This window comes from Aliidiomarina sanyensis (assembly GCF_003987175.1).
GTDB classification, from domain to species: domain Bacteria; phylum Pseudomonadota; class Gammaproteobacteria; order Enterobacterales; family Alteromonadaceae; genus Aliidiomarina; species Aliidiomarina sanyensis.
Map to the genome: position 1 here is coordinate 230,687 of NZ_PIPM01000001.1, position 115,343 is coordinate 346,029.

Sequence of the window (115,343 nt, forward strand, 5' to 3'; positions counted from 1 at the left end):
ATTTTTAGTTTCGCTATGTTGTGTCTACACTATTGTTATTCATAGAAATAACTCAAAAAGGAGAGTGTATGTTATTGACCACGAGCGCTTTGGAAGATTATGCAACAGAAGTGACTCGGCTTCTCAATGAACGTAACGTCAGCGGGGCAGCGAAACTTGCCAAACACTTATCAACACGCCGGATCGCTCGCATTTTAACGGAGGCTGACTTCCCACAGGTTTTAGCATTTTTACCTGAAATAGGCTGGGACCACGCTCCTTAGCCGTGGTCCTTTACTTTCGTCGGGTTACCCACATTGAAATATCCATCTGTGCGACGATATTTCCGGCCGTATCCTTGATATCCACGTGGGTTATCAGTTCGCCCGAATCAGGCCATGGTGTTGGAACCTCCACAGATGCATGGGCGGTGACATGGGTTGCTGCCTTCTTTAAGTAGGCCACCGTCATGCCTTTAGGAATCCAACGGTGTGTGGTTGGAATGGTAATGTCGGTCATCATGCCTCCGGCGAATTCTGCGAGGTTACACATCGCAATAGCGTGGACTGTACCGATGTGGTTTTGGACCGCACGGCGTTTGCGCATTTTGACCTGAGCGTGGCCGGGTTCGAGATGAAGGATTCGTGGTTTGATGGATCGAAAATAGGGGGCTTTGAAGCAGACTGCTTGACTGAATAAAAAGCGTCCAAAAGGAAGCTTTTCCATTTTTCGATAGAGTTTAAGATTCGGTTGAATGTCTGTCATCGGCTTGTCTCGTCGGAGGTCTCCGGCCATCATCGCGCAAAAAACAAAAAAGGCGCAAGCATTGCTTGCGCCTTTCTCGTTAAATTAATTGGTCGGCGTGACTGGATTTGAACCAGCGACCCCTGACACCCCATGACAGTGCGCTACCAAGCTGCGCCACACGCCGACCGCAGCGCGTATGTTACTCGGTTACAGAAAAATGGCAAGCAGGAAAGGGCGGCGAATCAGTTGATTGCCCTTTTTTTAAACAAAACAGGGACTCAATCCACTTGATTACCAAACCGTTGTAGGTCTCGGAGTGCTTGGATGAATACCGGCGTTGCGGGTAATCCACCAGGGACCAATTGCCCTTGCTCGTTATAGAGCTGAAGCTCACCCTCTTGATCAAGCACCGTCAGCTGATGTCCTTCAAATAGATAAATATATGGCCGAATACTTTGGACACGAGGAAACACGCGATCATCACCTTTTAGGTTTCTACCGGTCGAGAAGGCAGAGAAGTCGTCCGTGCAGGAGATAAAGTGCGAGAGCACGGTTGGCATAAGATCATCAAGATGTGTGAGCTCGCGATTTTGGAGTTCAATTCCTGCGTAGAGCAGCGGCACCCGAATTCGCTCGGGCGCAGAGAGAGTCACATCAATATGGTTCGTTTCTGCAGCGGTTAAACCGGTCATTAATACCCGTGTATTGGGTTGTTCCATGTGGGGCATAAGCCCATCAATTACGCTATCGATGTCAGAGCTTGCTGCAAAGATAACGGAAATGCCATGGGTACCTGTCATCGGGGCATCCGCATTGTGCACGATGGTACGGAGGTATTGCGGAAGCAGATTGTCATTGAGTGACGCTGTTGTGTGGAGTGTAAACGGAATACTGTAATCGCCTAGAACGTTCAAGTATGCGGGCATTAATTGCTGGTCGGTGAGGCTCTCATGGTATAGGTCCGGTATCGAGTAAAGCACACTAAAGGCCCCGAGATGTGTCTGGCGATGACCTAAATGAGTACCGCCATGCCGCTGTAGATCGGATAATTCTGAACGCAGTTTCTGTACGCTAGCCTCATCGAGTTGGTCAAAGGCAATAAGAATTGTATGACCCACACCCGCTTCCCGAGCACACAAGAGAGGGGCCTGAGGGTAGCGCACGGTAAGTGTTTCATCGCCAGTTAAGCGATCCCGCTGACTCTGATAGCGTTCCACGGTAATCCAACCATGTCGAGCCATGAGGGTTTTTGCGGTGGTTGGATAGGATAATGGAAAGAGGTCATCTTGTTGTGTGATCGGTGTGTAGAGAACCGCATCGGCCCATATATGGGAGCTGTGGCTGGCTAAAAAGCTAGCAATAAATAAAGCCACGAAGGCTCGTGGATACTTGCGAGCTTGCAGGTGCTCTAAACGCTTCCAGGTTAAATTAGCGAGCACTAATTGGCTGCCAAAAATAAACAAGAATGCAAATATAAATAAGGCAAGCATGAGAAAACTGCCGCCTGGAAATAGTCCCTCGGCGTCACTTGCGAGCTGTGCGAGCGAGTAGGTATTTAAGTGAAAGCCGTACGATCGGAAGAAAATCACATCGAAAAGTAGTGCGAAGATGCCTACGGTGGCGACAAGAGCTGCGTAGCCTCGTAACACCCTTGAAAATGGAAGCAGGATGCAGAGTGGGAACAGCAACACGATAAAGATAACGAAAGGAAGAAATGCGAAATGCCCGAGCCACGAAATAATCAGGTAGCCAGCGGCAAGTGCCGTTTCCGCGGGAATGGCCGTTTCCACGTAGAGCAACCCGATCCCAAGACATAACAGGATATTGCAAAACGTGAACCAATGGCCCCAGCTGACAAGGCGTGCAATACGGTCGCGCTGTTGATTTTTGCCCATGTTCAATTCAGCCTGTGCGTCTTTTTATTTTCGTTATATCTGAAGGGTACGGTCTTTCGACACCACGATTGAAAAACGGCCACCGTTATTGATTTGACGGCGTTTTCTCTACTGCAACAGATTGTAGCAGGATTTGACCAAACTGCTGCGCGACACGTTCTCGGCGCTCTGCCGGGATATGGGTCGTCAAAATATGCGTTGCGACGTTCCCCAAGGTCATTAACGCAAGATCATTGGGTGCTTTATCTTGCACAAGAACCTCAAGGATCTCGGTCATCAAACGGTCTTGGCGGTCACGGTCATATTTTGAAACGATCGGCATGCGAGTCACTCTGTCATCATGGTAAACTACGAGCAGTTTATCACAATTCAGATAGTTGCAAAGCGAGAGACCCATGAATCTGACGGTTACGGCCAGTATTGTTCACCACGTGTATCAAGATCCTCAAGGCGAATTTGGGGTTCGCTTCTCTCCTGAAGCCCTTAACATAGATACGGAAGTCACCACGTTAGTTCATGAATTTAATGAGGTCTATAACGCCAAACCCGCGAAAGGTTACGCGAGCTTTGTCAATCAAGATGACCCGATGTACGCGGACGCGCGGGCTGCCGGCGAGGTGATCCCAGATCCAGAGTTTCCGCGTCTACTCGATGCATGGCTGGACGAAAAAACGACATTTGTTGAATTCTCGCGTGAGGTTGCTCAGCTTTTACGATCGGAACTTGGTAAATACGCATTTTCTGAATCAGGTTTCTTGTTGCTCGCTGACTATGAGCACTCAGGGGATCGATTTTTGGTGGTAAGCTTTTTGCCCGTTCGAGAGGGCGTCATGATCCAACCAGATCTCCGGGTACACAAGTCAGCGCAGCTCGATATCAATAAAATTCAGCTCGCTGCCCGCATCAACTTGACGGAATACAAAGCAAATATGGACGTTGGGTTTTATGTGTCGTTCATCAAAGGGCGTGCAGGCCGCAAGGTGAGCGAATTCTTTCTCGACTTTTTAGGTTGCGCGGAGCGAGTCAACGCAAAGTCAAGCACCAAGCAGCTGGTCGATACCGTTCAAGCTCTGGTAAAAGAGTCCGATCTAACCCCTGACTCGGCGTCACACGTTAGAAAGGAAGTATTTGATTATTGTGGTGAACGCTGGCAACAAGGCGAGCAAGTCCGAATTGATGAACTTGATTCCCGTTTGCAAGAGAGTGGAGCACCTTCCATTCGCTCGTTTACTGAAGGAAAAGGAGTCGAGTTAGCCAATGAGTTTCCGGCTGACCGTGCGAGTTTACGTCAATTAGTTAAATTTCAAGGGCAGGGCGGTGGCTTGAGTGTTGCCTTTGATCAAACGATGTTTGGGCAGCGGATTCGCTATGATGCAGATACGGACACATTGACGATTAGCGGCACACCACCCAACTTGCGTGATCAACTTCGGCGCTACTTGGGTTTAAATGACTAGCGGATGTGTTCACAGGGATAAAATGAAAATGCCAGCATTTGCTGGCATTTTTCATGTCTACCCACAAGGAAGACAGCGCGGAGACTCAGGGTCTGTCAATCTCTAATGAACCCGAACTCTGGTTAGCTTTAAGATTTAGTCTCTGCGATATGCGGCACGATATTGGTCGCATGGAGACCTTTTGGGCCTTCTTCCAATTCAAAGTCGACCTCTTGACCTGCTTTGAGAGTGCGATAGCCATCCATTTGAATGGTTGAATAGTGAGCGAAAATGTCACCACTGCGTTCAGATGTTTCAATAAATCCAAAACCTTTCGAGTTATTGAACCATTTGACTTTACCGGTAGCCATACTTCTACTTCCTTCTTGCGTGTAAGATGTTGTTGTAGTTGCTAATGCAAAACGTCTCTTGCGCCTGTTATTATTGTTGTGACATGTGAAATGACACGGTTGGGCGGCATGAGGGTGCCAGAACTTGAAAATTGGTTCGGTGGCAACCATCTCTTACTCTAGATAAGAGTAAAAATTAGTCAAGCAACCTGGTTCATTTTAGTTACATTTTTTTAACGTGAGAAGTGAAAAATCCGCTTCCACTCGCCAAAATAGTGGCTATATTTAAGTGAGATAGTTTGGGTTTATGACCAAGTACAGTGATTCCATTCCAGAGCACCACTTGGCGGACGAGACAGAGCTCGAGCTGCAACCGCCACGTATGTATTCTGTGATGCTCAATAATGACGATTACACCCCGATGGATTTTGTTATTGAAGTGTTGATTCGATTCTTTCGTCTCGATATGGAGAAGGCAACAGATGTTATGTTGCAGGTCCATCACAAAGGAAAGGCCGTATGTGGAGTATATTCTGCAGAAATTGCAGAAACGAAGGTGGTTCAGGTCAATCAATACGCCCGCGAACACCAGCACCCCTTGCTTTGCACGATGGAGCAAGCTTGATTTGTAAGATGAGGAGAGTGGTATGCTGAATAAAGCCCTCGAAGTTTCTCTTAATGACGCGTTTCGACTAGCTCGAGAGCGTCAGCATGAGTTAATGACAGTCGAGCACTTGCTGGTCGCGTTACTCGATAACCCGGAAGCATCGGAAGCACTTCGCGCCTGTGGGATAAATTTTGCCAGCTTGAAAGACGAGCTACTCAAGTATATAGAGCGCTCCACTCCTAAATTTGATGCGGAAGACCACGCAGATACACAGCCCACTCTGGGTTTTCAGCGCGTTTTGCAACGTGCCGTGTTTCATGTCCAATCATCCGGAAACTCTGAGGTCACCGGGGCCAATGTGCTCGTGGCTATTTTTAGCGAGCAAGAGTCGCAGGCAGTCTACCTCCTGAATAAACATGAGGTTACGCGGCTGGATGTCGTGAATTACATCTCGCACGGAATCTCGCGGGTAGAGGAAGAAAAGCCACAGCAAACGGATTCCGTGGATGCGGATGGTGATGATCAGGAACAAAGCTACCTTGCGCGTTTTTGTGTCAACCTGAATGCGCGTGCAAAAAGTGGAAAAATTGACCCGCTGATTGGGCGTGATGATGAACTTGAGCGGTGCGTGCAAGTACTCTGTCGGCGCCGAAAGAATAACCCTTTATTGGTTGGTGAGGCTGGGGTTGGCAAAACGGCCATCGCTGAAGGCTTAGCTTACCGTATAGTGAAAAAAGAGGTGCCGGACGTTATTGCTGATGCTGTCATCTTTAGTCTGGATATGGGAGGCTTGCTGGCAGGGACTAAGTACCGTGGGGATTTTGAAAAACGGTTTAAAGCGTTGCTGCGGGAAATTGGTAAACATCCGCATGCAATTCTTTTTATTGATGAAATCCATACGATCGTAGGAGCGGGGGCTGCTTCTGGTGGCGTGATGGATGCCTCTAATCTCCTTAAACCCTTACTTTCCAGTGGTGATCTCAAGTGTATCGGTTCGACGACTTATCAAGAATTTAAGAATATTTTTGAAAAGGATCGGGCACTGGTCCGTCGTTTTCAGAAGATCGATGTCACCGAGCCTTCCGTGGAAGATACGACGCGCATTCTGATGGGGTTGCGTGAAAAGTATGAGTCCCACCATGGTATTCGTTATACACAGCCTGCAATTCGTGCGGCAGCTGAATTGGCGGCAAAGTACATTAACGAGCGGCATTTGCCTGACAAAGCCATTGATGTGCTCGATGAGGCCGGAGCAAGTCAGCGGCTGCTTCCTCCCTCAAAGCGCAAAAAGACCGTTGGTGTAGCAGATATTGAAGCAATCATTGCGCGCATTGCTCGCGTACCAGCTCAATCCGTATCGCGGAATGATCAAAGCATGCTCAAGCAACTCGATCGTAATTTGAAAATGGTTGTGTTTGGCCAAGATGCAGCGATTGATGGCTTGGTTTCTGCAATTCGGCTCGCTCGTTCCGGACTTGGAGGCGACCACAAACCGGTCGGTTCCTTCTTATTTGCAGGCCCTACGGGCGTGGGTAAAACGGAAGTCACACAACAACTCGCGAAAGCAATGGGAGTCGAATTGCTCCGCTTTGATATGTCGGAGTATATGGAACGTCATGCGGTGAGTCGTTTGATTGGTGCTCCTCCTGGCTATGTGGGTTATGAGCAGGGCGGTTTACTGACGGAAGCTGTGATCAAACACCCATACAGCGTGGTGCTATTAGATGAGATCGAGAAGGCCCATAGCGACATCTTTAATATTTTGCTTCAGGTGATGGATAACGGCACGCTAACCGATAATAACGGCCGAAAAGCAGATTTTCGGAATGTTGTCGTGGTGATGACCACAAATGCGGGCGTGCGCGAAACGGAGAAGAAATCGATTGGTTTCCAGGAGCAAGACCATAAATTTGATGCCATGTCTGAGATCAATAAAATATTCACCCCGGAGTTCAGGAACCGTCTGGATGGCATTATTTGGTTCAATCATTTGAACACAGACGTCATTATGCAGGTGGTCGATAAGTTTATCATTGAACTGCAAGCACAACTCGACAAGAAAGGTGTCTCCCTCGAAGTCGAGACGTCAGCGCTCAATTGGCTTGCCGAGAAAGGCTATGACCGTGCCATGGGTGCCCGCCCTATGACACGCATAATCCAGGAGCACCTGAAAAAGCCGTTGGCCAACGAGATTCTGTTTGGTCGGCTTAATAACGGTGGCAATGTGCGCGCAAAGTTAAATGAGAAGGGCGACGATTTGACCTTCGAATTCGACAGTGCAAATGAGGCTGTTACCTAGCGGGATGCTGCTGAACGCTACATACACGAAAGCCCAGCCAATGCTGGGCTTTTATTTCGGTCTCGTTTTAAAGGGCGCGTTCGGCGCTTTCGCAGCTTGGCTGCGAGCGCGTTTACATTAACGTGAACGGAAAACGATACGGCCTTTGGTCAGGTCATAAGGCGTCAATTGCACGGTTACCTTATCGCCTGTGAGGATGCGGATATAATTTTTGCGCATTTTTCCAGAGATGTGCGCGGTTACCACGTGTCCGTTTTCAAGCTCAACCCGGAACATGGTATTAGGTAGGGTCTCGAGAATCGTACCCTGCATCTCTATGCTGTCTTCTTTCGCCATTCAAATCCTCTGTCTTTGTTGGTCTGGCTAATTTTAAAGCGCGTGGATTTTACCCCTTTTTAACGAGGATTGCCAACATCCGGGAAAATCAGTTCACGAGCGGTTTGATATGCAATTGGAATTTGCTCATTTTTGCGGCGTTGGATTTCGTGGAGGAAGTTCGTATATTCACTTCGGGAAACCATAAAAGCTCCAAGACGCTCCAAGTGATCATTCATGATTTGGCAATCGATGAGCCGCAATCCAACCGGCTGCCAAGTCTGCGCAAGGGCCAATAAAGCAACTTTTGATGCATTGGGTTGAAGTGAAAACATGCTCTCACCCGCAAAGACCGTACCGCTTAAAACACCATAAAGTCCACCGACGAGTTGTTCGCCCTGCCAAACCTCGACGGAGTGCGCTGTCCCAGCGTGGTGAAGCGCAATATAAGCTTGTATCATTTCCTCTGTAATCCAGGTGCCGTTTCCAGGACCACGGGGAACTGAGGCACACTGGCGAATAACCTGAGAAAAGGCATGGTTTAGCGTAACGCGGTAAGGTTTTTTACGAAGAAACTTGCGGAGACTCCGATTGATGTGGATTTGATGCGGGAAAAGAACGGCACGCCAAACCGGCTGCCACCACAAGATAGGCTCATCTGCCGAGAACCATGGGAAGATACCTTGTCGGTAGGCACGCTGTAATCGCTCGACCGAGAGACATCCTCCTTGGGCTATTAGTCCGCCGCGCATATCGCCCTCGGGGTGAGGGGAGGGAAACGCGCTTGCCGGATCATGAGTGAGTGTTGGAATGGCCATAGTGGGTCAAAACAACCTTAAAAAAATGGCCTGCAATGCAGGCCACCAAAGACTATTTCTTCACTGCGTCAAGAAACCGTTCTGCATCAAGGGCTGCCATACAGCCAGTGCCTGCGGAAGTTATTGCTTGACGATATACATGGTCACTTACATCCCCCGCCGCAAAGACGCCAGGGATAGATGTTTGTGTCGCATTTCCATGGAGTCCACTCTGTACCTTGATGTAGCCATTTTCCATGGCGAGTTGGCCTTCAAACATGCTCGTGTTCGGCTGATGACCAATGGCAATAAAAACACCCTGTAGTTCGAGTACTTCGGTGCTCTCATCACGGGCATCTTTGATGCGAATTCCGGTAACACCCATATTATCGCCAAGCACTTCGTCGAGCGTTTTATGGAGATGAAGTGTGATATTTCCGGTCTTCGCTTTTTCCATCATCCGATCAATGAGGATTTTTTCCGCTCGAAAGGTATCGCGACGGTGGATAACGTGAACTTCTTCCGCGATGTTTGACAAATACAACGCTTCTTCGACCGCGGTGTTTCCACCGCCAACCACGCACACTTTCTGGCCGCGATAGAAGAATCCATCACAGGTTGCGCAAGCACTGACACCTTTTCCTTTGAATGCATCTTCTGAAGGCAAGCCAAGGTATTTAGCAGAGGCCCCTGTCGCGATAATTAGTGCATCACAGGTGTACTCTTTGTCCCCTTTTAGGCGGAAAGGACGCTGCTGGAGGTCCACCGAATGGATATGATCGAAGAGAATTTCTGTATTGAAGCGTTCTGCGTGTTGTTGCATCCGAACCATAAGATCTGGACCCGTGAGTCCTTCTGGATCGCCCGGCCAGTTTTCAACGTCAGTGGTGGTGGTCAATTGACCGCCTTGCTGCATTCCCGTGACCAACACAGGATTGAGGTTTGCTCGCGCTGCGTATACAGCGGCGGTGTATCCTGCAGGGCCGGAACCGAGGATCAATAGTTTGCAATGCTTTACTTCAGCCATGGAAAAACGACTCCAATATATTTTGCCGGTCTCTTGAACCGCGTCGACAAGAAAAGATGGTCCGCTATTGTAGGGAGTTGTTACAAATGCGTAAAGAGCCGGGCGAACCGGCTCTTTGATCTTTCAGCGGACTGCTGTAAGGAATTACGAACGAATTTAGATTTTAATTGCAGCCAATGGCTCGAGGTAATCAAGACCAAGTTGCGCGCCCAAATCATCATGGACTGCTTTATAGGTAATGTAGCCTCTGTGCATGTTCAGACCATTTCGCAGATTTGCATCTTGGGCAAGCGCTTCAAGACCTTTGTCCGCAAGTGCCAAACCATATGGTAACGTTGCGTTATTCAAAGCAATGGTTGAGGTCCGTGCAACACCACCTGGCATGTTGGCTACGCAGTAGTGGACAACGTCATCGACGATGTAGGTGGGATCTTGGTGCGTCGTTGCTTTTGATGTTTCAAAACAACCGCCTTGGTCAATTGCAACATCGACCAAAACCGAGCCGGGCTTCATGTTCTTAATGTGTTCGCGGGTAAGCAGTTTCGGTGCAGCAGCACCTGGAATTAATACCGCGCCAACGACTAAATCTGCCTGCTGTGAGTACTGCTCAATGGCTTGTGCGGTTGAGTACACAAGTTTTACACGGCCCATAAAGATATCGTCGAGCTCACGCAAGCGAACCAGTGACCGATCGAGGAGCGTTACTTCAGCTCCCATACCGACCGCCATTTTCGCAGCTTGTGTGCCCACAACACCACCGCCGATGATCAGAACTTTACCCGGAGCAACACCTGGGACACCGCCAAGCAGGGTACCGGAGCCGCCATTTACTTTTTCAAGGTGATGAGCACCCGCTTGAATTGACATTCGTCCGGCCACTTCGCTCATGGGGGCAAGTAGTGGGAGACCTCCCCGATTATCGGTTACCGTCTCATAAGCAATTGCTGTCACGCCTGCCTCGGCAAGCAAACGCGTTTGCTCAGGGTCCGGTGCGAGGTGCAAGTAGGTGTAGAGGATTTGACCTTCCCGAAGCATTTTACATTCATTCGGCTGAGGTTCCTTGACCTTCACAATCATGTCGGCAGAAGCAAAGATTTCTTCGGGTGAGTCAACAATACGCGCACCGGCTGCCTCGTAGTCTTCATTGGTAAATCCGATCGCGGTCCCACCATCGCGCTGTACCATGACGTCGTGACCACGGTTGACATACTCTTGTACTGCGGCTGGAGATAAACCAATGCGATACTCGTGATTCTTAATTTCTTTAGGAACACCAATCAACATAATACGAAGCGCCTCATATTTAAAAATGGCTTTGGCAGAGCTTTTGTGAGTTTAGACGATGTTGCTCAGCCAAGGTAAAAGTTGCGCAAAGTATATCGTAGGTCAATCTGGCGTGACCTACTTTTTTATGGGCTATAAAAAGATAATAAATCTGCTAGAATGTCTAATAACAGCATAAAACGCTTTGTGGGACTATGAATAAAGAAAAGATCACTATTGATCGAATTGATCGGAAAATTCTGAGGATTTTGCAAGATCAGGGGCGGATATCGAACGTTGCACTGGCCAAGGCAGTTGGCTTGAGTCCTACGCCGTGTCTCGAGCGGGTTCGAAAACTCGAGCGAGAGGGCGTGATCCTAAGCTACCATGCTCGGATCGACCCGGATAAACTCGGAACACCGCTGCTTGTGTTCGTGGAAATTACGTTGAGTAAAACGTCCTCAGATGTATTTGCCGAATTCAGTGACGCAGCCCGAAAGACGGATGAAATTTTGGAATGCCACTTGGTGTCTGGGGATTTTGATTTCTTACTGAAGGCGCGAGTTGCTGACATGGCAGCTTATCGAAAATTGCTCGGTGAAACCTTGCTGAACATGCCCGGAGTGAATGAATCTCGTACGTATGTGGTGATGGAAGCGGTAAAACAGGAAAATAAAGTCGTGATCAAGGGCTGATTTATCCATTATATTCGTTACAATCAGCACGAAGCGCGCTATCGTAAAATTCGCGGAAATCCACTCGGTCTTAGCTAGACCTATGGGTTAAAAAGGACGCACTCTTGTTCTACTTATTCTAACTATAATGAAAATGACAACGAGAAACGGAGCGTTATGACAGGCGTACAGCGATTACTGGAAACCGGTCTCATCTTGTGTGGTGCTGTGGCTATATTTTTACTCACCGCACTATTGACCCATAGCCCCGCCGACCCGGGCTGGTCACAAACCGGACATACCCAAGATATACAAAATGCGGCCGGCGCGATTGGCGCTTGGTTCGCTGACATCCTCCTTTTTGCGCTCGGCGTTATGGCGTACAGCGTTCCGTTTGTGGTTGCGGGATTTGGATATGTGATGTTCCACCGACCACGCCAGTTGCTGAGTCTCGATTATTTGAGTCTTGGGCTTCGTTTGATTGGCGTACTGTTGTTTCTGGTGGGCTCCACAGGCTTAGCGACGCTCAATCTGTCTGGAGTCGAGTATCACTCGGCCGGCGGCTTGGTTGGGGACGTAGTGACCGATGCGATGCTGCCATATTTTAGTCTCATCGGGACCACTCTTATACTGCTGACGTTTGTTCTCACTGGAATTACGTTAGTCACGGGTTTGTCGTGGTTTACCTTGATCGACGCGATCGGTGAATACGTGATTAAAGGCTTGAGTTGGCTTGGTACGGCGCTCCTTGGATTGTTTCAGCGCAAGAACCACCCAACAAGCAAGAAATCCAGCCCGAGCAAGGCGGTGAGTCGTCGAAAAGTCGAAGACGATGATGATGACGATGACGTATTCCCAACGCACACAAATTCGGAGCGAACAACGCGTTCATCGCAAAACGATCAACCGGGTTTCTGGGCGCGGCTAGGCAGCGGAATCGCAGGCCTGTTTTTCTTAAGTAAGAGCAAAGAAGCGAAAGCAGAACGCTCGGAAGCAACTGACGACGATGTCGATAGTTGGGACGACCTGCCATTGGGGCGAACCGCAGGAGAGCCGGATGATTTGCCATCCATTAACACCCGCGCGGAGCCCGTGGTTGACGAAGATGCATTGTGGGCGGACTTTGATTCGGAGGATGCCGATGATGATCTCCCGTTTACACCGGATCCAAAACCCGTAAAAAGTAGCCCGAAGCCAACCCCCAAGCCAGCGCAAAAGCCAACTTCTGGCAATCCAATGCAGGGCAGTGGGGCGCAATGGGTTTCCCAACTCCCATCTCTGGAGTTGCTGGATCGGGCAAATCGCACTTCGAACCCTATCTCTCAAGAAGAACTTGACCAAGTAAGTCGTACCGTTGAATCGGTGCTTAAAGATTTCGGGGTGGAAGTGCAGGTAGCAGGTGTTCAACCAGGTCCTGTGGTCACGCGATTTGAGTTGGATCTCGCTCCAGGTGTGAAGGTCAGCAAGATCTCCAATTTGTCGAAGGACATTGCACGGTCGCTGTCTGCGATCGCGGTGCGTGTGGTTGAGGTCATTCCTGGAAAATCTTATGTGGGCCTAGAGCTGCCAAATCGAAATCGTGAGATTGTGCGCTTAAGTGAAGTGATCGAGAGCGAGAGCTTCAGTAAATCAGGCTCGCCTTTGTCGATGGTTCTTGGGAAAGATATTGCAGGCAAACCGGTCACGGTCGATTTAGCGAAGATGCCACATTTGTTGGTCGCGGGGACCACCGGCTCAGGTAAGTCAGTCGGAATCAACGTGATGATTCTCAGTATGCTGTATAAATCACAGCCTGAGGACGTCCGTATGATTATGATTGATCCGAAGATGTTGGAACTCTCTGTGTACGACGGAATTCCTCACCTTCTTACCGAGGTGGTTACCGATATGAAAGATGCTGCTAATGCACTTCGTTGGTGTGTTGGAGAGATGGAGCGTCGGTACAAGCTCATGTCCGCTTTGGGGGTACGTAATCTCAAGGGATATAACCAGAAGGTAGAAGAAGCAGCGGCCAGCGGTGAACCTTTACGGGATCCTATTTGGAAGCCGGGCGATTCCATGGATGAGCGGCCACCCGAGCTTGAAAAACTTCCCTATATTGTCGTTGTAGTCGATGAACTTGCCGATATGATGATGATCGTTGGCAAAAAAGTCGAAGAATTGATTGCTCGCATCGCACAAAAAGCGCGTGCGGCTGGAATTCATTTGATTTTGGCCACGCAACGCCCATCCGTAGACGTGATTACAGGGCTGATTAAAGCGAACATCCCAACACGGATATCGTTCCAGGTTTCATCGAAAATTGATTCGCGAACCATTTTGGACCAAAGCGGAGCAGAGCACTTATTAGGGCAAGGGGATATGTTGTATATGCCGCCTGGCTCTGGGGTTCCGGTGCGTGTCCACGGCGCCTTTGTCGATGACCATGAAGTCCACGCGGTTGTTGCCGACTGGAAACAACGGGGCCGGCCAAACTACATCGACGAGATTTTGAGTGGTGATAGTGGCGAAGATAGCCTGTTGCCTGGCGAAAGCAGTGATGATGACGGGGAATCCGATCCGCTTTATGACGAAGCGGTCGCATTTGTCACTGAGACACGCCGCGTGTCGGTTTCGAGCGTGCAACGAAAGTTTCGGATCGGTTACAACCGAGCAGCCCGTATCGTCGAACAAATGGAACATTCTGGTGTCGTATCTGCTGCGGGCCACAATGGTGCTCGCGAAGTTATTGCACCGAAAGCACCGAGGGATTTATGACATTTAAGTTTTTGTCTCATCAACGTTCTATTGCATCATTTCTCTGCATGATGGGCACCTTGCCGTTTCTCGTTTCAGCGGATACGGGCATTGAGACAACAGAAGCTCAAACTGCAAAGCAGCAGCTACAAGACAAACTTGCGGACCTTCAGACGCTGCAAGGTAACTTTTCGCAGCGGGTGTACGATGGTCATGAGCTGCTACAAGAGGGAAGTGGACGCTTTGTACTAGAACGCCCCGCGCGTCTTCGTTGGGAGACGGATGCACCCGATGAGTCGTTGCTGATCGCAGATGGGCAAACGTTGTGGTACTACAATCCATTTATTGAGCAAGTCTCTTTGTTTAATCAAACAGACGCCATGCAAGCAAACCCATTGCTTTTGCTACTCGATGCGCAGTCGGATAACTGGTCCACATTTCACGTGAGTTACGCAGATGATCGCTGGACTGTGCGAGAGACGGAGAGTGCTGGGATTGCTGCGACCTTACATTTGGAATTCGCACAGGATGATGCTCAAACACTGAGTCGATTGATCTTGGATGACGGACAAGGACAGCGGAGCGAATTCGCGTTAGCCGATGTTTATAAAAACCAAGCAGTAGCTCCTCAGTCTTTCCACTTTGATGTTCCTGAAGGCGTAGATATCGACGATCAACGAGATTAAATAAACGCGTGCAACAATTTGATTTAATGAATAACGGGGACGCATTTACAGACGGCATGCCACTTGCCGCACGTATGCGCCCCCGTTCTATTTCTGAATATATCGGTCAGAGCCATATTCTGGGCGAAGGTAAACCGTTACGCAAAGCGATTGAACAGGGCCATCTTCATTCGATGATACTATGGGGGCCGCCCGGAACGGGAAAGACCACGCTGGCCGAATTGATGGCACATGCAGCAGATGCTTATGTTGCTCGGATTTCCGCGGTGACGTCAGGCGTAAAAGATATTCGTCTCGCCATTGAAGAAGCAAAACAGCGACGTGCCGTGCAACGGACCATTCTCTTTGTAGATGAAGTGCACCGCTTCAATAAAAGCCAACAAGATGCGTTCTTGCCCCATGTTGAAGATGGGACCATTTTGTTTATTGGAGCTACAACAGAAAATCCAGGCTTTGCGCTCAACAACGCACTTCTAAGTCGGGCTCGGGTCTATCGTTTAACGACATTGACGGAGACAGAGTTAGAAAAAGTCTTCCAACGTGCATTAACGGATTCAGAGCGAGGGCTTGGCGCGCGCGAAATTTCCTTCAATGAAGCCGGCAGAACCTATTTACTGCGGGCGGCGAGTGGAGACGCGCGGCGACTCCTAAATTACCTCGAAATCGCGGCGGATTTTGCACAGCCTAACACGCCGCTTGATGCAGAAACGCTTGCGGATATTGTTGGAGAGAAAGGTGTACAGTTCGATCGGCAGGGCGATCTTTACTACGATTTACTCTCTGCATTTCATAAGTCGGTGCGCGGCTCCTCGCCGGATGGTGCACTGTACTGGTATTGTCGAATTCTTGCCGGTGGTGGGGATCCATTGATTGTTGCGCGCCGATTGCTTGCCATTGCATCTGAAGATATTGGAAATGCAGATCCTCGAGCACTGCAGTTAGCGCTTAACGCATGGGATACCTTTCATCGCGTTGGTCCTGCCGAAGGTGAACGAGCCATTGCCCAAGCAACCCTTTATTGTGCCAGTGCGGCAAAAAGCAACGCGGTTTACTCAGCATTCAATCAAATGCTTGAATTGGCCACGAACGGCCCATCTTACCCGGTTCCTGAACATCTGCGAAATGCCCCGACTCAAGTGCATAAGCAAGAAGGGTTTGGCGCTGAGTATCAATATGCACATGATCATCCAAATGCATATGTTGCGGGTGAATCGTACTTGCCACCGGAACTTGCCAATGCACAGTATTACCAGCCGTCGGAGCGTGGATTAGAGGGTAAGATCAGGGAAAAGCTCGAGCGGCTTCGTAGTCTCGACGCCCAGAGTAATTGGCAACGCTGGAACGACGCTCAGGAGTCATCGAATGACTGAAGTCTGGTTGTGGTTGTGGGTAGCACTCGGCGGCGCGGGTGGGGCATTAATGCGGTTTTGGTTAAGTCGTTTTAGCGCATGGCGCTGGGGTTCATCGATTCCTGCAACCTTCACCGTAAATATCGTGGGATGCTTCCTTCTCGGCGTTGGTTTGGTCTGGATTGGCGCTTTGGGTTCTGACGGGATGTACGCGCGTTCCTCATATATATGGTTAGAGCTTGGTTTTATTGGTGGTTTCACAACCTTTTCAACATTTGCAGTGGAAACACGCGGGCTGTTACCTCATGATTGGGGAAAGGCGGTCGCTTACATGCTGGGCAGCTTTGTCGGCGCGTTATTGGCCTTGATCGTCGGCTATATCGTGGGTGGGGTTTGGGTCTATGGATAATGGACGGCGAAGCCGGTGAACGGAAAACTAAAGCACCTTCTAAAACTCTCGTTGGCGGTGATGCTTGGTGGCGCATTGGGCGCGTTACTCAGGGTGTTAGTCGCTGTATTGATACATGGTGATGCAGGGGAAATAAGTCGCATTGAAGTCAAAGGATATTTCCCTTTTGCGACGCTGATCGTTAACATAGTAGGCAGTTTTGGCTTAGGTTATGTGGTTGCGCGTTTCGCACAACTTCAGTTACAGAACGGAAGTCCGTCGGAAACCATTTTTTTATGCGTTGGAACGGGCTTTTTTGGCGCACTCACAACATTCTCGGCGTTCGTCTACGAGGTCAAAGTCCTTGTTACATCACCGGTTCCTGTGTATGCCGAAGCGGCGGCTTTGTGGGCCGCGCTCGCTTTGCTGGCACACTTGGTGGGAGGGGTGCTGGTTGCAGCGCTTGGTTACCTAGTGGCCAGTCGTCGTTTTGTCAAAGCTTCGTTATCAGAATAGATCACCGCATTCGTAAATAAGAGAGAATTTTCATGCTAGACGCGAAACACTTTCGTGAGGGATTAGACGAAACCGCCATTCAACTGGCACGACGTGGTTTTACGTTAGATGTCGAAATGTTGCGCTCCCTCGAAGCGCAGCGCAAAGATGTTCAAGTGCGGACAGAGACCCTGCAAAGTGAGCGGAATTCCCGATCTAAATTGATCGGCCAAGCAAAAGCAAAAGGCGAAGACATCGCACCTCTGTTGGCTGAAGTTGGTTCGCTCGGTGATCAATTGGAAGCGGCTAAAGCAGAGCTCCAAGAGATTCAGCAACAGCTGCAAGCGATTATTGCTGGGATTCCTAATATTCCAGACCCCGCAGTGCCACATGGTGCCGATGAAACAGAGAATCAAGAGATCTTAACTTGGGGAACACCGCGCACCTTTGACTTTGAGCCCTTAGACCATGTAGATGTAGCGACAGGGCTAGATAAAGGACTTGATTTTGAACAAGCTGCAAAGCTGACGGGAGCACGTTTCGTTGTGATGAACGGAGGTGTGGCTCGGATGCATCGTGCGCTGACACAATTTATGCTTGATTTACATACGGAGCAACATGGATATCGTGAAACCTATGTGCCCTATTTGGTCAATCACGATAGTTTGTTCGGAACAGGACAGCTGCCGAAATTTGGAAAAGACCTGTTTCATGTTGAGGGTGAAAGCCAAGATGCTGTCGCGCTCTCGCTTATTCCCACTGCCGAAGTGCCCTTGACCAATCTGGCACGAGACGAGATTTTTGATGAAGCTGAGTTGCCGATTAAATTAACGGCTCACACGCCGTGCTTCCGCAGTGAGGCGGGTTCTCATGGACGTGATACTCGGGGCTTAATTCGTCAACACCAGTTCGATAAAGTTGAGTTAGTACAGCTGGTGAAACCGGAAGACTCGATGGATGCCTTAGAAGCACTGACAGGGCATGCAGAGAAAGTGCTGCAATTACTAGAATTGCCCTATCGGAAAGTGTTGCTATGTACCGGAGATATGGGCTTTGGTGCCTGCAAGACCTATGACCTTGAGGTGTGGCTTCCAGCGCAGAAAACCTATCGTGAAATCAGCTCGTGTTCAAATATGGGCGATTTCCAAGCGCGCCGTATGCAAGCCCGCTTCCGTCGCAAGGGCGCAAAAAAACCAGAATTATTGCATACATTGAACGGTTCCGGTTTGGCCGTGGGGCGGACACTTGTGGCGATTCTGGAGAATAACCAACAGGCCGATGGCTCGGTTAGTGTGCCGAAAGCGCTGCGCCCCTACATGGGAGGTGTCGAGGTGCTGAACCCCTAAATACATTTTGCTGGCTTGGGCAGGCCAGCAATCCGAGTTGCCTGCTTAGCCGGTCCCTTAGGGAACAGTGTATAGAGATAACGGCTGTTCCCTTTCTCTTCCCCGAGACGTTTCGCCACCGCTTTGACCAAGACGCGCATTGCTGGACTGGTGTCATAGGTTTTATAAAAATCACGGACAAACAGCACGACTTCCCAATGCGCGGGGGTCATTGTTATCTTTTCAAGTTCTGCGATATGTAACGCGAGTTCCTCGCTCCAGTCGTCAAGATGGAGCAAATAATTATGCTTATCGGTCGCGTACTGACGCCCTTCAAACTCAATCATGATGATCCTGCAAGGTGATGTGGGTCGACTCCAAAGTGAATTGTATGGCGGGAGTTTTGATTGATCAGCGCATCCACTTCAAGCGCGCTCAGCACGCGGACAGGCACACGCAAATGCAAATGCTTTGGACTTAATCCGGCATTAATAAGTGATGCCTCGGTTGTGAAGATATTCTCAAAATCGAACACGTCATTGAGCAATGCTACTTTCTTGAGTGGGTCGAGGCCGTCGACCGGTTCGACTAACTGCCATACGCCATCACCCACATAGAGTGCGCTTGCGTCTTGTTCTAAACTTATCGCCATGAGCAACATATCAAGCCCGTGCCTTGCCGTGGGGTGGTTCGGACGCTCGGAAAAAATAAAAGTAATCACCGATCCCCCTCAATACTGCTTAAATTGGTCAGCAGAGGCCAATTGCTCAATAAACTCCGCAAGGCCTCCAGCAGAAAAACCGGGCGCAATATCAGCTTCTGGATTCATGCCGTACTGGTCGGCGACCGTACTGCAAGCGACCAGCGTTACATTGTTTGCATCGGCAAGTTCTTGCCATGCGCGCTGAAGGTTAGGAGTCTCGTCAGCGAATGCTATGTTGCGATGCGCATATAGAACCCCAGGCCCATAAAAGAATACTTGAAGCACTTGATGTCCCTCAGCAAGAAGCATGTGCGCGTCATCGAGGGCCCGCAGTCCAGGTCCGGGAGTATCAGGACCTGCATAGAGCATCATCACATAAGAACGAGGTGCTGAAGTAGGGCGTGAGAACATATTTCAATCGGCCTCGAAGAACCTAAATAATGAAGTTAAGTATAAACAAAAACGCCCCGGGAAGTCATTCACGGGGCGCTTCGTTGTGTTACCGAGCGGTAAACTTAGTCATCACCGCCGGCGAAGGCCATCAGGAGGTTAATCAGACTGATAAAGATGTTGTACAGCGAAACGAACAAGGTAACGGTCGCAAGAATGTAGTTACGCTCACCACCATTCACAATCGCGCTAGTCTGCATCAGAATTGCACCCGATGAGAAGAGAATAAACATCGCACTCAATGCGAGATGCAGGGCAGGGAGCTGCAGGAATAGGTTTGCAATGAATGCGACGACAAGCACCACAAAGCCTGCGACCATCATACCACCCAAAAACGACATATCTTTCTTCGTGGTAAGGATATAAGCGGACAGGGCGAAGAAAATCGCAGCGGTACCGCCCATTGCCAACATAATGATATCTGAACCACCTGCGGCTACGACCATATTAAGAATTGGCCCGATGGTGTAGCCCATGAAACCAGTGAGCGCGAAGACCATCACAAGGCCCATCGCACTGTTTGCTGTTTTGTGTACGGCGAACAGTAAGCCGTAGAAACCAACCAAGGTGATTAGAATTCCGGGATGAGGCAGATTCAGCATGCCTGTGATACCGGCGACAACAGCGCTGAACGCCAAGGTCATGGCTAAAAGCGAATAGGTGTTACGTAGGACCTTGTTCGTTTCTAGCGCGGAATCACGACGCGCTGTTGAAATAGTCGGATTGTTCATGGTGTTATTCTCCACTGGTTAACTTCTCTACGTCCGTTTTAGAGCACGAATCTTACGAAGAGTTCTACTATACCGCAATCTACCGGCATAGGTTCAATAAAATTCGGTGAATTCTCGGCCGTTTTCTTATGAAATCAGCGTGTTCGGCTAAATTTAAAGCAAACGATCCGGTTTGTTACAATTTTTGCTTTACAAGCGGAAACGGGATCATTATCATTCGCCTCGTTCTTAACAAGCACTGCTTGGAAAGACAGCTCGGAGAGGTGGCAGAGTCTGGCTTAATGCACCTGACTTGAAATCAGGCGTAGGTTCATCCCTACCGGGGGTTCGAATCCCTCCCTCTCCGCCAATTTTGAAAAACCCGCCCTCGTGGCGGGTTTTTTCGTTGTGCGCCTCAAAAAAACAGCTGTGTGTGTCAAACCGTAGTCATTCGTGCAAAGCAGTGCTAACGTAAATCGAAGCATAAGTTATTTTTGGACAAACAGGACGATGCGTGGTTTCTAAAACTCCTACTCTTACTTTGCGTGCTGCTGTCGTGACAGAAATCATCCGTTTGCGGGAGATTGAAGAGGGCGCACTCGATGATCAGTCTGTTCTTGCGCCTGCTCGAAAACAACCGACTTTCACGGAAAAGGTAACCGAGCGGGCGCGCTTGCTCGCGATTCAAACTGGGGATCTAGAAGCCTACGCGCACTTGATCCGCGCCGTCACCTGGGTACTTATTCTTGTGTGTGGCTTCGGTATTTTAACGGGTCTCGGATTGGTGAGTTCGGCGATTAGCAGCGATGGGGCGGTTCAGGTACCGATGGCTCTATTTGCCCTGGTGGGCGTTAATTTTATTATGTTGGTGATTTGGGGGATCTTATTTGCAGCCGCTCTGCGCGGTGATGATGTGCGATCCCGCGGGATCACGCGAATTTTCTGGGAACCATTGACGCGAGGCGCGTTCGGTAGCGGGCGGACACGCGCTGCCCGAGCGTTTTTAAACGTCTTACAGCAGCGACGGGCGGACTTGGTTCTCTTTAGCCTGCTATCCCATGTGTTTTGGAGTCTGGTTGCGCTTGTCGGGCTTTTTGTGTGTTTGGTGTTTTTTGCGTTTCGCGCGCATGGTTTCGTATGGGAAACAACCATCTTAAGTGAAACAACGATTCACAATCTCATTGCTTTTTTTGCCTGGCTGCCGGCTCGTTTCGGCGTACCGGAACCTGCGTGGTCAGATGGTGTATTCAGCGCGACGATCCGTGAGACAGGATATTGGCTTTTGTCCGTGATCACTCTCTATGCCGTCATTCCGCGTTTGTTCTTTGCCGCACTGTTTTGGGGAATTTTTGGGTGGCAGCTTCGCGTTCTTGCGATCGATCTCACATCTCCAGGCATCTCTTCATTGCGACCGCGTTTAGAGTTTACGGGTCATTCGGTGGTCGATCCAGCACCCGATTCGATTGCTGCGGCTCATGGGCGTGCATGCGAGCGGACGTTTGAACCTGACGTCATTGTGTCGTTGGATCACGAGCCGGATCTGACATCACTGCAAAACGACACGCGGTATTGGGGCGTGATTGACGGCGCTCAGACGCGTGACGCTTTTTTATCAAGGTTGGCTACCGGCTTGGAGTGTAAAGTTCGGATGCGGGTCGATAGTCGTCTGAGCCCCGATCGTGGAAGTTTACGCATATTAAGCCAAATTGCGCGCGTGTGTCTGCTTCAGGTCGATTTGACGTTTCCTCTCGATAAAGAACGGGTAAGTGCTTGGCATGAAGCACTCGATGCCTCGCAGATTACAGTACTGGAGAACGTCGATGACATATGAACAAAGCCGCACCCTGTTAGTAGCTGTTGTCGGGCACACCAATACGGGTAAAACATCTCTGCTGCGAACTTTACTCCATGATGTTGGTTTTGGGCAGATTTCATCGCGCCCTGCGACCACGCGTGATGTGCGCGCCGCAACCATCAGTTCGCAAGGCAAGCCACTCCTTACATTGTTCGATACACCAGGATTAGAGGATGGTGTGGGATTATACGCCTGGCTCGAAGCGAATCGAACGTCAGGGAAACATCATGATGGCCCTGAGCGAATCCAAACACTGCTTGATCATCCTATTGCCCAAAGTGATTACGAGCAAGAAAGCAAGGTTCTCAAACAATTGTTAGTGAGCGATGCTGCATTTTTTGTGATAGACGCCCGAGATCCGGTGCTTCCCAAGTTTATGGACGAACTCGCGATCTTACAAATGTGCGGTAAACCTATCGTGCCCGTTCTTAATCATACGGCGGCCGAAGGACACCAAGCTCAGGTATGGACCGAGAAACTCGCCCGGATTGGTCTTCATCATTGGGTTGCGTTCGATACCGTGTCACCTCAGGAGGGTGGGGAGACCCAGGTGTATGAACAGCTTGTTGCCGTGCTTCCTGCGGCACGAAAAGCCATTAAAACCCTGATAGCGGAGCGCACGATGGAGCAGGCGCAGCGACGTGCAGCCGCGATTCGTTGGCTCGGTGAATTGATTACGGACGTGAGCGCTTGTCAGTTTGTCGTTCAACATCGCACCGACGATGCGACGGATGCTGCAACCTTTGAGCTTCAGCGCAAAGTAGTGGCTCATGAGCAGTCATGCCTTCGCCACATTTTGCAAATTTATGGCTTTCGGCCGGATGATGCACGACTTTCAGGTCTCTCCGTTACTTCGGGTACTTGGCAGGAAGACTTGTTTGACCCAGATACTTTGCGTGATTTTGGAGTCAAAGCCGGAAAAGGTATTGCGGCGGGCGGGGCAGCGGGCGCCAGTATTGATGTTATGACAGGCGGTTTTTCGCTTGGCGCTGGGACACTCATCGGTGCGGCGGCGGGAGGAATCTGGCAAAGTTGGCAAAAATTTGGTCAACCACTTCAATATAAGTTGCAAGGTTATACGCCGCTGCGAGTCGACGATGGTGTGATTGAGGTGTTAGCTAAACGTCAACTGGCGTTGATTTATGCATTGCAACGACGTGGTCACGCAGCTTTGGAGCCTATTTCTCATGCCGAATTACGTGATCATTTCCCCATGGAAGCCTTTGTGAAGTTGCGCAAAAAAGCGCGACAACATCCGCAATGGAGCGCACTTCCGGGGAGTGAATTCCGTGACTCACCACTCCGACAACAAGCAATAGATGCGTTTGGAAAAGCGGTTCTCGACTCAATGCAAACGGGCTAAAAGTTATACCTATTGAATAAATTACAGCCAATTGTTTCCTCTTTTGCGTGGATCTGCTAATTCTCAACTGATTGAAAATAAAACATAAATACATTGGGCGAATCGCGTACAGCAAATAGAAGCAAACCCAGACTTCGTGGGGGATTGGTCCTTATCAGTATATTAAATTGCGTACACAAATCGACCCATGCAACCCGAGAATCTCGCGAATAATGTTTAGATTTGATGTGATTTGCTCTTGAACTCACTATGAGTTTTCTGTGAATTAAGAAAACCGTTAATGAGGGAGGTATAACGGTTATAATTTACTCGATAAAACAGGGAATTAAAGATGAGTGAAATCATACTCGCACTTGGGTCAGAAATCCGGCAAGCGGGATTGCTTGCGGTCTTAAAAAGAAAACAACATAGCGTACAGGGTGTTCATATACACCGAGGGGAAATCAGCGCGGCGGCACAGAGTATGCGCGTTCCTATTTTGATGGTGGATGAGTCCAACCGACAGATGTCGATTCGTAGTCTAGCGCGGAGTCTCCGAAGTGAACATCCTCGAATAAAGGTTATTGCGTGTTGCGACAACTTGAGTCATGCCATGGATTTGAAACTTACCGAGAAGTACGTCGATGGTTTTCTGTTCTCTCATTCAGGGCTCGATGAAGTCGAAAAAGCGGTCCGGGTCGTCACGATGGGTGGAGCCTACAGTCCCCGTGTTCTGATTGAAGCCACGCGCCGATACAATCGCCTCAATTTGCAAAATCCAGTGTTCAGTGGATTGAGCCGCAGAGAAACTCAAATTTTCCAGTTGATTGCGACAGGGCTTACTGTCCCTGACATCGCTCAGCGACTTTTTATCTCACGCAAAACGGTCAACACGTTTCGCTATCGGCTCTATCAAAAGCTCAATGTAAAAGGTGATGTGCAACTGACGCACCTTGCCTATGAGTATGGGCTTCTGTCACCGGATTTATTGAAGCGATGCGCACTCTATCCACAAGGGACGAAAGCATTGATTGATCGTGAGACAGCAACGCGTGTTGCTGAGTCGAAACAGCCTCGCTACGGAAAGAAGAAATAGACCCAAAAGCGAGGCCAATGCGTATCAGCGTGGCCGCACGCTAGACGCTATCATGCAAGACATTAATCGGGCGTTCTGGTAGTCTTACCACTGTAATCCATGGTGAGCAGACGCCGATTTGTTATGACAGCAACTTCCTCAGAACCCGCTTTTGATTCGCAGGAATTCCTTCAGAATCTCACTCATCAGCCAGGCGTGTATCGTATGTATGATGCCAATGAGGTGGTCATTTATGTGGGCAAAGCAAAAGACCTGCGTAAACGAATTGGAAGCTATTTTCGCGCACAAGTCGATTCGGTAAAAACGAAGGCACTGGTGAAGCAGATCGCTCACATGGATGTAACGGTCACGAACTCAGAAGCTGAAGCTCTGATTCTCGAAAATACCTTTATCAAAAAATACCGCCCTCGATACAATGTATTGCTCCGAGACGACAAATCTTATCCTTACATTTTGATATCCGATCACAAACATCCTCGTATAGCGTTTCACCGCGGCACGCGGCGTGAAAAAGGAACTTATTTTGGGCCGTTCCCCAGTGGACTTGCGGTCCGCGAGTCACTTCGCTTATTGCAAAAACTCTTTCCTGTTCGGCAATGTGATGATAGCTACTATCGAGCGCGGAGCCGACCCTGTTTACAGCATCAATTAAAGCGCTGTTTGGCGCCATGTGTTGGAATTCCCTCCGAAGCGGAGTATCAAGAGCAGGTCAAGCTTGCGACGCTATTTCTGAATGGAAAAAATCAGCAAGTTCTGAACGAGCTCGTGCAACAAATGGAGGAGGCCAGTCGTTCGTTGGCATTTGAGAAAGCGGCACGCATTCGAGATCAAATCGCAGCACTGCGTGCTGTGCAAGAGCGTAACGCAGTGAGTGGCACGCAGCACGAGCTCGATGTGATCGGGCTTTACCGGGAATCCGGCTTTACCTGTATCCATTTGTTATCGGTACGCCACAATGCAGTGCAGGGAAGTCGCAGCTACTTTCCTAAAGTTCCGCAACACACGTCCGACGCGGAAATCGTTGAATCATTTTTATTTCAATACTATTTGAATCGTCAGCATGGGCAGCGGGTGCCCGCGGAAATTGTGGTGCCTGATTGTATTGAGCATCCAAAGCAATTGATGACCCAATTACGCGCCGCACTTGATGGTTCAGTGACCGTACTTGCTCCGAAGCGCGGGGAGCGCGTTCAGTATCGAGCACTTGCCACTAAGAATGCGATGAATGCGGTGCAAAGCAAGCTTGGAACGCAATCGACCATGCACACACGTTTGCTCGCCTTGAACAAACTGCTTAAACGCGATGATGTGGTGAATCGAATAGAGTGTTTTGATATTTCCCATACCATGGGTGAGAAAACCGTCGCATCCTGCGTTGTATTCGGTCCAGAAGGCCCCATTAAATCTGAATACCGTCGGTTTAATATTGAGGGAATTCAGGGCGGGGATGATTACGCTGCGATGGCGCAAGCGATCACGCGGCGCTATAAGCATGCAATTGAGCGCGAAAATGTGCCGGATGTGTTATTAATCGATGGTGGGAAAGGGCAGTTAACCCAGGCTGAAGCATATTTTCAAGATTGGCCAAACCCACCAGTTCTGCTTGGGGTAGCCAAAGGTGAAAGTCGAAAACCGGGTTTGGAAACGTTAATTTTTGGCTTTGACAGAAGGACAGTTCAGTTGTCGGCGGACGATCCCGGCCTTCATTTGATCCAACATATTCGGGATGAGGCACATCGTTTTGCAATTACTGGGCATCGTCAGAGACGGGCGAAGGTGCGAAAAACAAGTACTCTTGAAGAAATTCCAGCAGTGGGCGCAAAACGTCGTCAGAATTTATTAAAATATCTGGGTGGATTACAGCAGGTAAAAAACGCTACTATAGAGCAGCTTGCCAACGTTCCTGGAATCAGCCGCGCATTGGCTGAGACAATCTACTACGCTCTCCGGGATGAATGACAGATGCAACCTGGCGCACGAATTTCAACGCATCGATAGACGAGAATAAAACACTATGTGGAGCATCCCCAATATATTGACCTCCTTTCGGATTCTGTTGATTCCGGTGTTTCTTGCCGTGTTTTATTCACCATACGAAAATGCACACTTCTACGCTGCGCTTATTTTTGTGCTCGCGGCCATTACTGATGGTCTCGACGGTTATATTGCCCGAAAGCTAGAGCAACACACCAAATTTGGTGCGTTTTTGGATCCCGTCGCGGATAAAATTATGGTTGCTGCGGCGTTGATCGCGGTCGTGGAATTCTATGGAACACTCTGGATTACGGTGCCGGCTTTGATCATCATCAGTCGTGAGCTGATTATTTCGGCGCTACGGGAGTGGATGGCGGAGATTGGCAAGCGCGAGAGCGTTGCCGTTTCTACCCTCGGGAAAGTAAAAACAGTCACCCAAATGGTTGCTCTAACAGGATTATTGTGGAGCGCAAATGCATTTGTAGTTGGCATTGCGACCGCGGCGATCTATATTGCAGCCATTCTTACCCTCTGGTCGATGTACGTGTACCTGACTGCCGCTTGGGCAGACTTGACCCACGATTCGTAACACCCGCTGCGGCAAGAACTTACAACCTTCGTTTCTTTCATCTTACCTATTGCTTGAACAATAGCATTTTTGCTTGTGAGGGATTATGTCAGGCTATGTGCGGAAAGGCCTCAGCGCGTTGATTCTCATCGCGCTCCTTTATCTAGTGTTTTCTTTTTGGACCAGTCGCTCCTTGAGCCAAGAAGTAGCCGCCTATGCGGATACGCTCATCCAACGTGATGATGTCATGGTTACACAACTCGAATATCAAGGTGGCTTGTTTTCGGGAACGCTCGTCTATGACTTAACGTGGCGCCCCATGGAAGGCGAAGCATTAGAAATTCGCGAATTTCTAATGCTGCTCGATGATTTTGGATTGGAATCGGGAGCTGCTGGGGGACTTCGTTTAAGGGGACACCAACGCGTTCTGCATGGTCCTTGGATCGGTGGTTCCCATCGCTTTGGTCGGGCCCGAGCAACTGTCGCTATTCCGTTGCCCGATGCCGCTCGCGTGTATTTACCGCAGTATCCGGGGAAAACGCCGTTATTTTCCATCGAGTTGGTTGCAGGTCTGAGAGGGGAGTCCATTGTATCGATTCGTAGTGCCGATTATCGGGGACGCGTAGTGGATGAGTGGGGTGAGACAGTCGCCCAACTGACGTTACTTGGTATGAATATCGAGCTGCGAGGGAATCGGGCGATCACTCGCGTAGGGCTGCACGGTAATATCGATCGCTGGGCACTAGAGATTCCTTCGGACGATATTTCAATTGACTTAACAGGCTTGAAGTTTTCTTCGCGCCAAAGTTTGGTAACGCCTTCGCTTTGGGTCGGCCCGCAAGCATTAAACTTTGACAAGCTCGTGTTCGGATTCACGGAGACGGCGGGTGAGATCGTCGGGGCGTCGATACGTTCTGACGACGCGGTCCGTGGCGGACAATACGAAAGTCTCACCTCGCTTCACTTTGACGCTATCCGAGTGTTGCCCTTTGAGACTGGACCCGTGGCGCTTTCGATGCGGTTGTCGAATGTCGATGCATCGTCTTATGCCGCTTTGCTCGAGGCCGTTGACGCCATGTATGCAGGAGACGGGGAGGCGGATGCTTACGATTCGATTTACGCAGCACTTGAAACTATTCTCCAGAAGGGACCGAAGTTAGCGGTTGACCCGCTGACGATCGCTGTTGCCGATAAAGACGATATCAGTGTTTCACTTTATGTGGGGTTTGATGGATTTAATCGGTCTGAAACCACTGAAATTGAGGATGTTCTGCGTCATCTTGTGCTTGATGGACGCGTTCGAATTCAGCACAGCGCCCTGCAAGCTTTACTTCGTACTCGGCTCGCGGTCGACCATGAGCAGGGAACGCGAACGCTTGATGCGAGAGCACAATTAGAACTCGCGGAACTGCTGGAATCTTTGCAAGCCTCAGAATGGGTGGAAGTAAAAGACGATCATATCGAGGGGACAATTCGTTTGGAAGCAGGCTTATCCTCTCGCAATGCGGAGGAACCGGTTGACCTCACGACACACTTTGGCATTATCGATCAAGCGCAGCAAACTGCACGCGCCTTGCTCGGATTCGGGAGTCAAGACAGTGCACTTGCGGGATTCATGCCGGGACGCAGTGCAGACGTCCTCATGCATCTTGAGGAACCCTTATGGCCTGCGCAACGCCTGAGTAGTGGGTTTACCCCCGATCCGGTGCGCGTAGACCTGATTGCGGGAGGTCAAGACGCCCTTGAATCGATTTTGGGTGCTGACTGTGTGGGCTATGTTACCGCGGCGCAACCTGATATCGTTATCGACTATACCGCAGGGCATTTTGACCTATATGTCTACGTCGATGCCTCACATGACACGACACTGGCTATCCGCGATCCGAATGGTCGTTGGTTTTGTAACGATGATGCGCCGGGATTAGGTCTTAATCCAGGTCTTCACTTTAGTGATCCAGTCTCAGGCCGTTACACAGTATGGGTTGGAAATTATAGTTCGGGAACCGGGAGTGCGACCTTGCTTATCTCTGAACTTGGCATGAATCCATAAACGATCTACGCAATTAGAAAAACCGCCTTAGTCGCATGTGTGTGATAACGGCGGTTTTTTTATGTCGCATGTACACGCGCCGTTAAATCAGCAGCGACTGATATCGTGAACGCACGGGAAGGAATTGTATTCTGGTGCCAGAGGTGTTGCTTAAATGGTGCCCGGGGCCGGACTCGAACCGGCACGCTGTTACCAGCGAGGGATTTTAAATCCCTTGTGTCTACCAATTTCACCACCCGGGCAATAGTAGGGCACACATTAGAGAAATGTAAAACTGGAGGCGGGTCCCGGAGTCGAACCGAGATCCACGGATTTGCAATCCGCTGCATAGCCATTCTGCCAACCCGCCGGAGAAAAAAGCGTGGAGCGGGAAACGAGACTCGAACTCGCGACCCCAACCTTGGCAAGGTTGTGCTCTACCAACTGAGCTATTCCCGCATTGCTTTTTGTGCTTCCGGAGCCGTGCCCCAGTGGCTCGCCATTCTACCTACACCACCTGTTCAGTCAACAAGAAATTTCCAAATTCCGACTGTTTGACTGTTTTTTGACTGATTTGTGACGTCACGCGTCAGGTTTAGCTTCTCGAAGGTGGTTTTTGAGCTTCCGCAACGTGGCGCATCCAGTTTACGAGAGCCACAATCGCCATCTCGCGTTGACTTTCGCGTCGCACGGATAAATGAAGCCCTTGTTTACCCGTGAGATCAAAGCCTGGAACTGGGACAAGGCCACTGTGTTGTGCCGCTCGTTGGTAACAGTCTGGCAAAAGCATCAAACGGTCTGTAAATTGCGCGAGCTCGACCGCCATGCTCGTATTATTCACAAGTTGGGTTTGTTCAGGTGGTATTTTCGTGTCGTATTCGCGCACCCAACGATCCCAATCCTTGTTTGTATTCACGGCAACAAATTTACAGCTATGGAGTGTTTCTGCGTTTGGCTCGGGAAGGCTTTCCGGGCGAACTAAGATTAAATTCGTTGAAGCCAATTTCCAATTTGAAATAGCTTTCTGTGCAGGGGCGGAGAACGTGAGAAGGGCATCGAGTTCCCCGTGCAAAAGCTCATGAGTTAACGCGCCCTCGTTTTGTCGACTCAAATATTCGGGAACTTGCACACAATGGAGTTCCAGATGGGGGTAGAGTTGGTTAAACTCACTGAGGACCGGTCCGAGCCACCAGCGCAATAGCTCGCTACTAATCCCGAGTGTTAGTGTGCGACGTGCATGTTCACCATTTTTCATGGTGCGTTTGACCAATCGTTCGATCTGACGGAATACACGCGAAAGCTCAGGCGCAAGCGCATCACCGGCAGGGGTTAACGCATGAACTCGATTATCCCGTTGGATCAGGCGTATACCAAGTTGCTCCTCGAGGGTCGTCATTTGACGACTGATGGCGGATTGCGTCACGCCTAGTTCGACTGCCGCTGCTTTGAAGCTTCCTAAGCGTGCCACAGCTTCGAAGACCCGTAACGCATTCAGAGAAGGAAAGCTATTTTGCTTCATATTAATCACTTCGTATTGAGTTTTAGTCAAGATAAATCATTTTCTCAGAGAGTGCAATCTCAAGGTTTATCATAGGTGTAGCCTAATTATGTTCGATATTCTGTTTAGTTCACGATATTTTGCAGAGTTTTTAGCTATGGCGGTTGCGCATGCCGTGGCTGTCGCGAGTCCAGGACCAGACTTTGCTGTGGTCAGCCGCTACAGCGTGCGTTATGGAGCCCGCGTTGCGACATGGGTAAGTCTTGGAATTGCCTTGGGCATTCTTGTTCATGTGACTTATTCCATACTCGGTCTCGCATTGGTAATAAGCAACACGCCGTGGCTTTATCAACTTCTGCTTCTTGTCGCTGCAGCCTACTTTTTCTACTTGGGCTTTCAAGCCATCCGGTCGAAGCCGCCGCAAGAAGAAAAAGACGCACACCATTCCGAGGGGGCGGCACCGTTGGGATGGTCTCAAGAACGCGCCCAGCTAGACATCGGCGCCATCAGTCGCCGGCGTGCTGTCGGTATAGGATTTTTAACAAACGGGTTGAATATCAAAGCGACTATGTTTTTTCTCGCGTTGTTTACCTCGATTATTGCACCAAGCACCCCGATAGCGATTAAAGCAGGCTACGGCGTGTATCTTGCGATTGCCACCTTTGCATGGTTTGCAATGCTTTCGTACTTATTGGGGCGTACACGCATTCGAGACATCTTATTGCGCAAAGGGTATTGGTTTGATCGCGCGATGGGCTTGATTCTTTGGTTATTGGCAGGAAACTTACTCTGGCAGTGGTGGTTCACAACGTGAATCCGCTATAATGGCGACGTTATCTTTTGGGATTTTAAACAGGCTTTTTTCATGCAGTTATTTGTAAATGATCTAACCGTGATCGACTTTTCCTACCTCTGTCCAACGCGCGGCATTGTAGGCGAAAGCTGGATTGTTGATATCGTGCTTGACGGCAGTCTCAATGACCAATCGATGGTGTTGGATTTTGGTCGTGTGAAAAAGCAAGTGAAGGCGATTATTGACCAATCAGTTGACCACAAGCTGCTTGTTCCCGCAGAACATCCTTACACACGCGTGACAAAGCACGATAATGAAACGCACTACTGGGTGGACTTTTTGCGTCCTGAGCGTTCCGTGCACTTATTTTGTCCTTCGGATGCGTATGCTTTCATTGATGCCGAACTCATCACGATGGAGGCAACGATTGCGTACCTCAAAGCAGTGATTAAACGAGAAATGCCAGCAAATGTTCAAGGGATTCAGCTGTCGCTCCGTAGCGAGGATATATCCGGATTTTATTACCACTACACCCATGGACTGAAAAAACATGACGGGAATTGCCAGCGGATTGCGCATGGTCATCGTTCTGCGATTCAAGTCTTTGTGGATGGCATGCGTAGCCCCGCTTGGGAGCAACGTTGGAGCCGCCGTTGGGAAGACATTTACGTGGGAACCCGTGAAGACCTGTGTGAGCCTTCGGCAATGACACTCAGTCCACATGCGCAAGGACATATTCAAGCACATCATGTGTGCTACAGTTATGTGGCTGAGCAGGGTGTTTTTGAACTCGCTCTGCCGATGGACGAAAATGAAATTATGGACAAAGACACAACGGTTGAATGTATCGCAGAGTATATTGCGGAAACGATCGGGAAGCAGATTTCAACAGAAACAGACTCTCAGATAACAAAGCAACATCCTGAATCATCCGTAAAGGTGGTTGCCTTCGAAGGGGTCGGCAAAGGAGCAATTGGATATGCGTAAAGGAATTGTGGGTATTGTTGGCATTAGTTTTTTCTTCGCTCTGATCTGGGGTGGGGCGCTGGCTGCTGCCGAGCCAGAACTCAAGGGTGTATTCGTGCAAGGCGGTTTAATTGTTGGAAGAACCGAGCCCGGCGCACAAGTCCAGATTGATGGACAAGAAATTAAAGTCGGTGATTACGGCCATTTTGTGTTTGGTATCGGGCGTGATGACGTCGGCTATGTGACCGTTCAGGTCCGCTCACAAGCGCAGGAGTGGCAGGAGAGCTTTGCCATACAACCGCGAGAATTTGATATCCAACGGGTTGATGGTTTACCGCAGCAGACGGTCACGCCGGACCCAGAAACACAAGCCCGTATCCGAGAAGACAATGCACGCATTGGTGCTGCACGCAATGTGGTCTCCGATCGGTTTGATTTTGCGGGCGATTTTGAATGGCCTGCACAGGGGCGTATCACTGGCGTATACGGAAGCCAGCGCATTCTGAATGGCGTTCCAGGTGCGATACATTGGGGGCTAGACATCGCGGCTCCGACCGGGACGCCAGTCTATGCTCCCGCAGGTGGCGAAGTTCGCTTGATTGCTCCAGATATGGTGCTTTCTGGAGGTACGATTATTATCGACCATGGGCACGAAGTGTTTTCGAGCTTCCTTCATCTTCATGCCATTCATGTCCAAGAGGGGCAAATTGTGCAGGCAGGTGATCGAATTGGCGAAATTGGCGCGACAGGTCGAGCCACCGGTCCTCACTTGGATTGGCGTATGAACTGGCGCGATGTTCGTGTCGATCCGTGGCTTTTGTTAGAGCATATGGAAGACCTCGAGGATTAACACCGTACGGATACAAAAAACGCGGCCTCGGCCGCGTTTTCTGCATATTCAGCCCTCATCCTAACCAACGGATTGACTTATCCGGGTCCGTGATGCGTATTCGGTAGCTGTCTGCTGGTAGTGCCTGCCATTCGATGCGGGCCTCAAAGAGGACGTCACGGCGGAAATAGTGCAGGGTACTTGTATCTCCGGACTGTGCACGATAGAGGTGCCGATAAACATGGGCGCGTGACGCCTGAATACCATCAAGGGCGATAATTCGATCGCCAGGCATCAAACCGGCGAGAGCAGCAGGGCTGTCTTCCCAGACCCGCATGACTTGCAGCGCCGCATCTTTCTCCTGAAGGGTCGCACCAAGAGTGACTTGTGTGGGCTTGCTTTGCTCGACACTCAATTGTTGCGTGAACGGATCCGCGACTGCGGGTAAGACCTCAAGACCCAGCGGTTCAAGTAAAGGCGCAAGATCAATCGGGTCGGTTGTGAAAACGGCACGCTCGATCATTTGTTGCAGGGCCGTCCCGCCGACATCACCGAAAAGCTGTAATAGATTCTCAAGTTCAGTTCCCGTAGCCGCGTAGCGCGCATAGGCTAACCGCATGACATCATCAAGGCTACTCTGCGGGGTGTTTCCTCGTAAATAGAGGTCAGCAAGTAACGCCACAATTGCCCCTTTACTGTAGTAGCTGGCAATCGCATTTCCGGCATTTTCATTTTGTTGGTAGAACGTCGTCCAGGCTAAGAAACTTGATTCTGCGATCGATTGTCGCTGAGGGCCCTTTCCACGTAGCGCACGCGTCATGGTTTGACTCATCCGATTCAAAAACGCAGATCGCGACATCGCCCCCGCGCGGTAAACCATCCAATCATCGTAGTAGGATGTCATCCCCTCATAAAACCAGAGCTGCTCGGTATACTGCTCGGCGGATAATTGGTAGGGATGAAACTCACGGGGACGCAGTTGCTTTACGTTCCAACTATGAAAATATTCATGACTACACAAACTCAAAAAAGTGAGGTAATCATCTGATGGCTCAGTGCCTGGCCCGGGTTCGAGTGTGTGCCGACTGGCAAGTAGTGCTGTTGAGTTTCGGTGCTCTAAGCCTCCAAACCCATCCCCAACCACGATTGTTAAAAATGAGTAGGTCTGAAATGGAACGGCTTCGTTTTGCTGGGTAAAGAGTTCAATTTGCGCCGCACAGATCCGTTGCAAATCTGTGGCCAATCGGCTGCGATCTGCGTAATGAGGTTGGGTCAGAACGAGCTCGTGCGGGATTCCTTGAACATCGAAGGGGATAATATCGAGCTGCCCCATCAGGAATGGATAATCGATCAACGATGCATAATCGTCCGCTTGATACGACATAATCTGCGGATTGGGTTGGGGCATACCGGTTTTGACCTGCCAACCATGTGGCATACCATTCAGACTCACGGATATGGGGCGCGTACTTTCCTCAATCCACTCGAGACAAATAGCGCTTGGATTAAAGAATCCAAACTCATGGGTAAGATAGGCGGTTCGAACTGAGAGATCCAATGCATAGACTCGATATGAGACTTCGATAGCTTGGCCTTCCGTCGGGATGGTCCAAGTGCTCTTATCCGTGCGTCGGTAATCGAGCGCACCGCGGGCACCAGTGACCGAAAATGTCACAATATGCTTCGCGAAATCTCGTATCATATAGCTGCCGGGCAACCATGCAGGCAGGCGGAGCGTGACTTCGGATGCTGAGTGCGCAGGAATCGATAGATTGACTTCGAAATAGTGGTGCAGCATATCCATGGCAATGGTGAAGTGCGGGTGATTTCGAGGGGAAGAATCGGTCATGTGTACTCCAGCGAAAATAGTCTGTTTGCAGTCTATCACGATGTAAAAAAGGTCGAAAATAGCCGCCTGCGGCAAAATGAGGTTTTCTTCGGACAGATGCGCACGAATTTTCAGCGTGTGTCCGGTATGCTTGTTAAAAAATTGTAATAACACATTGATTTGGCTGAAAGGATCGTTTCTTTGAATTGGCGCTCACTTCTCGAAGACCGGAATAAAATGTTTTGGCTCCTGCAGGCAGCGGGGTGGCTCGGTTATGCATTGGTGCAGTATATTGGCTCGCTGATGCATGAGATGCGCGACATTTTCTTGCTGATTATTATTCTGGGTGCGTATGCAGGATTCCTATTGACCATTCCGTTGCGCTATATCTACCGCACGATTTGGAGTGCCCCACCGATTGTACATGTGATCGTGGTCGTGATTGCTTCGTATTTCGCTGCGGCGATTTGGGCCATTATCGATAATTTAACCCATTGGGAAATCTATAAATTTGGCTACCGACCGACCAACTTGCTGTTCTATTTTCAGCACAGCGTGGCCAAGTTCTACATTATTCTTACCTGGAGCGTGTTGTACTTCGTCATCAAGTATTACCAGCTCCTGCAAGATGAACGTCAAAAAGCCTTAACTGCAGTTTCCATGGCCCATCAGTCACAGCTGAAGATGCTGCGTTACCAGTTGAATCCACATTTCCTGTTCAACACCCTGAATGCCATCTCAACTCTGATTCTGGTCAATGACAATAAAGCCGCGAATCAAATGATGTCCAAGTTGAGTCGCTTCTTGCGTTTTTCCCTCGACAATGAGCCAATCAAGCGAATCACGTTGGCTAAAGAGCTCGAAGCGTTGATGCTTTACCTTGATATTGAGAAAGTCCGTTTTGGCGAGCGGCTCGAAGTCCATGTGGATGCGTCGGACGACGCGCTGAAGGGATTGGTGCCGAGTCTTTTACTGCAACCGTTGATTGAAAATGCGATTAAATACGCTATCGCAAAAACCGAGTTAACGGGTGTTATTCAACTGAAAGCTTGGGTAGAAGACGATTCGTTGCATATTACGATTGCAGATAACGGGCCTCAGCCGTTTGACCCCAATAAGGTCAAAGTCCGTGGGTCCGGTGTCGGGCTGAGTAATACAAAAGAACGTCTCAAGGCCTTGTATGGAAAACAGTACTCCTTTAATCTGACTGCAAATATCCCCACAGGGTGTGTGGCAAGTATAGTGATGCCTTGGCAACCTGCGGAAAACGGATTGTCCTGATTCCTACAACGACCAGCGCAGTGAGTAGACATGGTGAAGAAAATTCGAGCAATCATTGTTGATGATGAGCCTCTCGCCCGAAAAGGGCTTCGAATCCGACTCGAGCAGTTTGAACACGTCGATGTGATTGCTGAGGCTGCGGGTGGTCGAGAAGCCGTTGCTTTGGTGCGTGAACACGCGCCGGATTTGGTTTTTCTGGATATTCAAATGCCAGGTATGAATGGTTTTGATGTGCTCAAACAACTGCGAGATGAGACCCAGGTGATGCCTGCTGTCGTATTTGTTACCGCCTATGACCATTATGCAATTCAAGCATTTGAAGTGAGGGCACTGGATTATCTGCTCAAACCCGTTGATGAAGAACGCTTGCAAGAGGCTCTAAGCCGCATCGCACTCGACCTCAGTGAAAATCAAAACCAAAACTATCATGATCGGTTGGTTGAACTAGTCTCGGAAATCACGGGAGAGGACGTCGAAGATATCTTGCGTCAACTGGCGGAAGGAAAGAACCCCAAGTTTGACCAATACCCAGAGCATATTGCCATCAAAGATAGTGGAGAAATTACCCGCGTCGCGATTAACTCCATTGAGTGGATTGATGCAGCGGGCGACTACATGTGCATCCACGCGGGAAATCAAACACATATCTTGCGAAAAACCATGAAAGAGTTAGAGCAAGAATTGAACCCTCGGTTGTTCCAACGCATTCATCGTTCTGCGATCGTCAATCTCGGACAAGTAGAAAAGTTGTGTAGCAGACAAAATGGGGAATACCATTTAGTGTTGCAAAATGGACAAGAGCTGAAAGTGAGTCGGAGTTACAAAGATCGTATTAAGCAGTTGATTCTTGGGCTAGCGTAAGGCTTGCTGATCGCACCCATTATTTTTCTCGTACAAAGCTTACACCGTGGCAGTCTATTGGAATGGTCGAAGGGAGTGGTATGCGAAAGTCGAGGGTGGTTTCTTATCTAGTCATACTTACCTGTGTGGTATTTGTGATGTCCGCGTGTTCCTCGCGTCAACTTGGGTATCGCTATGCAGAGCAACTCATTAGTTGGCAAGTAGGGCGTTACGTTACCCTTGATAGTGAACAACGAACCTTACTCCGCGAGGAGCTCGATTCATTTCTGCAATGGCATGCTGAAAACGAGATGCCTGAGTATCTTTTAGCACTCCACCACATTTATCGCGATGCAAATCGCTCGGAGATTACGGAAGATGATCTCTATCACCACGCTCAGATGATGGGTAAGTTCTGGCTTTCTGCACGAACTGCGCTTGTCCAACCGTCTATCCGGTTACTCAGCACCTTGACTGATGATCAGGTGGACGAATTGTTTTCAGCGATCGAGGAACGCCGGCAAGAACGTCGGGAGGAAGCGCGAGAGCGCACCCAGGAAGACATTTATGAAATGCGCCAAGATTCAATGGAGAGCCAAGTTCGTGATTTTATGGGCCGTCCGAATCGGGGACAGCGTGAGCTAATCGGTGCTTGGTCCCGCCAGCTGAAATCGGTGGGCCCGATGTGGACGGAATACAACGACCGTTGGTTTGAGGAGTTTCGTGCTGCAATGGATGCGCGGCACGACACTGAACGGTTCGCTCAGCGCATTGAGGCCCTCTGGGTTGAACCGGAGGTGTTACGAAACCCAGAGATGGATCCAATTCTCCAAGCAAATACAGAGGCAACGATGGCGATGATGGTGCAATTGCATGGCAGTATGACCGATCGCCAGCGTCAACGCCTAATGCGCAACATTGATGGGTACCGCCGGGATATCATGGGGATGATGCGGCAACGGGGCGCGCTGCCGCAGTAAAGTGAGTGCGACGCACTAAACTTGTAAGATTTTACTGGTATTGGTTTTACCAATGGTTTCCATCACGTCGCCATGGGTGATGATGACCATCTCGCCCTTTTGAATGTGACCACGTTTTTCGATCATTTTGATCGCGTCTCGTAATACGGTAGTTGGCGTCGATTGAGTGGAATCGAAATATAGCGGGTATACACCGCGATAAAGATTCGCTTTGTTCAACGACTTCGAATGCCGAGAGAGTGCAAAAATTGGTAAGTCCGTATGAATACGTGACATCAATTTAGCCGTATGCCCCGATTCAGTCAGTGCAATGATCGCAGTTACGCCTGAAAGATGATTCGCCGTATACATAGCGGCGAGGGCGGTGGCTTGTGCGACCGAAGAAACCACACCATCCTCTTCCTTACGAGTTAAGCGCAGTGCAGGGTACTCTTCTGCGCCACGGCAAATTTCCGCCATCGCTTTGACCGTTTCGATCGGATATTTCCCGGCCGCAGTTTCAGCAGAAAGCATGACCGCGTCAGTGCCATCGAGGACGGCATTTGCAACGTCCATGACCTCAGCACGGGTTGGCATGGAGTTTTCAATCATAGACTCCATCATTTGCGTTGCGGTAATGACCACCCGGTTCAGCTCACGAGCACGCTGAATAATCCGCTTTTGTTTCCCAACGAGTTGCGCATCACCGATCTCGACTCCTAAATCACCCCGTGCGACCATGACGACATCGGAGTGTTCGATGATGTCATCTAATGCTTCATCGGTTGCGACGGTCTCTGCACGTTCGATTTTTGCGCAAATTGCGCCGTCACAGCCTGCTTTGTTCAGTAGGGCGCGGGCTAATTGCAAATCGGCACCTGAACGAGGAAAGGACACGGCGAGAATATCGACATCAATCTCAGCAGCAACTTCAATATCACGGAAGTCTTTTTCGGTCAGTGCGGAGGCAGAAAGTCCGCCACCTTGACGGTTAATGCCTTTGTTGTTCGAAAGCTTCCCACCCACCGTAACCTCGGTAATAACTTTCGCTCCATCGACGCGGACGACTTGGAGGCGAATGCGACCATCATCGAGTAATAAAATATCTCCCGGATTCACATCGCGAGGGAGGTCAGGGTAATCGAGCCCTACGGCCTGTTCGGTTCCCGCCGCTTTGTCCATGTCCGCATCGAGCACAAATTCAGCGCCTTCCGCTAGCTCAACTTTTCCATCAATAAATCTTGATACCCGAATTTTGGGGCCTTGCAAGTCACCTAAAATGGCGACATGGCGATTCAGTTTACTGGCAATCTCACGGACCATTTCTGCGCGTTTTTTGTGATCGTCGGCGCTACCATGAGAGAAATTGAGACGAACAACGTTTGCACCGGCCTCAATCAATGCCTCGAGAACTTTCGGATTATCGGTGGCTGGACCGAGCGTGGTGACTATTTTTGTGCGACGGAGCATGGGGTAAAACCTTCAGACTTGAGCTTTGGGACTTCATACTACCATAATGAATTTCTCAGCTATATGACAGCAGGACGCTTTCTTCAATTAACTGCACGAAATTTATCCACTTGAAAAGTAAGGAGGTGGTTCGTATGAAATCAAAGCTGTCGTTTTCAAAAACAGAAGAAGAATGGCGTGCTGAACTTACGTCGGAACAGTATGCGATCTTGCGCGAACACGGAACAGAGCGACCATTTTCCGGCGCGCTTCTGTATGAAAATAGAGAAGGGGAGTATTGTTGCGGTGGTTGCGGCGCACCGCTGTTTCCCGCGGCTACAAAGTTTGATGCAGGATGTGGATGGCCAAGTTTTTATCAGGCGGTGCCCAATGCGATACGTTATCTTGAAGATCGCTCCCATGGTATGGTCCGAACTGAAATTCGTTGTGCCCAGTGCGATGGACATTTGGGGCATGTTTTCAACGATGGTCCGATGCCCACTGGGCAACGATATTGCGTGAATTCACTCTCGATGACTTTCATTGCGCGCGACGGAACTGCCACTAAAGGTTGACACCTCGTTTCAAGTTGTCTGTACAGATAAGACCATCCGCGCTAGCTGTTCACGCCCAAGTTAAGTACAATAGCCGCCGAATTTTAACCTACAGTGATTCCACTGTAGATTCTTTCATTCGATGAGCAGGAAAGGTTGAGCAATGACTGATGCGCAGAACGATTCAACATTAAAAAGTTGGGAAGAGCGTCAAGAGTACGCGGAGCTAATGCAGCCCCTCGTCGGGCGTCTATACCGCACCAAGGGAGTGGAAATTCTGGTGTATGGCCGGAGTCTATTGAACGGTTCGACGATCGATATCATTAAGACGCATCGTTTAGTCCGTCAGCATGAAGGGCACAAGCTCCGTTTGCGCGAAAGCTATCCTTTCTTAGCTGCCTTGGCTGAATTCGACATTGCCCCAGCCCGAATTGATATCGGGAAACTTGCCTTTGGCTACCATTTCGGTGGCGAACGTCAAGGTGACGAGTCTGTGCAGGCCTACATGGAGCGCAACCTTGCTGGCTTGATTGGCAAAGCCGATGAAATCGAGCCACAAGACGTCGTACTGTATGGTTTTGGTCGAATTGGACGCTTATTAGCTCGGCTGCTCATCGAACGGAATGGGAAAAATAATAAGTTGCGTTTACGTGCAATCGTTGTGCGTGGTGGCGGTGAGGGTGATCTTGAAAAGCGCGCCAGTCTGTTGCGTCGGGACTCGATCCACGGACCATTCAACGGATCCATTACCGTGGACCATGAGAACAATGCGATCAAAGCGAACGGTACGCGCATTCAAGTGATTTATGCGAACTTGCCAGATCAAGTTGATTACACGCAATATGGCATCAAAGATGCGATCATCGTTGACAACACCGGCGTATGGAAAGACGAGGCTGGCCTGGGGTTACACCTGAAGGCCAAGGGCGCTAAAAAAGTACTTCTGACGGCACCTGCCAAAGGCGATATTAAGAATATTGTCCATGGTGTGAACCATAAAGATATTCTTGCGAGCGATTTAATCGTATCGGCAGCAAGCTGTACAACGAATGCGATCACCCCAGTGCTCAAGGCAATCCATGATGAGTATGGAATCCGTAACGGGCACGTTGAGACCGTCCACGCCTATACCAATGATCAAAACTTGATCGATAACTACCACAAAGCTGAACGACGCGGACGCTCGGCTCCCCTCAACATGGTGATCACCGAAACCGGCGCAGCCAAAGCGGTTGCGAAAGCATTGCCGGAACTGAAAGGTAAGTTAACCGGGAATGCTATCCGAGTGCCGACACCCAACGTCTCGATGGCGATCATGAATCTCAATTTGAACCGTGAAACCGATCGCGAGTCGTTGAATAACTACCTACGCCACACGGCACTGCACTCGGATCTGCAAAACCAAATCGATTTCACGTCGTCCACCGAGATTGTATCGTCTGACCTCGTGGGCAGCCGCTATGCAGGTATCGTTGATTCTCAAGCGACCATTGTTGATGGCGACCGTGCAGTTCTCTATGTTTGGTACGACAACGAGTTTGGTTACAGCTGCCAAGTACTTCGTGTTGTGCAAGACATGGCAGGCCTTGAAGTACCGAACATCCCAGCATAACAACAAGCAATTGATGTAAAGAAGCGCCCTCCGGCGCTTCTTTTGTAAGGAACGAGGAGTCTGTATTTATATGTTTATTTCAACAGCGTTTGACAGCGGAAATATCGAGGTATTGGAAGCGAAGCGGCCGGATCAAATCCGTCTTGCTATTCGCCAGGATGCCCACAGCGAATTCTACCAATGGTTTCATTTCAAGCTTGTGACAGCTGCAGAAATTGAGCACGTGATGAAAATCGAAAACGCGTCAGGTTCGGCCTATCCCAAAGGATGGGAAGGGTACCAGGCAATGGCGAGTTATGATCGGGAGCACTGGTTCCGGGTGCCGACCTCATTTGATGGTACAGCAGTCACAATCACACATACACCAGAGCAAGAAGCCGTTTTTTACGCCTACTTCGTGCCATATAGCTGGGAACGCCACCTCGATCTCTTACAGTGGGCCCAGCAATCGGCTTGGGTCGAACAACGTGTTTTGGGAACAACCTTGGATGGTCGTGAAATGAGCCTCTTGGTGGTTGGTGAACCGGCTGATAACAAGCGTAATATTTGGATTACCGCTCGTCAGCACCCAGGTGAAACCATGGCAGAATGGTTTGTTGAGGGGCTGCTTGATGCACTGTTGAATGAAGATGAGCCAGTTTCGCGTCAGTTACTTGAACAGTGTGTGTTCTACATTGTTCCCAATATGAATCCAGATGGAAGTGTTCGGGGGCATCTGCGGACTAATGCGGCAGGGGTCAATCTCAACCGAGAGTGGGCAGCGCCCACGTTAGAAAAAAGCCCGGAAGTGTTCTGCGTATTAAAGGCCATGGATGAGATTGGCGTTGATATGTATTTGGATGTGCATGGCGATGAAAACATTCCATATAATTTCATTGCAGGCGCTGAGGGTATTCCATCCTACGATGAGCGTCATAAAGCGCTCGAAGCTGCGTTTCGCACTGCCTATTTGCGCGCGACCGCAGAATTTCAAACAGAGCATGGTTACGCTATCGATGCGCCGGGAACCGCGAACCTAACGGTTGCAAGCAATGCGGTGGCAGAGCGCTTCCGTTGCTTGGCCTTTACCATTGAAATGCCGTTCAAAGATAACGATGGTTTACCTGAGCCTTATCAGCAATGGTCTGACATTCGCTCTCAGCAGTTCGGACGCGATACGTTGCGTGCCATCTTAGAGGTGGCGCCAATCTTACGATAAGTAAAATGGAATAACCCATAAAAAAAGCGGGAGTCGAAAACTCCCGCTTTTTTATGCCCGATCAACGGAATGTCCGTTAGCTGGTATTAGCTGTCGGTCTTCTCATTTTTAACTGCCTGTTCTTCCGCGCGTTGCTTCGCCAGGCGTTTTTCCCAGAAATCAGCCTTCTTAATGCCGAGTTTCTGTGGATCGAAGGTAATAGGACCCCCCGCTTTTTTCTGTGCTTCATAGTCTCGCAAACACAAGATAGCCGGTTTTGCGACGAAGAAGATTGCCAATATCCCAAGGATGTTAATCCAGGCCATCAAACCCACACCAATATCACCCAAGTTCCAGATATAGCCCGAGCTATTGACCGTACCATAAGCCACCATAAACATGATGACAAACTTCACTAATGTCAGGGAAATATTGCCTTTAAAGTAACGGTTGAGGTAAGCAACGTTGGTTTCAGCAATATAGTAGTAAGCCAGAATGGTCGTAAAGGCGAAGAAGAAGATGGCAACACCAACAAATCCTTGCCCAAAGTTTCCAAACACACTCGACAATGCCAGCTGTGTGAAAGCCGGTGAGGCGACCTCGGTGGCTGCGTCAACGTTTTGGACAATCATCGTCCCAGTCCCAGCAAGCACATTAAAGTCTTCGGTCTGAATATTGAACTGCTGCGTGATGAGAATCATCAACGCGGTCGCAGTACAAACAAACAAGGTATCCACATAGACCGAAAATGCTTGGACCAAGCCTTGTTGGGCCGGGTGATCCACTTCTGCTGCCGACGAGGCATGTGGTCCTGTTCCTTGTCCTGCTTCATTTGAATAAATACCACGACGCACACCCCACCCAATGGCAGCACCGAAGCCGGCCTGCGCGGTAAATGCATCGGTAATAATTAATGCAAAAATTCCCGGCACCTTGTGCAGGTTTAGGAATACAATCACGAGTGCCATAATAATGTACGCAAGCGCCATAAATGGCACCACGATTTGCGTAAAGTGCGCAATTCGCTTGATCCCACCGAAAATAATAAAGCCCAGCACAATAAGGATAATCGCCAGCGCTATCAGTTTATTCGAGCCAACTTCGCCATAATCTGTGGAAACAATATTGCCATCACCAAATACGTGTGTGACCGCATTACCAACCGCGTTGGCCTGAATGCCGGGCAAGAAAATACCACAGGCAACAATTGCTGAAACCGCGAACAAGATTGCGAGCCATTTTTGACCGAGCGCTTTTTCGAAGTAGTAGGCAGGTCCGCCACGATACTGGCCCTGATCTTCAACTTTATAGATTTGACCTAAGGTTGACTCTGCATAAGCGGTACTGGCGCCAAGAAATGCCACAACCCACATCCAAAACACAGCACCAGGACCACCAAATCCGATGGCGGCGGCAACACCGGCGATGTTACCAACACCGACACGCCCTGAGAGGGTGACGGCTAGTGCTTGAAATGAAGAGATTCCTTTTGCTGATTCACTGCCGCTAAAGAGCAAACGAACCATTTCTCGGAAGTGACGAACTTGCGCAAAGCGCGTAAGAATGGAGTAGAACAGACCGGCGGCCAAGCATAAGACGACCAATGCTGGGCTCCACACGATATTGTTTACGGTGCTGACCAGTGCTTCCATCGGTTTCCCCTGATTGTTATGGAATTGTTGTTTTTAAACACGCATACTCTGCCACAGTTCCTTAAAAAGCTCTATGTTTTCGCCGGGCTTTCGTGGCACATGCGCTGAATTTGGTCGAAAACTCCGTGTCAATGAACGGATTTACGTGATTTCAGCCTGATCAACGGGTGAATCTGACGTTTCTGGCTGCTATGATTGAGGGCGAGTTGTTTCCAAGGAGTTTTCATGGCGATTATCAGCTGCCCTGAATGTGGCAAAAAAGTATCGGATAAAGCTGCAACGTGTGAGCATTGCGGTTTCCTTCTGGGCGCGCACGACAGCGAGAGTTTGGCACGCAAAGGGCGGTTACAGCGCTCACAAAAACTTAGTAAATTGGTAAGCCAACAAATGCTCGCCATTCTGCTCTTTGTTGCCGGTATTGGCGCCTCGTTTTATGAGTGGGGAACAACCGGAATAGGGCCATGGATGCCATACATAGGCGGAGGCGTTGCCACCTTCTCGTTTGTTTGGTATTTGGTGACGCGCGGGCGGATTTATGTCCTCAAGAGACAACGGTAAATTATGCAGTACGATGACGTTCTACGGGCGGTAAGCCCGGAAATTTACGAGCGCATGAAAGAGGCAGTGGAGACCGGTCGCTGGCCCGACGGCAACAGGTTAACACCAGCCCAGCTCGAAAACGCGATGGAGATCGTGATGGTCTATCAAGCGCGGCGCCTCAATCAAACGGATCATTTTTCAATAAACGCAGCAGGTGATCTGGTGTTGAAAACAAAAGGGGACCTGCGTCGAGAGTTAAAAGCACGCGCCGAACGCGCTGGCTCAAACGATATCGCACGCTTTAAACTCAACTCAAATTCAGATTCTGACTCGGAGACGCATTAACCGTGTTTGCAGTAAAAACGTCGTCCTCACAAGGCACCCCCGAATTTTATCAATCGCTTGCAGGGCAATTGGCTGCGTTAACGCAGGATGAGCCTGATTTAATCGCAAATTTAGCGAATATAAGTGCGGTATTGTTTGATCAACTCAATGATTTAAATTGGCTCGGTTTTTATCTCGTGAAAGGCACACAACTTGTGTTAGGCCCATTTCAGGGTAAAGTTGCGTGTGTTCGGATTGATCGCGGCAAGGGCGTCTGCGGCACTGCGTGGGACACCGGCTTGGTGCAACGTGTCGAAGATGTTCATGCGTTTCCCGGCCACATTGCGTGTGACAGTGCAAGTGAATCCGAAATCGTATTACCCATTCGTTTTCAGGATAAGATTGTGGCGGTTCTTGATGTGGACTCTCCGCGTAAAGGTCGCTTCAGTGAAATCGATCAAGCGGGGTTCGAAGCGATTGTTCGTGTGGTCGAACAACTCGATTGGTCCGCGGTATGATGCTTGACCCCTTTGATGTACGTCCTTATCTCGTCTCAGCAGCAGATATGGAATCGTTTGAAGAAGACGCTGAGATGGCAGCCGACCATTTAAACGGCATGATTTACGCAATTGAGCGAGAAACGGGTGACTCTGACTTCTGGACGAGCGCACGGGTAGAACAATTGATTGTGGAAATTTCGGACCTCTGGATTCGTGAGCCAAGTCTCATTGAATCTGAGCCCGATGAGCTTGATGATTATATTGTGCATCTTATTCGCAGAATCGAACAAGAATCAGAGTTTGATGCTCCCGACGACTCAACAGAAGTGCTAGACGAAGGTTAAGTAATGGAAAAAACGGCAAAAATCTCTACCAGTAAAGACGTAATTGCCTATCTGGCGGAGCAGTTCCCAGCGTGTTTCACATTGGAAGGCGATGCACGCCCTCTCAAAATCGGAATTTTCGATGACCTCACGAAACGTCTCGAAAATGACGAGCACGTGAGTAAAACTAAAATTCGCTCAGCGCTGCGGCTCTATACAAACGCGTGGCGTTATTTACGGTGTGTAAAGGCGGGGGTTCAGCGGGTTGATCTTGATGGCGCTGATGCCGGATTGGTTGAAGCAGACCACGAGACGCACGCACGCGAGCTGCTCGAAGCATCGCAAGCAAGAGCTAAAGCGAAGAAAGCTGAACGTGCGGCAGAAAGTAAACCTCGTGCGACTAAACCACGTAGAGAGAAGAACAAAGCGGATGCAGGCGCGGTCAAAGCAAAACGAGGGCAGGTAAATCCTCGCGCTCGAAAGCCGCGTCCAGCGCCAGAAAAGCCGCTTGCAAAACCGCAAGGGCCGCTTGAAGCTGTGAATGCTGATGCGGTGGCTGTGGGTCACAAAGTTCGTGTTCAAGTTGGCAGTTTCCCGATTGAGGGAACCATTACAGAACTCGACAAAAATGGCGCGCAAGTGCAACTTCCGTCCGGTATGACCGTGCGGGTGGCGGTTGCAGAATTATTTCGCGCTTGAAAGGAGATTTAATGATTAAGCATGTTGTTCAAAGCGTAGCGTTTGTTGGTGCACTGTTCATCGCAAGTGTAGGGTTGAGCACCGTCGTTGCGCAGGATTACTCACTCAGCGACATCCCGAAGCTGACTCCCGAATCCCAACACAAAGCGGCCAGTCGCCGGATTGCTTCGTATTTTACACGCTATCATTACAGCCGTATCGAGCTTGATGAGGCGATGGGACAACAAATCTTCGACCGCTACTTTGAGCAGCTTGATTACAACCGAATGTTTCTTTTGCAAAGTGATGTGGACCGCTTTCAGCGCTACCGCAATACCTTTCATGAGCAACTGATTGCGGGTAACTTAGATGCCGCGTACGCGATCCACCAAGTCAGTCTTGAGCGCCGTTTCGAGCGATTCGAGTTTGCATTATCGGTGCTGGACTCCAAAGAGTTTTCGTTCGATGAGGATGCGGAATTCAAATTTGACCGGTCAGAGGCACCTTGGGCCACCTCAAAGGACGAATTGGATGCCATTTGGGTAATGCGCGTAAAGAATGACGCGTTAAATCTCGTCATGGCAGGACGTGAAGAAGATGAGATTATCGATAATCTCAAGCGTCGCTACAGTGCTGCCTTACAGCGGATCACTCAAGCCCAGAGTGAAGATGCCTTTCAGGTCGTGATGAATGCGTTTGCTCGCAGTGTCGATGCGCATACAAGTTATTTATCGCCGCGCAATGCAGAGCGTTTCCAGCAAAATATGAATTTATCGCTCGAGGGAATTGGCGCATTGTTGCGTGCCGAGTACGACTATACTGTTATTCAGTCGCTGGTTCCGGGCGGACCTGCCGAGCAATCGGGTCAACTGTCGCCAAATGATCGTATCATCGGGGTGGCGCAGGGTGATCAAGAGTTTGTCGATATTATTGGTATGCGACTTGATGATGTCGTACAGATGATCACGGGGCCAAAGGGCAGTGTAGTACGTCTGCAAGTCTTACGTGATGGCCAAGGTGCAGGTGCAGTTCCAAGTATCGTTGAAATCACCCGTGATGAAGTCCGTCTTGAAGATCGAGAAGCAAAACTTCGAGTCGAAACAACGGATAACGACCGACGCATTGGAATTATCGAAATTCCTGGGTTCTACAACAACCTCACCGCCCACGTGAAAAAGCACTTGGAAACCATTCAGAAGGATCCCGTGGATGCACTGATTATTGATCTGCGCGGTAACGGCGGAGGAGCACTAAATGAGTCGATCACGCTGACTGGGTTGTTTATCCCGGCAGGCCCTGTAGTGCAAGTTCGCGAGAGCTCGGGGCGGGTTGATGTAAGCCAAGACCCTGACCCAGCTGTGCATTATGATGGTCCGTTGGTGGTGATGGTTGATCGTTTCAGTGCCTCAGCGTCAGAAATCTTTGCAGCCGCCATGCAAGACTACAACCGGGCACTCGTAATCGGTGAAAATACCTTCGGGAAAGGGACGGTTCAGCAACACCGTGGTCTCCAGCGTCGGTTTGACCTGCATGCTAACCCCATGGGGAGTGTGCAATACACGATGGCGAAGTTCTACCGAATTACCGGAGGATCGACCCAGCATAAAGGCGTTGTTCCCGATATCGTGTTTCCGAGCGTTGTAAACCCCGATGAGTACGGAGAAAGCAGAGCGGATAATGCGCTTCCGTGGGCTCAGATTGAGCCGGTTGAATTTGTGCGACTCGATCGAATTAATGCAGAGAAAATCGCGCAACTGATTGAAGCCCACGAAGCACGAATTGCCGAGGACCCGGAGTTTGCATACATTCTTGAGGACATCACACGTTTTCGAGAGCTACGAGACCGCACGTCAATTACGCTTGTAAAAGCGGAACGTGAAGCAGAGTCCGCTGCGGATCGAGCTCGTCAGCTGCAACGTGTGAATGAGCGCCTCGCTCGGGCCGGGCGGGAGCCTGTTGAGTCGGTCGATGATGTTGATTCGGAGTTCCTAGAGCCGGATCCATTCCTCGACGAGGCTATTTTAATCACGCTTGATTACTTGCAGAGCAAGCAACAAGCGGGGCGTGATGTTGCAATCCGTCCGTAGTGCGATGTAAGGTATTGCTCGACGAGCAATGATAAAGGGCCTGTCTGACAGGCCCTTTGTGTGTAAGACAGGGCCAGAGCTGTCCATAACGATAATTATAAACATCAATAATATGGCTATTTTTATATGACAACTGAACGCGCAACGCATAACCGGTGGTCGAGTAATTTTTCTTTCGTGTTAGCGGCTACGGCCGCAGCGGTAGGACTCGGCAATATCTGGAAGTTTCCCTACATCATGGGTGAAAACGGTGGGGGCGCCTTTGTTCTCCTGTATTTGTTATTTATCTTTCTGATCGGTGTCCCAGTCTTAATGGCTGAGGTTTTGATCGGGCGTCGTGGTCGCACATCGCCTGGGTATGCAACGGCAAAACTTGCGCGCGAGTCGGGTGTAAGTCCGGCGTGGCAGGTCACCGGCTGGATGGGCCTCAGTGCCGGCTTTATCATCTTAACCTTTTATGCGGTGATCGCTGGTTGGGCCCTATCGTACGTATTTAAGAGCGCATCGGGTGCATTTGTGAATGCCACACCCGAGTCGGTCAGTGCGATTTTTGGTGGAATGGTGACTTCGGCGAGCGAGCTGCTGTTCTTCAGTACGCTCTTGATCACTGCAACGGTATTCGTCGTGGGGAAAGGATTCAAAGACGGACTTGAGCGAGCCGTACGTTATCTTATGCCTGTGTTGCTCATTTTACTTGTGATTATTGCGGCTTACTCCGCGGTGATTGGGGATTTTGCCCAAGCGTTTGCATTTATGTTCCGTCCTGATTTTAGCGCGCTGACGACCCAAGGCGCGTTGATTGCTCTTGGTCATGCATTCTTCACGCTATCGTTGGCATCCGGGGTTATGATCATTTACGGCGCCTACCTTCCGAAAGGGACCTCGATTGCCCGTACTTCAATCTGGATCGCAATTGCCGATACGCTCGTAGCATTGATCGCGGGCCTCGCCATTTTCCCAATCGTTTTCGGTTATGGGTTGGCTCCGGGTGAAGGCCCAGGCCTGATTTTCCAAACTCTGCCATTGGCATTTACGAACATGCCGTTTACTTCGCTTACAGCGACGGTGTTCTTCGTGATGTTGGTGCTCGCTGCGTTTACTTCGGCGATTGCTATGATCGAAGCGTCAGTTGCCTTTGCTGAAGAAAAGCTCCGTGTTTCCCGCTGGAAAGCGGCGATTGTCTCGGGAACAGTGCTCTGGACGCTAAGTCTCGCGACGGTCTTTTCATTTGCTGGGGCAGGCTGGACACAGCTCAATTGGGACTTCTTTGGTAAGGAGCTGGCGACGATTTTCGATGCAATCGACCACTTAGCCTCAAATATCCTGTTGCCCTTAGGTGGCTTGTTAGCGGCCGTGTTTACCGGTTGGGTGATGAAGCGGCGATTTACTGAGGAAGAGCTGAATACCAGTACACGCACCTATGCGGTATGGCGTTTCTGTGTGCGTTACCTTGCGCCAATTGCTATCATAGCGATCTTCCTACAGCTTTTAGGAATCGTTCAGTTCTAAGACTCTACAAGGCCCCAGTGGGGCCTTTTTGCACGGATTATAAGAATTATGACGGAAACCACTCGACGTCCATCCTATTGGCAAGCACTGATTCCATTGCTTGCTTTGATTGTCATGCTTGGCAGCTCGGTGTTTCTCTTCGGTGAGGACTCCTCTTACGGGCCAAATCAAATCGCACTCTTTATTGCCGCCGCTATCGCGACTACCATCGCGTTTTATAACGGATATAAGTGGGCAGATATTGAAGCGGGGATAACGCAAGGGATCTCGGTCGCACTCGGTGCCATTTTAATTATCCTCATGGTTGGTTCATTGATAGGAACCTGGCTGCTAGCCGGGATCGTCCCCACCATGATTTACTACGGTCTTGAGCTGCTCAGCCCAGCCTGGTTTTATGCCGCGAGCTGTTTGATTTGTGCGATTGTCGCTATCAGTATTGGAAGTTCCTGGACGACGGCGGCAACCATCGGTGTCGCCTTGATTGGGGTCGCTACGGGGATGGAGCTATCACTGGCCATCACTGCGGGTGCGGTTATTTCAGGCGCTTATTTTGGTGACAAAATGTCGCCTCTGTCCGACACGACGAATCTGGCGCCTGCTGTCGCGGGAACGGAATTGTTCGCCCATATTCGTTATATGACCTGGACCGCAGTTCCAGCTCTGCTTATCTCGCTCATTTTGTTTACCGTTCTCGGGTTCGCAGGGTCTGGCGTGGCGAATATGGATACCTTGGAAGCCATGCAAAATGACTTGCAAGCACTGTTTAATATCAGCCCGATTATGCTCATTCCGCTAGCGATTCTGTTTGCTTTGGCAGCAACTAGAAAGCCTGCGCTCCCTACCATTTTAATTGGAGCACTGTTAGGTGGCGTATGGGCCTTGTTGTTTCAGGCTGACGTGGTAGGAAGCCTTGCGGACGGAGAGCGAAGTATCGCTTTCGTTGGCCAACTTGAAGTCGTCTGGGCCGCATTGGCGACCGGTATCGAAATCTATACCCCGAATCCTGACCTCGCAAGCTTGATCAGCGGAGGAGGGATGGAGAGTATGACCAACACCGTATGGTTGATTCTTGCTGCGATGACGTTCGGTGCCGTAATGGAAACGACTGGGTTGTTGCAAAAAATTATCCGCGGAATTCTTAAAATGGTTCACTCCACCGGCTCATTGGTGACGGCAACCGTTTTTACCTGTTTTGGTGCGAACGTATTAACTGCAGACCAATATATGGCAATCGTTTTGCCTGGTCGCATGTATCGTGAGGAATATAAGAATCGCGGGTTGGATGCGCGTGTGCTGTCGCGTTCACTTGAGTCGAGCGGTACGATTACATCACCGCTCATTCCATGGAATACCTGCGGTGCGTATATGTTTAGCGTACTTGGTGTTTATCCTCTCCATTACGCGCCGTTTGCGTTCTTTTTGTTCCTGGTTCCGATTCTTACGGTTGTGTACGCTTACACGAACTTTAAGATTCTCCGCTTAGAAGGTCACCCCGCCGAGGAAGCGAAAGCATAATCATGAAACGCGGCGAAAGCCGCGTTTTTTTATATCTTATTTTTGGTAGCATGGCGTAAATTTTTGTGACCATGCAATGGTGGAGTGACGCATGTCTGAATCTGTAACCTTCGAACCCAAGTATCGCCTCGATTATCAGGCACCGGCTTTTCGTATTCACACAACCAACTTAACCTTTGAGCTCGATGATCATGCAACCCGTGTCACCAATAGCATGGAACTTGAGCGGTTAGGCGACGACGATACCTTAACGCTCGATGGTGATGATCTCGAACTCGCCGCGCTCAGCCTTGATGGTGTGGCATTAGACGCGAAGGCGTATCAACGGACGAAGGATAAATTGAAAATCTTTCGGGTGCCGAAACGTTTTCTGCTCACGGTGGTTACGATCATTGATCCCGCCCGCAATTCGTCTTTAGAAGGGCTATATAAATCAGCCGGAACCTTCTGTACGCAATGTGAAGCGGAGGGTTTCCGTCGCATCACTTACTACTTGGATCGTCCTGATGTGTTGTCTGTATTTACGACCACCATTCACGCGCCCAAAGCGAGTTATCCGTTCCTGCTGTCGAATGGGAACTGCATCGAAAAATTTGAAACTGGCAGTATCCAAACCGTGACGTGGCATGATCCGTTTCCAAAGCCGGCGTATTTATTTGCGCTTGTTGCAGGTGACTTTGACTTGCTCGAAGATTCATTTACGACCCAAAGCGGTCGAGTGGTGACGCTTCAGTTATTTGTCGATCGGGGGAATCTACCGCGCGCTGATTTTGCGATGGCAGCCCTTAAACGTGCAATGGCATGGGATGAACAACGCTTCAACCTTGAATATGATCTCGACATCTACATGGTGGTAGCGGTCGACTTTTTTAATATGGGAGCGATGGAGAATAAAGGACTGAATATATTCAACTCGAAATATGTATTAGCAGATAGCGAAACTGCGACCGATCAAGATTTTATCAACGTCGAAGCCGTCATCGGACACGAATATTTCCATAATTGGACGGGTAATCGGGTTACCTGTCAGGATTGGTTCCAACTTTCATTAAAAGAAGGGCTCACTGTTTTTCGTGATCAAGAGTTCAGTGCAGATATGGGGATGCGAGCGGTCAAGCGAATCCAAGATGTTCGAATTATGCGCACGCACCAGTTCGAAGAAGATGCGAGCCCGATGGCACATCCTATCCGGCCTGATAAAGTGCTTGAAATGAATAACTTCTATACAGTGACTGTGTACAACAAAGGCGCCGAAGTCATTCGCATGTTACACACGTTGCTCGGAGAAACTGGTTTTCAAAAAGGTATGAAAACCTACATTCATCGCCATGATGGTCAAGCGGTCACCTGTGAGGATTTTGTCCGGGCGATGGAGGATGCCAATGATGTGAACCTTAGCCAGTTTCGTCATTGGTATGCTTATGCAGGGACACCTGAAGTCGATGTCGATTATCAGTTCGACTCCACAACTGGCTCAGGAAGTTTAACGCTGCAGCAACACACCCCGGATACGCCGGGGCAGAGCAATAAACCGCCCATGCATATCCCGATTCGCCTTGAATTTGTAAACGCGCACGGAGAGCGGATTCAAGTGGTCTCCGAGCATGCGCCGGTTGAGTTGATTGAATTAACTGAGCGTCGTCAAGTCGTTCATTTTTCCTCGCCAGAAGAAAAGGTTATTCCCGCTTTGCTGGCGGACTTTTCGGCACCAATTCGCTTGCGCTTTGAGCAACCCGAAGATGATTTAATTGCAATTCTAAATGGTGCCCATGATGCATTTTTGCGCTGGGATGCGAGTCAGAGGATTTATCTAAACGCACTGCGAAATGCCATCAGACAAGATGATTCGGTCGAACTATCAGAGCGATTTATCGACGTCCTTGAGACTGCAATTCGCAATCAGAACACCGACCCTGCATTACTCTCGCTTCTTCTGCAGCCACCGAGCGAAGAGACTTTAGCGCAAGAGTACAAGGTCATCCCCATTGCAGCGGCGACCCGCGTGGTAGCTGAGTTAAAAAGCTTACTTGCTTTGTCGTTGCGGGATGCGCTTTTGGCGCGATACGCGGCAACCGATTGGCAACAACGGAGCTTTAATGGCAACGCTGTGGCCATCCGTATGTGTACCAATGCCATCGCACAATTACTCGCCTACCATCATGAGGATGAAGTGATTCTCCGCGAACTCGATAAACAATTTAGTCAATCCAATACCATGACATTGGCGATGGGAGCCCTGGCGGCCGCTGTCCATGCCGAGCATCCCGCAGCGGAACGTTATTTAGCTCATTTTGCGGACCAGTGGGGACATGAAAAGTTAGTCATGGATAAATGGCTTGCGGTTCAGTCCAGTGCGCCGGGATCTGGAACGGCACAAAAAGTAGAGTTATTGACCCATCACCCAGCATTTGATTGGGGAAATCCAAATCGTATTTATGCATTGCTGGCAACCTTCACACACAACTTAAATCAGTTACATGCGGAGGATGGCAGCGGATATGCCTTGATTGAACAGGCTATTTCGCGTTTAAACCAGCAAAACCCGCAAGTTGCCTCTCGGCTGCTCTCGCCGCTGCTCAAGTGGCGGAGTATCCCTGAGCCTCAGCAAACACAATTAAAACGCACGCTCGAACGTTTGCAAACGTTGGATAATCTTGCACCGGATTTGCATGAAAAATTAAGTCAGGCGCTTGCCTAAATTTTGTTGGAAAATTAACTCCTCGCACCAGCGGAGAATACGTTGATTTTCCTAGCGTAAAGGCCGAAAATAAAAAGGTTTATGCCTGCCAGTCACGGTGGGCGTCGAGCCACTCTATTTCTGCCTGCAGACAAGGATCAAACATCATGGCATCGGTCAATAGTCAGCCCCCAGTTATCCTCGAGAAAGTTTCGGAAACGATCCGCCAGAAACTTCCTGCTGAGAGTGCAGGGTTGGTCAATGAATTTGCGCAGCGTCTTTATCGTAATGTGTCTCGGGATGACTTTGTCGGTCGGGATCATAGCAATATTTATGGCGCGATTGTCGGGCTTTGGCATAGCTTCAATAATTACGAATCCAATACCAAGGCAACCATCAAGGTCTATAACCCAGAAGTGGCTAAATACGGATGGGAGTCTCCACATACCATTATTGAGGTCATTCAAACGGATATGCCGTTTATGGTGGACTCGATTCGAATGGCGTTAAATCGGATGGGAATTAATTCCCAACTTCTTCTTCATGCACCCTTGGTTCATCGTCGAAACGCAGACGGTTCCGTCGGTGAAATTCTTCCTTCAGGCGAAACCGATGAGAACGCACAAACCGATACTGTTTTCTTGATTGAAGTCGACCGCCAAAACACCGCAGACGAACTGAAGGCACTGAAGAAGGAATTGGCTTTTGTGATGGAAGAGGTCGCTCTCGCTGTGGGCGATTGGAAACCGATGCGTGCTCGCCTGCAGGAAATCGTTCAAACGTTAGGGAAGCGAAATTTCCCTGGTGACAAGGCGCAATTGGAGCAAGCGGAGCGATTCTTGAGCTGGTTGGCGGATGATAATTTCACGCTGATGGGCTATCGCAGTTACACCTTGAACCCGGTGGAAGGGGATTGGGAGCTTACGCAAGACAAAGGCAGTAGTCTTGGCCTATTGAAGGCGTCTGAAAGCACAAAGCCGCGTCGCCTTTCAGAGATGTCTAAACTTGCGCGTACGACAGCGTTGGCCAGCGATGACTTGCTCTTACTCACGAAAACGAACTCGAAATCACGGGTGCATCGTCCAGCATACAGTGATTACATTGGGATCAAGCGCTTCGACAAGAAGGGCCGTGTGATTGGTGAAGACCGGTTTATCGGGCTCTATGCGGCAAGCTTCTACAACGATAGCGTCATGGATATTCCCTTGGTGAGCGACAAAGTCGCTGCGGTATTGAAAAACAGCCGTTACGCACGCGGTACTCATGCGAGTAAAGCGCTCCTGAATATTATGCAAACCTACCCGCGGGATGAAATCGTTCAATCCCACGTGGATGATTTATTGAAAACGGCGCTCGGCGTATTGCAAATCCAAGAGCGGGATATTACGCGTGTATTCTTACGTCGCGATATTTTCGGACGCTTCATCACGGCAATGGTGTACGTCCCCAAAGAACGCTACAACACGATCTTACGGCAAAGAACACAACAAATTTTAGCGCGCACCCTCGGCAGCGACGAGGATGTCGATTTTACGACTTACTTCTCCGAATCAGCGTTGGCTCGGACGCAGTACACCATTCGTGTACAGGACAGCGGACAGGAAATTAATGTGAAAGAACTCGAAGAAAACCTAACTGAAGCATCCAGAACTTGGGAAGATAATCTAGAGCGGCTGCTTGTCACTGGAAAAGGGGAGGCGCGTGCGCGGGAGCTCATGCGTCGCTATGCGGATGGTTTTTCACGTGCCTACAAGGAAGATATGCTTCCGTCGGTAGCGATTGCCGATATTGAACAGCTTGAAGCGCTGGATGATGACCATCGTCTGGGCATGTTGTTCTATCGTGCGCAAGAAGTTCAGGATGATTCCAATCGCGTAAAGCTTAAATTATTCCACCGGGACGAGCCGATTCATTTATCTGATGTCCTGCCGATGCTCGAAAACTTCGGGCTGCGGGTGATCAACGAATCGCCGTACCAGATCAAAACAAACGATGGCCATGTCTTCTGGGTTCTCGACTTTTTCATGCTGCACACCGCCGGCAAGCTCGATCTTGAGAAGAGTCGCGATAATTTCCAAAATGCTTTTGCCAAGGTCTGGAAGGGCGATTACGAGGACGATGGATTTAACCGTCTGATTCTTGGCGCCGGGATGGAAGGGCGTCACGTGGTGATTTTGCGCATGTTCGCAAAATATATGCGGCAAATTGGCGTCACCTTCAGTCAAAGTTATATTGAGAGTACGTTTACCCGTTATCCCAAAATTGCCAAGTTGCTCGTGAAGCTGTTCTACACGCGCTTTGAACCGGGAGTAAAAGGGGTACCGAAGAAAGTTGAAACCTTGGTTCAACGGATTCAAAGTGAGTTGGAACATGTCTCGAGTCTTGATGACGACCGGATTATTTGCCGTTACTTGGATCTGATTCAAGCGGCCCTGCGGACCAACTTCTTCCAAAGCCACGATGATGGTCGTGAGAAATCGTATGTTTCTGTGAAGTTCTTGCCAGAACTGATTGCTGAGATGCCATTACCGTTGCCGAAGTACGAGATTTTTGTGTATTCACCGCGGGTTGAAGGGGTTCACTTGCGTGGCGGAAAGGTTGCTCGGGGTGGCTTGCGCTGGTCCGATCGCCGTGAAGACTTCCGGACGGAAGTCCTTGGTTTGGTAAAAGCCCAGCAAGTAAAAAATACTGTAATTGTACCGGTTGGGGCCAAAGGCGGATTCGTCTGTAAACAGCTGCCTGAAGAGCGTGATGCCATGTTTGAGGAAGGTAAAGCGTGTTACCGCACCTTTATCCGTGCCTTACTTGATATCACAGATAACATTGTTGACGGCGAGATCGTACATCCGAAGGATGTCGTTCGCCACGACGAAGACGACCCGTATTTAGTCGTAGCCGCTGATAAGGGGACCGCGACCTTCTCAGATATTGCGAACGCGATTTCCGCTGAATATAACCATTGGCTTGGTGATGCATTTGCGTCTGGTGGTTCAGTCGGCTATGACCATAAAAAGATGGGAATTACTGCGCGCGGCGGATGGGAGTCCGTTAAGCGTCATTTCCGTGAAATGGGGATCGACTGTCAAACAACTGATTTCACCTGTATCGGGATAGGCGATATGGGCGGCGACGTATTCGGAAATGGGATGTTGCTTTCAAAGCACACCAAACTGGTCGCTGCTTTCAACCACATGCACATCTTTATCGACCCGGAACCAGATGCTGCGAAATCGTTCAAAGAACGTGAGCGTCTATTTCACCTCCCGCGCTCGAGCTGGGATGATTATGACCGTAAGCTGATTAGCGAAGGGGGTGGGATCTTCCTCCGGAGTGCCAAGTCAATTGAATTGACCACACAGATGAAGCGACTTATCGGGACGCAAAAGCGCTCAATGACTCCAACGGAGTTGATTAAGGCTTTGTTGATGTCTGAGGTTGATCTCATCTGGAATGGTGGCATTGGCACCTACGTGAAAGGAAGCAAGGAAACGGACGCTGAAGTCGGTGATCGTGCAAACGATGCACTTCGAATCAATGGCAAAGAGCTTCGCGCCAAAGTTGTGGGCGAGGGCGGTAACCTGGGCTTTACTCAGCTTGGTCGGATTGAATACGCCATGCGAGGTGGCCGAATCAATACTGACTTCATTGATAACGTCGGAGGTGTCGACTGTTCAGACAATGAAGTAAACATCAAGATCCTGCTCAATGGCTTGATGAGCCAAGGAAAACTGACCAAACCTCAGCGTGACCAGTTGTTGTACGATATGACGGATCAAGTCGCGGAGATTGTCTTAAATGACTGTAACCGGCAAACGAAGTCCATCTCTGTGACCTTACTCCGTGGTGCGGATCAGATTAAAGAGATGCAGCGCTTTATTCATCATCTTGAAAAAGATGGCTTGCTTGATCGCGCACTCGAGTTCTTGCCTGATGACGATGAGCTTGCAGAGCGGACTGCCGCAGGAAAAGGGTTAACCCGTCCTGAGCTTGCCGTATTGAATGCGTACGGAAAAATGGTTCTGAAAGAAGAGCTGGTGACCGACGAAATCACCAATGATCCCTTCCATCAACGGGAGTTGGTGGCAGCATTCCCGCGTGAGCTTCAAGAGCAATTTCGCGATGAGATGAACGATCATCCATTGAAAGCGCAGATCATCGCGACGAAGTTGGCGAATAACATTGTCAACGATATGGGGCCAAATTTTATTTATCGTAAGCAAGAAGCGACGGGTGCAACGGTCGCTGAAATCGCGTCAGCGTATATCGCGGCTCGCGAAGTATTTAATACACGGAGTATTTGGCAACAAGTCGAGAAGCTGAATAACAAGATTCCAGCGGACGTGCAGAACCAAATTCTGTTCCAAGTGCGTCGGATGGTTCGTCGAGCAACACGTTGGTTCTTGCGGCATAAGAATCCGGCGTTTCATAGCATTCAAGAGCGGATCGATTTTTACTCGAAAGCGTTCAACGATCTTCGTAAGAATGTGTTGAATTATATGACGGAGGCAGAAGCTGCCGTTATCAAGTCCCAGATCGAAAAATTAGTGGAGCAAGGCGTACCGAATGATCTTGCCCATCAAGTCGGGATTCTCAGCACGATTTTCTCCGCACTTGATATTGCCGAAGTGGGTGCAGATACAGGCAAGAAAACGCCATTGGTTGCTGAAACGTATTTCCGTCTCGGTGCGCAGCTTCAGATCCACTGGTTCTTGGATCAAGTTAATCGACAGCCGGTTGCAAACCACTGGCAAGCACTTGCGCGCGCGGCATTCCGCGAGGAGCTCGACTGGCAGCAACGCTTGTTAACTCTCGCGGTTCTGAAGCATGCTGAAGATGAGAAAACTGCAGAAAACATGCTGAACCGCTGGAGTACCGAGAACAAGTCTTATGTTGATCGTTGGAAATCAACCTTGGCGGATTTCAAAACAACCAAGAGTCATGAATTCGCGAAATTCTCAGTTGCACTGCGTGAACTGACGCTCCTTGGACAGAAGAGCGGAAATTCACATTAATGAAACTGTACAACTTGGTTCGCTCGGTGCTCTTTAAACAAGACGCCGAGTGGTCCCATGATTTTGCGCTTAATCAGCTTGCACGCATCGGATCAGGTCCGATGCGTTTTCTTGTTGCACAATCGATTCCCGAAAAACCGGTTGAAATTCTTGGCTTGCGGTTCCCGAACCCCGTTGGACTCGCCGCTGGCCTTGATAAGAACGGCCGGTGCATCGATGCATTCGGCGCGATGGGATTTGGATTTCTCGAAGTAGGGACGGTTACACCGCGCCCGCAAGCAGGAAATCCAAAACCACGGATGTTTCGACTGACAGAACATGAAGCCTTAATTAATCGCATGGGCTTCAACAACGATGGTGTTGATGCCTTGGTTAAAAATATCAAGGCTTCATCATATCGAGGCATCTTGGGAATCAATATCGGAAAGAACAAAGACACGCCGGAGGCTGAAGGGGTTCAGGATTATTGTATCTGTATGGAGAAGGTCTATTCTCTCGCGGATTATATTACGGTTAATATTTCCTCACCGAATACCCCAGGGCTTCGCGCGTTTCAACACGGGAATGTATTAGATGAATTGCTCCGAACGCTGAAAGCGAAGCAGCATGAACTCGAGATTGCCCATAAGAAATACGTGCCGCTTTTTGTCAAGATTGCGCCGGACATGACCAAGGAACAAGTTCAAAGCTTTGCAGAGGCTGTTCGGACGTATCAGATCGACGGGGTGATAGCGACCAATACCACGATTGAGCGGTCCGCTGTGGAAGGACATGTGCACGCCAAAGAGGCCGGAGGATTGAGTGGAGCGCCAGTGCGTGACGCCTCAACACAGGTGATTCGATGGTTGCGTGAGAGTCTGCCGAAAGAGATTCCAATCATCGGTGTCGGAGGCATTTTGAGCGCGGCCGACGCAAGCGATAAATTAGCAGCCGGTGCTTCGCTCGTGCAGATTTATACAGGCTTTATCTACCATGGCCCGCAATTAGTCCGTGATATTGTTGAAAACTTGTAATCTTTACAAAAAAAAGATATTGTCGGCGCGTTAATCGAAAAAAGAAGGATTTGTTCGATGCAAGATTGGCAATGGCGCCTTGACGCCGACTGCTTAGTCATCGAGTTGGGGCGAAACGTTACACAAAGACTGCGGTTCAAACGCACGGTACTCCGCGATCGTTTACCGGATTCCGTTTCTTTTTCGATGGACGACGCTGCAACCTTCCAACGCTATGCTGACTACCTCGATGAGCACAGTGCGTTGTCCACAAGTCAGCAATTTGAGATAGCGCTCCATGCGGCAGCGCTCGTTCGTTTTGGAAAGCTTATGCTGCCACAGAGCTGGTATTTCCAGTTCGGTCCTTTCTCTACTGAGCATCCTTGGCCCCAAACACACTTATTCTGTGCACTCACGTCAGGTTCATCCCAAGGTGATTTTTTGATCATTGAACAAGACGAGCGGTGCTCGTTGTGTATGTTAGTTGATGATCGATTTGAGCTTGCAGGGTTCCGTTCGATGGAGCGGTTTGAAGTGACTCGTGTCCTTAACGATCGACTCCAAGAATCATTACGCCATCCGATGCCCCGGATGGGCGGTCACTCAAAGCAGTGGGCTTAAGAAATACATAAAGCGCTCTCCCGCACGATGGAGAGGCGATCGTTCGTTCCATCGTGCTTCACTTACCGGTTCGCTATCCTTTCGGTACTGCGTTAATAGTGCACAGATGGCCTGACAGCTTTCTTCATTATACAGCGCGAAACTCAGTTCAAAGTTAAGTTGCAAGCTTCGCATGTCAAGATTCATGCTTCCCACGATCGCAAGCTCAGAATCGACAACAAGTGCTTTGCTATGCAGAAGTCCTTTGTCGTATAAACGAATCTCGACCCCGGCGGCGAGCAGTGTCGCGTAGTAAGAACGGCTTGCTAACCCTGCCATCCGCGAGTCACTCACTTTGGGTAGCAGCAAGCAAACATCGACACCGCGACGTCCCGCGTGAACGAGCGCTTCAAATATAGCTTCACTTGGAACAAAGTAGGGCGTTGCAATAATGAGGCTTGAGTCCGCTCGATGAATCAAAGACAACATCACCTGGTGTATCGCGTCGGGATACGCACCGGGCCCCGAAGGGATGATCGACATCCATTGTTTATTATGTGGCAATGGTAACGAGATTTCGGGGAATCGGCGTTCGCCGGTCTCAAGTTCCCAATCCCACGAGAAAACCTTCGAAACAGCAAAAGCGGCCGCACCATCGAATCGAATGACCATATCAATCCAAGGACCAAATCTTCGGCCCCGATTAAAGAAACGCGGGTCCGCCATATTCATCGAACCGCTATAACAAATATAATGATCAATAATTAGCATTTTTCGATGCAATCGAAGGTCCGCCCGACGAAACATGTTCCGAAAGATACTTACCGGAAGAGCCGGTAAGAAGGCAATTCCTGCGGCACGCATTCGTTTCAAATCTTTACCAAATAGAAAGAACTGCCAACTCCCCGCGTGATCAACAAGAATTTCAATAGACACACCCCGTTCAGCGGCTTGTATCAATTTATCGGTAACTTCATTCACGCGCCCGTGCGGGTGCCAAATATAGAACTCCATTCGAATACTTGATTTTGCGGCTTCGATGTCGGTTAACCATGCATCAAAAATGGCGTCTGGATCGCTGAGTACTGAGAAATGGTCATAACCAAAAGCGCCAATGCCATCTCGCTTTTTCATTAGGTTGTAGATAGCTCCAGCGGCGAGTCCAACGGGTGCAATTGGGTTATGATCTTGAAGATGTTGTAAGAAGTTTTCGGTAAAGGGATCATGGAGATCGCGTGCGCGCTCTGCACGTCGTTGACCAAGTTGGACCTCACCGAAGAACAAGTAAATCAAGGCGCCAATAAGTGGGAGGATAATGATGATCAAGACCCATGCGAGCGAGGCGCTAACGGGGCGGCGCTTGTAGATGACACGAAGAAAAACACTGGCAATAAATAACCAGTAGAACACAACCAGAAGATCAGTGACTTGCACGAATGACTCAAAGGTTCATTGGATGATGCTTTAATATAGGAATGAAATGCAGGATTTTCAATGATCTGTGAAGTGAGATGCATCGGATTGGTTGCGGGGGCAGGATTTGAACCTACGACCTTCGGGTTATGAGCCCGACGAGCTACCAGACTGCTCCACCCCGCGTCCGATGTGGGGCGTATCTTAACAGCCGCAGCTGCAAATGCAAGGGAAAACCCGCACTTTTTTTGGTTTCATCGCAAAATGGCACTCAAATGCCCAAAAAAGCAACAATTCATCTCGATGGGGCGCATTCTATGGAATGTTTCGTGATCGTACCTTGTCTACGGTATACTAGTATTTCATATGTTGAAGCACCTTTCTTACTTCTATTGGACGTCACTACACCATGTCGGTTTATCAATTTTTTGTTCCTTGCGCTCGCGGTTTAGAAGAACTTCTCTTAGAAGAACTCACCTCTCTGGGGGCCGATGAGGTCAAGGCAACGAACTCAGGCGTTTCATGCACCGGTCCGCTTGCGTTGGGTTATCGGCTGTGTTTGTGGTCGCGCCTTGGAAGTCGTGTACTCCTTAAACTCTGCGAAGGAGAAGTCCATGATCGTTTTGGGTTAGAAAAGCTAGCCCAGAATCACCCATGGCCTGAAGTGTTCGATGCACGAAATACGTTTGCCGTGCGATTCAACGGAACGAGTGAGACGCTCAAAAATACTCAGTTCTCCGCCCAAGTAATCAAAGATGGTGTCGTTGATGCCTTTCGTCGTGGAGGGCAGCGTCGTCCAGATGTTGAGGTGAAACAGCCCGAAATTTCAATTCAAGGTTACCTTAATAAAGGGATTGCCACACTTTATCTTGATTTTGCGGGGACTGGATTACATGAACGTGGATATCGGCAAGCAAAAGGGGCTGCGCCTATCCGCGAAACACTGGCTGCGGCTTTGATTCAAAGAGCAGGGCTCAAGGTTCCGTGTAAATTACAAGACGATTCGTCCGCGTGGCCAGCCTTGGTTGCAGACCCAACGTGTGGTTCCGGAACCTTGCTTATTGAAGCTGCGTTATTGGCCACTGATCGGGCGCCAGGGCTGGGTCGCACCCATTGGGGCTTTAACGCATGGCGAGGGCATCGAGCAGCGGTTTGGAATCAATTAAAAGAAGAGGCTGAAGAACGTTTTGCGGCTGGAAAAGCTGCCTGCAAAACAGTATTCCACGGTGTGGACGAAGATTCGAATGTGGTTCTTGCAGCGCAACAAAACGTTCATGCGGTCGGCCTTGAAGACTTCATAAAAATTGAGCGCGGGGAGGCGACTGCTCCGTGGCTACTCAAGCGCTTTAAAGCAGCGGCTTCCGGGTTGATGTTGAGCAATCCACCGTACGGAGAGCGTTTAGGAAGTCCCTTTGCCGCATGGCAATTTTATCGTGCATTTGGCAAATGGCTTCAGCAAGGCATGACAGACGGTGTATTGCAAAATTGGAGGGTTGCTATTTTAGCACCCGATGAGACCATGATCCGCGCGATGCGGTTGCGCTCCGAGAAGAAATATAAACTGAACAACGGTGGAATCCCCGTACTTCTAGCCCTGTTCGATTTGAGCCAAGATCATCCAATGTTTGAGCGTCCGGAACTTGAGGCGCTGGGAAACCGACTGCAAAAGAACTGGAAGCAACGAGAAAAATGGACGCGCGAAGAAGGGATCGATTGTTTTCGTGTTTACGATGCGGATCTCCCCGAGTTTAATGCGGCAATTGATTTCTACGATGGCGCACTTGTGATTCAAGAGTACGCGGCACCGAAAAACATTCCAGCGCATGTCGCGGACAAGCGTTGGTGGAACGTCATTGAAGCGGCACTCGACACACTTCCGGTCGATCCCGCCTTGGTGTTTACTCGCCAGCGAAAGCGTCAACAGGGTGAACAGCAGTATACGCGAGTTTCCGAAGAGAGTGTGTTACGCGAAGTTCACGAGTACAACGCGAAGTTTTGGGTGAATCTTACGGATTACCTTGATACCGGTTTATTCTTGGATCATCGGTGGGTTCGTCGGGAAATTCAAACCTTGTCCCGTGGTAAACGAGTCTTAAATCTATTTGCCTATACGGGCTCTGCATCAGTGCATGCAGCGCTCGGCGGAGCCACAGAAGTCACCACGGTGGATCTGTCTAAAACCTATTTAAATTGGGCAAAAGATAATTTCCGCCTGAATATGCTCACGATTCACAAGCATCCATTTGTACATGCGGACTGCTTACAATGGCTGTCAGACGCGTCTGAGGCTGAACAACCAGAGCAGTACGATATTATCTTTATCGATCCGCCAACATTCTCGAACTCGAAGCGAATGCAGGATGTGTTCGATGTTCAACGGGATCACATGACGTTGCTGGCCCAAGCAAAAAAAATCTTGGCACCCGGTGGGTTAATTATTTTCACCAACAATAAACGAAGCTTCAAGCTGGATCCAAAGGTTGCGGAGCTTGGCCTCGTCGCCGAAGATCGCACCCGCGCATCCATCCCGCCCGATTTCGCTAAACAACGTGCGATCCATTTTTGCTGGTATTTACGTCATGCCTGAGTTTTATCTGTTGATGAAAGAACAATGCCCGCTGTGTATTCAAGCAATCCAGCTGATCCATCAACAACCGCTTGATGAACCAATTCATTTACATATGGTGGATATCGCAAGCGATCCTGAGCTGATTCGGGAGTATGGTTTACTGGTGCCGGTGCTCATTCGAGCCGTTGATGATGCGGAAATGAAGTGGCCTTTCCAAGAAGGGCAGTTGAAGGAATTTTTGAGTCAATGAGTGTAATGTTGCGAATGACCGGAGCCCGCTTAGCCTTTGGCACGGCTCCAGTGCTTGAAAATGCAGATCTAACCATTCGTGCTCAGGAGCGGGTCTGCATTACGGGTCGAAATGGGGCCGGTAAGTCGAGCCTCTTAAAAGTGCTCAATCAGGACATTCTGTTAGATGAGGGCGAACTCCATTTTGTCGGTGAAGCATCGGTTGCTATGTTGCCTCAAGACCCGCCAGAACGGATGGAAGGGCGGGTTTATGATTATGTGGCAGGAGCTTTTGCGGAGGTCGGCGCGTTGCTCTCGCAATTTCAACAGCTTTCGCACCGTTTGGCCGAGTTCCCTGAGGACCAAGATACCTTAAATACGCTGATGCGAGTTCAGCAGCAGCTCGATGTGCGCGACGGATGGAAAATTCAAACACACATTGAGCACGTCTTAAGTCGCTTGCAACTTGATGGTGAGCAAAGCATGGCTTCACTGTCGGGCGGATGGTTGCGTCGCGCAGCACTGGCGCGTGCGATGGCATTAAACCCCGATATTTTATTACTGGATGAACCAACCAACCATTTGGATATGGACACGGTGGTGTGGCTAGAATCGATGCTACGTGAATTCCGTGGAGCATTGGTCTTCATCAGCCATGATCGTGCGTTTATTCGTGCCTTAGCGACACGAATCATTGACCTCGATCGGGGCGTTTTAACCTCGTTTCCCGGAGATTACGCCGCTTATTTGGTAGAAAAACAACGCTTACTCGAAGTGGAAGAAGCACAAGCTGCCGAATTTGATAAGAAATTAGCACAAGAAGAAACTTGGATTCGCCAAGGGATTAAAGCCCGCAGAACGCGCAATGAGGGACGTGTCCGCGCACTCAAAGCGTTACGTCAAGAACGTGCCGCCCGTCGGGTGCGGCAGGGCAATGTTTCGATCGAAGTCGGTGCCGGAGAACGCTCAGGGAAAGTGGTGTTTGAGGGGACGCAATTAAATTTAACTCTAGGCGAAAAGACGCTTATCCGTGATCTCGACGTCCTTATTCAGCGCGGTGATAAGGTTGCGTTTGTGGGGCCCAACGGCTGTGGCAAGAGTTCACTTATTCGGCTGATTACTGGTGAATTGCAACCCACATCAGGGTTGATCAAGCTCGGAACGAATTTAAATATCGCGTATTTTGATCAACATCGACAACAGTTAGATTTAAATCGCACCATTGCTGATAACGTGGGCGAGGGAAAAACTGACGTAACCCATCAAGGGCGAACGCGTCATATATATAGCTACCTTCAAGACTTTCTATTTACTCCTCAACAGGCGCGGATGCCAGTCAGCGCGCTGTCAGGTGGTGAAAAGAATCGGGTTTTGTTGGCCAAAATTTTGTTAAAAGAAAGCAACTTATTGATTCTTGACGAACCGACCAACGACTTGGATATCGATACACTCGAACTCCTTGAGCAAGTCGTGGTGGACTATCCAGGCACGGTGCTCATGGTAAGTCACGATCGAGAATTTATCGATAACGCCGCAACCACTGTGCTGCTTTTTGAAGGGCAGGGCCAGGTCACGGAAATAGTCGGTGGTTTTAACGAGGTTGCCTTCTATTTGCAAGGAAAAGAGCGAGTCCTTGAAAGCCATCACGTTGAACGGTCGACCGAACGACCGACAAATCCAACAAAAGAGGGAACTTCTGGGCCTTCCAAGGACTCAGAAGACCAGTCCTCTTTAGCTCGTAAGCCGAACAAGTTATCATACAAGCTAAAGCGTGAATTAGAACAGCTTCCCCAGCAAATTGAAGTGCTTGAAGCCGAGTTAAATGAACTACAACAACAGATAAATGATCCAGAGTTTTTCCGCCGGCCCGTCAGCGAAACGAAACCGGCAACTGATCGCATCACCGAATTAGAGAATGCTTTGAATGAAGCGCTTGAACGGTGGGATTATCTCGAAAACTTACAAGGTAACTAAATGCGCATAAAAACAATTTCCGTGGCAATCGCAGCAGTCTGTGCTGCAGGAATCGGAATCGCCCATGCCGGCTCCATCGCTCCCGGGTATACGGTTGTCAAGCTTGATCCATTGCCAAACTCCGCGAATCTTTCGCCGCGAGCTCTGAATGACTTAGGGCACGTCGTCGGCTCTCTATCCGAATTGACAGGCCAAAATATTCGTCTCGATCTGCTTGATCCGGAAGATTTCCCTGATATCGAAGACCTGAACAACCCCAGTGAGCGGGAGTTACGGCTCATCCGCGATCGTTTGTTGTTTGAGGATCGTTTTGTTTTAAATCCCGAGTTCCAGAAACTTGCGATCGAGCTTGGCTTTTATTTTGATGGTCAGGTTCGCGAGCTCGACGGATTTGATGTGATTGATGATGAAACCGGCTTGCGCACGGACAGTGCCGATTTCCGGGCGCTGGGGCTGAATAACTCAGGTATCACAGTGGGCCAAGTGGGTTTGCCATATTTCTGGCTTGATGCAGAAGATGAGGACGGCGACCCAATTCGGTTCTACACGCGCGATAGCTTTCCAGTCGGTGCATGGACAGACGGAACAACATACCGCGTGCTTCGAGGAAATGACGATGTTGTGCAAGGCGGGATGGCATCCGCTGTAGCGATTAATGATAACCATCTTGCCGTTGGCTATGGTTCAGAACGCAACGGGATTCGAATGAATGCTTTGCTTGAACTGTGCCAAACACCTGATGAAGATGCCGATAATCCGGACTATCTCGAACCACTCGAAGTCTGCTTATGGCGTTTTTGGTTTAATAACAGCGGACAGCGTATGGGACTTCGAACGCCCATTACCGACGAGCGTGCTTTTATGTGGCAGCTCGATGCGAATGGTGAAGTTATTGAGCAACGCTCGCTTGGGAAGGCATTTGATCCTGACGAAGATGCAGAAGATGGTTTTGCAACTGCGCGGTACAAGTCGATCGCAAACGACGTCAGTAACATGGGGCACATTGTCGGCACCTCCGAGCGTGTACTCGATGGTTTTACCCTAACACGAGCTACATGGTTTAGTGATGAAGGGCCAATCAATCTTCGTGAGGGAAGTGATGACACGAACTCGAGTCATGGAATTGCCGTCAACGATCAAGGCATTGTGGTGGGATACAGTAATCGTGTTATTGCCCAGCAACTGAAGCCACGTTTATTCTTCATTGACTTAAACGACCCATCACTTGAAGCCACTTATCCAACCGGGTTTGTCCAAAATACCGGTTGGCGTCCCCGGGCAATCAATAACGCCGGGCTTGTGGTTGGAACCGGAGAACCGGTTTTCACACAAGCAACGCAACCAAGGTCGGTTGGGTTCGTGTACGATATCGCGGCCGACGAAGTGACCGATCTGAATCGCTTTCTTCCCTGTGACTCCAACCTTACGATCGTGGATGCCGTCGATATCAATGACGCTGGAGAAATCCTCGCGTTGGCGTTAGAGCGGATTACCATTGAAGAGGGGGAAACCTCACGACAATTTACCGCAACACGCAGCTTGATTTTACAACCATCAAGTACAGAAAACCCTGCATGCCCGGGGCGTGATGACCTAGACACGGGGGAGCGCCGAGGTGCATCGGTGAGTCCACTTTGGCTTGGGTTGTTCAGTCTGATTGCGCTTATTACTCTGCGTCGTAGAACTCGCCCTTAACAGAGTTTTTTGGTCTAAACGAAAAAGATCCCGACTGTCATCACCTTAGCGATTTAAAGGGAATGACGTCGGGATTTTTCATTGAACTTTAATCCAATTGTCACTATCCATAATGTACGGGCGATAAAAAAGCGTCCGTCACAAACTCATTCCATGCTCTTCAAAAAAAAGGAGTTAAATCTATCCGAAAACTCATTTTTGAGGCATCGATCGCGTTACCCGATGCAGCATCGCTTCGGCATATAAAAAGCGTGCGATAAGAGGTAACTGGCTAAAAAGCGACAAGAGGAAAGTGATAATGAGAAGACAAAAACGTGACCGTTTAGAGCGGGCTCACTCTCAAGGTTTTAAAGCAGGTGTTTCTGGGCGTTCGAAGGAAACCTGTCCATATCAAAGCAGCGAAGTTCGCTCTCAGTGGCTCGGGGGCTGGCGAGACGCCATAGAAGCCCGAACCGATGGTTTATATCGACTGTAACGGTCACAAACAAAAGCCCCCTCGCAGAGGGGGCTTCGTGTTTTAACTGGTGCGGTTGGTTTAGAAACCGGACGTATCTGTAAACAAACCAACTTTCAAATCTTTCGCTTCATAAATAAGGCGGCCATCCACCTCAACATAGCCATCGCCAATTCCCATAAATAAACGGCGCTTAACCACGCGCTTCATATGGATTTTGTAGGTTACTTTTTTAGCAGTGGGTAGGACTTGCCCAGTAAATTTAACTTCCCCGACACCGAGTGCGCGACCACGACCCGGACCACCTGAACATGCAAGGAAGAACCCAAGGGTTTGCCAGAGGGCATCCAACCCTAAACAACCTGGCATGACCGGATCTCCCGGGAAATGGCAAGCAAAGAACCAAAGGTCTGGATGGATATCGAGCTCAGCCTCGATGTAGCCCAACCCAAAATCTCCACCGTCATCGTTCATGATGGTGATGCGATCCATCATTAACATATTTGGAGCAGGGAGCTGGCTGTTGCCAGGGCCGAACATCTCCCCCCGACTACAGGCTAATAATTCTTCTCGGGTATAACTCGATTGCATGCTTTCTACCTTGTTGTACTGCCAAATCATACGCTGGCTTCAATTCAAAGACCGCGCTAGCTTAGCGAACAGGTGTACGCTATACAAGTCCGAACAGTTTGAAAGCCCACCCGACTGAGAGTGGAAAGGGCAATCGGCTTAGTTATGACCGCTCGAAAAGGCGCCGCCACCACGATGGGCGACTTGGATGTTGCTGCGCGAGCGTGTCTTGTAACCGATGATAAATTCGCCCAAACAGGGTGTCGCTCGCCTCGGTTCCAGCATCACCACAGGGAGTTCCCATCAACAGTTCAAAGGCTTCAGTCGCATGATTTACGGCATAAACCGAGAACTGCCCAGCTGCGACAGCGGCCTGAACATCGGACCGTAAGTGAAGGTTGACCACATTTGATTTCGGGACAATCACCGCATGCCGACCCGTGAGGCCACGCAATTTGCAAATTTCAAAATAGCCATGAATCTTTTCGTTGATTCCGCCGATCGCTTGAACGTTTCCAAACTGGTCAATTGCACCGGTGACGGCAATACTCTGATCAATCGCTGTATCACTTAATGCTGAAATTAAGCAACAAAGCTCCGCTAGGGAGGCGGAATCACCATCCACTTCATGATAACTCTGTTCAAAAACAACCGTTGCTGAGAGAGGCATCGGTTCTTGACGAGCAAACAGATTGGCCAAGTAAGCCGTGAGGATCATGATTCCTTTGGTGTGAATATTGCCACTGAGCTCGGACTTTCTCTCAATATCGATAATATCCCCATCACCGTAATGGACGGTGGCAGTGATTCGCGAAGGCTCACCAAACTCGACACCAGCCATTGAGACGACGGTAAGGCCATTGATCTGACCAACCACTTCGCCCTCTGTATCGATGGTAATCTGACGTTCGAGAATTGCTTGCCAGTTGAGCTCCGCAAGTAATCGTTCCCGATATTCCCGCGCTTCAATCGCTTGCTCAATGAATTCGGCATCAATCGAATGGACGCCGGCCTTACGGGCATAGACATCGGCTTCTTCTAACAGCTGAATAAGTGCTATCGCATCGAGGCTCAGCTCATTTTGATGTTCTGTCATTTCCGCACTCTGATTGAGTAATGCGAGCATCGCATCCTGCGTGAGTGGGACACAGCGCGCTTTACTCTCGATATATCGAATAAAGGCACTATAAGGCGCTGCACCATGCTGGTGGACAGGGAAGAAAGAACAAAACTCAGCAAAGTAGGGGAAAAAGTTATCAAACTCACGGTCGAGCTCACGAAGCTGCGCGAATAGGTCCCGAGAGCCAACGAGCAGGACCTTGACGTGAATAGGAATCGGTTCGGGTTCGTAGTGAAGTAGGGCAGCCGCGCCCGTTGCTGCTGATAAAGGTTGTTGCCACGTAAACCAGCCGGTCCGTAGGACGTGCTTCAGAAACGACCAAAGTTCACCTTGTGTGAGTAACTCATTTGCATTAATGACTAAGGTTCCACCATTGGCCTTGAGTAATGCGCCAGGACGAATCAGATGGAGCTCGGTATTTAATTGGCCTTCAACATTCTGTACACGGATATCACCAAATAAGCTTGATTGTGTCACCCGATCACAATAAACCCAGGGCTCTGCTTTCTTGTGTGAAACAATAACACTCGCAAGTTCCGAGCCAGGGATATCATCAAACTGTTTTTCTGCAATTAACTCAAGATAGTGACGATAAGCAACCGAGTTATACCGAGCAGTCAAGGATTCCCGCACCGATTCACGTTCAGTTGTTGGTGTTTCTAGATAGTTCCATAAATCGACCAAGGCTTGTTCGGCAGAGCCTGCAGGTAAACTGACGCATAGAGGAGCGCGTTCGTCTTCTGGGTTCGCAAGATAAACCCAGTCGAGCATATCCGCAGACGACCACTCTTGCCGCTCCGCAAGTGCGTGGATTATATCCGCTGTGATCATCCCCGCTGGCACAGAAAGGAACGCATGGGAAAAAGCAGAACGCGTTGCTTGCGCTTGCTCTACTGCTCGGATGGCGCGCGATTGACCTACAAGCGGGTCGGCTGGAGCCTCCGTTATCATATCGCGGAGCCATGCTCCAGCGTCCGATTTTAGCTGGGTAGGCGGCAAGAGCAGGTGCGTTGCCTGATGCCGTGAATAGTCTGCAGACGCTGGTTTCGATTCGCTCATGAGTTTTCAAGGAAATCCATATACAATGTGATGGCGTAATCATACGTGAATGACCGCATACGGTGAAGTAAACAAATCAGGATTCGCCTTTTACCTCAGGGAGAGATACGTGAACTCATCTCGATTAAAACAACGTTCATATGCATTCTTAACCATCGCCAGCTTTTCTCTGTGTATAGCACCTTGGGCTTACGCGGAGGAAGAGGAGGGCATGCAAGGGCCGCCCCTCGGGTGGACATTTGGCGCTGCTGTCATCTCGAATAACCTTGCGTATCGAGGCGCCGATGCCGATACCATTATTGTTCCGGCTATCGGGTATGAAGGAGAAAACTACTTTATTCGCGGTTTGAGTGCTGGTCGGAGCCTTGTTCGGACACGAGAACAGCAAGCATGGGTTGCATTGACGCTTGATCTCTCACGGTTCCAGCCCGGAGAAACCAGTGACCCGCAAATGCAGTTATTGGAACGGCGTAACTTCAATGCCCAACTCGGTGTTGGTTACCGCTACCAATTAGGACGGCCTGGGAATATTTCCGTTACGCTCAGTACCGACGTTACGGGACGTCACGATGGGCAACGTGGACAGCTACAGTACAGTATTCCGCTGAACCGTCCGATGCAGGCTTGGCAGGTCAGCCCTAATATCGGCGTTAACTATGCGAGTTCACGCTATGTCGATTACTATTATGGCATCAGTGAAGCGGAGAGTGCGCGATCAGATCTTCCTGCCTTCGCGGGGTCCGACGCGTTCAGTCCGTTTATTGGTATTTCTGGATATCAGTATTTTAATGAACGACTGAGTCTTGCTGGCGGCTTCACGCTTACGCGTTCTGCTAGTGCAATTGCGGACAGCCCAATGGTGACACGTGGTTCCTATCGAACCATCTTCGCAACGCTGCAATATCGTTTTTAAATACAAAAAGGCCAGCGTATCCGCTGGCCTTTCATGAATTTGAGTTGCTAAAACTTTAGAAGCGATAGCTTACACCGATACGAAACTCGTTGCGTACGCCTCGGTTATTTAAGCTGTAGCTCGTTGTCACGGACAGGTTGTCATCCAACTTGTACGCCACGCCACTCCGAAAACGGAAGAAGCCATCGAGTGCTGTGTCGTGAACCAGCTCAAATTTTCCGTCTAAGCGCTCATCAAACGCATAGGTCACACCAGCGCCGAAATATAGACCGTCATCCACTGAGTAGTCCGAATACCCACCACTAATGAACAAGGGCGCATCGCCAATTGCTGCTGTCGTCAAAAACACACCACCGAGGCGGAAGATTGTGTCATAGGTGTCACCAAGTTCACCGGTCAGGACAACCTGATCTGCGATGTGCGCAGACCCTTCTAAGTAAAATCCATTATCTCCAAAGTCGTAGTAGCCACCCCCAATTGAATTCCATTGGGACGCAGCGGCGGTAGAGACCGCACCAAACGTGAGGGCCGCAGTGGCCGCAACACCGACTACAAGGTTTTTCACAGACTTCGATTTCATACGTGTGGTTCCTTCTGTGTTGTTCCAATGGATACGATCATAGGAGATGCGGTGCTTCTTTACAATTCAAATACGGGTAAAAACAACGTAAAGCAAATCAACTATTTGGAACTTTCCTTAACGAATTCAGCCAGATGAAGATTCCTCTAAGAAAGTTTCGAGGGCGTAGATAACGGCTGAGTCCATTGGCGATACCGCACTCGGAAATGCAATCGCTTCAGTTCCGTCCTTATTGACGAGGTATTTATGGAAGTTCCATCGTGGCGCATCGCCTGTCATTTCAGCCAATGCCTGAAAGACGGGGTGCGCATCGTCACCAGTGACGGACGTTGTGGCCATCATCGGAAACGTGACACCGAAATTGCGGAAACAAACATCTGCTGTCGCTTCTTCATCGTCGTGTTCTTGCCGAAAGCTATTCGATGGAAAACCAAGCACCATGACATCGCTTTCCTGGTAGGTAGCGAATAATGCTTCTAGCTCGGTAAATTGCCGGGTAAAGCCACACCGGCTCGCAGTGTTAACTACCAGGACGGCTTTCCCTGCAGTGAGAGAGCAGAGATCATGTATTTCTTCACTATGCAACGCGCGCAGCTGGTGTTGAAAGATCGGTGCACAATTTGGCGCGTTTCTGGTTTCAACTTTCTCACCAGCCGATGCGTCCTTGAGATTTAATAAGGTTACAAACGTGCTCAGCGTAACAATCAGCGTCAGCTGGATGATAAGACGAAGCTTTACTTGAAGCCGCTCGGTACGTTCAAAGTGAGTTATACGCATTCCGATTCCTATGATTCGCGTGTTACGCGACTGACATGCCGCATTTCATTTTATAGAATACGCGGAAGACCGAAAAACGGTTGTCCTGAGTTCTGGATATTCATCGATGGACGCTGCTTAGGGAAACATCGGGTGAAACCACCAGACCGGGAAATATATCATACTTCGCATAATGTATATTATGTTAAATTAAGTAAATATCCACCAAAGACAAATCAAACCATTGAGATGGAACGTAAAGCAAAAGACTTGGGCTCCCCTATTTGGGGCCTTTCAAAAAATCTATTTGGTAAAGGATAGGCATTATGCGGCTTCTCACTGGCTTGTTTTGTTTGCTTGCGTTGACCATCAATCCAGCACATGCAGATACCCAGTCCCGCGAACAGCTCATCAATGAGGCTGAGCAGCTGACGCGCCTCCATGGTTTCGTTGTGATTCAAGATGATCACGTAGTCCTCGATGTCGATGTTCGAGGCGCTGATAACCGAACACCCGTGAATATTAAATCTGTATCGAAATCGATTCTCTCCCTGCTGACCGGTATGGCGATCCACCAAGGCTACCTTGATTCCATCGAACAGCCCATTGCACCGCTCCTCGGCCGTTTTCAAATTGATCACGAAGATCCCCGCTTTGAACAAATCACAATCGAGCATCTATTGACCATGCAATCTGGGCTTGAGAGCACCTCTGGCCGAAACTATGGACGTTGGGTGGCACAAGACAACTGGACTAAGTATGCGTTATCCCGCCCGATCGTTGCCGAACCTGGAACACGGATGATTTACTCGACCGGAAACAGTCACATCCTCGCTGCTCTATTGACAGAAGTCACCGGTCAATCACTGCATGCACTCGCACAGGAATGGTTGGGTGAAACCTTACGAATTCGGATTCCGCCATGGTTGCAGTCTCCGGAGGGAGTCTTTTTTGGGGGGAATGATATGTATCTTTCAGCCCGTGCGTTAGCTCATATCGGCCGGATCTATTTGAATGGAGGCAAGGTGAATGAACATCAATTTATCGCTGCGGATTGGATTCAGAATAGCTTTTCACCTCGAACGCAGTCCGTATTTACAGATGATCCATATGGATTAGGTTGGTTTTCTTACACGTTTTCACTTGACGGTGAATCAGTTGAAGCGTGGTATGGTCGCGGATTTGGTGGGCAAATGTTGTATATAATTCCTTCGCTAAATGTCAGCATTGCGATGATTTCAAGTCCGAACCCACCGTCAAGCGGACAGTATACGCGTCAGATTCACCAGTTCGTAGAATCTCACCTGCTCCCTTCCCTTGTGTCGTCCAATGGAGCTGCCGCTGCGCACGCAGATCATTCATTCTGAGCTACAAAAAAACGCCGCGTAGAGCGGCGTCCTGTGATTTAAATAAAGCGCTGAGGACCACCGTTCGGTGCTTATCCTTGTTTTGCTTTCTTCAAAACTTCAGATAGTCCTGCAACTGCACCGCCAATGTTACTTAGTTCTGCCGGTAGAATTAAGGTGTTGTTCTCTTTCGCCAGTTTCCCGAACTCTTTCACGTATTGCTCTGCAATGCGCAGGTTGACTGCTTCTTGACCACCTGGCTCGTTGATGGCGGAGGCAATGTTTCGTAAACCTTCTGCTGTTGCAACGGCAATCAATTGGATTTCTTTCGCCCGACCTTCCGCTTCATTGATTTGTTTTTGCTTCTCAGCTTCCGACAAATTGATGATTTCTTGGCGGTTACCCTCGGAAACGTTGATCATCGCTTGACGTTCACCTTCGGACTTCGCAATGGCTGCACGACGCTCACGCTCAGCACGCATTTGTTGCTCAAGGGCATCTTTAATCGACGCGGGCAATTCAATGTCGGAGATTTCATACCGCAGGACTTTAATTCCCCAAGGCGCGGCGGCTTCATCTAGAGCACGCACAACTTCTTCGTTGATCGCGGCACGCTCTTCAAATGTTTTGTCGAGATCGGTTTGACCAATCACTGAACGCATGGTGGTTTGTGCAAGTTGTGACGCGGCATACCGATAGTCATTGATCCCATAACTTGCTTTGTAGGCGTCAATCACCTGTATATAGAGGACCCCATTAATTCCGACTTGGATGTTGTCTTTGGTCACACACGCCTGACGATCAACATCGATCACTTCTTCTTTTAACGTTTGGATATATGCAACTTTATCGATAAAAGGAATCAGAACATGAAAGCCTGAGTCCAAGGTGCGCGAGTATTTCCCGAGACGCTCAATGACGAAGTTCGAACGCTGGGGAACGATTCGGGCTGTTTTTAAAATGGTGATAACGACCGCGATGGCAAAACCAAACGCTAGAATCGTACTAATATTAAAATCTTCCATAGTTTCCTCGTTTTTTTATGATTTCTACTGATTCAAAAATGACAAAAGCAATTTAAGGGAGCTCTGGTCGCTTGCTTGATACTGTCAGACGAATTCCTTGGTGACTAATAACCCAAGCCACATCACCCTTCTTTAATGGTTCATCTGATGCGGCATCCCATTGGACACCATTTAGAATAACGCGCCCTGCCCCGTGCTCGAAATCTGTGTGTACGGTCACCCGTTCGCCGATATCTTTCTTAAACACAGTGCCATGCTCGCCGTCGTTATCAGCGGTAAACCCACTAAACCAGCGCTTAAATTTCCCGCGCGCAGTGACCAGAAGTAAAACACTTAAAACACCAAACACCGTGTACTGGGCGGCAACCCCTTCAATCAGCCCAAAATGCAAGGCAAGCCCGGTAAGAATAGCTGCGATGCCTAAAAATACGGCAATGATACTCGTTGCTAGTAGCTCTGAAATGATGAGTACAATACCTATAATGATCCACCACATTGCGGTTGTCATTCGTCATCCTCTTGTTGTGTCTGCGGTTCTACCTGACAGTGAAAATCACCGTCTAAATAAGCACGTTTACCAAGCGCATCGGTCACGATCAACTGGCCTTTTGCGGAATCCGTCTGGTGATAATGAAATGCGGCTTCGGCTGGAAGAATCAATGGTCGACGGAAGGTGATGGCCATCCCAGAAATTGACCGCTTCAATTGTCGTTCCAGCTCAGCTTGCGCGTATGCTACCGAATACATGCCGTGAATAATCGGACGTTCAAATCCAAACCAACGAGAGAGCCACGGATGCAAATGGATGGGATTATAATCCCCACTCAGTAGCGCATAGCTTCGCCCCAGCTCACTACTCATCTGCCACAACGCAGTATGTTGATACCCTGTTAAATCAGGGGCTGGCATTTCCCGCTTGCGTCCACGCGGAGGCGCTTCACCGGCTCCCACTTGATAGGTACTGACGCAGCGCACACGAAGTTCATTCTTCTGGTGAAAATCGACGGTATAAACCGGCCGGACCCGCTTTCGAGTGGCTGCGCGCTCAGGCATTTCAATATGCACATGCACGTCAAATGGCGTGTCCTTCAGTACGGGACTCACCATGGCCATTTCATTGGCGACATGCACCATGCCAAGAATAGGCCACGGAAACTGCTCATCAAGCATTGCAGCGAGATGGGCTCGCTGTGCAAGTAAATAAAGATAAGTTAACGGAATCTCACTGTGAAACCCCTGGAAGGCGGCGTGATAGCGAGCAAGATGCTCCGCATCAATGGCTTCGGCTTGAAAACGGAAGTGAATATCCTCGGGCTCTTGTGAAGGACCTTTCCGGCGGATCATCGTCGGAACGGCTTTGAGTAACATCAGTGGGAGTCCCGGGAGCGCATGTTTCCCTAGCGCTTCCGACTGCGCCTGTGCCTGAGGTTGCACTGCAGCATGTTGCGTCGACATAATCCTGACTCCATTCCATCGTGAACGTCCGCTATAGAATATCAAACTTATGTTAACGACGTGTAACTATTTCTTGTCGCGATGCTCAGGCGCGTGCGGTCCGATTTGTCTTCCGTCCATGCTTCTCGTACTCTGTGTGCCACACATTATGTATATCACTCCCTTTAAAAGGAAACGGACTATGATTTTATCCTCTCTCACTGCGGCGATCAGCCTTGGGCTTGTCTCTGCTGCTGGAACAGTTTCCATTCCCACCCATGACGCTTTTTTTGACAATATTCGTCAATACTGCGGGCAAGCCTTCGAGGGACGCGTTGTCGAAGATAATTTTACGGGAATTGAGACGTTTAAAGAAAACCGTCTCGTGATGCACGTGCGTGAATGCAGCGAAAACCAACTGCATATTCCTTTCCATATCGGAGACAATCATTCAAGAACATGGATTCTCACGAAAACAGGCGCAGGAATCAGCCTGAAACACGATCATCGGATGCCGAACGGTGAGCCTGACGATGGAACCATGTACGGTGGACATACTGTCGATGCAGGATGGGAGTTTGCCCAATCGTTCCCGGCAGACCAGTATTCAAAGGAAGACTTTATCCGTCGCAAGATTCCGCAAAGTATTTGGAACACCTGGCATATGTACATTTATCCGGGTGAGTTTTTCAGCTACCGCTTAACTCGTGAAGGACGTGAGTTGCGCGTTGATTTTGATCTCTCCAACCCAGTGGATTTACCCCCTACCCCGTGGGGCTATGAAGACATCGATTAAAATACATTCGTTGCTTCCAATAAAAAGGCCATCATGCGATGGCCTTTTTGCTATTAAATTACGCGGATTACACCGTGTCGTTTCGTTTATTCAGATGGAATCAACACACTGTCGATCACGTGAATGACACCGTTGCTCGCAGAAATATCTGCGGTCACAACACGCGCGCTTCCATTGATACGCACTCCGTACCCAGTTGCGTCAATCGCGAGTGCTTGTCCTTGGAGCGTATCCGCATAGAGTGATTGATCGGCAATATCCGAGCTCTCAACTTCGCCTGCAATCACATGATACGTCAGAATCGCGGTCAATTGATCCCGGTTTTCCGGCTGAAGCAAGGTCTCGAGCGTGCCCTCTGGCAATGCTGCGAACGCTTCATCGGTTGGTGCAAATACCGTAAACGGGCCGTCGTTTGCCAATGTATCGACCAGCCCAGCGGCTTCAAGCGCAGCCACTAAAGTATTGAACTGACCATTCTCAGCGGCAATTTCAGCAATTGACGACTTCTTCTCACTGTAGCTCGAATAGTCTGAACCCTCTTTATTCCGCTCTCCACCATGATTATGGGCCATCGCGGCACCGCTCAAGGCAAGTAAAGATACTGTGGCAGTTGCAAGTACGTTACGCATTACGTTTTTCATGCTTTATCTCCTTCAATTTTCATGGTGACCATGATGTGCCGCGTGACAGATAGTGTCGAATGCACGGCTTAAATGGATTGGTCATGAAGGGTTACGCAGCAATCTGAGAATTGGACGTGTTTTGACGTCCCCTTACATTTTATTTACATTCAAGCGATTGGCAGGAAACGGAATTACATTCCGCTTCCCTCCGCTTGCAAACGCGCATTTTCAAGCGTTTCAGTCAGGGCTTCGCCAAGGTGCAGCGTGAGAATTTCACGGTACCGAGCGGTATTACGGTAGCCTCCATCCGCAGCAAAAAACGCAGTCATCATATCGACCCAGTCGTTGCTGTGCGGCATAATAATTCCAAAGGTTTCCCCGTGTTCGTCGGCAATAGCATGATGCCGGACCGGTTGTCCCTGCTCGACCGCACGCCAATAATTGTAGGCGTCAATATAACTGTAGACGTCGCCCGCCGCGGCCGCTTCAATAATTTGTGGATTCGACGTCGCTGGAAGGATATCCCGATCGGGCTGATATGCATCACGCAGCGCTTTCACGCGTGTCTCATGCAAAGTACCCGAAAAGCCCATAGGCTGAAGATCGGCAAATGCCTCGGTAAACTCGGCCCATTCACCCAACTCCGGAATATCGTCAGACGTAATGAGGACTGCAACATTGTTGAGGTAGGCAGGTGAAAATTGTAACTCTTGCCGGCGAGCCTCTGTAATAGTGACGTTGCCTAACCCAAACACCCCGCCATCCGCATCGACGATCCGTTGATAAAAACGTTGCCAGTTTTCTTCTTCGACAAACTCCAAATCAATGCGGGTTGCATGATAGCGTTCATACCAAGCGACAAAGTCGCGCATAATTTCAACTGTCACACCGGTTAATTCACCCGCCGCATTGGTATACGCAAACCCATCTGCTTCGACATAGAGCACGCGCAGCGTTGCATTGCCCAGTTGCCGTGCTTCGTGCAGTGTGGTCCCACGGTCTTCAGCAAGTACTGTTGGAGGTGACGATGGCGTGCAGGCGCTGATCGCCAGAGCCAACATCAAGGTGCCCAGGACTAATAGATGTTTCATGAAATATCCTTTCGCTGGTTAACGCAATGAGGCGTCTGCTCGCTCATCGCCAATTTGACTGAAATGGAATATGCAACCAAATCCTAGCATTATCGCCAGACGGCTTCATCTTTATTGGTTCAACTTGAATCCTTAATGCCCATATCATTTGAGGGTCGGTACAAGCCCCTAAAAACACCTCGGTCTCCCACACCTTAGATTCCGTCGACCGTGCGCCCCACTGCACGGGGATTCGACCCATATACATACTCTCGCCGACGATTTCGCTGCGTACAATTCTCGTGGGTTGACTCAACTCAAGTCGCAACTGAATGCGCGTTTCAAAGGGCATGTCAATGTGGGATGACCGCAAGGTCACTGTCCCTAAATCTTCTGCTTGCGAAACAGGCAGACGGCAATGATCGCTGCTATCCTCTTCAAACGTACAAAATACTACGGAAGTGCTATGAAATTCTGTTGGTGTACAACCCATCACGGTGATTAATGAACAAAGGATGACAAAAGCGTTAAATCCGTTTCGGATGGCTTGTATTAATTTTATACGTGAAGTAGGTAACATTTGTTAAAGCCTTTATTCGGCGAGATACAATCTCGTTACAGAATGCCGATTTGTTTGATCTCGGTCATGTGAATTGACGGCTAATACTCTGTATTTTCGGTCTTAAACCCCGTACAATTCGGCTAGGTTTCGTTCCCATGGGGTACCTCGATATAGCCTCGAGATATGACCTTCAGGGGACGATGTCGTAACCGATGTCCTGCAACCACAGCGGATTTAAAAATAATGAGTACAACTACCAATCAACCTGTCGAGTATAACCTGAAGGTGGTCAAACAGTTCACAATCATGACCCTCATTTGGGGCATAATTGGAATGGCGCTTGGGGTTTTGATCGCGGCTCAGCTTATCTGGCCTGCCCTAAACTTTGATACGCCTTGGCTTACCTATGGAAGGCTTCGTCCTTTGCACACCAACGCAGTTATTTTTGCATTCGGTACCAGTGCGTTGTTCGCAACAGCCTACTACATCGTGCAAAAAACCTGTCAAACACGATTGTTTTCCGACAAGCTTGCAGCCTTCACTTTTTGGGGTTGGCAGGCGGTCATCGTCGCTGCCGTCATCACCTTGCCACTGGGGATTACCACCAGTAAAGAATATGCCGAACTCGAATGGCCAATCTCGATTCTGATTCTGTTGGTGTGGGTCGCCTTTATTATTGTATTCTTTGGCACGCTTGCGATTCGCCGAACTTCGCACATTTATGTCGCGAATTGGTTCTACGGAGCCTTCATCATTGCTGTGGCTATGCTGCATATCGGGAACAACCTCGCAATTCCAGTATCATTTACCAAGTCATACTCAATCTATGCGGGTGCTGTCGATGCGATGATGCAGTGGTGGTACGGTCATAACGCGGTTGGCTTCCTGCTCACGGCAGGTTTCCTTGGAATGATGTATTACTTCGTTCCTAAGCAAGCCGAACGTCCGGTCTATTCATATCGGCTTTCGATCGTTCACTTCTGGGCATTGATCACGATTTACATCTGGGCAGGTCCGCACCACTTGCATTGGACCGCGCTACCAGACTGGGCTCAGAACGTTGGAATGGTCATGTCAGTTATCTTGTTCGTCCCATCCTGGGGGGGCATGATCAACGGAATTATGACCCTGTCAGGCGCATGGCATAAACTGCGAACGGATCCTATCTTGCGCTTCCTGATCGTCTCATTGTCGTTCTACGGCATGTCGACCTTTGAAGGGCCGATGATGGCAATCAAATCCGTCAACGCACTCTCCCACTATACAGACTGGACCATTGGTCACGTACACTCTGGCGCATTGGGTTGGGTTGCAATGATCACTATTGGGGCAATGTATCACCTGATCCCAATTTTATTTGAGCGCGAGCGGATGTACAGCATTCGGCTGATTAACACCCACTTCTGGTTGCACACTATTGGTGTGGTGCTGTACATCGTTGCCATGTGGATTTCGGGCGTCATGCAAGGTTTGATGTGGCGTGCCGTAAACGCGGATGGAACCCTCACGTACAGCTTCGTTGAAAGTTTGGAAGCATCGTATCCGTTCTACTTTGTCCGCTTCGTTGGAGGTGTCTTTGTAGTCGCCGGTATGTTGGTCATGGCGTACAACGTCTGGAAGACCATCCGGAGTGAGCAGGTTCGTGCCAGCGAACCGCTTGCGACGCAGCCGGCATAAGGAGACTGGATTATGAGTAAGAAAACAAACAATAAACATGAACTGGTTGAGAAGCACGTCGGTTGGCTCGCGGTCTTTGCGATTATCGCCATCTCAATCGGTGGATTAGTAGAAATCACACCGCTTTTGTTCCAAAAACAGGTTCAAGAACCCGTAAAGAACTTACGGCCATTGACCGCACTGGAACTCGAGGGCCGCGATATCTACATTCGTGAAGGCTGTGTCGGGTGCCACAGCCAAATGATTCGTCCCTTCCGCGCGGAAACCGAGCGTTACGGACACTATTCAGTAGCCGGCGAATCGGTTTGGGACCATCCGTTTTTGTGGGGTTCGAAGCGAACCGGTCCTGATCTGGCCCGAGTTGGGGGTCGCTACAGTGATGAGTGGCATTACGTCCACTTGATCGACCCGCGTGCGGTAGTTCCGGAATCGAATATGCCTGCATACCCTTGGCTCGCAGAAAACGTCCTCGATGGTCGTCACACCGAGCGGAAAATGCGTGCAATGCAGACACTTGGTGTCCCATACACAGATGAGGAGATCGAAGGTGCAGGCGAGCGTGTGCGCGGCAAAACAGAAATGGAAGCCTTGATTGCCTATCTCCAACAACTTGGCACAGCGTTGAGGTAATTTATGGGCGGTCCAGGGTTTCAAGCACTGTATACGCTACTGGTGTTCGGCGTCATCCTCATCGTAATCGTATGGGCGTACTGGCCGAAGAATAAAGATAAATTTGAGCGCAAGGGCGAGTCGATTTTCGAAGAAGGCGAGATCGACCGCAAACCCGAGCGCCGTAAGCAGGAGTCTGACAAAGATGAGTAGCTTCTGGAGTTGGTGGATTATCGTCCTCACATTGGGTTCATTTGTAGCTATAGCTGCCCTCCTCTGGTGGAACATGAAGAATTTCACCGATGTCGAGGAAGGAGAATCCATGGGGCATGAGTTCGATGGCATTATCGAACTGAACAACCCACTGCCGCGCTGGTGGACCATCCTATTTTGGGTCTGCTTGGCGTGGGGATTACTGTATCTTCTGCTCTATCCGGGCCTCGGAAACTTCCAAGGATTGCTCGGTTGGTCGAGTTCAAACCAACACGTGCGTTCACTGGAGGAGTCTCGGCAAGCTACACTCGAAGCGCGTGAAGCAGGTCTTTATGTCGCTTACGATCGCGAGCGTGCCCGCGCAGAAGAGCAATATGGCCCAATCTTCCAGCAATATGCTTCGCTTGAAATCGAAGAGATTGCACAGAATCGTGAAGCGGTGCGGATTGGACAGCGTCTATTTTTACAAAACTGTGCACAATGCCACGGTTCAGACGCACGGGGTTCCCTCGGGTTTCCAAACCTTACAGACGGCGTGTTTAACTGGGGAGGTTCAGCGGAACACATCTACACCACACTGATGGAAGGACGGGTAGGTGAAATGCCCTCTTTCTACGACCAGCTTGGCGAACAAGGTATTCGTGAGATGACGGCCTACGTTCTATCGTTAAGCGGCCGGACCGTTGACCGTGATTTAGCACGTGCCGGGGAAGAAAACTGGGTCGTTTGTGCGGCCTGTCATGGGCCTGATGGTCGCGGCAATATCGCGCTAGGCGCCCCTGACTTAACAAATAACGTATGGCTCTATGGTGGTTCACAGCGAGCTATCGAAGAAACACTTCGATATGGTCGAAATGGGGTCATGCCGCGTTGGGATTCAATCCTCGGAGAAGACAAAGTGAAAATTCTCTCGGGGTACATTTTAAGCCTCAACGCAGAATAAGTAGTTTATTCATACAAACGCCTTAGACGGCAATGGAAAGCCCCGGCATCCGGGGCTTTTTTTTAGTAAGGAGTTCGGGTTTATGGCAGTGAATACCCAACAGAAAACCCCTTGGTACAGAGTTGGCTGGGTGTGGTACATCATTTTTATGAAATTTGCGGTCATTACCGCCTGTATCATTACCGCGATTCTTATCTATCGGAATCCAGTATCAATGGTCGTTGATGACTACTATCGGGAAGGACGCTCAATCAACCTGCAACTACAGCGCGTTGCTGAAGCAGAAGCGCGTGATATTTCGTTCTACATGGATATTAGCGATGACCAAGTTACGGTTCGATTCCGGAGCGGCGAAGCAGAAGATAATGCAGCGTTGCGAGTAACCTTTTATCATCCCACCATGCATGATTTTGATTTCGAGCTTTTAATGCCTCGCAGTGGTGATGGAAACTATCGTCAAGCGCTTCCAGAGCCTATTGCAGGCCATTGGCGAGTGGATATTGAACCGATTAATCAAATCTGGCGTGTGAGCCAAAATATTCACTTGCCCTCCCCTGGGACGATCGAAATTCTTCCGGTCAATTACGGGATATAAGAGGCGTGTATCGTGGCTGAGGCAACTGTAAATGAGATGGGGCAAGCGACCTGTTTTCATTGCTTTGAACCGGTCCCACGAGGACTTGAACTCACAGTACGGATTGATGGTGCTGCACAACCTATGTGTTGCTATGGCTGTCAATCCGTCGCGCAAACGATCGTTGATCAGGGCCTCACACACTTCTACAAATATCGCGACACCAGCACCGCCACCCCGGCCCTGATCCCAGATGAACTTCAGCAGATTCAAGCACAACTTAAACAATATGATGATCCTGACATTCAGCGTGAGTTCGTAAAAAGTACCGAACATACCCAAATGGCCACACTCGCCATTGAAGGCATGACCTGTGCCGCTTGTGCTTGGCTGATCGAAAAACAGCTCTACCATATTCAGGGGGTTCTAAAAGTCGTGGTCAACTCGACCACCGAGCGCGTGCAAGTGGAATGGGATCAACGACACACGCAGCTGAGCCAGATTTTAAGTGCTATCTACGCGGTGGGCTATAAAGCGCTCCCCTTTCAACAAGCCGATCTCGAAGCGAGTTATGAACGGAAGCGTAAAGGATATATCCGTCGTTTAGGAGTCGCTGGAATTGCCTCAATGCAGACCATGATGGTGGCATTCGGCTTGTACTACGAAGATATTGATGAAACGACAAAGCTGTATTTTTGGTGGGTTTCATTGCTATTTACAGCGCCGGTCATTGTGTACAGTTGCCAACCTTTTTTTGCGAATGCGATTCGCGCATTAAAAGCACGGACGTTAAACATGGATGTGCCCGTTGCACTTGCCATGGCCATCATGTTTATTGCAAGTTTTTATGCCACAGTGACCGACACCGGTGAAGTCTATTACGAATGTGTCACCATGTTTGCGTTTTTCTTGTTGTCCGGTCGATTCCTTGAGCTCCAGGCGCGCCACAAAGCACTCGCGAATGCCGCAAATTTAATGAAACTCATTCCCGCAATCGCGGAACGAGAGGCTCCCGACGGCTCTTGGTCGCAAGTCATGGTGAAATATCTGGAAACTGGCGATCGCATTCGTGTTCGACCCGGCGACACGATTCCGGTAGATGGCACACTTGAAACCGCACAAGCATGGTGCGATGAGGCGATGCTTACTGGCGAAAGTCGCCCTGTAGCGAAGCAGCAAGGCGATACAGTTTATGCAGGTGCCATCAATCAAGAGCAAGCCATCACCATTCAGGTAGCAGCCACCCGACAAGACACATTGCTCTCAGGGATTATCGCATTGCAGGACAGTGCAATGGAGCAAAAACCCAAGTTCGTTCGCATCGCTGATGTCGTTGGGCGCTACTTCATTGGCGCTATGCTGATCGTCTCCCTTCTGACCTATACTGGATGGCTTTTCGTCGATCCGGATCGGGCATTCTGGGTTACCCTCGCAGTATTGGTGGCAACCTGTCCTTGCGCATTATCTCTCGCCGCACCCACCGCAATGAGTGGGGCGGTCAGCCGCCTCAACCGAACCGGTATTCTTCTAAAGCAAGCGGTCTTGGTGGAGCGGGTCCCTCACATGAAGACGCTTTGTGTGGACAAAACAGGTACCCTTACGAAGGGAAAGTTTGCCCTGATTCAACAGTGGTATTTGCGTTCGGAGCTCGACGAAACCTGGGTTATGCAAATGGCAGCAGCGCTTGAAGCGAGCTCGGAGCATCCCTTAGCACGACCGTTCATCCAAGCTGCTGCCCCGCTCTCAGGAGTGACCACCGAAAATGTACCCGGTTCCGGCATTGAGGGGGTGCATGGTGCGTCCCGTTATCGGTTAGGTAACCAATCCTTTGTGGAAGGATTGTCCGGTCCGCTTACAGCCCCGTCACCGTCAGCAAACGTTTTTCTGGGCGATGCGCATGGACTCATCGCCGCATGGCAAGTGGATGATGAAGTTCGCGAAGGCGCTCGGGACGCAATTCAATGGGCCCAGTACTCTGGTATGAATGTCGTGATGTTGACGGGCGATTCACACGCGCGTGCTCACGCGCTTGCCCAAGCGCTTGGAATTGATCGTGTTTTTGCAGAACTAAAGCCGGACGACAAACTCCACCATCTTGAACAGCTTCGGACTGAAGGTCCGGTTTTGATGATCGGCGATGGAATTAATGATGGACCAGTCCTTGCAGCAGCGGATGGTTCGATCACGTTTGCTTCTGGGAGCGACCTTGCACAATCAAGCAGCGATGTTGTCTTCTTAACCGGTGATTTTTCCGCTTTAAAACGTCTGCAGCAGACCTCACTCAAGACCAAGGCCATTATTCGACAAAATTTCGCATGGGCTTTAGGGTACAATCTAACCATTCTGCCGCTCGCCATTACTGGATTTGTCGGACCGCTGTTGGCAATGTTGGGCATGTCAATCAGTTCGTTGATTGTCGTGTCGAATTCCCTTCGGTTAATGAAACGGGCCAAATAAGGAGCGTCCTTGTGGAGATTTTACATCTGATGGTTCCAATTGCGGTGATCCTCGTGATCATTGCCATCGCCCTCTTCTTTTGGGCCGTTCGGACGGGGCAGTTTGATGATCTCGAACGCCAGGGCTTCAATATTCTTTTGGACGAAGAGCAAAAGAAGCCAATGAAGCACGCAGAGAAATCAGAGGACGAAGACGAAGCAGCCAGCCGGAACCGAAACAAATCCTCACAATTAATTGAATCTGCCGAGGATTCATCCACCCAGAAATGCGAAAAAAACCGTGAGTGACACCCTTCCGTTCTTATTGACAGCCCTGGTGATGGGTTTAGTGGGTAGCGGACACTGCTTAGCGATGTGCGGTGGGCTTGCGGCAGCGATGGGGTTAAAGCAAACGCCCTTTCGCCTATTCCTATACAACGTAGGGCGAATCGTCAGTTATGTGATTGCGGGAGCCATTGTTGGCGCAGCGTTGTTCTCAGCCGCGAGTCTCTACCCCAGCCTCCTGATTGGCTTACGCATCCTGGCTGGTACCTTTATGCTACTCATCGGGATCTACATCATCGGTTGGCGCCAAGTTCTTGTCTGGGTGGAACGCGGTGGCGCTATCCTCTGGCGTGGTTTACAACCATTGGCACGTCGACTCCCGCCCCAACGCGCTGCGCATCATGTGTTTCTTGCCGGCATGTTGTGGGGCTGGTTACCATGCGGACTTGTCTATTCTGCTCTTGCCTGGTCAGCGATGGCAGCACACCCAATGCAAGGCGCAGCTTTTATGCTCGCTTTTGGTGCCGGAACGCTCCCATCAATGTTTCTTACCGGTATATTGAGTCATCGACTCCAGGTTTTTTTGCGTTCATACGGCTTTCGTTGGATTGCAGGGCTTTTTATGATCGGATACGGTATACTCACATTAGGAATTGCTGTTAAACAGCTGCATCATTTTGCATAGCACAGCATCGTGGGGACACGTTCATGAACCGCTCAACTAACTTGATCAATCATATTAATTGCCAGAACTGTAGCATTAGTCAGTTGTGTCTACCCTTTACTCTTGACCAAAGCTCCATGGAACGCCTTGATGCGATGATTGAACGTAAGCGCCCCTATCAACGTGGAGATGCGCTCTATCGCGCGGGCGAAAAGTTAGAAAGCCTTTTTGCAGTGCGATCGGGGAGCGTGAAAAGTTATGCCTTGAATGATCATGGCGAGCTGCAAATCACAGCATTTCACCTTCCAGGAGACCTTGTCGGATTTGAGGCAATCAGCGACGGCAAACATCATGGTTATGCTGAAGCAATGGAAACCTCGATGATCTGTGAAATTCCATTTGAAAACCTAGAAACATTGAGCGGAAATGTACCAGCGCTGCGTCGACAACTGATGCGCTTAATGAGCGAAGAAATCAATGCCGATAAGCGCATGCTTACGCTGCTGAATACGCGAACGGCCGAACAACGTCTTGCAACCTTCTTGGTTGAACTTTCGGCACGGTTTCGTGCGCGTGGACTCTCCTCGCGCGAATTCCGCCTCACCATGACACGCGCTGAAATTGGCAATTATTTAGGGCTAACCGTCGAAACGGTAAGCCGTCTTTTCGGCAAGTTCCAAAAACAATCCCTGATTGCAGTGGAAGGACGTTTGGTGCAAATTATTGAAGCTGAGGCATTAAGCGAAACTGCTGGGCTATCCCCGACCGCGTGTCTCTAACACGCCTTCCATATTCCATTCAAACCGAGCATCCCCGAGTGGCTGCAACAGATTTTTTTTACAACTATCTGTATAAAAATTCGCAGATTTCTTGTCAGCTGTCGGCGGGCTTGACTACACTTATTTGAAACAAGATCCCCTTTGAGGAGTCAGCGATGTTTCAGAAATTACTCGTTGTTTTGGAGCCGGCCGAAGAAACCCAAAAAGCGCTTGCTCGCGCGCTGCATATTGCCCGACTGCAACCCGCCAAGCTTACCCTATTCGTTTCTATTTACGATTTCGCATACGAAATGACCACGATGCTCTCGGGTGAAGAGAGAGAACAAATGCGGCAAAGTCTGATACGCGACCAAGAAGCCTGGGTAAAAAGTTGCCTCGAGGGCTACGAAACGCAACAACATGAAATTGATATCGTTGTGGTGTGGCACCACCGCCCCTTTGAAGCCATTATCCGCCATGCAATTCAAGGCCAGTATGACCTCATTGTTAAAGGTACACGAAAGCACGACACGCTCCAAAGTGTGATCTTCACCCCAACAGACTGGCATTTACTGCGCAAAGCCCCGAGTCCCGTCTTACTAGTAAAAGACCATGATTGGCCACAACACGGCAGTGTGCTTGCCGCAGTCAATGCAGCTTCGGATAGCAAGGTCCATCAAACGCTGAACCGGAAGATCCTAAAAGCAGCAGGTTATATAAGCAAAAAACTCAACTCACATTTACATTTGGTTAACTGCTTTCCGGGCGCGCCCGCCTCTATAGCCGTTGAAATACCTGAGTTTGATACCTATCAGTATCAAGCGAGCGTGCGGGAGCATCATGAAAACTCATTATTAGATATCGCGAAAGAAGTGGACGTGGATTTTGCCGGATTGCACCTCCGTGAAGGCCTGCCAGACGACGAGGTCCCGCGGGTGGCAAATGAGCTTGATGCTGAGCTTGTCGTGCTCGGAACCATTGGCAGAACCGGCATCACAGCAGCCCTGCTCGGAAACACCGCAGAGCATGTTATTGAGCAACTGAATTGCGATTTGCTCGCAGTGAAGCCCGAAGGTTTTAAGTCTCCCCTCGCCCGTGACGACGAGGCATCGTAACCGACACCGTATTGCCACAGACAAGGGCCGGCAGGTATACTAGCCGGCCTTTTTGTGGTCATAGCCTGAGCGAGTTACAGCATGTCTTTAGAGCAGTCTGACGTGGTCGATACGCGTCCTAAACAACGCCAATCCTATCGAGTGAATAAGCTGGAAAAGCGTATCCGTCGCGCGACAGGTCAGGCGATCGAAGATTTTGGCATGATCCAAGATGGTGATCACATTATGGTGTGTTTGTCGGGTGGGAAGGATAGTTACACCCTTCTCTCGACACTGCGTTACATGCAGCGCGTAGCGCCCATTAAATTTACCCTTGTTGCTGTAAACCTGGATCAAAAGCAACCGGGGTTTCCCGAGCACGTTCTACCAGAATACTTACAGGCTGAGGGTGTCGATTATCGGATCGTTGAGGAAGACACCTACAGTATTGTGAAGGACAAAATACCCGAGGGGAAAACAACCTGTGCGTTATGCTCTCGCTTGCGTCGTGGCATTCTCTACAAGACCGCAAAAGCATTGGGAGCAACGAAGATCGCATTGGGCCATCACCGTGATGATATGATCGAAACCATGCTTCTGAATATGTTTTATGGCGGTACGTTAAAGTCTATGCCGCCTAAACTTGTCAGTGATAACGGCGAGCATGTGGTCATCAGACCCCTTGCCTATGTCCGCGAGAAGGACATCGCCGCCTATGCGAAAGCAATGAACTACCCAATTATTCCGTGCAATTTATGTGGTTCTCAGGAAAATCTCCAACGCAAAGTCATCAAAGAGATGCTGCACACCTGGGATCGACAGTACCCAGGACGCATCGAGAGCATGTTCCGAGCCATGACGAATATTGTTCCAAGTCACCTCGCAGATGCGCAACTCTTCGATTTCCGTGGTTTACAACGCCCGGAGGATTTCCAAGGTGAAGGTGACCTTGCCTTCGATGAAACACCGATTGACGATCCGACGCGTTTCTTAACTGAAGATGATCGTGACGGCATCGAACCACAGCAGGGAATTCAAATTACCCAACTTTGATTCGTAATACATTCAAAGAATCAGCAAAAAGCGCGGAAATCCGCGCTTTTTTGTTTGTGAAGCTGCCTAGTGTCGATCAGTGTAAGAAGGTAGAGCGAGCGTCTTGAATAATTGCCCGATTCACGCGGATCATTTGATTGAGTTCGGCGATATAATCCTCACCGCGCTCCGAATAAGCTAAAAGGCCCAAGGTGAGGGGTTGTGCGGTAATCGGCAGATCTTGTCGACGCAAATCCGCACGGATCGCACGGAGATCTTGGTAAGCTGGGTGCGTATTGAGATTACGAATGTAGGCCCGCACCGAGGCTTCAACCGACTCAAAATATTGTACTTCGTGAATTGCACCGTCAGGACGCGCGGCCGGCACGATTCCACACCCCTGAGTCCAGCACCATTGCCCAAAGAAGTTCCGTGCATCCAGCGCAAACCGTGATGTTCCCCACCCGGATTCATTAGCCGCTTGAATCAGTACGAGCGTATCGGGGATCATATCAACGCGACGCAAAAGCGTGGCTATCTTTTCATCCCGACTGCGTGTGGTCACTCGGTAATACCGCGCCATATCGTTCAACCAACGCTGATCAGCGCTTGAGAGGGTTTGGCGAGTACGGTGTTTTTGCGCAATCCGCTCGAGATGACGACGCTGCTCGAGTAAAAGAGCATTTTCGTAATCAATCGCAGGCAATAAATATAAGAAGAACTCAATTTTACGCTCATTCACATCGTGAATTGCCGCAAAGTCAGGAACATCCGTCGTAAATTCGGGAAATCTGGGTTGCACCGGCGGTAAGCGTTCAGAGACTGAAACCGTGTATGGCGAATCACGGTCCGTGCGATCATCCTGAAGATAGAATGGTACATACAGCGCCGCCGCAATAACAATTGCGGCGGTCACATAAAATACAGTTTGTTTTATTGATTTCGCGATCATAAAACCTTCGAATAATTGCTTCGTCGATGCCTATTATACACGAAATTTACGGACGAAAATCCTCACTTGTGCTTTCATCCGTTTCTTCTGTGGGCGGCTGTGAATCGTCAGACATTTCAGATTTTTCTGACGTGACGTTGAAGAGAATTCGATAAATCTCAGCGATAGCAAAGAATTGCAGCGGGACCAGACGAGTAAAGATGATATAGGCTAGCACAACCCCACCTGCGACTCCCACAAACATTCCCACCTGTCCGGCCTGCGCAAAGTTCGAGAGAATCACCGCACCGAACCCAACGAGTAGATACAAGACAAACATGACAAAATGCAGCATAAAAAAGGTACCAAAATGTTTGGTCACCAGCTGTATCGAACCAATAAAGGCAGCAAAGGGTTTCGCACGATAAATGGCGGCCATGGGCACCGCGAGCGTAAATAGGATATGCGCGGCAATTAACCATGGAATAGCAATCATGTGCGGAAGAAGAAAGCCCACATTCGACACAATGGCAGTCAAAATTGACACACCGATGATACTCCATGGGTTGCTAAAGAATTGAAAAAAGTCCTCTCGGTTCGGCTTATCCAATAACGTTGTTTTCAACGCGACATACGTAAGCCCACCAACGCATGGGGCAAGAATCAATACTTGCACCGATGTATTCAAAATAGCCTGCACCGAGCCATCTGCTTCAATCCCCAGAACTCTCACGAGAGCGGCAACTAATATCAGGGCAGCAAAGAGAATCACGGCCGTCCATGCGACGGAACCAACAAATGGAGAGCGACGTTCTTTCACATGCTTGTAGGCCGAACGAAAGATCGCATTGATGTCGAGTTTCTCTTTAAATTGAACCGCGTGTTGGTAGGACCCCTGATATTTTTCGGTCATTCGATGCCTCTGGCGTATGGTCATGTTGTTATTTGCCCTATGGTACAATGCAATGGCAGGTTCGCAAAACCGAATTCAAAGAGAATGTTCAATCATGCAGAAATACCCAAGCCGCCAGCGCTCACGCGCGGTGTCCCGAGACAAGGGGCCGCAAATCATCGTACTCCTGAACAAACCAATGAACGTACTCTGCCAATTCACGGGAGAACCGACTGATACCACCTTGAAGGATTTCATTCCCATTCCGGGGGTGTATCCAGCCGGTCGGCTGGATAAGGATTCAGAGGGATTATTGGTGCTAACCAACAGCGGACCGTTGCAAGCCCGTATCAGTGACCCGAAGTTCCAAAAGCGTAAAACCTATTATGTGCTGGTCGAGGGAGAGCCTACATCGGACGCATTAACGGTATTGCGCAGAGGCGTGCCGTTGAAAGACGGTCAAACGCGCCCTGCCATTGTCGACATTGTCGATCCGCCATCCTGGCTATGGGAGCGCAATCCACCTGTGCGCTTTCGTAAACACATCAAAGATACCTGGCTACGACTGACGATCAGTGAGGGGAAGAACCGTCAGGTCCGACGGATGACCGCGCATATTGGTCACCCCACCCTTCGATTGATTCGATATCAAATTGGCGAATGGACCCTTGATGGATTGGCACCGGGAGAATATCGGCAAATCACAGTTTAACTGGCCGTAAGCCATGAAAAAGTGGTAAAATCCGCTCCCATTATTGAAATGCATATTCGTCCAAGCAACCCCATTTCCGTTTAGGACTAAAGAATACGAGCCCCATGAACCAAACAGCTTCAGACAACTCAAGTAAACGCGTCATCGTCGGCATGTCCGGCGGGGTCGACTCTTCGGTATCCGCTTATTTGCTTCTCCAGCAAGGCTATCAAGTCGAAGGACTGTTTATGAAGAATTGGGAAGAAGATGACACCGATGAATATTGCGCTGCGGCGACGGATCTCGCCGATGCCGAAAAAGTGTGTGAGGCACTCGGTATCGAGCTCCATACGGTTAATTTTGCTGCCGAGTACTGGGATAATGTCTTCGAGCATTTTCTAACTGAGTACAAAGCGGGTCGGACGCCCAATCCCGACATTATGTGCAACAAGGAAATCAAGTTCAAAGCGTTCCTTGAGTTCGCCGCCGAGGCACTTGGGGCCGATTACATCGCTACCGGCCATTATTGCCAGCGCCGGCTTGGCGATGATGGCAAATGGCAGCTCATCCGGGGGCGTGACCACAATAAAGACCAGAGTTACTTCTTGTATACACTCTCGCATGAGCACATTGCACAAACCTTATTTCCGGTCGGAGCGCTTGAAAAGTCCGAGGTCCGCGCAATCGCAGAGGCGCAAGGGTTGGTTACAGCCGACAAAAAAGACTCCACAGGAATTTGTTTTATTGGCGAACGGAAATTTAAGGATTTTCTGCAGCAATATCTTCCCGCCAAGCCCGGCGCGATCGTCAGCGTGAATGGCGACACGCTTGGAACGCATGAAGGACTTATGTACCACACGATTGGTCAGCGTAAAGGACTGCATATTGGCGGCTTAGCAAATGCGTCCGATGATCCTTGGTATGTGGTCGATAAGAACGTGGCCAGTAATGAATTGATCGTCGCACAGGGCGCACAGCACCCTCGTTTGTTTTCCGATGGTTTGGTGGCGGGTCAGTTACATTGGGTTAATCGCGAAACCCTCGCCGAGCCGATTCGTTGTGTAGTCAAAACACGTTATCGACAGCAGGATATCCCCTGCCAAATTGAACCGATTTCCGATCAGCAAATCCGCGTGCTATTTGATGAGCCAGTGGCCGCGGTTACGCCGGGTCAATCCGCTGTATTTTATCAAGGGGATGTGTGTCTCGGCGGTGGTATCATCGAGCAACGCATCACAGACTTTGAGGTAGCGTTGTGACCGATCACAATAATGAACAACGAAATACCGCTGACGTGCCTCTCGAACCGCAGGCCCAACAGACGTTGCCTAGTATTTGGCACGAACGGATGCTGGCTTTTGGCGGTATATGCTTAGCCGCAATTTGCGCTCAACAACTCGCGCGTCGGGGCGAAGTGTTTCCCGAAGAGTACAGCGAAACATTGATTCATAGTTTACTCGAAACCGATCCAGACAATACCCTCGCTGTTTATCGCTCAGTAAAATCACTCCAACCAGCGTTGCGCATGTTACTCGGCCAGTTGAATGGGCAAGGTGCAAAAGATGTTGAGCAAACCCGATATGTCGTCGGCATCCTCGCACTTGAGCGGCATTTGGTAAAAAATCCCGATGCCCTGGCAACCTTAGGCCGTGGTCTCACACAAATTAAGCGACAGCGTGATGAATTCGATTTCGACGCGTACCGGATTATTGAACATCTCGGGAAGTTGTACAGTGATGTGATCAGCCCCATCGGGCCACGGATTCAGGTCAATGGAAAACCAGAGCATTTGCAAAAGCCGGAAGTGCAACATCATATCCGGGCGATGTTATTGGCCGGCATTCGCAGTGCCGTTTTATGGCGTCAATTGGGCGGAAAACGCCGACAGATTATTTTTTCGCGGAAACGATTGCAACGGGCGATCGAAGACCTTTTAAACATGTAACGATAACCACCGATGCGCCCATCGGTTGGGCGTACCGACCCCTAACGATGGAGTTTTACTGATGGCAAGCTCGGCCCCACTCGCACTCTCTGAATTAACGGCAATTTCTCCGGTCGACGGCCGCTATGGTTCAAAAACCAGTGCTTTACGTCACTATGTGAGCGAATACGGATTAATTCACCAGCGCGTCCTTGTGGAAGTTCGTTGGCTGCAAAAACTCTCCACCATTGAGGCAATTAAAGAAGTTCCAGCCCTCAGTGATGAAGCCCATGCGTTCCTCGACACAATCGTGAATCAATTCAGTGAAGCGGACGCCGCCCGTGTGAAAGAAATCGAGCGAACGACCAACCACGACGTTAAAGCGGTTGAATATTTCCTGAAAGAGAAAGTAGCGAGTCACGCAGAGCTAAACGCAGTGAGCGAATTTATTCACTTTGCGTGCACGTCCGAGGATATCAACAACCTCTCCCATGCCTTGATGTTAACGCAAGCGGCTGAACGCGTGGTGTATCCGTTACTTCAGCAAATCCTTACGGCGTTAGCCACCCATGCGAAGTCCTATCGCAGCATTCCCATGATGGCGCGAACCCATGGTCAACCCGCAACTCCGACCACCATGGGGAAAGAATTCGCGAACGTTGCTGTGCGTTTTGATCGTCAATTTTCGGGCTTAAAACAGGTTAAGTTCTTGGGCAAGATCAATGGAGCTGTCGGGAATTACAACGCGCACCTCAGTGCCTACCCCGATGTAGATTGGCACCAGATTGCTGGTGAGTTTGTGGCATCCTTGGGCTTAACATGGAATGCATACACAACGCAGATTGAACCTCATGACTACATTGCCGAGTGGTTTGATGCACTTTGCCGAATCAATACCATTCTCATCGACCTTGACCGGGATGTGTGGGGCTACATTGCGCTCAATCACTTTAAGCAGAAAACGATCGAAGGCGAAGTGGGCTCTTCCACGATGCCTCATAAAGTGAACCCGATTGACTTTGAGAATTCAGAGGGAAATCTTGGGATCGCGAATGCAATCCTCGGTCATCTTTCGGCAAAACTCCCCGTTTCACGCTGGCAGCGAGATTTAACGGACTCGACAGTTTTACGTAATTTAGGCGTTGGCTTGGGTTACGCGGTGATTGCCTATCAAGCAACACTTAAGGGCTTGAGCAAACTTGAGGTGAATGAAGCCGCACTGCGCACTGAGCTGGATCAGAATTGGGAGCTATTGGCGGAGCCCGTTCAAACCGTTATGCGTCGCTATGGTATTGAGCAGCCTTATGAGAAGTTAAAAGCGCTCACGCGAGGGAAACGGATTACACAAGCGGCCTTGGCGGATTTTATTGATAGCCTAAACTTACCAGATACGGTCAAAGCCGAACTGAAGCAACTAACACCTGCAAATTACATTGGCCGTGCGGTCGCTTTTGTCGATGAATTGCCAAGTTATCTGGAAAATCATGCATGAATGAAACCGATTACGTACTAAATCAACACATATTTGATGCGGTTCGCTTTTTAAAAGAGAATTGGCAACAGAAACCGGTGGTAATTCGCGGGGCGTTCCTGGACTTTCACGATCCCATTAGTCCCGAAGAACTCGCCGGACTTGCAATGGATTCTGGCGTTGATTCTCGCTTGGTCATTCAAAAGGATGACCAATGGAACGTGGTGCACGGTCCGTTTGAGCATTTCAATGATTTACCAGAGCAGCATTGGAGCCTTTTGGTGCAAGCGGTCAATGAACATGTGCCTATTGCGCAGGATCTCCTTCGGGCGTTTCGGTTTCTCCCCGATTGGCGAATTGATGATTTAATGGTTAGCTATTCCACGCCCCACGGCGGTGTTGGGCCTCATGTGGATCAGTATGACGTGTTTATTATTCAAGGCCTTGGACGTCGACGTTGGCAAGTGGGAGCGAAGCAAACTCTCAAAACGGTCCTCCCCCATCGGGACTTGAAGCAAACAGAGGCTTTTGAGCCCATCATTGATGCAATGCTTGAACCGGGCGATATGATTTATATCCCAGCCGGCTTTCCTCATGCGGGAGCAAGTGAGTTACCCAGTCTAAATTATTCGGTCGGCTTCCGGGCCCCAAGCCAAGCTGAACTTCTCAGTGCGCTTGCCGATTACGCCTTGGATAAAGAAAAACTTCAAAAGCGCTTTGAAGACCGACTGGAGGATACTTTGAATCCTGAAGGCAATGGCCTTCCAGAGTTCGATCCATGGCATTTTGCTCCATTGCACACTGCGGGTTTTAAACAGCTGCTATTGGAAGCACTGCAAGACGATACGCTGTTGCATGATGTGTTGGCTGAGTTTCTCTCGAAAAACCCGCGTCCTCCCCTACCTGAGTGGCCAGAGCGCCCGGTTCTTGAAGCGAGCTTGGAATATCAACTCGCGCAATATCCGCTGCTTTTTAAAGCAATCGGCGTTCGCATGATCACGACGGAGAAAGACGGCATGATCCATGCCGTCGTTCAAGGGCAATGGTATCCATTAGACGAAGATGCCGAAGATCTCTTTGGAGTTCTCTGTGACATGAGTGATTGTATCGACACCCATACGCTCTCCGAATATCTGGAGAGTGCCGCGGCGCGTCACCTTTTGTGTGGACTTCTGAATGAGGGACTATTCGTGCTCGGTACCGACGATGACGACGATAGTCCGGGGGAAGATATCACTCAATAGGACTCGGTATTCTTTGAGGAAACAGAAACAGACCCACTTTGTTCAGGTCTGTTTCTTATGCTGTTACTTCCACAGTTGCTCGTTATCAACCAGCTCATAACAGGCTTCGGCATGATTCACGAGGACTTCCGCAAACTTCCGCTCCGTCTCATTCGGTTGCGATTGCAAAATTTCCTCTGCACGAACTTGCCAGCGCAGACTGAAGTGACGCAGTGCATCGCGCGCGTCTTTTGCCACTTTCGCATCCACATGATCCGTGGGGACCACGCCACTAATCGCCCATACTTTGTCAGTCAGTCCCCGTAAAGAAAACTTCCAAACCGCAATATGCGGCGCGAGGTAGCGGCTCTCTTTGGTTAACACCTGATCTGTTAGAATGCCCTTTTCAGCAAGATAACCATTGGCTTTTTGAAACTGTTCCCGTACCCAATTGTTCATTTCTTGCTCGGATAATGCTGCTTGCTGACTCATGGTTATCTCTCACTACTTTTTACAATCCCTCTCGGCGTGGAGGGTAACATTTAACTAACAAACGAGCCTCGCATATTAGCAGGCTTTAGCGCTGAGGAAAACTCCCGGATCCGCGTAAAAGTGCGCGCTAGAGCGGCTGTGGACGGACCAGAATGGTGTAAAGACAAGTTGATAGTCGAGAGAAAAAAATCGTCTGGTTTTTGTTATACGGTAACTGGTAACAGTTTACGTAAAGTGGTAGTTTACGCTCCGATTTTATGTCAAAGGCACGAACGGAAAATCTATCCGAGTGTCGAAGACGATCTAAGACAACAATGAGGTTAGCCGCTATGGCGCTATTCGAGCATATTGAATATGACAATCACGAGCAAATCGTGTTTTGTCATGACAAAGTTACTGGATTAAAGGCGATTATTGCAGTGCACGATACTACGATGGGCCCGGCCCTCGGTGGTACTCGGATGTGGAACTACGCAAACTCTGATGAAGCACTCACAGACGTTTTGCGCCTCTCTCGTGGCATGACCTACAAAAGCGCCTTGGCAGGATTGCCGCTCGGTGGTGGCAAGGCAGTTATTATTGGTGATGCCAAGAAAGACAAAAGCGAAGCCTTTTTCAAAGCATACGGTCGCTTTGTAAACTCGTTGGGCGGAAAGTATATCACGGCTGAAGACGTGAACATTCGCACCGCCGATATCGACATCGTGGCAACAGAAACTCCGTTTGTTGCAGGAACTGCGGAAAAAGCTGGTGACCCATCACCACACACTGCGCTTGGCTCTTACTTAGGCGTAAAGGCAGCGGCTAAACACGCATTTGGCAGTGATAGCTTAAAAGGGCTGCGTGTTTCTGTGCAAGGTGTCGGCGCGGTTGGTTTCGATTTTGCCAAATATCTCGCAGAAGAAGGCGCCGTGTTGTTTGTCTGTGACGTCAATCAAGAAAGTGTTGACCGCGCAGTCAACGAGCTTGGCGCAACTGCCGTGAGCATCGACGATATCTACGACCAAGAGGTCGACATCTATGCGCCTTGTGCTCTCGGTGCAACGGTCAATGACAGCACGCTGAAGCGTATCAAAGCGAAAGTTATCGCAGGAAGCGCAAATAACCAATTAGCAACCCCTGCGCATGATCGCATCGTCAAAGAGATGGGTATTTTGTACGCACCGGATTACGTCATCAATGCGGGCGGTGTTATTCATGTGTGTTCAGAAGCGGCTAATTTCACCCTTGAAGAAACCTCGTCGCGCATCAAGAATATCTACAACACCCTCGATAAGATCTTTACGCGAGCGAAGGATGAAGATCGTCCAACCGGTGAGATTGCGGATGAAATGGCCCGCGAGATCCTTGCGAAGAAGCTTGCAGAAAAGAAAGCAGCGCTGTAAGACCTCTTTCTCATCGCTTGATATGAAGTACCAAAAAGCCAACCCTCAGGTTGGCTTTTTTTGTGGCGGACCAACGTCCGAAGGAAGGCAGATTCCGCGTCCCTAGCGCCTAGTATGCATCCCGTGAAAGACGTTTGGCGATTAGTTCAATAGGATGCTGTAGTGTGTTCTTCGTCATCCGCTTGCTCTGACACCGGCATGAAAAACCCGTTGCGACCGTTATTTTCTCAGATGCTAATTTCGGCGCCCAACTCATCTCCCACAGCTTTTTACTCAATGACTGATACGCTTTTTCATGACCGAATGTACCGGCCATGCCACAGCAACCCACCGCAGGCACGTTTGGCTTGAAGCCGACCTGTGCCAGCAATTCACCCCATTCATCCCGACTCGCGACTAAATTCGATTGCTCTGTACAATGCACGAGGACCTGCACCTCATCCCGCGCTGTACTTCCCGTCAGCGCATGGAGTTTATCCGAGTATGACTTGAGCCATTCGTGCATAAGCTGCACCTCAAAATCATGTGCCCGCGTGATTTTAAGTGCCCGGTACTCATCACGATAAACCAAGGTTGTCGCTGCATCCATGCCAACCAAAGGCGCTTGAAAACGTTCAGAAATCTCTGCCAAAAATGTGCTCGCTCGTTCTGCGTGCTGTGAGAAAGTCTGTAAGAACCCTTTCACATGTGCCGCTTTTCCACTCTCATAGAAAGGCAAAACAACAGGCTCGAGACCAAGTGCTCGTACAACCTTGACAAATCCAGCAAGCACGTTCGCATCAAACGCCGTAGTAAACGCATCTTGGACAATAAATACGTAGTGCTCAGGCTGCCACTCCCCTTGTGCTAAACGAGCTTCGGCATCTTTTAGGGTCATCACCTGCAGAAGTTGCTGTTGCGTGCGCCAAGATGGAAGCGAAAAACGTGGTGTATCTTGATACGCAAACACCAGCCTTTGTAGCGAGCGTGCGAGCGGGTTTTGAAAGAATAAGTTTGCAAGCCGAGGGAAGCGCGACCAGCGAACCATTACAGACTCAGCCTTGCGGACTAAAAAGTCTTTCAGGGGACGACGATACGTTTGGTGATAATAGCTGTAAAAGACCGAGCGCTGTGATGGGATATCCACCTTCACGGGACACTGGCTGCTGCATGCTTTGCAAGCGAGGCAGGAGTCGAGTGCTTCGCGCACCTCATGATTGAAGTCATTGGTTGCCGTGGCGGTCGATGATGCCAAGAAAGCATTTCGTACCAGCCCAGGCTCCTTCGGCGCATCTCCGTTTATGAGTGCAACGGTATTACCCTGAAGCCCCTGGAGGCGAAGCCACTCGCGCAATAAGGTTGCACGCCCTTTCGGCGATTGCCGGCGATCACCGGTCGCCCGAAATGAAGGACACATCGTTGCGTTGACATCAAAGTTAAAACACAATCCATTTCCGTTGCACTCCATTGCGCCTTTAAATTGGCTTTGTGAAGCCTCTGGAACTTGTCTATCACTGCTGCCACGTAATGGTCCTTCAATAGAAACTAAGGACTCTTGACTCTTCAAAGGAGTACAGATCTTTCCGGGGTTTAGTTGATTATGGGGATCAAAGGCCGACTTGACCCGACGTAATTCCTTAAACAGCACATCCCCAAAAAACTCTGGTCCATATTCCGAGCGAAAACCTTTACCATGCTCGCCCCACATCAAACCGCCGAATCGCGCAGTCAATGCTGCCACCTCATCACTCACGTCACGAATCGTTTGAACGGACGCTTCGTCTTGCATATCAAGGGCAGGACGCACATGGAGTACGCCGGCATCGACATGTCCAAACATGCCATAACGTAACTCGTAACGGTCCAATATGGCGCGAAATTCCATAATGTAATCCGCAAGTTGCTCGGGTGGCACGGCTGTATCTTCCACAAAGGCAACAGGCTTTGCCCGCCCTTTTGTTGCACCTAGCAGACCGACTGCCTTTTTGCGCATGGCATAAATTTTTTGGATACTCGCCGCATCGCGACAAATCTGATAGCCGATCACTCCCGAGCGGTGAGGATCGAGTTGGTCGAGCTCCGTGCATAATACCTTCAGTTTATCGCCTACCTCTTGCGCACTCTCACCCGTAAATTCCAAGATGTTGATACCATCCATGCGAAACGGTGGCACGTCACGGAGTAAATCATGGACCTCATGCCAAATGACATCATTGCGAGCGATATCAAGAACCGTGCTGTCAATGGTCTCAACAGACGTCGCATTTGCTTTGACCAACGCAGGTGCATGACGCAGTGCATCTTGAAAATCTTGGTACTTTACGTTGACCAGAATTTTGTGATTAGGGATCCGGTTGATATGTAACTTGGCTTCCGTTACAACGGCCAACGTACCCTCAGCTCCACAGAGTAGGCGCCCGACATCAACCGCCTGTTGGTCTTCGTCGTACACGTGGACTAGGTCATAACCAGTGAGGAAGCGATTCAATGGAGGGAAGCGAGTCTTTATTTCCTCTCGCTGTTCGCGGCACGTTGCGAGAACCTGATGATAAATACGACCCTCCGATGAGTCCTCACTGGCGCGTCGTTCAGCTTCTTCTATCGACACGGGTTCAGTACGAATCGCATCCCCGTTCGGGAGATATGCGCGCAGACCCAAGACATGGTCACTGGTTTTTCCATAGACGAGAGAGCCCTGCCCTGAGGCATCCGTGGCAATCATCCCACCAATTGTGCAGCGGTTGCTCGTAGATGTATCCGGGGCGAAGAAATAGCCGTGCGGACGCAGCGTCTCGTTCAACTGATCTTTGATAATGCCTGCCTCGACTCGAACCCAGCCTTCCTTGACGTTTACTTCAAGAACTCGCGTTAAGTATCGACTTAAATCAAGAACAATGCCCGGTGTCAAAGATTGCCCATTGGTCCCCGTGCCACCGCCTCGTGGGGCAAATCGAACCGCACGGAATGCTGCGCGATGCGCAACTTTAAGAGCGCACGCGACATCCCGCTGACTGCGCGGATAGAGAACGGCTTGTGGCATTTGTTGATAGATACTGTTGTCTGTCGCCGCGATCAGCCGTCCGCTGTACGTTTCGTCAATATCACCAATAAACCCCGCCTTTCGAACAGCTGCAAGATAGCGTTGGGTTAGTTCAACCACAGGCTGTTCTGGAGAAATGGATGCGATTGACTTCGTCACCAGCAATTACCTCTTAAAAAGGGGCACTGAAGGCCCCTTTACATCTGTTCGTGTGTTGGGTTAGTGACTTAAGCTTGCTTTAGATGCTCGCTTAAGTAAAGCCAGGTATCGATCACCGTATCAGGATTTAATGATACGGAGTCAATCCCCTGCTCAACAAGCCATTGCGCAAAGTCTGGATGGTCCGATGGACCTTGACCGCAAATTCCGACATATTTGCCGCGCTTCTTCGCTGTGGTAATCGCCATTTCCAGTAAAGCTTTTACGGCTGGGTTCCGTTCATCAAATAAATGTGCAATTAATCCGGAATCGCGATCGAGGCCGAGTGTTAACTGGGTTAAATCATTCGAACCAATTGAAAAGCCATCAAAAATATCTAAGAACTGATCCGAAAGTACCGCGTTGGAGGGAAGCTCACACATCATGATCACTCGCAGTCCGTTCTCACCTTGGCGCAACCCATGCTTCGCCAACAGATCAATGACACCACGCCCTTCCTCTAGGGTTCGAACGAACGGAATCATTATCTCCACGTTGGTTAGGCCCATATCGTTGCGCACCCGCTTGATCGCCTCACATTCAAGTGCAAAGCAATCAGCGAAGTCTGCTGAGAGGTACCGCGACGCACCACGGAAACCCAACATGGGGTTTTCTTCCTCGGGCTCATAGGCCCGTCCACCGACGAGATTAGCATACTCATTCGATTTAAAATCGGACATCCGAACGATGACGCGCTCGGGTGCAAAAGAAGCGCCGATGGTTGCGATGCCCTCCACCAAACGCTGAATGTAATATTCGCGCGGGCTTGGGTAGCCCGCCATCATCGACTCAATTTGCGCTTGCAACTCAGGTGTTTGCTCCGAGAAATTGAGCAATGCCTTTGGATGCACGCCGATCATGCGATTAATAATAAATTCGAGCCGCGCTAAGCCGACACCCGCATGGGGTAAGCGTGCGAAATCAAATGCCCGATCGGGATTGCCGACGTTTTGCATAATTTTTAACGGCAACGGCGGCATGTTCCCTACTTCTGATTCCGTCACGTCAAAATCAAGTTGTCCTCGATAAATAAATCCGGTGTCACCCTCGGCACAGCTCACTGTCACATCATCACCATCCGCGATGCGATCGGTTGCATCACCACAACCCACGATCGCCGGAATCCCAAGCTCCCGCGCGATAATCGCCGCATGGCATGTACGGCCTCCACGATTGGTGACGATCGCGGCGGCCCGCTTCATGATCGGTTCCCAATCTGGGTCCGTCATGTCCGTGACAAGCACGTCACCCGGTTTTACTTGATCCATATCTTTGATTGATGACAGGACACGGGCTTTTCCGGCGCCAATCTTCTGTCCTATCGCGCGACCACTGGCAATGACTTCCGATTGTTTTTTCAACTGAAAGCGTTCAATTCGGTTACTATTCTCATTCGATCGCACCGTTTCTGGGCGCGCTTGAACGATATAAAGTTTGCCATCCTGACCATCTTTGGCCCACTCGATATCCATCGGCCGTCCATAGTGCTTCTCAATGGTTACGGCTTGACGAGCAAGCTCCATGACTTCTTCGTCAGTGATCGAGAAGACCCGTTGCCGCGCTTCTTCAATGTCTTTAATGTCAACCTGTTTCCCGTGCTCTGAAGAGTTGGAATAGACCATCTCTACTTTTTTCGAGCCGATGGTTTTACGAATAACGGCCGGACGCCCTTGCGCGAGTGTCGGTTTATGCACGTGAAACTCATCGGGATTCACTGCGCCTTGAACCACCATTTCACCCAAGCCATAGGAGGACGTGATAAAGACCACTTGATCAAAGCCTGACTCGGTATCAATCGAGAACATAACCCCAGAGGCTGCAAGGTCACTACGAACCATGCGCTGTACACCGGCTGACAACGCAACCCCTCGGTGGTCGTAGCCTTGGTGGACCCGATAAGAGATCGCGCGATCATTAAACAACGAGGCGAAAACGTGCTTGATGGCCTCTTTTACCGCGGAAATCCCTTTTACATTCAAAAAGGTTTCTTGCTGACCTGCAAAAGATGCGTCCGGCATATCTTCAGCGGTGGCTGAACTGCGAACTGCAAAACTAGCCTCAGTATTTCCAGCACTTAAGGTTTTGTACGCAGCCTCGATCGCCGTTTCGAGCTCGGGCGTAAATGGGGTGTCGATGATCCACTGACGGATGTTTTTACCGGCCTCGGCAAGTGCACGTACGTCGTCTACATCAAGGTGGTCAAGAATATCGTGGATTTTTGCGTTGAGACCGCTTTGGTCAAGGAAGGTATTGAAGGCAAAGGAAGTGGTGGCAAAACCACCGGGAACTGTAACGCCAAGGTCGGAGAGGTTACTAATCATTTCTCCAAGGGAGGCGTTCTTTCCACCGACTCGGTTCACATCGTCCATTCCGAGTTCCTGATACCAAAGCACGTAATCTTGCACGGTGTATTCCTTTCATTGAATGTTGGGTTAATCGCCGGGCTCAGCCGCAACGCGGTGACAAACGTATTTTACACGGGTGCGCACAACAAGTTAACATTTGTGTCACTTTCACAAGGAACATTTTACGATGCGGACCGCCTTTTACATTTCCGATGGGACTGCCCTCACCTCAGAAACTTTTGGGCATGCCATCCTGTCATTGTTTCCAGTCACTTTCGAGCACCGCACGCTCCCGTTTATCGATGAACAGGAGAAGGCACTACGAGCGGTTGAAGAGATCAATCTTGCCTTCGCAGAATCAGGCGAGCGGCCGCTGATTTTCCACACCTTTGTCGACCCGGCAATTAAACGCATTATCGTCAAAAGTGAGGGCGTGAGCTACGACTTCCTAGACCACTACGTTGCACCAGTTCAAGCGGAGCTTGGGGTGAGTGCGCAACCGAAAACCAACCGGACCCATGGAATTTCACCCGAATATAACTTTCGGATTGATGCAGTCAATTACACGCTAGAGAACGACGATGGCGTGACCACCAAAAACTATGGCGAAGCGGATATTATTCTGATTGGGGCATCAAGAACTGGGAAGACACCCACGTGTTTGTATCTGGCATTGCAATACGGAATCAAAGCCGCCAATTATCCGATCACAGAAGATGACATGGAGCACCTCCAACTGAGCTATGATCTCAAAATGCACCGACATAAGTTGTTTGGGCTGACCATCGATGCGGAACGGTTACAGAGCATTCGCGAGGCTCGCCGAGCCGGTTCTCGCTATGCCTCAATCGAACAGTGCCAGTTTGAGATTGCCGAAATAGAGGCGTTATACCGTCGCGAGGCGATCCCCTATTTGAATTCAACCTATGCATCAGTAGAAGAGATCGCTGCGAAAATTATGACGATAGCGAAGTTAAGACGCCATCGTTACTAACCCCATGCAACGCAATCATCCAATAAAAAAGTCCGGTTCCCAAATGGAACGCGGACTTTTTTTGTTACCTCGAGAGGAACAAGCTCAATTAACGTGCGTTGGTACTCTCGAAGATCTTGTCTGCTGATGCAGCGACGAATCCTGTATACAGTCGACCTTCTGAGATTTCGTAGCGCTTGGCAAATTCATAAAAACAGCTCGGAATGCGCGCCGCTCTATCGTTAAACTCAACTTCAATTTCATCGGCCATCGTTGACGATTGCTCGAGGAAAACCTCGGGAGAACCTTTAATCTCACCGCCTGATGTATTTAAGGTGAACCCCGCTTCTTTGAGGCGTGCATTCACGCTTTCGAGTGTCGTGTAGCCCGGAAGCTCATTTACACTGACCGTGAAGTGATTGGCGCAATAACCGAAAGCACTCATCCAAGCTGCATATTCGCTTTCTGCGAGCAACGCTTGATATTGTTCAAAACTCACATTCCAGTGGGTTCCAGAGTACAAAAACGACGGGTGTTTGACCGCCTCAGGATCAATCGTTGCAACCATCTCTCGGACACAGCTTTGTAACGACAAAGAGAACGCTTCGACCAATAACTCACTTACAAACACTTTCGGCAACGTTGGATCTGCGTGTTCAAAATGTTTCGCCCGCAACTTCTTTTGCTCAAAGTGATAGTCACCATTGGCGAAATAGCCCATCCCCTCAAACAACTTTGACAAAGCCTCCAAATTGACCGGTGCAATATTAAAGGTGCGAAATGCCACATGGTCGTTAATAATCACATGCCCTTGGCCCAGAACTTGATGCACTTTATCGGCTGATGGAGTCCGGCGGATGTAATCCTGCCACAACTGTGCAAAAAATGCGTGCGCTTGCTCCGACATTTCACTAACTCCTGTTTACCACTTTAAAATGAGAATCGGATATGAAAAGACAGGCCGAATGGCCTGTCTGTGACGGGGCGATATTATCGCACAAATTTTCGGCGTGTGGGAAGCGCCGCGTTATTAAATATCACGCCCTGCACGGGCTTTCCCAAGCGTTTCCGACACTAAAAAAGCCAGCTCAAGCACTTGGTCCGCATTTAATCGGGGATCGCACTGTGTTAAGTAACGTTTTTCCAGATCGCTCTCTGAGATCTGATAGGCACCCCCGGTACACTCGGTCACATGCTCACCCGTCATTTCAAGGTGAATTCCGCCGGCATAGCTACCTTCTGCCTGATGAATCGCAAAGAACTGGCGTATCTCACGAATAATCGCGTCGAAGTTACGGGTCTTATAACCGTTATCCGTTTTCACCGTATTGCCATGCATCGGATCGCTTGACCAGACCACATGCCGACCCTCTGCTTGCACTCGTTGAATCAGTTTCGGTAAGTTCGCGGCAAGGTTATCGGCCCCCATGCGCGTGATGAGTGTCAATCGACCGGGGGTATTATTCGGATTCAATGCATCGATGACCGCCATCAACTCGTCTGGCGTGGCGGTTGGGCCGATTTTGACGCCTACTGGGTTATGAATCCCGCGGAAGAACTCCATGTGCGCATGGTCAAGCTGACGGGTACGCTCGCCCATCCACAGCATGTGTGCAGAGCAGTCATATTGCAAGCCAGTTAAACTGTCCGTTCGAGTTAATGCCTCCTCATACGGCAGGAGCAAGGCTTCATGGGACGTAAAGAGCTCGGTTTCATGGATTGTTGGGTGTGTTTCCGCGGTAATCCCGAGCACTTCCATAAAGCGCAGCGCTTCTTCAATTCGCTCCGCCACCTTTTGGTACTTCTCTTTCATCGGATTTGCCGCAATAAAGCCCATGTTCCATTTATGCACCTTATGCAAATCCGCAAAGCCACCTTGAGCAAACGCGCGAAGCAGATTCAGGCTCGCCGCAGAATGATGATATGCGGTCAACATACGGTTTGGATCCGGCTCACGCGCCTCTGCAGTAAACGCCGCATCATTGATAATGTCGCCCCGATATGCTGGGTGCGTGACGCCGTCAATCGTCTCATCATTACTTGAGCGCGGCTTGGCAAACTGCCCTGCCATCCGAGCAACTTTCGTCACGGGTACAGAGCCTGCGAACGTCAGTACAATTGCCATTTGCAGCATGACTTTAAACGTGTCGCGGATCTTCGGTGCGGTAAAGTCACGGAATGATTCAGCGCAGTCACCGCCTTGCAGCAAGAACCCTTCACCCTGACAAACATGTCCAAGGTGCGCTTGCAGGCGACGAGCCTCCTCCGCAAAGACTAACGGTGGATATCGCTTAAGCTGACTCTCAACAAACGCAAGTTGCTCCGCGTTTGCATAGGTTGGTTGCTGTTGAATCGGAAATTTACGCCAACTGTCAGGAGTCCAGGTCATTCGATTTTCCTCGTTACCTCATGAAGAAAAAGCAGGATACGGGCTCAGTTCCGTAGGTGGGGAGCGTCTGCATCTACTCTTACGTCGTACAAAAAATTTTACGGCCTTTCAATGTATCCATCGCGTGTATTGATTGCAACGGAAAATCCACCGAAAAAACCGGTTGATACAAACGATTTTCTATTTTGGACGAGGGACCCGCAGGAATTCGCCCAAACGGGCGTACTCGTCTGCTCCCAAACGGGCCAGTGGATCAACATCCTGAGCACTAACAACCAGGCGTTCAGAAATCTGCCCATCCCCTTTTTGAAGGTGTTGAATTCGCGCAACCTCATCTGCCAGATACACGCGTTTAATCTCACCAAATAGAAGCGTTTGCGGTGCACCCGGGATTGCATGGGTGTGATGTAAACGACAACCAAACGCAATCGCGCAATCCTCCAATCGCGGGAGCGGGAAACCCTCAAATGGAACTGTCTTGATGTGATTGAGCCGATCGAGTTCAGACTCTGCAGCAGGGAGCGCACGAGAAGACTCTGTGACAGCTTCCGCATGACGCCCGGATGGGATGTGCACAACGAAATAGCCGTTCTCTTGCGCGTTCACCTTGGTATCCTTGCCGCTCCCATCGACTTTATTGCCCACCGAAAACATGAGCAACGGCGGTTCGCTGGTAACCGCCGTAAAGTAACTAAAAGGCGCAAGGTTTAAATGCCCAGACGTATGTTTCGTGAGAACCCAAGCGATCGGCCGTGGAATGAGTGTTTGAGTCATCAAGTGATAAATTGCGGTTCCGCTCATTCCAGCCGTATCAATCATCATGAATAGCGTCCTTGCTGAAGCGCCGCGATACGCTTCTCGAGCGGCGGATGGGTCATCATCAGCTCACCTTTCGCAAGCTTACCCTTAATACCGAACGCGAGCATACGATCATCCAGCTGTGATTCTCGGCCCTGTTGCAAGCGGCGCAATGCGGCAATCATTTTTTGCGGGCCGACCAAACGAGCCGCACCGGCGTCCGCCCGATATTCTCGCTGCCGCGAAAAGTAAAACACGATAATCTGCGCCAACATCCCGAACAGAATCTCAAAGAGAATGACCAAACCGAAATAGGCGAAACCCCCACCACCGTGACGACCACCCCCTGACTGGTTGCCCCGTAACGCGTTGTTAACAAGCCCTGCCAGGACGCGCGCGAGGAAGATAACAAAGGTATTTACCACGCCTTGAATCAAGGTCAGTGTCACCATGTCACCGTTGGCAACATGACTCACCTCATGGGCAAGCACCGCCTCGACTTCGTCTTTGGACATAGAGCGCAACAAACCGGTGGAAACAGCCACAAGTGAATCATTCTTGCTCGGCCCGGTCGCGAACGCATTCGGTTCTGGTGAATCATAAATCGCCACTTCGGGCATTTTTACGCCAGCCTTTTTTGCCTGGTTCGCTACGGTTTCAACCAACCACCGCTCCGCATCATTGCGCGGTTGTTCGATGACTCGAGCTCCCGTGCTGCGTTTCGCCATCCATTTCGACATCATAAGAGAAATAAACGCACCACCAAAGCCAAACAGCGCTGCAAAGACGAGAAGCCCGGTGTAGCTTGCGAAATCGATCCCAAACACCGCCATGAGGATATTGAGGACGATACTCAACACCACAATGACGGCCAAATTTGTTGCTAGAAATAATGCCACACGTTTCATCGGTAAAACCTCTCAAAATAACCGAACTATTCCACGTCTCAGATATGCGGGTGCCTTGCAATAAATCAAGGCCATCAATCTGGGTCACGAGGGTTTGGTTCTGACATGTAGTGGGTCATGGATATCACCACGCGACGCCCTAGGTAAAAGTTTGAGGCTCCCGCAGGTGAATGCTATGCTCAGGTCCATTGTTTGACACCAAACCCGTGGACCATTATGGCTGATTTAAGCGAGCAAAACCAAAGACATCTTTTACTTCTGAGTAGTTCCAAGGCCGGCGACAGTGACTATCTTGTCCACAGCAAATTCTGGTTAAAATCCCATTTTTCACAATCAAAAACCATCGTTTTTATTCCGTATGCAGGTGTCCTCACTTCTTACGCAGAGTACACCGAAAAAGTGCAGCGCGCGCTGGCCGATATGGGAATGCACATTCGCGGGATCGAAAGCTATGCCAATCCGCGCGAAGCCATTTCGCAAGCAGACGGGGTCCTTGTTGGCGGAGGGAATACCTTTGTATTGCTCAATACATTATACCAATATGGGGTGCTTGATCCCTTACGCAAGCGCATTCTAGGCGGTATGCCGTACGCTGGGTGGAGCGCAGGAGCGAATCTTGCCGGATTAACGATTCGCACCACCAACGATATGCCGATCATTGAGCCGCCGAGCTTTACTGCACTTGGCGTGGTGCCCTTCCAGATCAATCCGCACTATCTCGATGCACACCCCCCTGGCTTTCATGGTGAGACAAGAGCGCAGCGACTCACCGAGTTTATGCGCGTCAATCCGCACACGACCACGATTGCACTGCGCGAAGGAACCGGACTGAAGGTCGAGGGGAACGCGATGCGGTTACTCGGTGCGGCGGATGCGGTTGCATTTCTCGACGGAAAGCAACACCCCCTCTCGGCAGGGAGCGTCGTTAGTCAATTTTTATAAGGTGTTGGTGCGATTCGCACCAAGCCTGCTCGTCAGAAACATCTGCTAAAAAAGGGACTTCCGCAAGCAGCGGCGCGGCAATACGCTCTTTCAGTGTTGCCACGTTCTCCGTGTAATAGGGCATAGGCTCTGGAGTTAGCGTATTGGCAATCCAACCGCGCAAGTGACAGCCACTTTGCGCGATTGCTGCAACGGTCAATAATGCATGATTTAAACAGCCGAGCTTCATCCCCACCACGAGAATCACGTCTTGATTTGTTTCACGGACAAATTGGGGCATCAAATGACCTTCATCTAAGGGCAACATCCAACCACCCGCCCCTTCACAAAGCAGCAAGTCAGGCGATTTTGCATACAGTGCTTGCCATCCAAGCCTTGCCCGCAGCAATAAGTTACGCTCATTTGCTCGTTCTGCCGCGATGTGCGGTGCAATCGGCGGTTCCAATGCAATCGGATTCACTTCCTGATACGTTGTCGGCTCTGTGGCTAAGTGTTGCAAAATGAGCGCATCAGCGTTCTCGTAATGCCCCAGCGTTGGATTGCGGGTGCAACCCGCTGAAATAGGCTTCATCGCAAGAGTACGCAGCCCTTGCATCCAGGCAACGCGCAATAAGAGTGCAGAAACCCGTGTCTTCCCCGCATCGGTATCTGTCCCTGTGATAAATACACATGATGTCATAACTATTTCTCAACAATAAAATTGCTAACGATTTGAATATCAGACGAGTTTTGACACTTTGAAAATACCGACTTGGTAGTCTAGCGGTAGTCCTTTTGGTTCTCTAAACCGCTCATAGCCCACCGTAAGGGCGCTTAATTCATTACGGGTGAGCCGTGGCGCCCTTCCATGCATAGGCGCGGCCGGATGGGGACGATCGGCGCCAATTTTTGAAACACTTTGAATCAAAGCCTGAATAGTTGGAAACCAAGCGCGAAATGTTTCATGTTGTGCATATTCGATCCGTAAACCATGATCGATTAACGCACCGTGCCACTGAGCGAAGCTCGCATGGCGTTCTGTTTGCAATGCGTCAATAATCTCAGGTCGCTCTTTCTGAGCAAAGGCTTGTCGTAACGGAAGCAGTGGCGATAGGCTCTGTTCTAGCACGACCGTAAAGTAACTTTCTCCCCCATCGCACATGATCCGAGTCATTTCCCTTATCAGTACTTCAGGTGATGTTGCCCATTGCATCGCAAAGTTTGAAAACACCAGGTCAAACCGTCCGTCTTCAAATGGCATCGATTCCATATCCGCACAGATAAAGTCGGCGCTGGGGTGCGCCTGACGCGCCTGAGCGATCATCCCCTCGGAAATATCGAGACCGTGATATAGCCCCCCGATACCCTGTAATCGTTGGGTATGGACACCGGGACCACACCCTAAATCAAGCACACAGTGTATTCGTGCTCTGGTTCTTTGATCTAACAAACAAAACAGCCGTTCCGCGCCTTGATATTGGACGGTCGCGGTATGGGCATAGCGTGCCGCCGACCGGCCAAACTGGGCTGCTATGTCAGGCTTCGTGGACGGTGCAAGCATCATGTAATGCAGGCTCCTTTCGTAAGATAACGTGCAGGGCATCAAAAAGCGCATCAATATCATGCGCGGTGTGCGCCGCAGATAATGCGAAACGCAGCCGTGCTGTGTGTTTCGGGACTGTCGGATAGCGAATCGCAGTGCACTCAAAACCCGCTGCTCGAAGGTGCTCAGCTAATTGTAAGGCGTGTCCTGCGTCACCGACCACGAGCGGCTGTATCGGTGTTTCCGAAGGAGCTAAACGTAAATTTAATTGCGCCGCGTAATCGCAGAACCGATGAATATTTTGAAACAAGCGCCCTCTTCGCTCCGGCTCACTTCGAACACACTTTAGACTCGCGCGGATCGCTTCAGCTTGTGCAGCAGGAAATGCGGTTGAATAGATAAAGTGACGACACCGCTGAACAAGGAAGTCGGCTATCGTGTGATCGGTCGCCACAAACGCGCCCGCCACGCCAAAGGCTTTACCAAAGGTTCCCGTCAGTACGTCAGGACGGTACGCGGTTGTGTCCATTACCCCTAATCCGCGCGCTCCCGTAACACCCAGTCCATGCGCATCATCTAGCATCAACAGTGCGTTGCTTCGTTTTGCCAGGTCATGCAGTCGAGCAACAGGTGCTTGGTCACCATCCATGCTAAACACCCCCTCAGACACCAACATCGCTGTTTGATCGGGTTGCATTTTCAATTGACGAAGGACCGTTTCGGCATGCTCAATATTTTGATGGTGAAAACGCGCTATCCTCTCCGATTGCACGCCATCATAAATGGATGCATGGCAGAGTCGATCAAGCACCGGGACCATCCCGACTTCCGAAAGGGTACTCAGCACGCCCTGATTCGCTGCGTATCCGCTGCTGAAGAGCAACACGCGGTCGACGCCGAGCCAATCAGCGAGCTCCTCTGCAAGTACTTGATGCGCATCGCTGTAGCCTGTCACCAATGGGCTGGCTCCACTCCCGCTGCCGTATTGCTGCAATCCACGCTGAAAAGCCTCAATCACGCGCGGATCATGACGAAGGCCAAGGTAGTCATTGCTTGCAAAGGTTCGTTGCATATGCGCCGCGGCGCGAGGCCGCAACGTGCGTCTCAAATGCACTGCGTCGGCTTGCACGAGCACCTGCTGCATACGGCTTCGTAGCATGGTTAACAGGCTTCCCGTGCCGTCGCATCATAAAACAAGTCAGGTTTCGCTTTGCGTTGTTCCGGGCTGATCCCCAAGCGAGCGAAAAGTTTCATATCTGCCTCAGCCACTGGATTCGCCGTGGTCAGGAGCTTCTCCCCGTAAAAGATAGAGTTAGCACCCGCAAGGAAGCACAGGGCCTGTAATTCATCAGACATGGTTTCGCGTCCAGCCGAGAGGCGCACATGAGATTCTGGCATTAAAATACGCGCGACAGCGATACAGCGAACAAACTCGAACGGATCCAGATCGTCTAAATGGTCCAAAGGAGTACCCGATAC

At 49.8% G+C, this 115,343-nt stretch carries 104 protein-coding genes and 6 tRNA genes (1 of these 110 cut by a window edge); 66 read left to right on the forward strand and 44 right to left on the reverse strand.

Annotation, left to right across the window (positions count from 1 at the left end; translation table 11 throughout):
• Positions 1 to 68: 68 nt before the first annotated feature.
• Positions 69 to 263, forward strand: coding sequence for a hypothetical protein (locus CWE11_RS01040; RefSeq protein ID WP_126775747.1), 195 nt, complete (start codon positions 69 to 71; stop codon positions 261 to 263).
• Positions 264 to 273: 10 nt separating this feature from the next.
• On the opposite strand, the gene CWE11_RS01045 is transcribed toward CWE11_RS01040, so the two are convergent.
• From CWE11_RS01045 to CWE11_RS01060, 4 genes are all read right to left on the reverse strand, one after another.
• Positions 274 to 744 (reverse strand): hotdog fold domain-containing protein, encoded by a 471-nt coding sequence (locus CWE11_RS01045; RefSeq protein WP_126775748.1) that lies wholly within the window; start codon positions 742 to 744, stop codon positions 274 to 276.
• A gap of 89 nt (positions 745 to 833) precedes the next feature.
• Positions 834 to 910 (reverse strand) — tRNA-Pro (locus CWE11_RS01050).
• Between the two features lie 94 nt (positions 911 to 1,004).
• Positions 1,005 to 2,621, reverse strand: a complete 1,617-nt coding sequence (locus CWE11_RS01055) for a DUF3413 domain-containing protein (RefSeq protein WP_126775749.1) — start codon at positions 2,619 to 2,621, stop codon at positions 1,005 to 1,007.
• A gap of 85 nt (positions 2,622 to 2,706) precedes the next feature.
• Positions 2,707 to 2,943: a YejL family protein gene (locus CWE11_RS01060; protein ID WP_126775750.1), complete on the reverse strand. Its 237-nt coding sequence runs from the start codon at positions 2,941 to 2,943 to the stop codon at positions 2,707 to 2,709.
• A gap of 73 nt (positions 2,944 to 3,016) precedes the next feature.
• Between CWE11_RS01060 and yejK the strand changes: the two genes are divergently transcribed.
• On the forward strand, positions 3,017 to 4,078 hold the full coding sequence (gene yejK / locus CWE11_RS01065) for a nucleoid-associated protein YejK (protein ID WP_126775751.1): 1,062 nt from the start codon (positions 3,017 to 3,019) through the stop codon (positions 4,076 to 4,078).
• A gap of 128 nt (positions 4,079 to 4,206) precedes the next feature.
• Here yejK and cspD read toward each other — a convergent pair whose 3' ends face one another.
• Positions 4,207 to 4,428 (reverse strand): cold shock domain-containing protein CspD, encoded by a 222-nt coding sequence (gene cspD, locus CWE11_RS01070; RefSeq protein ID WP_126775752.1) that lies wholly within the window; start codon positions 4,426 to 4,428, stop codon positions 4,207 to 4,209.
• Positions 4,429 to 4,714: 286 nt separating this feature from the next.
• On the opposite strand from cspD, the gene clpS reads away from it, so the two are divergent.
• Together clpS and clpA are read left to right on the forward strand one after the other, a co-directional pair.
• Positions 4,715 to 5,032 (forward strand): ATP-dependent Clp protease adapter ClpS, encoded by a 318-nt coding sequence (gene clpS, locus CWE11_RS01075; RefSeq protein ID WP_126775753.1) that lies wholly within the window; start codon positions 4,715 to 4,717, stop codon positions 5,030 to 5,032.
• A 22-nt stretch (positions 5,033 to 5,054) separates the two neighbouring features.
• Positions 5,055 to 7,313 carry an ATP-dependent Clp protease ATP-binding subunit ClpA gene (clpA, locus tag CWE11_RS01080; RefSeq protein WP_126775754.1) on the forward strand — a complete coding sequence of 753 codons (2,259 nt, stop codon included), beginning with the start codon at positions 5,055 to 5,057 and terminating at the stop codon, positions 7,311 to 7,313.
• A gap of 117 nt (positions 7,314 to 7,430) precedes the next feature.
• Here the strand turns inward: clpA and infA are convergent, their stop codons facing one another.
• The 4 genes from infA to ald all read right to left on the reverse strand — a co-directional run bounded on the left by infA (position 7,431) and on the right by ald (position 10,736).
• Entirely contained in the window at positions 7,431 to 7,649 is a 219-nt protein-coding gene (gene infA / locus CWE11_RS01085) for a translation initiation factor IF-1 (protein ID WP_126775755.1), read from the reverse strand.
• Between the two features lie 59 nt (positions 7,650 to 7,708).
• Positions 7,709 to 8,446, reverse strand: a complete 738-nt coding sequence (gene aat, locus CWE11_RS01090; protein ID WP_126775756.1) for a leucyl/phenylalanyl-tRNA--protein transferase — start codon at positions 8,444 to 8,446, stop codon at positions 7,709 to 7,711.
• Between the two features lie 52 nt (positions 8,447 to 8,498).
• Entirely contained in the window at positions 8,499 to 9,452 is a 954-nt protein-coding gene (trxB, locus tag CWE11_RS01095; protein WP_126775757.1) for a thioredoxin-disulfide reductase, read from the reverse strand.
• Between the two features lie 156 nt (positions 9,453 to 9,608).
• Positions 9,609 to 10,736 (reverse strand): alanine dehydrogenase, encoded by a 1,128-nt coding sequence (ald, locus tag CWE11_RS01100; RefSeq protein ID WP_126775758.1) that lies wholly within the window; start codon positions 10,734 to 10,736, stop codon positions 9,609 to 9,611.
• A gap of 194 nt (positions 10,737 to 10,930) precedes the next feature.
• Between ald and lrp the strand changes: the two genes are divergently transcribed.
• The 7 genes from lrp (at position 10,931) to serS (ending at position 18,389) form a co-directional block, all read left to right on the forward strand.
• Positions 10,931 to 11,410, forward strand: a complete 480-nt coding sequence (lrp, locus tag CWE11_RS01105) for a leucine-responsive transcriptional regulator Lrp (RefSeq protein WP_126775759.1) — start codon at positions 10,931 to 10,933, stop codon at positions 11,408 to 11,410.
• A gap of 156 nt (positions 11,411 to 11,566) precedes the next feature.
• Entirely contained in the window at positions 11,567 to 14,146 is a 2,580-nt protein-coding gene (locus CWE11_RS01110; RefSeq protein WP_126775760.1) for a DNA translocase FtsK, read from the forward strand.
• Positions 14,143 to 14,811: an outer membrane lipoprotein periplasmic chaperone LolA gene (gene lolA, locus CWE11_RS01115; protein ID WP_126775761.1), complete on the forward strand. Its 669-nt coding sequence runs from the start codon at positions 14,143 to 14,145 to the stop codon at positions 14,809 to 14,811. The genes CWE11_RS01110 and lolA overlap by 4 nt, the downstream gene beginning before the upstream one ends.
• Before the next feature lie 26 nt (positions 14,812 to 14,837).
• Entirely contained in the window at positions 14,838 to 16,181 is a 1,344-nt protein-coding gene (locus CWE11_RS01120) for a replication-associated recombination protein A (RefSeq protein WP_241971697.1), read from the forward strand.
• Positions 16,174 to 16,569 carry a fluoride efflux transporter CrcB gene (gene crcB / locus CWE11_RS01125; protein WP_126775762.1) on the forward strand — a complete coding sequence of 132 codons (396 nt, stop codon included), beginning with the start codon at positions 16,174 to 16,176 and terminating at the stop codon, positions 16,567 to 16,569. The genes CWE11_RS01120 and crcB overlap by 8 nt, the downstream gene beginning before the upstream one ends.
• A gap of 15 nt (positions 16,570 to 16,584) precedes the next feature.
• On the forward strand, positions 16,585 to 17,064 hold the full coding sequence (locus tag CWE11_RS01130) for a fluoride efflux transporter FluC (RefSeq protein WP_126775763.1): 480 nt from the start codon (positions 16,585 to 16,587) through the stop codon (positions 17,062 to 17,064).
• A gap of 32 nt (positions 17,065 to 17,096) precedes the next feature.
• Positions 17,097 to 18,389, forward strand: coding sequence for a serine--tRNA ligase (serS, locus tag CWE11_RS01135; protein ID WP_126775764.1), 1,293 nt, complete (start codon positions 17,097 to 17,099; stop codon positions 18,387 to 18,389).
• On the opposite strand, the gene CWE11_RS01140 is transcribed toward serS, so the two are convergent.
• The 4 genes from CWE11_RS01140 to CWE11_RS01155 all read right to left on the reverse strand — a co-directional run bounded on the left by CWE11_RS01140 (position 18,386) and on the right by CWE11_RS01155 (position 20,252).
• Positions 18,386 to 18,715 carry a TusE/DsrC/DsvC family sulfur relay protein gene (locus tag CWE11_RS01140; protein ID WP_126775765.1) on the reverse strand — a complete coding sequence of 110 codons (330 nt, stop codon included), beginning with the start codon at positions 18,713 to 18,715 and terminating at the stop codon, positions 18,386 to 18,388. The genes serS and CWE11_RS01140 overlap by 4 nt on opposite strands.
• The gene (locus tag CWE11_RS01145; RefSeq protein WP_126775766.1) at positions 18,712 to 19,089 is read right to left on the reverse strand and encodes a DsrE family protein; all 378 of its coding nucleotides are present in this window, start codon (positions 19,087 to 19,089) and stop codon (positions 18,712 to 18,714) included. Before CWE11_RS01145 ends, CWE11_RS01140 begins: the two co-directional genes overlap by 4 nt.
• Positions 19,090 to 19,098: 9 nt before the next feature.
• Positions 19,099 to 19,482 (reverse strand): DsrE/DsrF/TusD sulfur relay family protein, encoded by a 384-nt coding sequence (locus CWE11_RS01150; RefSeq protein ID WP_126775767.1) that lies wholly within the window; start codon positions 19,480 to 19,482, stop codon positions 19,099 to 19,101.
• Positions 19,483 to 19,586: 104 nt separating this feature from the next.
• Complete coding sequence (locus tag CWE11_RS01155; RefSeq protein WP_126775768.1) at positions 19,587 to 20,252, reverse strand: Bax inhibitor-1/YccA family protein; 666 nt, start codon at positions 20,250 to 20,252, stop codon at positions 19,587 to 19,589.
• Positions 20,253 to 20,509: 257 nt separating this feature from the next.
• Between CWE11_RS01155 and CWE11_RS01160 the strand changes: the two genes are divergently transcribed.
• From CWE11_RS01160 to CWE11_RS01190, 7 genes are all read left to right on the forward strand, one after another.
• A tRNA-Ser gene (locus CWE11_RS01160) sits at positions 20,510 to 20,601 on the forward strand.
• 144 nt (positions 20,602 to 20,745) lie between these two features.
• A complete protein-coding gene (locus tag CWE11_RS01165) occupies positions 20,746 to 22,062 on the forward strand; it encodes a DUF2868 domain-containing protein (RefSeq protein WP_126775769.1) in 1,317 nt (438 codons plus the stop codon).
• The gene (locus CWE11_RS01170; protein ID WP_198675554.1) at positions 22,052 to 23,449 is read left to right on the forward strand and encodes a GTPase/DUF3482 domain-containing protein; all 1,398 of its coding nucleotides are present in this window, start codon (positions 22,052 to 22,054) and stop codon (positions 23,447 to 23,449) included. Before CWE11_RS01165 ends, CWE11_RS01170 begins: the two co-directional genes overlap by 11 nt.
• Positions 23,450 to 23,780: 331 nt before the next feature.
• Positions 23,781 to 24,524, forward strand: coding sequence for a LuxR C-terminal-related transcriptional regulator (locus tag CWE11_RS01175; RefSeq protein ID WP_126775771.1), 744 nt, complete (start codon positions 23,781 to 23,783; stop codon positions 24,522 to 24,524).
• 123 nt (positions 24,525 to 24,647) lie between these two features.
• Complete coding sequence (gene uvrC, locus CWE11_RS01180) at positions 24,648 to 26,483, forward strand: excinuclease ABC subunit UvrC (RefSeq protein ID WP_126775772.1); 1,836 nt, start codon at positions 24,648 to 24,650, stop codon at positions 26,481 to 26,483.
• A 55-nt stretch (positions 26,484 to 26,538) separates the two neighbouring features.
• Positions 26,539 to 27,087, forward strand: a complete 549-nt coding sequence (gene pgsA, locus CWE11_RS01185) for a CDP-diacylglycerol--glycerol-3-phosphate 3-phosphatidyltransferase (RefSeq protein ID WP_126775773.1) — start codon at positions 26,539 to 26,541, stop codon at positions 27,085 to 27,087.
• 85 nt (positions 27,088 to 27,172) lie between these two features.
• Positions 27,173 to 29,116, forward strand: coding sequence for a DUF945 family protein (locus tag CWE11_RS01190; protein ID WP_126775774.1), 1,944 nt, complete (start codon positions 27,173 to 27,175; stop codon positions 29,114 to 29,116).
• A gap of 155 nt (positions 29,117 to 29,271) precedes the next feature.
• On the opposite strand, the gene CWE11_RS01195 is transcribed toward CWE11_RS01190, so the two are convergent.
• From CWE11_RS01195 to CWE11_RS01210, 4 genes are all read right to left on the reverse strand, one after another.
• Positions 29,272 to 29,358 (reverse strand) — tRNA-Leu (locus CWE11_RS01195).
• Positions 29,359 to 29,391: 33 nt separating this feature from the next.
• A tRNA-Cys gene (locus CWE11_RS01200) sits at positions 29,392 to 29,465 on the reverse strand.
• A gap of 13 nt (positions 29,466 to 29,478) precedes the next feature.
• Positions 29,479 to 29,554: transfer RNA gene (locus CWE11_RS01205), tRNA-Gly, on the reverse strand.
• 136 nt (positions 29,555 to 29,690) lie between these two features.
• On the reverse strand, positions 29,691 to 30,644 hold the full coding sequence (locus CWE11_RS01210) for a LysR family transcriptional regulator (protein WP_126775775.1): 954 nt from the start codon (positions 30,642 to 30,644) through the stop codon (positions 29,691 to 29,693).
• Positions 30,645 to 30,702: 58 nt separating this feature from the next.
• On the opposite strand from CWE11_RS01210, the gene CWE11_RS01215 reads away from it, so the two are divergent.
• Genes CWE11_RS01215 through CWE11_RS01225 form a run of 3 tightly spaced genes read left to right on the forward strand, consistent with a single transcriptional unit; the run spans position 30,703 to position 33,202 of the window.
• Entirely contained in the window at positions 30,703 to 31,407 is a 705-nt protein-coding gene (locus CWE11_RS01215) for a LysE family translocator (protein ID WP_126775776.1), read from the forward strand.
• A 51-nt stretch (positions 31,408 to 31,458) separates the two neighbouring features.
• On the forward strand, positions 31,459 to 32,373 hold the full coding sequence (locus tag CWE11_RS01220; protein ID WP_126775777.1) for a 6-carboxytetrahydropterin synthase: 915 nt from the start codon (positions 31,459 to 31,461) through the stop codon (positions 32,371 to 32,373).
• A complete protein-coding gene (locus CWE11_RS01225) occupies positions 32,366 to 33,202 on the forward strand; it encodes a M23 family metallopeptidase (RefSeq protein WP_126775778.1) in 837 nt (278 codons plus the stop codon). The genes CWE11_RS01220 and CWE11_RS01225 overlap by 8 nt, the downstream gene beginning before the upstream one ends.
• A 55-nt stretch (positions 33,203 to 33,257) precedes the next feature.
• Here CWE11_RS01225 and CWE11_RS01230 read toward each other — a convergent pair whose 3' ends face one another.
• Positions 33,258 to 35,030: a M61 family metallopeptidase gene (locus CWE11_RS01230; protein WP_126775779.1), complete on the reverse strand. Its 1,773-nt coding sequence runs from the start codon at positions 35,028 to 35,030 to the stop codon at positions 33,258 to 33,260.
• A gap of 180 nt (positions 35,031 to 35,210) precedes the next feature.
• Between CWE11_RS01230 and CWE11_RS01235 the strand changes: the two genes are divergently transcribed.
• The 3 genes from CWE11_RS01235 (at position 35,211) to CWE11_RS01245 (ending at position 38,110) form a co-directional block, all read left to right on the forward strand.
• Positions 35,211 to 36,290, forward strand: a complete 1,080-nt coding sequence (locus CWE11_RS01235; RefSeq protein WP_198675555.1) for a sensor histidine kinase — start codon at positions 35,211 to 35,213, stop codon at positions 36,288 to 36,290.
• Positions 36,291 to 36,320: 30 nt separating this feature from the next.
• Positions 36,321 to 37,151 (forward strand): LytR/AlgR family response regulator transcription factor, encoded by an 831-nt coding sequence (locus tag CWE11_RS01240; RefSeq protein WP_126775780.1) that lies wholly within the window; start codon positions 36,321 to 36,323, stop codon positions 37,149 to 37,151.
• A gap of 80 nt (positions 37,152 to 37,231) precedes the next feature.
• Positions 37,232 to 38,110 (forward strand): DUF6279 family lipoprotein, encoded by an 879-nt coding sequence (locus tag CWE11_RS01245; RefSeq protein WP_126775781.1) that lies wholly within the window; start codon positions 37,232 to 37,234, stop codon positions 38,108 to 38,110.
• Positions 38,111 to 38,125: 15 nt separating this feature from the next.
• Here the strand turns inward: CWE11_RS01245 and pyk are convergent, their stop codons facing one another.
• Positions 38,126 to 39,559, reverse strand: a complete 1,434-nt coding sequence (gene pyk / locus CWE11_RS01250; protein WP_126775782.1) for a pyruvate kinase — start codon at positions 39,557 to 39,559, stop codon at positions 38,126 to 38,128.
• 134 nt (positions 39,560 to 39,693) lie between these two features.
• On the opposite strand from pyk, the gene msrB reads away from it, so the two are divergent.
• The 3 genes from msrB (at position 39,694) to CWE11_RS01265 (ending at position 42,902) form a co-directional block, all read left to right on the forward strand.
• Positions 39,694 to 40,113, forward strand: a complete 420-nt coding sequence (gene msrB / locus CWE11_RS01255; RefSeq protein WP_126775783.1) for a peptide-methionine (R)-S-oxide reductase MsrB — start codon at positions 39,694 to 39,696, stop codon at positions 40,111 to 40,113.
• 142 nt (positions 40,114 to 40,255) lie between these two features.
• Positions 40,256 to 41,704, forward strand: coding sequence for a glyceraldehyde-3-phosphate dehydrogenase (locus CWE11_RS01260; RefSeq protein WP_126775784.1), 1,449 nt, complete (start codon positions 40,256 to 40,258; stop codon positions 41,702 to 41,704).
• Positions 41,705 to 41,774: 70 nt separating this feature from the next.
• Positions 41,775 to 42,902, forward strand: a complete 1,128-nt coding sequence (locus CWE11_RS01265; protein WP_126775785.1) for a M14 family metallopeptidase — start codon at positions 41,775 to 41,777, stop codon at positions 42,900 to 42,902.
• Positions 42,903 to 42,988: 86 nt separating this feature from the next.
• On the opposite strand, the gene CWE11_RS01270 is transcribed toward CWE11_RS01265, so the two are convergent.
• Complete coding sequence (locus CWE11_RS01270) at positions 42,989 to 44,533, reverse strand: alanine/glycine:cation symporter family protein (protein ID WP_126775786.1); 1,545 nt, start codon at positions 44,531 to 44,533, stop codon at positions 42,989 to 42,991.
• A 225-nt stretch (positions 44,534 to 44,758) separates the two neighbouring features.
• Here CWE11_RS01270 and CWE11_RS01275 point away from each other — a divergent pair, with 225 nt between their 5' ends.
• The 12 genes from CWE11_RS01275 (at position 44,759) to CWE11_RS01330 (ending at position 61,311) form a co-directional block, all read left to right on the forward strand.
• Complete coding sequence (locus CWE11_RS01275) at positions 44,759 to 45,091, forward strand: zinc ribbon domain-containing protein (RefSeq protein WP_126775787.1); 333 nt, start codon at positions 44,759 to 44,761, stop codon at positions 45,089 to 45,091.
• A 3-nt stretch (positions 45,092 to 45,094) separates the two neighbouring features.
• Positions 45,095 to 45,418, forward strand: a complete 324-nt coding sequence (locus tag CWE11_RS01280; protein ID WP_126775788.1) for a YeaC family protein — start codon at positions 45,095 to 45,097, stop codon at positions 45,416 to 45,418.
• A 2-nt stretch (positions 45,419 to 45,420) separates the two neighbouring features.
• Complete coding sequence (locus CWE11_RS01285) at positions 45,421 to 45,915, forward strand: GAF domain-containing protein (RefSeq protein WP_126775789.1); 495 nt, start codon at positions 45,421 to 45,423, stop codon at positions 45,913 to 45,915.
• A complete protein-coding gene (locus CWE11_RS01290) occupies positions 45,912 to 46,241 on the forward strand; it encodes a hypothetical protein (protein ID WP_126775790.1) in 330 nt (109 codons plus the stop codon). The genes CWE11_RS01285 and CWE11_RS01290 overlap by 4 nt, the downstream gene beginning before the upstream one ends.
• 3 nt (positions 46,242 to 46,244) lie before the next feature.
• The gene (gene proQ / locus CWE11_RS01295) at positions 46,245 to 46,919 is read left to right on the forward strand and encodes an RNA chaperone ProQ (protein ID WP_126775791.1); all 675 of its coding nucleotides are present in this window, start codon (positions 46,245 to 46,247) and stop codon (positions 46,917 to 46,919) included.
• Between the two features lie 11 nt (positions 46,920 to 46,930).
• A complete protein-coding gene (gene prc / locus CWE11_RS01300) occupies positions 46,931 to 48,985 on the forward strand; it encodes a carboxy terminal-processing peptidase (protein WP_126775792.1) in 2,055 nt (684 codons plus the stop codon).
• 126 nt (positions 48,986 to 49,111) lie between these two features.
• Positions 49,112 to 50,494: a sodium-dependent transporter gene (locus CWE11_RS01305; RefSeq protein ID WP_126775793.1), complete on the forward strand. Its 1,383-nt coding sequence runs from the start codon at positions 49,112 to 49,114 to the stop codon at positions 50,492 to 50,494.
• A gap of 48 nt (positions 50,495 to 50,542) precedes the next feature.
• Positions 50,543 to 52,009 (forward strand): Na+/H+ antiporter NhaC, encoded by a 1,467-nt coding sequence (nhaC, locus tag CWE11_RS01310; protein ID WP_126775794.1) that lies wholly within the window; start codon positions 50,543 to 50,545, stop codon positions 52,007 to 52,009.
• A 91-nt stretch (positions 52,010 to 52,100) separates the two neighbouring features.
• Complete coding sequence (gene pepN, locus CWE11_RS01315; protein ID WP_126775795.1) at positions 52,101 to 54,707, forward strand: aminopeptidase N; 2,607 nt, start codon at positions 52,101 to 52,103, stop codon at positions 54,705 to 54,707.
• Positions 54,708 to 54,853: 146 nt separating this feature from the next.
• Positions 54,854 to 59,698: an NAD-glutamate dehydrogenase gene (locus CWE11_RS01320; protein ID WP_126775796.1), complete on the forward strand. Its 4,845-nt coding sequence runs from the start codon at positions 54,854 to 54,856 to the stop codon at positions 59,696 to 59,698.
• Entirely contained in the window at positions 59,698 to 60,711 is a 1,014-nt protein-coding gene (locus tag CWE11_RS01325) for a quinone-dependent dihydroorotate dehydrogenase (RefSeq protein WP_126775797.1), read from the forward strand. The genes CWE11_RS01320 and CWE11_RS01325 overlap by 1 nt, the downstream gene beginning before the upstream one ends.
• Before the next feature lie 57 nt (positions 60,712 to 60,768).
• Positions 60,769 to 61,311 (forward strand): cell division protein ZapC domain-containing protein, encoded by a 543-nt coding sequence (locus tag CWE11_RS01330; protein WP_126775798.1) that lies wholly within the window; start codon positions 60,769 to 60,771, stop codon positions 61,309 to 61,311.
• On the opposite strand, the gene cls is transcribed toward CWE11_RS01330, so the two are convergent.
• The gene (gene cls / locus CWE11_RS01335; protein WP_126775799.1) at positions 61,294 to 62,724 is read right to left on the reverse strand and encodes a cardiolipin synthase; all 1,431 of its coding nucleotides are present in this window, start codon (positions 62,722 to 62,724) and stop codon (positions 61,294 to 61,296) included. The genes CWE11_RS01330 and cls overlap by 18 nt on opposite strands.
• A gap of 88 nt (positions 62,725 to 62,812) precedes the next feature.
• Positions 62,813 to 62,889: transfer RNA gene (locus tag CWE11_RS01340), tRNA-Met, on the reverse strand.
• A 223-nt stretch (positions 62,890 to 63,112) separates the two neighbouring features.
• On the opposite strand from CWE11_RS01340, the gene rlmKL reads away from it, so the two are divergent.
• The 5 genes from rlmKL (at position 63,113) to rmf (ending at position 69,644) form a co-directional block, all read left to right on the forward strand.
• Entirely contained in the window at positions 63,113 to 65,290 is a 2,178-nt protein-coding gene (rlmKL, locus tag CWE11_RS01345) for a bifunctional 23S rRNA (guanine(2069)-N(7))-methyltransferase RlmK/23S rRNA (guanine(2445)-N(2))-methyltransferase RlmL (protein ID WP_126775800.1), read from the forward strand.
• The gene (locus tag CWE11_RS01350; RefSeq protein ID WP_126775801.1) at positions 65,283 to 65,522 is read left to right on the forward strand and encodes a glutaredoxin family protein; all 240 of its coding nucleotides are present in this window, start codon (positions 65,283 to 65,285) and stop codon (positions 65,520 to 65,522) included. The genes rlmKL and CWE11_RS01350 overlap by 8 nt, the downstream gene beginning before the upstream one ends.
• Entirely contained in the window at positions 65,519 to 67,474 is a 1,956-nt protein-coding gene (gene uup / locus CWE11_RS01355) for an ATP-binding cassette ATPase Uup (protein ID WP_126775802.1), read from the forward strand. The genes CWE11_RS01350 and uup overlap by 4 nt, the downstream gene beginning before the upstream one ends.
• On the forward strand, positions 67,475 to 69,169 hold the full coding sequence (locus CWE11_RS01360) for a DUF3466 family protein (protein WP_126775803.1): 1,695 nt from the start codon (positions 67,475 to 67,477) through the stop codon (positions 69,167 to 69,169). It begins immediately after the preceding gene.
• Positions 69,170 to 69,467: 298 nt separating this feature from the next.
• Complete coding sequence (gene rmf / locus CWE11_RS01365; RefSeq protein WP_126775804.1) at positions 69,468 to 69,644, forward strand: ribosome modulation factor; 177 nt, start codon at positions 69,468 to 69,470, stop codon at positions 69,642 to 69,644.
• A gap of 60 nt (positions 69,645 to 69,704) precedes the next feature.
• Here the strand turns inward: rmf and fabA are convergent, their stop codons facing one another.
• Both fabA and CWE11_RS01375 read right to left on the reverse strand, forming a co-directional pair.
• Positions 69,705 to 70,214, reverse strand: coding sequence for a 3-hydroxyacyl-[acyl-carrier-protein] dehydratase FabA (gene fabA / locus CWE11_RS01370; RefSeq protein WP_185960668.1), 510 nt, complete (start codon positions 70,212 to 70,214; stop codon positions 69,705 to 69,707).
• A gap of 142 nt (positions 70,215 to 70,356) precedes the next feature.
• On the reverse strand, positions 70,357 to 72,372 hold the full coding sequence (locus CWE11_RS01375) for a Lon protease family protein (RefSeq protein ID WP_126775806.1): 2,016 nt from the start codon (positions 72,370 to 72,372) through the stop codon (positions 70,357 to 70,359).
• Positions 72,373 to 72,481: 109 nt separating this feature from the next.
• Between CWE11_RS01375 and CWE11_RS01380 the strand changes: the two genes are divergently transcribed.
• Positions 72,482 to 73,285, forward strand: a complete 804-nt coding sequence (locus CWE11_RS01380; protein WP_157981270.1) for a MipA/OmpV family protein — start codon at positions 72,482 to 72,484, stop codon at positions 73,283 to 73,285.
• Positions 73,286 to 73,340: 55 nt separating this feature from the next.
• Here the strand turns inward: CWE11_RS01380 and CWE11_RS01385 are convergent, their stop codons facing one another.
• Entirely contained in the window at positions 73,341 to 73,865 is a 525-nt protein-coding gene (locus CWE11_RS01385) for a hypothetical protein (RefSeq protein ID WP_126775808.1), read from the reverse strand.
• 126 nt (positions 73,866 to 73,991) lie between these two features.
• Complete coding sequence (locus CWE11_RS01390) at positions 73,992 to 74,642, reverse strand: glutathione peroxidase (protein ID WP_126775809.1); 651 nt, start codon at positions 74,640 to 74,642, stop codon at positions 73,992 to 73,994.
• A 305-nt stretch (positions 74,643 to 74,947) separates the two neighbouring features.
• Between CWE11_RS01390 and CWE11_RS01395 the strand changes: the two genes are divergently transcribed.
• Positions 74,948 to 75,988 (forward strand): serine hydrolase domain-containing protein, encoded by a 1,041-nt coding sequence (locus CWE11_RS01395; protein ID WP_126775810.1) that lies wholly within the window; start codon positions 74,948 to 74,950, stop codon positions 75,986 to 75,988.
• Positions 75,989 to 76,059: 71 nt separating this feature from the next.
• Here the strand turns inward: CWE11_RS01395 and CWE11_RS01400 are convergent, their stop codons facing one another.
• The 3 genes from CWE11_RS01400 to CWE11_RS01410 are packed head-to-tail and all read right to left on the reverse strand — an operon-like array spanning position 76,060 to position 78,447.
• Complete coding sequence (locus CWE11_RS01400) at positions 76,060 to 76,992, reverse strand: SPFH domain-containing protein (protein ID WP_126775811.1); 933 nt, start codon at positions 76,990 to 76,992, stop codon at positions 76,060 to 76,062.
• 52 nt (positions 76,993 to 77,044) lie between these two features.
• Positions 77,045 to 77,500, reverse strand: a complete 456-nt coding sequence (locus CWE11_RS01405) for an NfeD family protein (RefSeq protein WP_126775812.1) — start codon at positions 77,498 to 77,500, stop codon at positions 77,045 to 77,047.
• Complete coding sequence (locus tag CWE11_RS01410; RefSeq protein WP_126775813.1) at positions 77,497 to 78,447, reverse strand: MaoC/PaaZ C-terminal domain-containing protein; 951 nt, start codon at positions 78,445 to 78,447, stop codon at positions 77,497 to 77,499. Before CWE11_RS01410 ends, CWE11_RS01405 begins: the two co-directional genes overlap by 4 nt.
• Positions 78,448 to 78,628: 181 nt before the next feature.
• Between CWE11_RS01410 and CWE11_RS01415 the strand changes: the two genes are divergently transcribed.
• Positions 78,629 to 79,222: a hypothetical protein gene (locus CWE11_RS01415; protein WP_126775814.1), complete on the forward strand. Its 594-nt coding sequence runs from the start codon at positions 78,629 to 78,631 to the stop codon at positions 79,220 to 79,222.
• Positions 79,223 to 79,308: 86 nt separating this feature from the next.
• Here the strand turns inward: CWE11_RS01415 and CWE11_RS01420 are convergent, their stop codons facing one another.
• Both CWE11_RS01420 and CWE11_RS01425 read right to left on the reverse strand, forming a co-directional pair.
• Entirely contained in the window at positions 79,309 to 79,863 is a 555-nt protein-coding gene (locus CWE11_RS01420) for a fasciclin domain-containing protein (protein WP_126775815.1), read from the reverse strand.
• Between the two features lie 173 nt (positions 79,864 to 80,036).
• Positions 80,037 to 80,936, reverse strand: coding sequence for a substrate-binding periplasmic protein (locus tag CWE11_RS01425; protein WP_126775816.1), 900 nt, complete (start codon positions 80,934 to 80,936; stop codon positions 80,037 to 80,039).
• A gap of 784 nt (positions 80,937 to 81,720) precedes the next feature.
• Here CWE11_RS01425 and ccoN point away from each other — a divergent pair.
• The 11 genes from ccoN (at position 81,721) to ttcA (ending at position 91,782) form a co-directional block, all read left to right on the forward strand.
• On the forward strand, positions 81,721 to 83,154 hold the full coding sequence (ccoN, locus tag CWE11_RS01430; protein ID WP_126775817.1) for a cytochrome-c oxidase, cbb3-type subunit I: 1,434 nt from the start codon (positions 81,721 to 81,723) through the stop codon (positions 83,152 to 83,154).
• Between the two features lie 12 nt (positions 83,155 to 83,166).
• Positions 83,167 to 83,784 carry a cytochrome-c oxidase, cbb3-type subunit II gene (ccoO, locus tag CWE11_RS01435; protein WP_126775818.1) on the forward strand — a complete coding sequence of 206 codons (618 nt, stop codon included), beginning with the start codon at positions 83,167 to 83,169 and terminating at the stop codon, positions 83,782 to 83,784.
• Between the two features lie 3 nt (positions 83,785 to 83,787).
• Complete coding sequence (locus tag CWE11_RS01440; RefSeq protein ID WP_126775819.1) at positions 83,788 to 83,976, forward strand: cbb3-type cytochrome oxidase subunit 3; 189 nt, start codon at positions 83,788 to 83,790, stop codon at positions 83,974 to 83,976.
• Complete coding sequence (ccoP, locus tag CWE11_RS01445; protein WP_126775820.1) at positions 83,969 to 84,919, forward strand: cytochrome-c oxidase, cbb3-type subunit III; 951 nt, start codon at positions 83,969 to 83,971, stop codon at positions 84,917 to 84,919. The genes CWE11_RS01440 and ccoP overlap by 8 nt, the downstream gene beginning before the upstream one ends.
• 82 nt (positions 84,920 to 85,001) lie before the next feature.
• Entirely contained in the window at positions 85,002 to 85,514 is a 513-nt protein-coding gene (locus CWE11_RS01450; RefSeq protein WP_126775821.1) for a FixH family protein, read from the forward strand.
• A 12-nt stretch (positions 85,515 to 85,526) separates the two neighbouring features.
• A complete protein-coding gene (locus CWE11_RS01455; protein WP_241971686.1) occupies positions 85,527 to 87,950 on the forward strand; it encodes a heavy metal translocating P-type ATPase in 2,424 nt (807 codons plus the stop codon).
• A gap of 11 nt (positions 87,951 to 87,961) precedes the next feature.
• Complete coding sequence (gene ccoS / locus CWE11_RS01460; RefSeq protein WP_126775822.1) at positions 87,962 to 88,237, forward strand: cbb3-type cytochrome oxidase assembly protein CcoS; 276 nt, start codon at positions 87,962 to 87,964, stop codon at positions 88,235 to 88,237.
• The gene (locus CWE11_RS01465; protein WP_241971687.1) at positions 88,230 to 88,898 is read left to right on the forward strand and encodes a sulfite exporter TauE/SafE family protein; all 669 of its coding nucleotides are present in this window, start codon (positions 88,230 to 88,232) and stop codon (positions 88,896 to 88,898) included. The genes ccoS and CWE11_RS01465 overlap by 8 nt, the downstream gene beginning before the upstream one ends.
• 23 nt (positions 88,899 to 88,921) lie before the next feature.
• Positions 88,922 to 89,656 carry a fumarate/nitrate reduction transcriptional regulator Fnr gene (fnr, locus tag CWE11_RS01470; protein ID WP_126775823.1) on the forward strand — a complete coding sequence of 245 codons (735 nt, stop codon included), beginning with the start codon at positions 88,922 to 88,924 and terminating at the stop codon, positions 89,654 to 89,656.
• A gap of 155 nt (positions 89,657 to 89,811) precedes the next feature.
• Positions 89,812 to 90,750, forward strand: a complete 939-nt coding sequence (gene uspE, locus CWE11_RS01475; RefSeq protein ID WP_126775824.1) for a universal stress protein UspE — start codon at positions 89,812 to 89,814, stop codon at positions 90,748 to 90,750.
• Between the two features lie 81 nt (positions 90,751 to 90,831).
• A complete protein-coding gene (gene ttcA / locus CWE11_RS01480; RefSeq protein WP_126775825.1) occupies positions 90,832 to 91,782 on the forward strand; it encodes a tRNA 2-thiocytidine(32) synthetase TtcA in 951 nt (316 codons plus the stop codon).
• A 76-nt stretch (positions 91,783 to 91,858) separates the two neighbouring features.
• Here the strand turns inward: ttcA and CWE11_RS01485 are convergent, their stop codons facing one another.
• Both CWE11_RS01485 and CWE11_RS01490 read right to left on the reverse strand, forming a co-directional pair.
• On the reverse strand, positions 91,859 to 92,713 hold the full coding sequence (locus CWE11_RS01485; protein ID WP_126775826.1) for a glucosaminidase domain-containing protein: 855 nt from the start codon (positions 92,711 to 92,713) through the stop codon (positions 91,859 to 91,861).
• Between the two features lie 46 nt (positions 92,714 to 92,759).
• Complete coding sequence (locus CWE11_RS01490; protein ID WP_126775827.1) at positions 92,760 to 93,605, reverse strand: hypothetical protein; 846 nt, start codon at positions 93,603 to 93,605, stop codon at positions 92,760 to 92,762.
• Positions 93,606 to 93,699: 94 nt separating this feature from the next.
• On the opposite strand from CWE11_RS01490, the gene CWE11_RS01495 reads away from it, so the two are divergent.
• The 5 genes from CWE11_RS01495 (at position 93,700) to CWE11_RS01515 (ending at position 98,914) form a co-directional block, all read left to right on the forward strand.
• A complete protein-coding gene (locus tag CWE11_RS01495; RefSeq protein ID WP_126775828.1) occupies positions 93,700 to 94,296 on the forward strand; it encodes a pseudouridine synthase in 597 nt (198 codons plus the stop codon).
• A 104-nt stretch (positions 94,297 to 94,400) separates the two neighbouring features.
• On the forward strand, positions 94,401 to 95,534 hold the full coding sequence (mnmA, locus tag CWE11_RS01500) for a tRNA 2-thiouridine(34) synthase MnmA (protein WP_126775829.1): 1,134 nt from the start codon (positions 94,401 to 94,403) through the stop codon (positions 95,532 to 95,534).
• Positions 95,531 to 96,220, forward strand: a complete 690-nt coding sequence (hflD, locus tag CWE11_RS01505; RefSeq protein ID WP_198675556.1) for a high frequency lysogenization protein HflD — start codon at positions 95,531 to 95,533, stop codon at positions 96,218 to 96,220. The genes mnmA and hflD overlap by 4 nt, the downstream gene beginning before the upstream one ends.
• 61 nt (positions 96,221 to 96,281) lie before the next feature.
• Entirely contained in the window at positions 96,282 to 97,691 is a 1,410-nt protein-coding gene (gene purB, locus CWE11_RS01510) for an adenylosuccinate lyase (RefSeq protein WP_126775830.1), read from the forward strand.
• A complete protein-coding gene (locus CWE11_RS01515; RefSeq protein WP_126775831.1) occupies positions 97,688 to 98,914 on the forward strand; it encodes a cupin domain-containing protein in 1,227 nt (408 codons plus the stop codon). The genes purB and CWE11_RS01515 overlap by 4 nt, the downstream gene beginning before the upstream one ends.
• Before the next feature lie 63 nt (positions 98,915 to 98,977).
• Here CWE11_RS01515 and CWE11_RS01520 read toward each other — a convergent pair whose 3' ends face one another.
• Positions 98,978 to 99,385 carry a DUF4826 family protein gene (locus CWE11_RS01520; protein WP_126775832.1) on the reverse strand — a complete coding sequence of 136 codons (408 nt, stop codon included), beginning with the start codon at positions 99,383 to 99,385 and terminating at the stop codon, positions 98,978 to 98,980.
• A gap of 329 nt (positions 99,386 to 99,714) precedes the next feature.
• Here CWE11_RS01520 and CWE11_RS01525 point away from each other — a divergent pair, with 329 nt between their 5' ends.
• Positions 99,715 to 100,770: a Glu/Leu/Phe/Val dehydrogenase dimerization domain-containing protein gene (locus CWE11_RS01525; RefSeq protein ID WP_126775833.1), complete on the forward strand. Its 1,056-nt coding sequence runs from the start codon at positions 99,715 to 99,717 to the stop codon at positions 100,768 to 100,770.
• A gap of 109 nt (positions 100,771 to 100,879) precedes the next feature.
• Here CWE11_RS01525 and ydiJ read toward each other — a convergent pair whose 3' ends face one another.
• Both ydiJ and ppsA read right to left on the reverse strand, forming a co-directional pair.
• Positions 100,880 to 103,948 carry a D-2-hydroxyglutarate dehydrogenase YdiJ gene (ydiJ, locus tag CWE11_RS01530; protein ID WP_241971688.1) on the reverse strand — a complete coding sequence of 1,023 codons (3,069 nt, stop codon included), beginning with the start codon at positions 103,946 to 103,948 and terminating at the stop codon, positions 100,880 to 100,882.
• A 68-nt stretch (positions 103,949 to 104,016) separates the two neighbouring features.
• The gene (gene ppsA / locus CWE11_RS01535) at positions 104,017 to 106,392 is read right to left on the reverse strand and encodes a phosphoenolpyruvate synthase (RefSeq protein WP_126775834.1); all 2,376 of its coding nucleotides are present in this window, start codon (positions 106,390 to 106,392) and stop codon (positions 104,017 to 104,019) included.
• 127 nt (positions 106,393 to 106,519) lie between these two features.
• On the opposite strand from ppsA, the gene ppsR reads away from it, so the two are divergent.
• Complete coding sequence (ppsR, locus tag CWE11_RS01540; protein WP_126775835.1) at positions 106,520 to 107,326, forward strand: posphoenolpyruvate synthetase regulatory kinase/phosphorylase PpsR; 807 nt, start codon at positions 106,520 to 106,522, stop codon at positions 107,324 to 107,326.
• An 88-nt stretch (positions 107,327 to 107,414) separates the two neighbouring features.
• Here ppsR and CWE11_RS01545 read toward each other — a convergent pair whose 3' ends face one another.
• The 4 genes from CWE11_RS01545 to htpX form a co-directional block, all read right to left on the reverse strand.
• Positions 107,415 to 108,212 (reverse strand): DUF1338 domain-containing protein, encoded by a 798-nt coding sequence (locus CWE11_RS01545; protein WP_126775836.1) that lies wholly within the window; start codon positions 108,210 to 108,212, stop codon positions 107,415 to 107,417.
• Between the two features lie 123 nt (positions 108,213 to 108,335).
• Positions 108,336 to 109,694 (reverse strand): class II 3-deoxy-7-phosphoheptulonate synthase, encoded by a 1,359-nt coding sequence (locus CWE11_RS01550; protein WP_126775837.1) that lies wholly within the window; start codon positions 109,692 to 109,694, stop codon positions 108,336 to 108,338.
• A gap of 180 nt (positions 109,695 to 109,874) precedes the next feature.
• Complete coding sequence (locus CWE11_RS01555) at positions 109,875 to 110,516, reverse strand: flavin reductase family protein (RefSeq protein WP_126775838.1); 642 nt, start codon at positions 110,514 to 110,516, stop codon at positions 109,875 to 109,877.
• Positions 110,513 to 111,400, reverse strand: a complete 888-nt coding sequence (gene htpX / locus CWE11_RS01560; RefSeq protein ID WP_126775839.1) for a protease HtpX — start codon at positions 111,398 to 111,400, stop codon at positions 110,513 to 110,515. The genes CWE11_RS01555 and htpX overlap by 4 nt, the downstream gene beginning before the upstream one ends.
• 216 nt (positions 111,401 to 111,616) lie before the next feature.
• Here htpX and pepE point away from each other — a divergent pair, with 216 nt between their 5' ends.
• Complete coding sequence (pepE, locus tag CWE11_RS01565; protein ID WP_126775840.1) at positions 111,617 to 112,342, forward strand: dipeptidase PepE; 726 nt, start codon at positions 111,617 to 111,619, stop codon at positions 112,340 to 112,342.
• Here pepE and bioD read toward each other — a convergent pair.
• The 4 genes in view from bioD to bioB are tightly spaced (at most 39 nt apart) and all read right to left on the reverse strand, a layout consistent with a single transcriptional unit that may run on beyond the window.
• On the reverse strand, positions 112,326 to 113,021 hold the full coding sequence (bioD, locus tag CWE11_RS01570) for a dethiobiotin synthase (protein WP_126775841.1): 696 nt from the start codon (positions 113,019 to 113,021) through the stop codon (positions 112,326 to 112,328). The genes pepE and bioD overlap by 17 nt on opposite strands.
• Before the next feature lie 39 nt (positions 113,022 to 113,060).
• On the reverse strand, positions 113,061 to 113,885 hold the full coding sequence (locus tag CWE11_RS01575; RefSeq protein ID WP_157981271.1) for a methyltransferase domain-containing protein: 825 nt from the start codon (positions 113,883 to 113,885) through the stop codon (positions 113,061 to 113,063).
• A complete protein-coding gene (locus tag CWE11_RS01580) occupies positions 113,857 to 115,023 on the reverse strand; it encodes an aminotransferase class I/II-fold pyridoxal phosphate-dependent enzyme (protein ID WP_126775843.1) in 1,167 nt (388 codons plus the stop codon). Before CWE11_RS01580 ends, CWE11_RS01575 begins: the two co-directional genes overlap by 29 nt.
• A gap of 2 nt (positions 115,024 to 115,025) precedes the next feature.
• Positions 115,026 to 115,343 carry the end of a biotin synthase BioB gene (gene bioB, locus CWE11_RS01585; RefSeq protein ID WP_126775844.1) on the reverse strand. Its footprint extends 687 nt past the window's final position, so only the last 318 of its 1,005 coding nucleotides appear in the window; its start codon lies off the right edge, out of view; the stop codon is at positions 115,026 to 115,028.

Coding starts and splice junctions, on each gene's coding strand:
- fabA (WP_185960668.1), bottom strand. CDS start 70,214: ATGCAATCGAGTTATACCCGAGAAGAATTATTAGCCTGTAGTCGGGGG.
- CWE11_RS01225 (WP_126775778.1), top strand. CDS start 32,366: ATGCGTAAAGGAATTGTGGGTATTGTTGGCATTAGTTTTTTCTTCGCT.
- rmf (WP_126775804.1), top strand. CDS start 69,468: ATGAGAAGACAAAAACGTGACCGTTTAGAGCGGGCTCACTCTCAAGGT.
- infA (WP_126775755.1), bottom strand. CDS start 7,649: ATGGCGAAAGAAGACAGCATAGAGATGCAGGGTACGATTCTCGAGACC.
- prc (WP_126775792.1), top strand. CDS start 46,931: ATGATTAAGCATGTTGTTCAAAGCGTAGCGTTTGTTGGTGCACTGTTC.
- CWE11_RS01450 (WP_126775821.1), top strand. CDS start 85,002: ATGGCAGTGAATACCCAACAGAAAACCCCTTGGTACAGAGTTGGCTGG.
- CWE11_RS01415 (WP_126775814.1), top strand. CDS start 78,629: ATGATTTTATCCTCTCTCACTGCGGCGATCAGCCTTGGGCTTGTCTCT.
- CWE11_RS01045 (WP_126775748.1), bottom strand. CDS start 744: ATGACAGACATTCAACCGAATCTTAAACTCTATCGAAAAATGGAAAAG.
- CWE11_RS01545 (WP_126775836.1), bottom strand. CDS start 108,212: ATGTCGGAGCAAGCGCACGCATTTTTTGCACAGTTGTGGCAGGATTAC.
- CWE11_RS01330 (WP_126775798.1), top strand. CDS start 60,769: ATGCAAGATTGGCAATGGCGCCTTGACGCCGACTGCTTAGTCATCGAG.
- pgsA (WP_126775773.1), top strand. CDS start 26,539: ATGTGGAGCATCCCCAATATATTGACCTCCTTTCGGATTCTGTTGATT.
- CWE11_RS01110 (WP_126775760.1), top strand. CDS start 11,567: ATGACAGGCGTACAGCGATTACTGGAAACCGGTCTCATCTTGTGTGGT.
- yejK (WP_126775751.1), top strand. CDS start 3,017: ATGAATCTGACGGTTACGGCCAGTATTGTTCACCACGTGTATCAAGAT.
- CWE11_RS01395 (WP_126775810.1), top strand. CDS start 74,948: ATGCGGCTTCTCACTGGCTTGTTTTGTTTGCTTGCGTTGACCATCAAT.
- CWE11_RS01325 (WP_126775797.1), top strand. CDS start 59,698: ATGAAACTGTACAACTTGGTTCGCTCGGTGCTCTTTAAACAAGACGCC.
- CWE11_RS01060 (WP_126775750.1), bottom strand. CDS start 2,943: ATGCCGATCGTTTCAAAATATGACCGTGACCGCCAAGACCGTTTGATG.
- clpS (WP_126775753.1), top strand. CDS start 4,715: ATGACCAAGTACAGTGATTCCATTCCAGAGCACCACTTGGCGGACGAG.
- CWE11_RS01290 (WP_126775790.1), top strand. CDS start 45,912: ATGATGCTTGACCCCTTTGATGTACGTCCTTATCTCGTCTCAGCAGCA.
- CWE11_RS01575 (WP_157981271.1), bottom strand. CDS start 113,885: ATGATGCTTGCACCGTCCACGAAGCCTGACATAGCAGCCCAGTTTGGC.
- CWE11_RS01155 (WP_126775768.1), bottom strand. CDS start 20,252: ATGAACAATCCGACTATTTCAACAGCGCGTCGTGATTCCGCGCTAGAA.
- ccoN (WP_126775817.1), top strand. CDS start 81,721: ATGAGTACAACTACCAATCAACCTGTCGAGTATAACCTGAAGGTGGTC.
- CWE11_RS01140 (WP_126775765.1), bottom strand. CDS start 18,715: ATGATTGAGTTTGAAGGGCGTCAGTACGCGACCGATAAGCATAATTAT.
- CWE11_RS01490 (WP_126775827.1), bottom strand. CDS start 93,605: ATGACCGAAAAATATCAGGGGTCCTACCAACACGCGGTTCAATTTAAA.
- CWE11_RS01265 (WP_126775785.1), top strand. CDS start 41,775: ATGTTTATTTCAACAGCGTTTGACAGCGGAAATATCGAGGTATTGGAA.
- lrp (WP_126775759.1), top strand. CDS start 10,931: ATGAATAAAGAAAAGATCACTATTGATCGAATTGATCGGAAAATTCTG.
- CWE11_RS01055 (WP_126775749.1), bottom strand. CDS start 2,621: ATGGGCAAAAATCAACAGCGCGACCGTATTGCACGCCTTGTCAGCTGG.
- CWE11_RS01240 (WP_126775780.1), top strand. CDS start 36,321: ATGGTGAAGAAAATTCGAGCAATCATTGTTGATGATGAGCCTCTCGCC.
- CWE11_RS01220 (WP_126775777.1), top strand. CDS start 31,459: ATGCAGTTATTTGTAAATGATCTAACCGTGATCGACTTTTCCTACCTC.
- ccoO (WP_126775818.1), top strand. CDS start 83,167: ATGAGTAAGAAAACAAACAATAAACATGAACTGGTTGAGAAGCACGTC.
- CWE11_RS01275 (WP_126775787.1), top strand. CDS start 44,759: ATGGCGATTATCAGCTGCCCTGAATGTGGCAAAAAAGTATCGGATAAA.
- ccoP (WP_126775820.1), top strand. CDS start 83,969: ATGAGTAGCTTCTGGAGTTGGTGGATTATCGTCCTCACATTGGGTTCA.
- CWE11_RS01580 (WP_126775843.1), bottom strand. CDS start 115,023: ATGCTACGAAGCCGTATGCAGCAGGTGCTCGTGCAAGCCGACGCAGTG.
- ppsR (WP_126775835.1), top strand. CDS start 106,520: ATGCGGACCGCCTTTTACATTTCCGATGGGACTGCCCTCACCTCAGAA.
- uup (WP_126775802.1), top strand. CDS start 65,519: ATGAGTGTAATGTTGCGAATGACCGGAGCCCGCTTAGCCTTTGGCACG.
- trxB (WP_126775757.1), bottom strand. CDS start 9,452: ATGGCTGAAGTAAAGCATTGCAAACTATTGATCCTCGGTTCCGGCCCT.
- aat (WP_126775756.1), bottom strand. CDS start 8,446: ATGGCCATTCCAACACTCACTCATGATCCGGCAAGCGCGTTTCCCTCC.
- purB (WP_126775830.1), top strand. CDS start 96,282: ATGGCAAGCTCGGCCCCACTCGCACTCTCTGAATTAACGGCAATTTCT.
- clpA (WP_126775754.1), top strand. CDS start 5,055: ATGCTGAATAAAGCCCTCGAAGTTTCTCTTAATGACGCGTTTCGACTA.
- ald (WP_126775758.1), bottom strand. CDS start 10,736: ATGTTGATTGGTGTTCCTAAAGAAATTAAGAATCACGAGTATCGCATT.
- CWE11_RS01215 (WP_126775776.1), top strand. CDS start 30,703: ATGTTCGATATTCTGTTTAGTTCACGATATTTTGCAGAGTTTTTAGCT.
- CWE11_RS01350 (WP_126775801.1), top strand. CDS start 65,283: ATGCCTGAGTTTTATCTGTTGATGAAAGAACAATGCCCGCTGTGTATT.
- msrB (WP_126775783.1), top strand. CDS start 39,694: ATGAAATCAAAGCTGTCGTTTTCAAAAACAGAAGAAGAATGGCGTGCT.
- CWE11_RS01170 (WP_198675554.1), top strand. CDS start 22,052: ATGACATATGAACAAAGCCGCACCCTGTTAGTAGCTGTTGTCGGGCAC.
- CWE11_RS01405 (WP_126775812.1), bottom strand. CDS start 77,500: ATGACAACCGCAATGTGGTGGATCATTATAGGTATTGTACTCATCATT.
- CWE11_RS01525 (WP_126775833.1), top strand. CDS start 99,715: ATGGCGCTATTCGAGCATATTGAATATGACAATCACGAGCAAATCGTG.
- bioD (WP_126775841.1), bottom strand. CDS start 113,021: ATGACATCATGTGTATTTATCACAGGGACAGATACCGATGCGGGGAAG.
- pepN (WP_126775795.1), top strand. CDS start 52,101: ATGTCTGAATCTGTAACCTTCGAACCCAAGTATCGCCTCGATTATCAG.
- fnr (WP_126775823.1), top strand. CDS start 88,922: ATGAACCGCTCAACTAACTTGATCAATCATATTAATTGCCAGAACTGT.
- CWE11_RS01485 (WP_126775826.1), bottom strand. CDS start 92,713: ATGATCGCGAAATCAATAAAACAAACTGTATTTTATGTGACCGCCGCA.
- serS (WP_126775764.1), top strand. CDS start 17,097: ATGCTAGACGCGAAACACTTTCGTGAGGGATTAGACGAAACCGCCATT.
- CWE11_RS01270 (WP_126775786.1), bottom strand. CDS start 44,533: ATGGAAGCACTGGTCAGCACCGTAAACAATATCGTGTGGAGCCCAGCA.
- htpX (WP_126775839.1), bottom strand. CDS start 111,400: ATGAAACGTGTGGCATTATTTCTAGCAACAAATTTGGCCGTCATTGTG.
- pyk (WP_126775782.1), bottom strand. CDS start 39,559: ATGCTCCGTCGCACAAAAATAGTCACCACGCTCGGTCCAGCCACCGAT.
- CWE11_RS01190 (WP_126775774.1), top strand. CDS start 27,173: ATGTCAGGCTATGTGCGGAAAGGCCTCAGCGCGTTGATTCTCATCGCG.
- CWE11_RS01120 (WP_241971697.1), top strand. CDS start 14,838: ATGAATAACGGGGACGCATTTACAGACGGCATGCCACTTGCCGCACGT.
- CWE11_RS01375 (WP_126775806.1), bottom strand. CDS start 72,372: ATGAGCGAATCGAAACCAGCGTCTGCAGACTATTCACGGCATCAGGCA.
- CWE11_RS01385 (WP_126775808.1), bottom strand. CDS start 73,865: ATGAAATCGAAGTCTGTGAAAAACCTTGTAGTCGGTGTTGCGGCCACT.
- uvrC (WP_126775772.1), top strand. CDS start 24,648: ATGACAGCAACTTCCTCAGAACCCGCTTTTGATTCGCAGGAATTCCTT.
- CWE11_RS01400 (WP_126775811.1), bottom strand. CDS start 76,992: ATGGAAGATTTTAATATTAGTACGATTCTAGCGTTTGGTTTTGCCATC.
- cspD (WP_126775752.1), bottom strand. CDS start 4,428: ATGGCTACCGGTAAAGTCAAATGGTTCAATAACTCGAAAGGTTTTGGA.
- CWE11_RS01550 (WP_126775837.1), bottom strand. CDS start 109,694: ATGACCTGGACTCCTGACAGTTGGCGTAAATTTCCGATTCAACAGCAA.
- CWE11_RS01175 (WP_126775771.1), top strand. CDS start 23,781: ATGAGTGAAATCATACTCGCACTTGGGTCAGAAATCCGGCAAGCGGGA.
- CWE11_RS01150 (WP_126775767.1), bottom strand. CDS start 19,482: ATGTTCTCACGCCCTACTTCAGCACCTCGTTCTTATGTGATGATGCTC.
- CWE11_RS01425 (WP_126775816.1), bottom strand. CDS start 80,936: ATGAAACATCTATTAGTCCTGGGCACCTTGATGTTGGCTCTGGCGATC.
- CWE11_RS01245 (WP_126775781.1), top strand. CDS start 37,232: ATGCGAAAGTCGAGGGTGGTTTCTTATCTAGTCATACTTACCTGTGTG.
- uspE (WP_126775824.1), top strand. CDS start 89,812: ATGTTTCAGAAATTACTCGTTGTTTTGGAGCCGGCCGAAGAAACCCAA.
- CWE11_RS01320 (WP_126775796.1), top strand. CDS start 54,854: ATGGCATCGGTCAATAGTCAGCCCCCAGTTATCCTCGAGAAAGTTTCG.
- crcB (WP_126775762.1), top strand. CDS start 16,174: ATGACTGAAGTCTGGTTGTGGTTGTGGGTAGCACTCGGCGGCGCGGGT.
- ttcA (WP_126775825.1), top strand. CDS start 90,832: ATGTCTTTAGAGCAGTCTGACGTGGTCGATACGCGTCCTAAACAACGC.
- mnmA (WP_126775829.1), top strand. CDS start 94,401: ATGAACCAAACAGCTTCAGACAACTCAAGTAAACGCGTCATCGTCGGC.
- CWE11_RS01410 (WP_126775813.1), bottom strand. CDS start 78,447: ATGTCGACGCAACATGCTGCAGTGCAACCTCAGGCACAGGCGCAGTCG.
- CWE11_RS01260 (WP_126775784.1), top strand. CDS start 40,256: ATGACTGATGCGCAGAACGATTCAACATTAAAAAGTTGGGAAGAGCGT.
- CWE11_RS01280 (WP_126775788.1), top strand. CDS start 45,095: ATGCAGTACGATGACGTTCTACGGGCGGTAAGCCCGGAAATTTACGAG.
- nhaC (WP_126775794.1), top strand. CDS start 50,543: ATGACGGAAACCACTCGACGTCCATCCTATTGGCAAGCACTGATTCCA.
- CWE11_RS01555 (WP_126775838.1), bottom strand. CDS start 110,516: ATGATGATTGATACGGCTGGAATGAGCGGAACCGCAATTTATCACTTG.
- CWE11_RS01390 (WP_126775809.1), bottom strand. CDS start 74,642: ATGCGTATAACTCACTTTGAACGTACCGAGCGGCTTCAAGTAAAGCTT.
- proQ (WP_126775791.1), top strand. CDS start 46,245: ATGGAAAAAACGGCAAAAATCTCTACCAGTAAAGACGTAATTGCCTAT.
- CWE11_RS01305 (WP_126775793.1), top strand. CDS start 49,112: ATGACAACTGAACGCGCAACGCATAACCGGTGGTCGAGTAATTTTTCT.
- CWE11_RS01360 (WP_126775803.1), top strand. CDS start 67,475: ATGCGCATAAAAACAATTTCCGTGGCAATCGCAGCAGTCTGTGCTGCA.
- CWE11_RS01440 (WP_126775819.1), top strand. CDS start 83,788: ATGGGCGGTCCAGGGTTTCAAGCACTGTATACGCTACTGGTGTTCGGC.
- CWE11_RS01420 (WP_126775815.1), bottom strand. CDS start 79,863: ATGAAAAACGTAATGCGTAACGTACTTGCAACTGCCACAGTATCTTTA.
- CWE11_RS01515 (WP_126775831.1), top strand. CDS start 97,688: ATGAATGAAACCGATTACGTACTAAATCAACACATATTTGATGCGGTT.
- CWE11_RS01495 (WP_126775828.1), top strand. CDS start 93,700: ATGCAGAAATACCCAAGCCGCCAGCGCTCACGCGCGGTGTCCCGAGAC.
- rlmKL (WP_126775800.1), top strand. CDS start 63,113: ATGTCGGTTTATCAATTTTTTGTTCCTTGCGCTCGCGGTTTAGAAGAA.
- CWE11_RS01230 (WP_126775779.1), bottom strand. CDS start 35,030: ATGACCGATTCTTCCCCTCGAAATCACCCGCACTTCACCATTGCCATG.
- lolA (WP_126775761.1), top strand. CDS start 14,143: ATGACATTTAAGTTTTTGTCTCATCAACGTTCTATTGCATCATTTCTC.
- pepE (WP_126775840.1), top strand. CDS start 111,617: ATGGCTGATTTAAGCGAGCAAAACCAAAGACATCTTTTACTTCTGAGT.
- CWE11_RS01520 (WP_126775832.1), bottom strand. CDS start 99,385: ATGAGTCAGCAAGCAGCATTATCCGAGCAAGAAATGAACAATTGGGTA.
- CWE11_RS01040 (WP_126775747.1), top strand. CDS start 69: ATGTTATTGACCACGAGCGCTTTGGAAGATTATGCAACAGAAGTGACT.